Below are 113,656 nucleotides of genomic sequence, written 5' to 3' on the forward strand. Positions count from 1 at the left end.
CTCGGCCTGGCTGGTGCGAAAAACGGCGAGACCGGCAACTCGGACGCGGACGCCCTCGGTGTCGGTCAGGGTGCGGGCCTTGGTGCCAGCGGCGACGGCGGCCATGCCGGCGCAATGTCGGGCGCTGCCGGAATCGGTGTCGGCCACGGTGCCTCGGGCAATGCCAACGGTGGTGACGGCGGCGCAGCCGGCGCGATCGCGGGCGCGGCCAACATGGCAGCGGGCAACGGTGGCTCGAACACCGCGGTCGGCGGCGATGGCGGGGCAGGCGGCCTTGCCGCGGCTTGGGGTGGAAACTCCGGCTCGGCCGGTGGAGGCCACGCCCATGTCGGCGGTGTATACGCTGGCGGCGGAGCCGGCGGTGCGGCCGGCAACGCATATGCCGGTGGCGGCGGCGATGGCGGTCACGCCGGGATGTGGGGCTCGCACAACGGTGACGATGGATATGTTACCGGTGAATCCTATGCCTCGGCAGCGTCGATGATCGAAACCGACGCGTTCAACCAGACCATCGTTCAAGGTGCCAACGTGCTCGGCAACTCCGTCGACATGACGGTCGTGGGCGGTTCGTTTAGCTCGAGCTACATCGGTGATGATGGCGACGGCGCTTGATCCGCTACCGTGAAAAAACTCCGGGACCGGCCTTGCCGGTCCCGGAACCTTCTTGAACAAGACCGGATTTTCAGAACGACCGCCACGATTTGGCGCAATAAAAGAAAGAAAAGATCACGAGGCGAGCACCCGCAATTTTAGAATGCGAGGCTGCCATGTCCATGGATACGGTGACTGAAATAGTCTCCCATATGATCGGAATGTTCCACATCCAGCTCGAAGAGGAGCGGATGCGGGACGTTTACGAAAAATTCAAGATGCTCAAGGCAGCCGGTCGTGAAGGTGAACCCATCGAGGCCGTGGAGATCACCTTCCGCGCTCCCTACCAACTGAAAGATTACACGCCCGCCCTGGAATACGCCGATCTGCCTCCCGTTAGCGAGGGTCTCGATCCTTTCGGATTGACCTTCCTGGGGCCGGTCTATGCCCTCGGCGTTCCTGTGAGCATCGGGTCCGGAACACCATTTTTCTAAGGCACAGGAGCCCCAGTCGTGGACGCCAATACGCTGGTGACGAGGATTCTCACGCTCGACCCGGCCAGCAGCGTCTATGTCGTCACGGTTCAGGTCGCGTATCTTTATGACGACGACTTTCTCTCCATGACCGGAAGCGCCATCACATTCGAGGATCCCGACACATTCCTCGCCGATCTGCGCAACGCCGAGGTCGTCGCGACCGCCATCAATGCTCCACTCGCCTCCGATCCGGTGACGCCGGGCGAAGACGCAAGCGATCAATCGGTCGCGCTGTATCATCATGTCGGCGCGATTGAAGACGTCCCGCTCACGCATCTCGTGCAAACGGTCGCCCGCGGCGAAGACGCCCATGGACTGCATGAAAACGGCGCGCAGGTCGAAGAACACTCACTGCTTGATGACGTGATGCCCGGCTACCTCCAGCTCAAGGCCGGCAAGGAGCAAACCGAAGATGACGCGATGGACCCGCCCGGCGATCCCTTTCGCGATCTCGAAGATGACGATCCCGCGCCCTACACGCACGGTCTTGATGATGGCCATGTCATCATCGCCGGCGGCAACACGCTGATCAATCAGACCGCCATCATAACCAGTTGGCTGGATGCACCGGTCATTTCGGTCATGGGCGACGCGATCAAGCTCGACGTCATCTCGCAGGTCAACGTGATGTCCGAGCAGAACGCGACCGCGATCGTGATGCCCCTGGCGTCCGCAGCCATCAGCGGAGCCTTTCTCGAGTTTGCGGCAACGGCTGCTCCGGCCGATCCCGGCGCCGAAGACGCGGATGTGCCGCTAGGGCTGCCGTCGAACTGGGTCGTTACACGCGTCAACGGCGACCTCGTCAGCTACAACTATGTCAACCAGTACAGCTTCCAGACGGATCATGACCGTGCCGAAATCGGCTTCGGCCAGTCCAAGACTTTCATCAGCCTCGGGGACAACACGATCGTGAACCTGGCCGCGCTGACCGAGATCGGCTTCGGCTACGACCTCATCATGGTCGGCGGCGCGATGATCTCGATCAACTGGATCAGCCAGACGAACATCTTGGTGGATCACGATTCGATCAGCTACACCGGCGACTTTCCCACCGGAATCGAACTCGGTGACAATCTTCTGTTCAACGCTGCCAACATCTTCCAGGTGGGTGTCGACAGCTATGCCGAGATGCAGGACAACTTCGCCGACGCGTCCGATACATTGGCCGATGGCGGAACGACGCTGAGCGCAAACGTGGCGCACGACGGTCTTTTCGAAGGAACCGACCTGCTTCGGGTGTTGTACATCGAGGGCGATCTGACGCAGATCAACTGGATCGAACAGACGAACGTTCTGGGCGATTCCGATCAGGTGCATCTCGCGCTCGAGAATTTCGAGGACGCCACCGGCGCGACGCTGGAGGTGATCGGGGGCGCGAATGCGCTGATCAACCTCGCCAGCATCACCCAATACGGAACCGACTCTACCGTTTTGGTGGATGGCGACGTCTATGACGACGCCCTGCTTTACCAGGCCGAGCTTATCGACACCGACGCCTCCCCGACAGGCGTGTCGCTTCCGGCCCTCGCATCCGAAGCGGTGCTCTTCCTCGCCGAGGACATGCTGACGCCGGATTGCAACGAGCTCGACACTCCCATCGGTCCGACGGCCCCAGAGGACACAAGTTCGCCCGACGTAATGCAGACAATGTTAGCCTGACAGGATTGAGTTTATGAGTCTGGACGACAACAGTATCGGCCTCGGCACCATGGACGCGGCCTCGCCGTCCTTCGCGAATGGTCATTTTTCAAGCCGGAGATCCCGCCCGGCCAGCAAGCCCGATGCGAAACCATTGCCGCTAGCCCCCGAAATGCGCGTGAATGACGACAGAGAGCCGATGTCCAAAGGGTTGGGCGCAAAGGGACTTGGTGGCACGCAGATCGAGGGTGAGACCGGCCCGATCCTCAAGTCGGCGGATGGAGGCAAACCACCAGTCGGTGGTGGCGGCAATCGCGGTGGAGGCGGAGGCGGCGGAACACCGAAGTTTCACAAGCGGGCCGGCCCGGACCATTTCGTCCGGCATCTCAACAAGGGCGTCGGAATCGTCCGTCGGAATCTCAGCTTCGTGATGGTCCTGACCTTCGCCACGAACATGCTCGTGCTGGCTATCCCGATATATCTCTTCCAGATTTCCGACCGCGTGCTCACGAGCAGGTCACTGGATACGCTCATCATGCTGACCATCGTGATCGTAGGCGCGGTCGTCCTTCAGGCGATCTTCGATGCCGTGCGGCGGTTCATCCTGATGCGGACCGCGGTCGAGGTGGCGGTGCGTCTCGGGTCGCCCGTGCTGAGTGCGGCAGCCCATGCCTCGCTTCAGGATAACGGCCGCCAGTACCAAACACTCGGCGATCTGCAGCAATTGCGCGGTTTTCTCACGTCCGGCACGCTCATCTCCTTTCTGGACGTTCCTTTCGCCCCCCTGTTCATCCTGGCGATATTCCTTGTTCACCCGCATCTGGGAATGATCGTCGTGCTTACCGCGTTGCTGCTGATGGTGATCGCGCTCATCAACCAGAAGGCCACGGAAAAACCCTTTGCCGCGGCCAATGTCGCGCAGAGCAAGGCCAACATGCACCTCGATTCGATGTCGCGAAACAGCCAGATCATCAATGCGCTGGCCATGGTCCCTGAAGCAGTGGCGCTCTGGGGGCGCGATACGGCGCAATCCCTGACGGCGCAGGTGCGCGCGCAGGATCGCAACATCGTCTGGGCCGCGGTCTCGCGCGCGGCCCGCCTTCTCACCCAGGTCGCGATGCTGGGTTGGGGGGCCTACCTGGCGATCCAGGGCGAAATCACCGGGGGCATGGTCATTGCCGCGTCAATCATTGCCGGCCGTGCACTGGCGCCGATCGAGGGGTCGATCGAGGGGTGGAACGGATTTCTGCTTTCGCGCTCGGCTTTCGACCGGGTGAAGAAACTCATGCACAGTTCCGTTCAGCAATACGAAAAGCTCAACCTGCCCAACCCCGAAGGCCGCGTGAACGTCGAGCGGCTGCTCTATGTTCCGGCCGGAACCAAGCAGGTGATCCTGAACGGGCTGACCTTCGGCCTCGAGCCGGGAGAGTCGCTTGCCGTCATCGGCAATTCCGGCGCGGGCAAGACCACCTTGGGAAAGATGCTCGTCGGGTCGATTCTGCCGACCTCGGGCAATGTGCGGCTCGATCTGATGGATCTGCGCAACTGGGATCCGCGACAGCTGGGCGAAAACATCGGCTACCTGCCGCAGGATGTGCAGCTCTTTCCGGGGACCATCAAGGCGAACATCGCCCGGATGCGCATGGATGCACGGGACGAGGACATCTATCACGCCGCGAAGCTCGCCGACGTGCATGACATGATCGCGATGCTTCCCCACGGCTATGAAACCATCGTGGCCGCCGACGGCTCGCCTCTTTCCGGCGGACAGAAGCAGCGTATCGCGCTGGCCCGCGCGTTTTTCGGGAACCCGCGTTTCCTTGTTCTCGACGAACCGAACTCGAACCTCGACACGAACGGGGACAGGGCGCTCGCGAACGCAATCAGACACGCGGGTGAACACGGAATCACCGTCGTCGTCATCACGCAAAAGCCATCGCTACTTGGCGTCGTCGATAAGATCATGCTGCTCGCCGATGGCAACATTGCGCTTTTCGGACACCGTCAGCAGGTGCTTCAGCAACTCGCCGCGCGTAACAGCGGAGGCAACCTGCCACCGGGATCGGGCGGAAACGGCGCGGGTAACCTGCCAGACGGCAACGGTGGGAACGGAGGGCAGATCCTATGACCGAAGTCACGATCCATCCGCAAGAAGCCCAATGGTATGATGAAGTTCCCCGATCGGTCGCCAAACATATCGTATTCGGCCTCATGCTTTTCGCCATTACTTTCGGTGGATTTGGCCTCTGGGCTTTTCGTGCGCCGCTTGCCGCTGCGGTGATCGCGCAGGGGAGTTTCGTTGCGACCGGGCGCAACAAGATCGTGCAGCATCTCGAAGGCGGCATCATAAAAGCCATCCTCGTCGCAGAAGGAGATGCCGTCACCGCTGGACAACCCATTCTAACCCTCGACGAAACCGCTGCACTGGCCGTGGAGCGCGAGCTTTTCCTGCGCCAGGTGCGGCTCGAGGCGATGGAGGCGCGGCTCCTGGCCCAACATAAGGGTGCGGAACTGCTGTCCTTCCCGATTCGGATCGAACGATTGCGCGCTGATTACGATGTCGCGGCGATGCTCGACGCGCAAAGGATCACGTTCGAGGCGGCCACGCAGCAATTGAAAAACGACCTCGCCCTCCTCACCCAGAGCATCGAGGCGCTTCGAGTCCGGTCGGCGGGCTACGAACAGCAGCGCGTCTCGACCCAGACACAACTCGAAATTCTCCGGGACGATCTCGCCGACAAGCAGATCCTCCTGGACAAGGGCCTCGTGCGGAAGCCGGCCGTGAACGCCATCTTGCGCGCCATCGCCGAAGCCGAGGGGCAGGTGGGACGGCTTGATGCCGAAGTAAACGAGATCGTCGAGGTCACGCGCCGCTACGAAGCCCAGATCGCGCAGACGATAAGTGAGCGCCGGAAGATCGCGCTGGACGAGCTTCAGGCCGTTCAGGCCGAACTCGAAAGTGTGCGCGAACAGGCAAGGCAGGCGGAAAACGTGCTCCGGAGGTCAGAAGTTCTGGCTCCGGTGACGGGAACCATCGTCAGCCTGCATTATCACACTGCCGGCGGTGTGATCGAAAGCGGCAAGGCCATAGCCGAGATCCTGCCCAGTGGCGAGCCTCTCATCATCGAAGCCAGCATTCCGCGCACCGAGATCGACGTGGTTCGCAAGGGCCAGAAGGCCACGGTCAACCTCACGGCCCTCAACGCCCGGACCACGCCGGTCCTTGAGGGCGAGGTCTATTATGTTTCCGCCGACGCCATCGTCGATCGAAGCCAGGACGTGCCGCAGGAGATCTATCTCGCTCGAATTTCGGTTCCGCCGCAGGAACTGGAACGAGTCCGGGGCTTCTCGCCGACCCCGGGAATGCCCGCGCAGATCATGATACAGACCGAGGAACGGACATTCGCACAATATATCATGAAACCCGTCGTCGACAGCATGGGGCGCGCGTTCCGGGAGCAATAGGCGTGTGAGCCGGAAGGGCGTTGACCTGAGACCCGACTGCTTTCTCGACATCCTGCTCAGGTTCAGATCGGCTCAAGACTTGCGCCCCGGATCTGCGCCCCCTGAGCCAGGTTCTCGATGAACTCGCGCGACGCCCGCGCCCAGGCTGCCTTCTCCAGTGCCTGAACGATCTTGGGTCGAACGATATCATAAGGCAGCACCTGCCCCAGTGCGGTGGCATTCAGCCGGATGATATGCCAGCCATGCCGCGAGAGCACGGGCGTCTGGGTCATGCCCGCGTCGGGCAGCGTCCGCAGCGTTGCCTCGAATTCGGGCACGGTGTCGCCCGGACCCAGTTGCCCCAGATATCCACCCGAGGTTTTCGATCCGCAATCGCTTTCACTCGCGGCCTCGGCAAAGCCCTTGGCATCGCCATCCAGCCTTCCCAAGATGGCTTTGGCTCTTGTCTCGGCCACGGCCCGCTCCTTCTCATTGCGCGGATCGCAAGCACACAGGATATGCGAGACATCCCACAGCGGGGCCGAGCGGAAGCGCTCCGGGTCCTTGGCCCATTCGGCCAGGATTGCCTCCTCAGTGATGGGCGCGATGCTCAGTGCCTCGTCCAGAAGCGCACGGATCAGGGCTTCGTCCTCGGTCTCGAACCGCCCCGGAGCCAATTCGACCGGGTCGGGCGCCAAACCGCGCCGTTTCGCCTCCTGCAACAGCAGCGCGCGGATGGTCAGCGCTTGAGCCGCCTTGCGCCAGGCCATACCGGGCTTGCCGCGGGGAGCGGTGTGGTTCTGGGCCTCGGCGGCGATCGCCGCCGAGGAGATGGTTTCGCCGTTGACCACGACATCTGGGAAAAGTGCCTTGTTCATCGCGCTCACTCCGCCGCTGTGGTGGTCGGGGGGCGGGTCGTGCCCTGGCGGGCATCGAAGGCCCGGCGTCGTTCCTCGAGCGAGCGGCGGCGTCGCGAGCGCACGATCTGATATCCGGGCCGCGTCAGAAGATAGCGGAACGGGGCCGCGAAACCCGAGATCATGTGAACCAGCCGCGTGAAGGGGAAGAGTGCAGTGATCAGCAGGCCCAGGAAGATGTGCAGCCGGTAGAGCCAGTGAACGTCGACCATGGTTGTCCAGGCGTTGACGTTCCAGGTCACGATGCTCTGCGACCAGTTCATGAAGCGGACCATCTCGGCCCCATCCATGTGCTGAAGGGTCTGCGTGATCGTCAACAGGCCAATCACGAGTTGCAGCCAGATCAGGACCATGATGCCGATATCGGCAAAGCTCGAGGTGATGCGGATGCGTGGATCAACCAGCCGGCGATGCAGCAGCAGGGTCGAGCCGACGAGCGCGACGATACCGGCCGGCCCGCCTATGATGACGGCCATCCACTGCTTGATCCAATAGGGCACACCGATCGCGTCCAGCACCCAGACGGGCGTGAACAGGCCGATGAGATGGCCGAAGAACACGATGATGATGCCGACGTGAAACAGGATCGAGCCCCAGAACAACTGCTTGCGGCGCAGCAGTTGGCTGGACGAACTTTTCCAAGTGAAGGGGTCACGGTCATAGCGCGCGATTGACCCGACCACGAGAACGGTCAGCGCCGCATAAGGCATGATCCCGAATATGATGAAGTCGATGTCGAGATTGGGGAACATGTCATGCGCTCCTGTTCGATGCGGCGGGCGCCGGCTTCAAGCTGCGCGCCGGTGTGTCAATTTGAGCCAGCATGTCGCGAACTTGCGGACAGCCGGCGTTCGGGTCGGGACCGAATGTGACCTCGGTTTCCTCCCAGACCGCGTCCAGCGCCTCTAGGTCGGTGGGGTCGTCATCGGGCTGTGCCAGCATGTCGGCCACCGCCCCGGCGTCGGCCCGGCTGCCGGCGATCTGCAACAGCGCGGTAAACGCCGCGGCATACCCGCTCTCGCGCCGCAGGAGCCGCGTGCTCAGGGCGTCGAGGATATGCGCCGCGTCTGCCAGTATCTCCCGTGCCTCGGACGCCGGGCGCGAGGCCAGGAATTCGAGAAGCACCGGCAGGTGATCCGGCAGTTCCGTGGTGGCGGGCTCGAACCCGCCCTCGCGGTAGGTCTCGAGCAGACTGACCATCGCGCCGCCCCGGTCCCGGCTTTCGCCATGCACGTGCTCGAAGAGGTTGAGCGACAGCGTGCGCGACCGGTCGAACAGCATGACATAGCTTTCCTGCAGGTCGTAGAGATCGCCCTGCGCCACACTGTCCGCCAGCGCCTGCAGCGCGGCCTTCGTGTCCGGCGCGATCCGCGGATCGGCCCCGAACACGGCCCCGATCTCGGGCATGGCGCCCTGAAGCTCGGCGGAGGGATAGCTGAGGGTCAGCGACAGCGCCTTGAGAGTTCGGTCCATCATCAGAATGTCTCCTGTGGGAGGGCAAAGGACTTCTTCTTGCCGCCGAACAGGCTGGTTTTGCCCGTCTCGCCGGTGGAGCAGCCATTGCCGTCTGTGAACCCGCAGCCGCCGCGTATGTCGGCGCCTGACTCGGTCTGTTCGCGATGCGCTGTTGGGATTACGAAACGATCTTCGTAATCGGCAATCGCCATGATCTTGTACATGTCCTCGATCACCCGGCCGGACATGCCGACGCGGGCGGCGATCGCCTCGTCACGCACACCATCGACGCTGAGCGCGCGCATGTAGAGGCGCATGGCTGACATGCGCTCCAATGCATGGACGATTGGCTCTTCGTCGCCGGCGGTCAGCATGTTGGCAAGGTATTTCACCGGAATGCGCAGGCTTCGCACGTCCGGCATCTGGTCGCGCATCGCGATCTGTCCGGCCTGTGCAGCGTTCTGGATCGGCGACAGCGGCGGGATATACCACACCATCGGCAGCGTCCGGTACTCGGGGTGCAGCGGGAAGGCGACCTTCCAGTCCATCGCCATCTTCCAGATCGGGCTGACCTTCGCCGCCTCGATCCAGTCTTCCGGCACACCGTCGCGGCGGGCCGCCGCGATCACCTCGGGGTCGTTGGGATCGAGGAACACGTCGAGCTGCGCACCGTAAAGATCGGTTTCGCGCTCGGCGCTCGCCGCCGACTCGATCTTGTCGGCGTCATAGAGGATCACACCGAGATAGCGGATGCGCCCCACGCAGGTTTCCGAGCAGACGGTCGGGTTGCCGGATTCGATGCGCGGATAGCAGAAGGTGCATTTCTCGGACTTCCCGCTTTCCCAGTTGTAATAGACCTTCTTGTAGGGGCAGCCCGACACGCACATCCGCCAGCCGCGGCATTTCTCCTGGTCGATCAGGACGATGCCGTCCTCCTCGCGCTTGTAGATCGCGCCCGACGGGCACGAGGCCGCGCAGGTCGGGTTGAGGCAATGCTCGCACAGGCGCGGCAGGTACATCATGAAGGTACTTTCATACTCTCCATAGATTTCCTTTTGCACGTTCTCGAAGTTGTAGTCCTGTGAGCGCTTCGAGAATTCACCGCCCAGGATTTCCTCCCAGTTCGGCCCCTTCTCGATCTTCTCCATCCGCTCGCCGGTGATCTTCGAGCGCGGACGCGCCGACGGAAAGGCGTTCATATCCGGCGCTGATTTCAGGTGGTCATAGTCGAAATCGAACGGCTCGTAATAATCGTCGATCTCTGGCATGGACGGGTTGGCGAAAATATTCGCCAGGATCCGCCACTTGCTGCCCTGCGTGGGATGCAGCTTGCCGCTCGCCGAGCGTGTCCAGCCGCCGTTCCAGCGTTTCTGGTTTTCCCAATCCGTGGGATAGCCCAGCCCCGGCTTGCTCTCGACGTTGTTGAACCACGCGTATTCCACGCCTTCGCGGCTGGTCCAGACGTTCTTGCAGGTGACTGAGCAGGTGTGGCACCCGATGCATTTATCGAGGTTGAGAACCTTGCCGATTTGCGCACGAACTCTCATTCCGCGGCCTCCACTTTTCCAGTTGCGGGCTGATCCAGCCAGTCGATCTTCTTCATTTTGCGCACGATCACGAATTCGTCGCGGTTGCTGCCCACGGTACCGTAGTAGTTGAACCCGTAGGACAGCTGCGCGTAGCCGCCGATCATGTGCGTCGGTTTGAGCGTGGCACGCGTGACCGAGTTGTGAATGCCGCCGCGATTGCCGGTCTTTTCCGAACCGGGCGTGTTCACGATCTTTTCCTGCGCGTGATACATGAACAGCGTGCCTTGCTTGATCCGCTGGCTCACCACCACGCGCGCAGTCAGCGCGCCGTTGATGTTGTAGGCCTCGACCCAGTCGTTATCGACCAGCCCGGCCTTCTGCGCGTCCACCTCGGACATCCAGACCACCGGCCCGCCCCTGTTGAGCGTGAGCATCAGCAGGTTGTCGGTATAGGTGCTGTGGATCCCCCATTTCTGGTGGGGCGTGATGAAGTTCAGCACCACATGCGGGCTGCCCTCGGCCGCGTCGTTGTTGACGGCCTTGGTGATGGTCTTGAGGTCCACCGGCGGGCGGTAGCTCACGAAGCCCTCGCCGAACGCGCGCATCCACAGGTGATCCTGGTAGAGCTGCTGACGCCCCGTCAGGGTGCGCCAGGGGATCAGCTCGTGCACGTTGGTATAGCCCGCGTTGTAGCTGACCTTCTCGCTCTCGATGCCCGACCATGTGGGCGACGAGATGATCTTGCGCGGTTGCGCCGCGATGTCGCGGAACCGGATCTTGTTGTGATGCTCGCCCTCGGCCAGATGCGCGTGTTCCCGGCCGGTGGGTTTCTCCAGCTCCTCCCACGCCTTGACCGCCACATGGCCGTTGGTCTCGGGCGCCAGCATCAGGATCATCTCGCAGGCGTCGATGGCGGTATCCAGCTTCGGCTGCCCCTTGGAGACACCTTCGTCCAGAACCTCGCCGTTGAGATCGCGCAGGCCCTGCACTTCCTCCTCGGTTTTCCACGTGATCCCCTTGCCGCCATTGCCGAGCTTCTCGAGAAGCGGACCGACCGAGGTGAACTTCTTGTAGAGGTTCGGATAATCCCGCTCGACCGCGATGTAGTTCGGCGCGGTCTTGCCGGGGACAAGGTCGCATTCGCCCTTCTTCCAGTCCTTCACATGCGCCTGGGCAAGCTCGCCTGGCGTGTCGTGCAACAGCGGAAGCTGCACGATGTCGGTCTCGACACCCAGCACCTCGGGCGCGACCTCCGAGAACTTCTTCGCCAGCGCCTTGAAGATCTCCCAGTCGGACTTGCTCTCGTAGGCCGGGTCCACCGCCGCCTGAAGCGGGTGGATGAACGGGTGCATGTCGGACGTGTTCAGATCGTCCTTTTCGTACCAGCTTGCCGTGGGCAGCACGATGTCGGAATAGACGCAGGTGGTGGACATGCGGAAATCGATCGTCACCAGCAGGTCGAGCTTGCCCTTGGGCGCCTCGTCGTGCCAGACGGCCTCTTTCGGCATCACGCCGCCTTCCTCGCCCAGATCCTTGCCCATCACGCCATGCGCCGTGCCCAGGAGGTGCTTGAGGAAATACTCATGCCCCTTGCCGCTCGAGCCCAGAAGGTTCGAGCGCCACACGAACAGGTTGCGCGGCCAGTTCTCCGGCGCATCCGGATCCTCGCAGGACATTTGCAACGCACCGGACTTGAGCTGTTCGGCGACATAGGCGGGGATCTCCTTGCCGGCCTTCTTCGCGGCCTTGGCCACCTCCAGCGGGTTGGTCTTGAGCTGCGGAGCCGAGGGCAGCCAGCCCATCCGCTCGGCGCGGATGTTGTAGTCGATCAGGGAGATATCCCAATCGCCCTCGGGTGCCGTGGGCGACAGGATCTCGCCCGCGCGCAGCGTCTCGTAACGCCACTGGTCGGTATGGGCATACCACGCGCTGGTCGAGTTCATGTGCCGCGGCGGACGGTTCCAGTCCAGCGCAAAGGCCAGCGGCTGCCAGCCGGTCTGCGGGCGCAGTTTCTCCTGCCCGACATAGTGCGACCAGCCGCCACCCTCCTGGCCGATGCACCCGCACATCACCAGCATGTTGATGATCCCGCGATAGTTCATGTCCATGTGATACCAGTGGTTCAGACCGGCCCCGAGGATGACCATGGACTTGCCATGGGTCTTTTCCGCGTTGCTGGCGAACTCACGGGCCACCGCGATGATCTTTTCGCGCTCGACGCCGGTGATCTTCTCGGCCCAGGCGGGGGTGTAGGGGCTGTCGTCGTCGAAATTCTTGGACACCCAGTCACCGCCAAGGCCGCGATCCAGGCCGTAGTTGGCGCAGAACAGGTCGAACACCGTGGCGACAAGCACCTCCTTGCCGTCGGCAAGGGTGACGCGACGCGCGGGAATATTGCGCGTCAGGATCTCGGGGTGATCGCATTTAACGAAATCGCCCGTGGCCGCGCCGCCGAAATAGGGGAAATCGACGCCAACCACCTCGTCGTGATGTTCCTCGAGGATCTGGCTCAGGCGCAGGCTTGCCTTCTTGCCCTTCGCAACCTCCTCGAGGTTCCACTTGCCCTCTTCGCCCCAGCGGAACCCGATCGAGCCGTTCGGCGCCACGATCTTGTCGCCGGTCTCGTCATAGGCGACGGTTTTCCAGTCGGGGTTGTTGGTCTCGCCGAGCTTGTCGTCGAAATCCTCCGCGCGCAGCATACGGCCCGGGACGAGCTTGCCGTCGATCTCGTCGAGGCGCACAAGCATCGGCATGTCGGTGTATTTGCGGGCATATTCCTCGAAATACTCGACCTGCCGGTCGAGGTGGTATTCGCGCAGGATCACGTGGCCCATGGCCATCGCCAGCGCCGCGTCGGTCCCGGCCTGCGGGTTCAGCCAGATATCGCCGAACTTGGCCGCCTCGGAATAGTCGGGGCTGACCACGGCGGACTTGGTCCCGCGATAGCGGACCTCGGTATAGAAATGTGCGTCCGGCGTCCGGGTTTGCGGCACGTTCGAGCCCCAGAGCATCAGGAAGCCCGCGTTGTACCAGTCGGCGCTCTCGGGCACGTCCGTCTGCTCGCCCCAGGTCTGCGGGCTGGCCGGTGGCAGGTCGCAATACCAGTCGTAGAACGACATGCAGGTTCCGCCCATCAGGCTGAGATAGCGCGAGCCCGCCGCATAGCTGACCATCGACATGGCCGGGATCGGCGAAAAGCCGAACACACGGTCCGGGCCCCAGGTCTTGGCGGTATAGGCGTTCGCGGCGGTGACGATCTCGGTCGCTTCGTCCCAGCTTGCCCGTACGAACCCGCCCTTGCCGCGGGTCTTGGTGTAGGAGGCGCGCAGCTTGGGGTCGTTCTGGATCGCTTCCCAGGCGGCGACCGGCGTCATCGTCTCGCGCTTCTTGCGCCAGGCACGCATCAGGGCGCCCCGGATCAGCGGGTTCTTCACCCGGTTCGCGGAATAGAGATACCAGCTGTAGGAGGCACCGCGCGCACAGCCGCGCGGCTCATGGTTGGGCAGCCCGGCGCGGGTGCGCGGATAGTCGGTGTGCTGCGTCTCCCAAGTGACAATGCCGGACTTGACGTAGATCTTCCACGAACACGAGCCGGTGCAGTTCACCCCGTGGGTCGAGCGCACGACCTTGTCGTGGCGCCAGCGGTTCCGGTAGGTGTCCTCCCAGTCGCGATTCTCGCGGGTGGTCTGACCCCAACCGTCCGAGAATTTCTCCAGCTCCTTGCTGCGGAAGAAGTTAAGTCTGTCGAGCAGATGGCTCATCTTGCTGTCCTTTCAGATGTCTGGGTCAGGGCGGCGATGCGCGCCGCCCGGGAATTCGGTTGGATCATTGTGCCGGCTGTGCGGCGGGACGGGCCGGGGCGCGCCCGCGCTCGATGTCATGGAGCAGGCCGCCCCGACGGGTGTAGACGGCCCAGGTGATCACGACGCAGATCGCATAGAAGATCAGGAACCCCCAGAGCGCCCCCACGGCCGAGCCGGTCATCGCGATGGATGTACCGTACGCCTTGGGGATGAAGAACGCGCCATAGGCGGCGATCGCCGAGGTGAAGGCCACGATCGCGCCGGATTCCATCCCGATCTGCCGCTTGAGCTGTTCGCTGCCCAGTTGCGGCATCAGGCGCGGCACTTCGCGGCCCATGATCACCGGGATCATCTGGAACGTCGATGCGTTGCCCACGCCGGTCAGGAAGAACAGCGCCATGAAACAGGCGAAGAAGCCGACGAACGATCCGACCCCGAGGAAGAAGATCACCCCGAACGTGGCGACCATCATCGAGGCGAAAGTCCAGAACGTGACCCGCCCGCCGCCGAAGCGGTCGCTGACCCAGCCGGTCGCGGCGCGGCTCAGCGCCCCGACGAGCGGGCCGAGGAACACGTAGTTCAGCGCGTTGACCTCGGGGAAGGCGAGCTTCGTCAGCAACGGGAAGCCCGCAGAATAGCCGATGAAGCTGCCGAAGGTGCCCGTGTAGAGGATGCACATCAGCCAGTTGTGAGTGCGCCCGAAGATCACCGCCTGATCGGCAAAGCTGGCGCGCGCATCGGCGATGTCGTTCATGCCCAGCCACGCGGCGATTGTGGCCGCGAGGATGAAGGGCACCCAGACAAAGCCTGCGTTCTGCATCCACAGCTCTCCGCCGTCGGACATGACCTGCGGTTGCCCGCCCAGCGCGCCGAACACGCCCGCCGTGATGACGAGCGGCACGACGAACTGCATGACCGACACGCCCAGGTTGCCCAGTCCCGCGTTCAACGCGAGCGCATTGCCCTTCTCCGCTTTCGGGAAGAAGTAGCCGATATTCGCCATCGACGAGGCAAAGTTGCCACCGCCGAAGCCGCACAGCAGCGCGAGCACGAGGAAGATCAGGTAGGGCGTGTCGGGATTCTGCACCGCGTATCCGATACCCATCGCGGGCAGTAGCAGCGATGCGGTCGAAAGCGTCGTCCAGAGTCGCCCGCCGAAGATCGGCACCATGAAGCTGTAGAAGATCCGCAGCGTCGCACCCGACAGGCCCGGCAGCGCCGCCAGCCAGAACAGCTGACCCGGCGTGAAGTCGAAGCCGATCGCGGGCAGCCGCGCGACGACGACCGACCACACCATCCAGACCGAGAAGGCAAGCAGCAGCGCCGGGATCGAGATCCAGAGGTTGCGTCGCGCGATGGCGCGACCCTTCTCTTCCCAGAATTTCGGATCTTCGGGCTGCCAGTCCTGCAACACGCGCGGGGTGGCGATATGTGCGGAGTCGTGGATCTCCTTCATCTCCGGCAGTTGCGGCAGCTGGTCGAGGGCCTGACCATGCGCCGCGCGCTCCATCGAGCGCACCGAAAGGTGCATCCACGCCAGCGAGACCGCGACCAGCACGAACAGAAGCGCAAAGCACGAGGTATAGATGCCGGTGAGGTCCAGAAGCGCGCCGAAGGTGATCGGCAGGACAAAACCGCCAAGCCCCCCGATCATGCCGACCAGGCCCCCGACCGCACCCACGTGGCGCGGATAGTAGACCGGGATATGCTTGAACACCGCCGCCTTGCCCAAGCTCATGAAGAAGCCCAGCGCGAACAAAGTCGCGATGAACGGCCAGAGCCCCATGCTCGTCGAGAAGACGATTGGACCGTCCTTGGCCATGATCGTGTATTCTGTCGGCGGGTAGGACAGCATGAACAGGAACAGCAGGCTGAAGCCGAAGGTCCAGTACATGACCGCGCGCGCGCCGAACTTGTCGGACAGGAACCCGCCATAGGCCCGGAACAGCGACGCCGACAGGCTGAAGGACGCGGCCGCCATCCCGGCAAAGCGCACGTCGATCCCGTAGACGTCGATCAGGTAATGCGGCATCCACAGCGCCAGCGCGACGAAGGCACCGAAGACGAAGAAATAATACAGCGAGAACCGCCAGACCTGGAGGTTCTTCAGCGGCGCGAACTGCTCCGCCAGCGAGGGGGCCTTGGTGCCGGCCTTGCGCCGCTCGACCAACTCGGGGTCGTCCTTGGCCAGGATGTAGAACAGCACGCCGATCACGGCCAGCCCCGCGGCCCAGACATAGGCGACCCCGTGCCAGCCATAGGCGACCATGATGAAGGGTGCGATGAACTTGGTCACCGCGGCCCCGACGTTGCCGGCCCCGAAGATGCCCAGCGCCGTGCCCTGGTGGCCCGCGTCATACCAGCGGCTCACATAGGCCACGCCGATGATGAAGGACCCACCTGCCAGACCGATGCCCAGTGCCGCGATCAGATACATGATGTAGCTATCCGCCAGCGTCAGCGCCCAGGTCGCCAGCGCCGTCAGGATCATCTGCCCCGAAAAGACGAGCCGTCCGCCGTATTTCTCGGTCCACACGCCCAGGAACAGGCGGGTCACGGACCCGGTCAGGATCGGCGTCGCCACCAGCAGGCCGAACTGCGTATCGTTCAAACCGAGCTCGGTTTTGATCGCGACCCCGATGATGGAAAAGATCGTCCAGACTGCGAAACAGGCGGTAAAGGCGATCGTGCTCAGGCCCAGCGCGCGGTTCTGATCTGCGCGGGAGGCTGTGGCTACGGTCTGCATGTTGGTTCTCCGGCAAAGAAATACGGCCTCACCCATGGAAGGGATCGGTGCGACATTTGCAGGCGGAAAAGTTAACGTGAGTTGATTTGAGTCAATTCCTCGGCGAAACGCAGCGAAATAAATCGCTTGGCAAAATCAGCCAAAGCCGCAGGGCAAAAAGCGCAATGATAAAAAGCATATGAGCCAAGCGCTGTCTTGACATTTATCAATTTTTCCTGCGTTATTGGTCGGCAGGATGACAAGTGCGCACAGAGATGCCAGACTCGTATTATCCGGAGATAAAGCGCCTCCATCTCTTCCAGGGCATGCGGGATGCACATTTCGCCGCGTTGATGCGTGGTGCCTACGTTCAGAATTTTCCGGCTCGCATCGACCTGATTACCGAGGGCGAACCGAGCGATTTCCTGCATGTCACCCTGTCCGGCTCGGTCGATCTTTTCTCGACATGGAACGGCAGAGAGACCAGCATGACAACCGTGCGGCCCGTCTCGACTTTTATCCTTGCCGCCACGATCAAGGACGCGCCCTACCTGATGTCGGCCCGCACACTCGAGAAAAGCCGCATCGCGCTGATCCCAAGTCAGGATGTACGCGCGATCTTCGATGTCGATGGTGATTTCGCCCGGGCCATAGTGACCGAGCTTGCGCAATGCTACCGCACGGTCGTCAAGGCTCAGAAAGGTCTCAAGCTCAGAACCTCGTTGGAACGGCTCGCGAACTACTTGCTCACCCAACAACGCAATGCGGACGGCGGGGCGGTGTTCGAACTCGAGTTTGAGAAACGCCACCTGGCGTCGATCCTGGGCATGACCCCCGAAAACCTCAGCCGTGCCTTCAAGGCGCTACAGCCCTATGGCGTGACGGTGGACGGCATCCGCATCACAATTAGCGATCAGGCTGAATTGAAGCGGTTCGCCAAGCCTAATCCGCTGATTGACGACCTTTCGACCTGACGGAAAGGCCATGACCAAATTTGTGCTCAGAGTCGACGGAGATCTTACCGAACAACACCCGACATCTGGAAAGCCTATACCGTTCTGAGTAAACGGCGGCTGAGTGTGATCCATTGATTACAGTGTTGCTAGTTTGACGATACCGGGCGTCGCTCCGCGACCGGCGTCTCTGGAGCAATAGAGCGTCTTCCATGGTAGGGTGCCTGTCCAGGTGTGGGACCGGTGTTTCCGGACCGAGTTTGGGTTAGCCAACCCCGGTGGTTCCACCAAACAGGAAACTCGCAGACGACATTCCATAAGGAGCGTCATGCTCCGCGCTCGCTTGTCCCGCCACCCGTTCATCTTTCGGAATCTCACATTATTCCGCTAACTGAATCTCGAGAGAATAACTATAGAATTTCCGGAACCTCACCTTCTCAGAGTTGGTCTTCCGGAGCGGCAGATCTCAGTTTTTGCCCCCCGCTGCCATTAGTGATAACCCCATAATCTGGATTGCACTGGGCCGCCGCGATGTACGCAGTCTGTTAAAACAGGCCGACGCGTCAACTCATTCAACCGCCTGCCTGTCCCAATCTTCTGGTTTCGGCAACGTCTCGTATGTATGCTCCGGCACAGGCGACGGCAGGGTCCATTCCAGCGTGTCCGCATATTCGTTCCAGTAGCTTGCTCGCGTTTCGCGTTTGCCTGCCAGCAGCGTGTAGAAGATGATCCCGATGAACAGCAAGAATGATGCGAAAGACAGAAATCCACCCCAACTCGATACAGCGTTCCAGAAACCGAATGCCTCGGGATAGTCGATATAGCGCCGCGGCATCCCCTGACGGCCCAGAAAGTGCTGCGGAAAGAATGTCAGATTGGCGCCGATGAAAAACAGCCAGAAATGCAGTTTCCCGGCCCATTCCGGGTATTGCCGACCCGACATCTTGGCCAGCCAGTAATATACCCCCGCGATCAGCGCGAAAACAGCGCCAAGGCTCATGACATAGTGGAAGTGCGCCACGACATAGTAAGTGTCGTGATAGGCGCGATCTACGCCCGCCTGCGCCACGACGACGCCAGTGACACCTCCTATCGTAAACAGAAAGATGAACCCCAAGGCGAACAGAAGCGGGGTTCTGAACTGGATCGAACCGCCCCACATCGTTGCGATCCAGCTGAAAATCTTGATTCCGGTCGGGACAGCGATGGTCATCGAGGCGATCTGGAAATAGCTCTGCTGTGTGATCGACATACCGACGGTGAACATGTGATGTGCCCACACGACAAACCCCAATGTTCCGATTGCGATCAGGGCCCAGACCATTGGCAAATAGCCGAAGATCGACTTCTTCGAGAACGTGGCAACGACGTGGCTGATGATTCCGAAGCCGGGAAGAACGACGATGTAGACTTCCGGGTGCCCGAAGAACCAGAAAAGATGTTGATAGAGTACCGGGTCACCACCACCTGACGGGTCGAAGAAGGTCGTCGCGAAATTCCTGTCAGTAAGCAGCATGGTAATTCCGCCAGCAAGCACCGGCATCGCGACCAGCAACATCCATGCGGTCACGAAGATCGACCAGGCGAAGAGCGGCACCTTGAACAGCGTCATGCCAGGTGCGCGCATGTTCAGGAAGGTCGTGATCATGTTGATCGCGCCCAGGATCGAGCTTGCACCCGAGGCATGGATTGCAAAGAGGGCGAGATCCATCGACATCCCGCCGTCATTCACCGACAGCGGCGCATAGAGCGTCCAGCCCACGCCAGCGCCACGCTGAGCGTCTCCTCCCGGCGCAAAGAGCGAAGCGAAGGCAAGAGCCGCGCCTGCAACGAATAGCCAGTAGCTGAGATTGTTCATTCGTGGAAACGCCATGTCCGGCGCCCCGATCATCAAAGGCATGAAGTAGTTTCCGAAGCCACCGAACAGCGCTGGAATGACGACGAAGAACATCATCAGGACGCCGTGATAGGTCACGAGAATGTTCCACAGGTGTCCGTTGGGCGTACAGTCGGCTGCGGTAGGCCAGAAGCGCATGCCTTCGAGACACATGTACTGCACGCCCGGTTCCATCAGTTCGATCCGCATGTAGACGGAAAACAACGCCGCGATCAGTCCGATGGCGCCCGATGTGAACAGATAGAGGATGCCGATATCCTTGTGGTTCGTCGACATGAACCACCGAACGAAAAAATTGCGGCGATTTGCGTCAGGAGCGAGTGTCGTTTCGGCCATTGGTGCCTCCATCGGGAAGGGCTAGAAGTCAATCACGGCCGGAGCTTTCGAACCGTGGGAAGAGAACGTTGTTCTCAAGGTGGATATGCTCGATCAGGTCTGCCTTGAACGCAGACAGATCTGCATAGAGCGCCTGCCAGGAGGCACAGGCATCTTCGGGGGGCGTACAATCGTCGGTTAGGCAGTCGATCTGATCCAGAAAAAACGCGAACTCGGCATGATCGTGCCGCATGAACTGGAGCGAAAGTTTGAGTTCGTCCGGTGTTTTTTTCTGCAAAGCAGGAAAGTGCGTCGTCTCCTGCTTGTTCATGAGTTTTTCCAGTTCCGCCCGGAACTGCCGTAAGATATGGGCCATTCCTGCCGGCACGTTCTGATGGTTCACGTGAACGGATTCGACCTTGCGCGACAGCTCGATCAGGTCCTCCAACTGCGCCCTGTGCCGACCGTGATAGCGCGACCGGATATAATCGATCAGATCACCGGTCCCTTGAGGTATTTCTGGAGCAGCCGCCGGATCAAGGGCAACCAGCTCTTTTTCCAGTTCGTTTAGGTCGAGGTTGCGGTGGTTCGCTGCGTCCGCCAGTGACACATGGCCTTGGCAGCAGAATTCGATGCCAAACCGGCGAAAGACGGCAGATGTGCCAGGAAACTGTGCGGCGATTTCGCCAACGGGTTGATCGCGCAGCTGGTGGAACGTTTCAGTCATTTTCTCCTCCGTAGTTGCTCTGACGCTTGCGCGCTCTGAACTCCTCGACGATCACCTCGTCGGTAACGCCAAGATCGTGTAGCGCCCACGGCGCGCCTGTCATGGATGATGGGATCGATCCAGTCGAGACCCGGGCGATGAGCCATAGGACGCCTCCTTCCACTACCAAAACGGAGGAAACCGCTTGCGCCGACATGTCCGCCAATCCCGCGAAGGGAGCGGCGGCATTTGCCTCCGCCTCATAAATAGGTATTTGCAATGCCGATTATCTTCCGATATATTCAGTATTGTCAATACCAATTTTAGGAGCGCGAATGCGACTGGCGTCTTTCACCGATTACGGTCTGCGGGTCTTGATGCGTCTGGCCGGTGCGCCCGATGAGTCGATCTCTACCGGACAAATCGCGGAAGAGTTCGAGATCTCTCAGCATCATTTGGCCAAGGTGGTCCGGGAGCTCGGTCGCGGCGGCTTCGTCAGCAGTCAACGCGGCAGGCGTGGCGGCCTTAAGCTTTCACGACCGCCACAGACCATCACCCTCGGCGAGGTCGTGCGTCACCTCGAACAGCGCTTCGCCATCGTGGAGTGTTTCCGGGAAGATGGCGGATCGTGTGTGCTGAAGCCGCTATGCCGCCTGAAGCCCCGGCTGGCCGCTGCGCGCGAGGCATTCATGTCGGAGCTCGACCGTTCGACGGTTGCCGACTGCGCCTGGCCCGGCGATGCGCTGGACCGGCCGCAGGTTGCGCCCGGGTGATGAATGGAGACACGGAGAAGGCCAATGACGAAGATCGAATTTTCCGGCGACACGGTTCAGGTCGATGCCCGGACGCTGGCCAAGGCGTTCCGCATCGGCACAAATGATCTGAAACAGGGTATGCGGGACGGCACGATCACCAGCCGGTTCGAACGCGGTGAGGACGAGGACGCGGGCAAGGTCCGCCTGACCTTCTTTTCGGCAAATCGCAGGGTCCGAATGACCGCGGATGAAAGCGGAAACGTGCTGACCTGCAGTGCGGTGGATTATGCAAGGCCGCCGTTGCGGGTATCCCGGGCGGGCGACGATGAGAATTAGGTCGGCGCCGCGCGTCGATCCCGACGGCACGACGCCGGGGCACAGATGGATACTGTGCGGGTCAATCGTGACGCTTGCGGATCAATGCTTCTGGATGCGCTGATCTGGATCACGTCGGAAGTCTATCAAGGTTGATGACGCTACTTTTTCCTGAACCCACGGACCTGGATTGCAACGGCCGACCCGCAAAAATCATGTCACAAAGCTTTCGCAGGCGGTCTGTTGTGGAGCTTGTCGAATGCAAATTCTTTCCACACTGAAAACAAAGCATCGGCCTGTTTTCTTGGTGCCCAGGAGAGGACTCGAACCTCCACGACCGTAAGGTCACTGGCACCTGAAGCCAGCGCGTCTACCAATTCCGCCACCTGGGCAGGTGCCGTGGCGCTTGCATTACGGGCGTCGGCGCGGGGTGTCAAACGGAATTTCGCGACTGACCGCGCGTAGCGTCAGCGGGGTTTGCCGTACATTTCTACAGCAACGGAGTCACCGGAAAGGCTGGTGACGGCGCAGCGGTCGCGTGGCGGCGCTTCGGGTTTGCGTGCCGAGGTTTTTCCGCTCGGTCTCCGGATGGCCGCGGGGCGTGACGGAGGGCGCGGCGACTGTCCATGTTTCCGGCGGCGGGGTATAACGCACTTGTCTCGTGCCGGGCGGACGGATAGACCGGCATCGTCCATTGACGCGCAAGGAGGACCTGATGTCCAAGCTGGTTACGGTCTACGGGGGTTCGGGGTTCGTGGGCCGCTACATCGTGCGCCGACTGGCCAGGGACGGCTGGCGCGTGCGCGTGGCGGTGCGTCGCCCGAACGAGGCGATGCATGTGACGACCTACGGGGTCGTCGGACAGGTGGCGCCCGTCTTCTGCAACATTCGCAACGACGACAGCGTGCGCGCCGCGGCGCAAGGCGTCGATGCCGTGATCAACTGCGTGGGCACCTTCGATGCCGGAGGCAAGAACAATTTCGAGGCCGTGCAGGACAAGGGCGCGGAGCGCGTGGCGCGCATCGCCGCCGAGGAAGGGGTGACCCACCTAGTGCAGATTTCGGCGATCGGGGCCGATGCCGACTCTGATAGCGGCTATGCCCGGACCAAGGCGCAGGGCGAAGAAGCGGTGATCGAGCATTTTCCGAACGCGGTGATCCTGCGCCCGTCCGTCATTTTCGGCGCCGAGGACCAGTTCTTCAACCGTTTCGCCGGGATGACCCGGATGAGTCCGGTCCTGCCGCTGGTGGGCGCGGAGACGAAGTTCCAGCCCGTCTATGTCGATGACGTGGCCGCCGCCGCTGTGGCCGGCGTGACGGGCGAGGCCGCGCCCGGCATCTACGAGTTGGGCGGCCCCGAGACCGCCACCTTCCGCGAGTTGATGAAGCGGATGCTCGAGACAATCCATCGCCGGCGCATGATCGTGAACATCCCCTTCTTCGTGGCTGCGCCCATGGCGGCGCTCATGTGGGTGGCCAACTTCCTGACCTTCGGGCTTGTGCCGATGCCCATCACGCGAGACCAGGTCAAGAACCTCAGGCGCGACAACGTGGTCGCCGAGGGCGCCCGGACATTCGCCGACCTCGGAATCCAGCCGCGGTCGATGGAGGCGATTTTGCCGGACTATCTGTGGCGCTTCCGCCCCTCGGGGCAATACGCCGCCATCAAGGATAGCGCGAAGAACCTGCGCACCTGAAGGGCGGGTCGTTTTCATGTCCGACACCACGCTCGTGGCGGCCTTTCTCGGGCTGGTCGAGGGGCTGACCGAGTTCATTCCGGTGTCTTCCACCGGACATCTGCTGCTCGCCGCGCATTTCATCGGGTTCGAAAGCCCCGCGCACACCTTCGAGGTGGTGATCCAGCTTGGCGCGGTGCTCGCGATCCTCTTCGTCTACTTCGCGAAGCTCTGGCAAGTGGCGCGGGACGTGCCGCATGACCCGGCGGCGCGTCGTTTCGTGGCGAGCATCCTGCTGGCCTTCCTGCCTGCGGCCGTGGTCGGGATCATGGCGCACGGTTTCATCAAGGCGGTGCTGTTCGAGACGCCATCGCTTATCGCGCTGATGCTGATCCTCGGGGGTGTGGTTCTTCTCTTCGTGGACCGTTTCGCACCTGCTCCGAGGCACGAGGATGCCATGCGCCTGCCGCTTCACGTCGCGCTGGCGGTGGGGATCTTCCAGTGTCTCGCGATGGTGCCGGGGACAAGCCGATCCGGCGCGACGATCGTGGGGGCGCTGCTGATGGGAGTGAGCAAGCGTGCGGCGGCGGAGTTCTCGTTTTTCCTGTCGATGCCGACTATGGCCGGGGCCTTCGCCTATGACCTGTGGAAGAACCGTGACGTGCTCGACATGAGCGCGATGGGCGATATCGCGGTGGGCTTCGTGGTGGCGTTCCTGAGCGCGGTGGTGGTGGTCCGGTGGCTCCTCGATTTCGTGAGCAGGCACGGCTACGCCCCCTTCGGATGGTGGCGAATCGGGGTCGGGGGAGTGGTGTTGCTGCTGATCTGGGGCGGTGCCTGAAATTTATGGCAGCAATAGTTACCTAAAAAATGAAGGGCGTGGGATAATTCTTGCCAGGTCCGCCAACTTTCTCTTATTTAGGTAAGTATAGCTGACTTTTAATTCGATTTCCACTTGCGTAATGGTGGCGGGCCGGAAGTGAGTGTCGGAGATCGAGCCGTGGCCAAGCAACCCATGTTGAAATTCGTGAGCGTCGAACGGGATATGCCCGAGAAGCGTGACGCGAGTTTGCGCAAGCAGGATTTCCATGAAATCTACGCGGAGTTCGCGGATGCGAAAGCGCGCGAGCAGGCGGGCCGGTGCAGCCAATGCGGCGTGCCTTACTGCCAGAGCCATTGCCCCCTGCACAACAACATCCCCGACTGGTTGCGCCTCACCGCCGAGGGGCGGCTGCGCGAAGCCTACGAGCTGAGCCAGGCCACGAATACCTTCCCCGAGATCTGCGGCCGCATCTGTCCGCAGGACCGGCTTTGCGAGGGCAATTGCGTCATCGAGAAATCCGGCCATGGCACGGTGACGATCGGGGCTGTCGAGAAATACATCACAGATACCGCGTGGGAAAAGGGATGGGTCGACGTGCCGAGCCCCGACGAGGAGCGCAGTGAAAGCGTGGGCATCATCGGCGCCGGTCCCGGCGGGCTTGCCGCGGCGGACGTGCTGCGCCGCGCGGGCGTGCAGGTCACGATCTATGACCGATACGATCGGGCGGGCGGGCTCATGACCTACGGGATTCCGGGCTTCAAGCTCGAGAAGGACGTCGTCATGCGCCGTATCGCGCAGCTTGAACGGGGCGGCGTGGAATTCGTACTCAACTGCAACGTCGGCGAGGACCTGAGCTTTGCCGCCATCCGGGGCAAGCACGATGCGGTGCTGATTGCCACGGGGGTCTATGAATCAAGGGAATTGAACGGTCCAGGCGCCGGGGCCAGGGGGATCGTCCGCGCCATCGACTACCTCACCGCGAGCAACCGGGTGTCCTTCGGCGACGAGGTGCCGGAATTCACCAGCGGCGAGTTGAACGCGCAGGGCAAACGGGTGGTGGTCATTGGCGGCGGCGACACGGCGATGGATTGCGTGCGCACGGCCGTGCGGCAGGGCGCAGAAAGCGTGAAATGCCTTTATCGCCGCGACCGGGCGAACATGCCGGGCAGCCAGCGCGAGGTGGCCAATGCCGAGGAGGAGGGCATCGTCTTTGAGTGGCTGAGCGCGCCCAAGGGGTTCGTGGGTGACGCGGTCGAGGCGGTGAAGGTCCAGCAGATGCGCCTTGGCGCGCCCGATGCGACGGGTCGGCAGGCGCCCGAGGAGATCGAGGGCGCGGTGGTGGACGAGCCCGCGGACCTCGTCATCAAGGCGCTGGGTTTCGAGGCCGAGGACTTGCCCGCGCTCTGGGACGAGCCCGAGCTCGAGGTGACGCGCTGGGGCACGGTGAAGGCCGAGTTCGGCACCGGACGCACCGCGCTTCCGGGGGTCTATGCGGTGGGCGATATCGTGCGCGGGGCGAGCCTCGTGGTCTGGGCGATCCGCGACGGGCGCGACGCGGCGGAGGCGATCCTTTCGGAGCTTGGTGGCGTGCAGGCGATGGCGGCTGAATAGATGATGAAGCGTCCGAACGGAACGTCGGTATCTACGTCGGTATCCACGTCGGTATCGTGTCGGTGCATTTGCCGACCGGGGGCTGACGGTGGGTCAATAATGCTGACGTTGCAGGCGGAAAGGGCGATGCAGTGATGAAGGGGCGATGCCTGTGCGGGGCCGTGGAAATCGCTGTGGAGGGCGCCCAGGAGCATGAGATCGGCGCGTGTCATTGCCGGATGTGTCAACGCTGGTCGGGTGGTGTCTTCGTCTGTTTCCGCGCCGAAGCGGAGGCCGTGCATGTGCGGGGTGATGTGGCGCGTCATGCGTCCTCGGATTTTGCCGAGCGCGCGTTCTGTCCGATCTGCGGGTCGCATCTGTGGATGCGCGATACGGACCGCGACGGCGCGCCCTATGACTTGATGCCGGGATTGTTCGAAGCCGCGCGGGACTGGCCGCTTCGCTCCGAGATATACAGTGATCGCGCCATGGCCTCGGTCCGCTTGGAGGGGGCGCATTCGCGCATCTCGCGTACTGCATTCGAAGCAGAAAATGAACATGTCGAAGGAGACATGACATGACGAAATATGACGCAAGCTGGGCCGCCGCCGAGGCGGCAAAACGCGAATGGCTGGCCCGCAACGGCATGTATTCGGAAGCCGAGGAGCATTCGTCCTGCGGCGTGGGCCTCGTGGTCAGCCTCAACGGCAAGCCAAGCCGCAAGGTGGTGCAGGCGGGTATCGACGCGCTCAAGGCGATCTGGCACCGGGGCGCGGTCGATGCCGATGGCAAGACCGGCGACGGGGCGGGCATCCACGTGCAGATCCCCGTGAAGTTCTTCTATGACCAGATCCGCCGCACGGGCCACGAGCCGCGGCAGGATCAGCTTGTCGCCGTCGGGCAGGTATTCCTGCCGCGCACGGATTTCGGCGCGCAGGAGGTCTGCCGGACCATCGTCGAGACCGAGGTGCTTCGGATGGGCCACACGATCTATGGCTGGCGGCACGTGCCGGTGGACATCACGTGCCTCGGCGAGAAGGCCAACGCGACGCGGCCCGAGATCGAGCAGATTCTCATCTCGAACGCCAAGGGGATCGAGGAAGAGGATTTCGAGCGCGAGCTCTACGTGATCCGGCGCCGGATCGAGAAGGCTGTCGCGGCGGCGGGTGTCGCGGGTTTCTACATCGCGAGCCTGTCCTGCCGGTCGATCATCTACAAGGGCATGATGCTGGCCGAGCAGGTGGCGGTGTTCTATCCCGATCTCCAGGACGAGCGGTTCAAGAGCGCCTTCGCGATCTACCACCAGCGCTACAGCACCAACACCTTCCCGCAATGGTGGCTGGCGCAGCCGTTCCGGATGTTGGCGCATAACGGCGAGGTCAACACGCTCAAGGGCAACATCAACTGGATGAAGAGCCACGAGATCCGCATGGCGAGCGGCGCGTTCGGCGAAATGGCCGAGGACATCAAGCCGATCATCCCCGGCGGCTCGAGCGACAGCGCGGCGCTTGACGCGGTGTTCGAGGTGCTGGTGCGCGCCGGGCGCAGCGCGCCGATGGCCAAGACGATGCTGGTGCCGGAATCGTGGTCGAAGCAGGCCCGCGAATTGCCGCAGGCGTGGCAGGACATGTATTCCTACTGCAACTCGGTGATGGAGCCGTGGGACGGCCCCGCGGCGCTGGCCATGACCGACGGGCGCTGGGTCTGCGCGGGGATGGACCGCAACGGCTTGCGGCCGATGCGCTACGTCGTGACGGGTGACGGCCTGGTCATCGCCGGGTCCGAAGCCGGGATGGTGCCGGTGGACGAGGCGACGGTGCGCGAGAAGGGCGCGCTGGGTCCGGGGCAGATGCTGGCCGTGGACATGCGCGAGGGCAAGCTGTTCCACGACCGCGAGATCAAGGACAAGCTGGCCGCCGCGCTGCCCTTCGGGGAGTGGGTGGAGCGGATCAACGAGCTTGACGAGAAACTGGCCGGGGTGAGCGAGGCGCCGCTGTTCGAAGGAGCCGAACTGCGCCGGAGGCAGATCGCGGCGGGCTACACGATCGAGGAGCTCGAGCAGATCCTCGCGCCCATGGCCGAGGACGGCAAGGAGGCCATCGCCAGCATGGGCGACGACACGCCTTCGGCGGTCCTGTCGAAACGCTACCGCCCGCTCAGCCACTTCTTCCGCCAGAATTTCAGCCAGGTGACGAATCCGCCCATCGACTCGCTGCGGGAATTCCGGGTGATGAGCCTCAAGACGCGGTTCGGAAACCTCAAGAACGTGCTCGACGAGGACAGCAGCCAGACCGAGATCATCGTGCTCGACAGTCCCTTCGTCGGGAACGCGCAATTCGCCGAAATGCTGCGCCAGTTCAACGCCGAGGTGTGCGAGATCGACTGCACCTTCGGTCCGGGGTCGGGTGCGCTCCAGAAGGGGTTGGAGCGGATCCGGGCCGAGGCCGAGGATGCCGTGCGGTCGGGGGCGGGGCATCTCGTCCTGACCGACCAGGGGGTTGGCGAGGGGCGGGTGGGCATGCCCATGATCCTTGCCACGAGCGCGGTGCACAGCCACCTCACGCGCAAGGGCCTTCGGACATTCTGCTCGCTCAACGTGCGGTCGGCGGAGTGCATCGACCCGCATTACTTCGCGGTGCTGATCGGCGTCGGCGCCACCACGGTCAACGCCTATCTCGCCGAGGACAGCATCGCGGACCGGATCGGGCGCGGCCTCATCGACGGCAGTCTCACCGAGGCGGTCGCGCGGTATCGCAACGCGATCGACCAGGGGCTGCTCAAGATCATGTCGAAGATGGGCATCTCGGTCATCTCGTCCTACCGGGGGGGTATCAACTTCGAGGCGGTGGGGCTCAGCCGCGCGATGTGCGCGGAGTATTTCCCCGGTCTCGTGAGCCGGATCAGCGGCATCGGCGTGAGCGGTATCCAGGCCAAGCTCGAGGAAATACATGCCCAGGCTTTCCGCGGAAACGACGTGCTTCCGATCGGGGGATTCTACAAGGCCCGCAAGTCGGGCGAGAGCCACGCCTGGGGCGCGCAGAACATGCACCTGATGCAGACGGCGTGCGACCGCGGCTCCTACGAGCTTTGGAAGCGGTATTCGGCGGCGATGCAGGCCAATCCGCCGATCCACCTGCGCGACCTGATGGCCATCAAGCCGATGGGCAAGCCCATTCCCCTCGAGGAGGTCGAAAGCGTCACCGCCATCCGCAAGCGGTTCGTGACGCCGGGCATGAGCCTGGGCGCGCTCAGCCCCGAGGCGCACAAGACGCTCAACGTGGCGATGAACCGGATCGGCGCCAAGTCCGACAGCGGCGAGGGCGGCGAGGACCCGGCGCATTTCGAGCCCGACGAGAACGGCGACAACCCGAGCGCCAAGATCAAGCAGGTGGCAAGCGGGCGCTTCGGCGTGACGGCGGAATATCTCAACGCCTGCGAGGAACTGGAGATCAAGATCGCGCAGGGCGCCAAGCCCGGCGAGGGCGGACAGCTTCCGGGGATGAAGGTGACGGACCTGATCGCGCGACTGAGACATTCGACCAAGGGTGTCACGCTCATCAGCCCGCCGCCGCATCACGACATCTATTCCATCGAGGACCTGGCGCAGCTCATCTACGATCTCAAGCAGATCAACCCGCGCGCCAAGGTGACGGTGAAGCTGGTCGCGCAATCGGGCGTGGGCACCATCGCGGCGGGCGTGGCGAAGGCCAAGGCGGACGTGATCCTGATCTCGGGCCACAATGGCGGGACGGGGGCAAGCCCCGCGACCTCGATAAAATACGCGGGCCTGCCGTGGGAGATGGGCCTCACCGAGGCGCACCAGGTGCTTGCCATGAACAACCTGCGCACGCGGGTGACGCTGCGCACCGATGGCGGGCTGCGCACCGGGCGCGACATCGTGATGGCCGCGATGATGGGGGCCGAGGAATACGGCATCGGCACCGCCGCGCTGATCGCGATGGGCTGCATCATGGTCCGGCAATGCCAGTCGAACACCTGCCCCGTGGGCGTCTGCACGCAGGATCCCGCGCTCAGGGACAAGTTCACGGGCACGGCGGACAAGGTGGTGAACCTCATCACCTTCTACGCGCAGGAAGTACGCGAGGTCCTGGCCGGGATCGGCGCGCGAAGCCTTGACGAGGTGATCGGGCGCGCGGACCTTCTCACGCAGGTGAGCCGGGGTTCGGCGCATCTCGACGACCTCGACCTCAACCCGATGCTGATCACCGTGGACGGGAGCGCGGGCCTTGCGCTCGACCGGACGCGCAATCGGGTCGAGGTGCCCGATACGCTCGACGCCGAGATCGTGCGCGACGCGCAGCGGTTCCTCAACGACGGCGAGAAGATGCAACTGCACTACGCGGTGCAGAACACGCATCGCACCGTCGGCACGCGCGTGAGCAGCCATATCGTCCGCAATTTCGGGATGCGCAACCGGCTTCAGCCCAATCACCTGACGGTGAAGCTGTCGGGCAGCGCGGGGCAATCGCTCGGGGCCTTCGCGGCGCCGGGGCTCAAGCTCGAGGTGTCGGGGGATGCCAACGATTACGTAGGCAAGGGCCTGTCGGGCGGGACGATCGTGGTGCGCCCGCCGATGATGAGCCCGCTCGAGGCGTCGGAGAACACGATCATCGGCAACACCGTCCTTTACGGGGCGACGGCGGGCTATCTTTTTGCCGCCGGTCGCGCGGGCGAGCGGTTCGCGGTGCGCAACTCGGGCGCGCATGTCGTCATCGAGGGGTGCGGCACCAACGGGTGCGAATACATGACCGGCGGCGTCGCCGTGATCCTTGGCCCCGTCGGCGCGAATTTCGGGGCGGGGATGACCGGCGGCATGGCCTATCTCTACGATCCCGAGGGCCGCGCCGAAACCTTCATGAACCTCGAGACGCTCATCACCTGTCCGGTGGACGAAGGGCACTGGATGGAGCAGCTTCGCGGCCTGATCGAGCGCCATCTGGCGGAGACCGGAAGCCGCAAGGCCGAGACGATCCTTCAGAACTGGGAGAGCGAGAAGAGAAATTTCCTTCAGGTCGTGCCGAAGGAGATGTTGGACAAGCTCGAGCATCCCGTTACCTTGGAGGAAGACGCAATACCGGCGGAATGATGCTTCGGATCGCCACGACACTTGTCGCGCTGACCACGGCGGGCGCATCGGCCTGGGCGCAGGGGGAGAGTTGCCCCGCGCCGATCAGGCCGGGTGAATATACCGTCGCCCCGACGGATGCTATGGCGGTGGGCGACCTCATCGGCGGGGGCTATGGAATGCGCCTTGTTGCGCCGGCGGATGCCCGAAAGGACCGGGCGACGGTCAGCGTCGAGGCGTGTGCATCCGGCTTCATCATATCGGCCATGAGCCAGGACGGCATCCCGTTCGAGTGGAAGATGCGCCTTCAGGACTGGAGGGCGGAGAACGGCCAGACCTACACCGGGTCCTGGAAGAACAAGTTCATGACGATCAAGATGGATGTCGTCCTGACCGACCCGAGGACCATGGCGATGCAATCGCATCTGAGCGCGACGGCGGGTGGCGGCAGTGTCCGGGCGCAGCCGGTTGCCGTGGGTCAGCATGTGGACCAGGGGCCGGTAGAGCCGTATGAATGCCGATGCCGATCCGAATTGCAGAAATGGATCGACGGACGGATCGAAAATGCGCGCACCTTGCGCGATCTTTTCGGGAACATGGCCTATCGGCAACGGCCGGATATCTTCCCGCCCGACAACAAGGCCAAGTATGACCGCAAATGGAAGCCGTCCGTCTACAAGCAGGTGATCTACACCATGGCGGGCCTGGAGGTCAGCTTTGACGAGGCGGCCGAGCTTGTCGCGCGTGAACGCTGGCCCGAGCAGATGCCCGACAGCCAAAAGAGCGCGGCCGAGACCGGTAGCGTCTCCGACTACTACGTGCCCGAGGATGGCGAGGATGACGGCACCGGCACGGCGACGGTGGCCTATACCAATCTCGCCAATTGCGAGGTGACCTATGGCGCCGCCTATCGCGACGAGTGCTTCCCGCGCATCGAGCGGCATTCGACCGAGGTGCACGAGGGGGTGCATGTCGCGACCTGCCTCGATTGGCGCAAACGGATCAGCGAGCATCCGGACCTTCACGAGCAAGCCGACGACGAGGTGAAGGCCTATGGCGCGGAGATAGATTTCCTCGAGAGCTGGATCGGCGACAACTGTCAGTGAGCTGGTGGAACCACCGATGGGCCGGGGGCGTTCCTTCGGTTCTGGAGGTGCGCCCATGTCCGAACTTCTCATCGTCATCTTTGAAAGCCCCGACGGGGCCGAGCGGCTCGACGCCGCGCTGAAACCGCTGCGCGACGAACAGCGGCTCGAGACGCAGGACATCGTGATCGCGGTGCGCGATGCCGATGGCGAGCTGCACCTCTCGACGCCCGCGAACGTGCCGGTGGCGCAGACCCTGGGCGGTATCGCCTGGGGGGCGGTGCTGGGGGCCGCGTTCATGATGCCGGTGGCGGGCGCGATCGCCGGCGGCGCGGTGGGGGCCGTCACCGGCCAGTTGCGCGATCCGGGGCTAGATTCGGCGTTCACCGAGGAAATCGGCCGCACGCTTCGTCCCGGCGGGTCGGCTCTCTGCCTCTGGGTGCGCGACATGGACGAGGCGGCGCTGCGCGAGGTGGTCGAGAGCTTCGATGGCGGGGGCCGTATCGTGCAGTCGCCCCTCTCTCCCGAGGACGAGGCGCGCCTTCAGGAGGCGCTGGACCGCGGCGGGTAAGGCTGCCACACCGGCGCGGGACGCGCACGCGCCCTCACGCGCCTTGTTGTATGCGTCGTGCCGTTCCCGTAGTCTGGCCTGCGTGCCGTTGCGGCGCACGGAGCCTGGGGGGGCGATGTCAGAAAGGGATACATCCGCGATCGGGCTGGAGAAGCTCATTGCCTGCCCGCATTGTGATGCGGTCTACGAGGTCGTGGAAGTGGCGCCGCGCGAACGGGCGGTCTGCGTGCGCTGTCATACCGTGCTGATCGCGCCGCGCCGCAAGGCGGGCAAGCAGATCATCGCGCTGGCGACGGCGGTTCTCATTCTCATCATTGCGGCGATGCTGCTGCCCTTTCTGTCGATAGATGCCGGCGGGCTCGAGCACCGGGCCTCGATCCTCACCACGGCGTTCAGCTTCACGGGGCCGCTCACGCTCCTGTCGCTGGTGGTGCTGGGGTTCATCGTGGTGATCCCGATGCTGCGCCTGACGCTGCTGGTCTACGTGCTGGGCCCGGTGGTGCAGGACCGTCCGCCCGCGCGTTATGCCGCGCAGGCGTTCCGGGTGTCGGAGGCGCTTCGCCCCTGGTCCATGGCCGAGGTCTTCGCCATCGGCTGTGCCGTGGCGCTCGTGAAGCTGGGGGACCTGGCGCAGATCCATTTCGGCCCCGCCTTCTGGATGTTCACCGCGCTCGTCATCATCGTGGTGGCGACCGATATGCTCTTGTGCAGGTACTCGATATGGAAGTCGCTGGAAACGTGAAGACGGCGCGGCAGATGGGCCTTGTCGCGTGCACGCGCTGCACGCGGGTCTGGCCGATGGGCACCGAGACCTGCGGGCGCTGCGGCCATCACCTCGAATCGCGCGACACCGAGTCGCTTCAGCGCGTGTGGGCGTGGCTGATCGTGGGCATGGTGTGCTATGTCCCGGCCAATATCTACCCGATGTTGCGCACGACCACGCTTGTCAGCACGCAGGAAAACACCATCGTCGGCGGCGCGATCGAGCTTGGTTTGCACGGCAACTGGGGCATCGCCATCGTGATCCTCGTCGCGAGCGTCCTGATCCCGGTGGGCAAGTTCATCGCCATCGGGGGCCTGGCCATCGGCGTGCAGCATCGTCCCGCGCTGAGCTCGATCCGGCGCCAGCAGCTCTACGAGGTAGTCGAGTTCATCGGGCGCTGGTCGATGATCGACGTCTTCGTCGTCGCGATCCTGTCGTCGCTGGTGCAGCTTCAGGCGCTGGCCTCGATCAAGCCGGGCCCCGCCAGCCTGTTCTTCGCGCTCTCGGTCATCTTCACGATGCTGTCGGCACAAAGCTTTGACAGCCGGATGATCTGGGATAGTGACGACTCCGGTGCCGGGCCCGCGCCGGGCCCCTCCGACGAAACCGCCTCACAAGGACAAAGCCCCCGTGCCATCGGATAGCTCGACCCCCCCTCCCGTTCCCGTCAAGTCGGCCCGCAAGAGCCTTTGGGAGCGGCTTTCGATCGTCTGGATCGTGCCGCTGGCGGCCCTGGTCGTGGTGCTTGGCGTCGCGTGGAACGCCTATGCCGAACGCGGGCCACTGATCGAGATCTCGTTCGAGAACGCGTCGGGTATCAATGCCGGCGAGACGGAGGTGCGCTATCGCGACGTGGCGGTGGGCCTGGTCGAGAAAGTCAGCTTCTCGCGCGACCTGGGCAGCGTGATCGTCTCGGTCCGGCTGAGCAAGGACGTGGCCGAGTTCGTGGACGAGGAGGCGAAGTTCTGGGTGGTCCGCCCCAAGGTGACGACGCAAGGGGTCTCGGGGCTGAACACCGTGCTGACCGGCGTCTATATCGAGGGCGTGTGGGACAACGAGGCGGGCGGGCTCGCCCCCCGGTTCGCCGGTCTGTCGGACCCGCCGCTGGAACGGGCGGGGCAGACCGGGCTTCGCGTGCAGCTGAGGGCTTCGGGCAAGGTGGCGCTGACCGAGAATGCGCCCATCGTCTATCGCGGGATCACCGTGGGCCGTGTGGGCAAGACCTCGATCTCGGCGGACGGATCGACGGCGGAGGCCGAGGCGATGATCTTCGCCCCGCATGACCGGCTTGTCACCACGGCGACGCGGTTCTGGGACACGTCGGGTTTCGAGTTCTCGATCGGGCCGAACGGCGCCGTGCTCGATTTCTCATCGCTGGCCTCGCTGGTCTCGGGCGGCCTGACCTTCGGCACCATCGTGTCGGGTGGAGAAGGGGTCACGCCGGGCGAGACCTTCAGCGTCTACGCGGACGAGGCCGACGCGCGCGCGAGCCTTTTCTCGGGCGAGGAGGGCGATGCGCTCAACGTCTCGGTGATCTTCGACGAGAACGTCGCGGGCCTGGCCGTGGATTCGGCGGTCGAGCTGAACGGTATCCAGATCGGGCAGGTGACGGCGATCAACGGGCTGGTCGATCCCAAGCGGTTCGGCGACAACCATGCGCGCCTTCTCGCGACGCTGGCGATCGTGCCGGGGCGGCTTGGCCTCGACCAGGAGGGCGACAAGGAGGACGCCGCGCTCGACTTCCTGAAGGAGCGGGTGGCCGAGGGGCTGCGCGCGCGGCTCGTGACGGCGTCGATCCTGACAGGGGGCCTCAAGGTCGAGCTGATCGAGGTGCCCGATGCGCCCGAAGAGGTCCTGTCGATCCCCGAGGACGGACTTCCCAGCATCCCCACCACCGAAAGCAACATCTCGGACGTGTCGGCCTCGGCGGAAGGGGTGTTCAAGCGCATCAACGCGCTTCCGGTCGAGGAAGTGATGAACGGCGCGATCGAACTGATGGCGAGCCTCAACGCGCTTGCCTCGAACGAGGAGACGCGCGCCGTGCCGGGGCAGATCAACGGCCTTCTGAGCGATGCGCGGGGGCTGGTGAACTCCGAGGAGGTGCAGGCGATCCCGAAACGGATCGCGGCCGTGACCGACGAGTTGGAGCAGGTGATCGCCCAGATCAACGAGCAGGAGGTGGTCGCAAGGCTCGGCGCGGCGATCGACAGTGCCTCGGCGTCGGCGAAAAGCGTCTCGGGCGCGGTCGAGGGCGTGCCGGAGCTTGTCGAGAAGATCGACCAGGTGGCGGCCAATCTCGGCAAGGTGAACGCAGAGAAGCTGGGCAATCAGCTCGGCTCGCTCATCGAGAGCGCCGATGCGATCCTCGAGCAGGACACGACCAAGGCCATCCCCGAAAACCTCAACGCCGCGCTTGACGAGATGCGCGCGGTCCTCGTGCAACTGCGCGAGGGCGGCGTGACAGAGAACGCGGTGGCGGCGCTGGCCTCGGCGCGCAACGCGGCGGATTCCATCGCCGGGTCGAGCGACCAGGTGCAGGCGCTCATCCGGCGGGCCGAGGGCGTGCTCAACGATGCCAGCGTGACGATCCGGGGCTACCAGGCTAATGGCGCCGTGGCCCGCGACGCGCGCGAGGCGCTGCGCGAGGTGCAGCGCGCGGCGCAGGCCGTGGCATCGCTCGCGCGGGCCATCGAACGCAATCCCAATTCATTGCTCACAGGGCGGTAATCCAGATGTTCATCAAAAGATCGTTCTTCCTTCTTGCCCTGGCGACGGGCCTCGCGGCCTGCGGGGGCGATGCGGACAGGCGCGTCACCGTGCCGCCCGCGCCGGCGGGCGCGGTGCAGGGGATCGCGCATCGCTCGGTCTCGATCCGCGAGGTGTCGCTTCCGACCTATGCCGCGTCCGAGGATATCTATGCGCGCGACGCCGAGGGCACGCTGTCGGTGCAGAAGGGCCTTCTCTGGGCCGATGCGCCGGGGCGGGCGATGACTCTGGAACTGGCGCGCTATCTCACGCAGGTCACGCGCGCGCGCATCGCGGCTGAGCCGTGGCCCTTCGAGGAGTATCCCGATGCCGTGGTCGAGGTGCGCGTCGAGGACATGTATGCGGATGCCACGGGGCTGTTCCGGCTGAGCGGGCAATATTATGTGTCGGCCGGCCTGAACGCGAGCCGCTCGCATCTCTTCTCGGTCAGCGTGCCCATCGCGGGCGAGCGCACCGCGCTCGATATCGCGGCGGCGCGGGGGCAGGCGGTGCGCAACCTCGCCCGGCAGATCGCGGCGAAGGGGCTGAGATAGGCGCGCCGCGACGGCGCGCGACCCTAGCCGCGACCGATGAAGGGCATCTTGGTGGCCATCACGGTCATGAACTGGACATTCGCCTCGGGCGGCATCGTGGCCATCAGCATGACGGACCGCACGGCGTTCGACACGTCCATCGTGTGCATGTCGGGCTGATCGGCCTTCAGGTCGGCCACCATCTCGCTTTCGGCGTTGCCGATGTCGATCTGGCCGCAGGCGATGTCGAACGCGCGCCCATCGAGGGCGAGGCTGCGCGTCATGCCGGTGACCGCGTGTTTCGTCGTGGTGTAGCAGATCGAGCCGGGGCGGGGGCTGTGCGCCGAGGTGGAGCCGTTCATGATGATGCGGCCGCCTTGCGGGCTTTGCCGGCGCATCTGCGCGAAGGCCAGCCGCGCGGCGATGAACATGCCGCGGATGTTGACGGCCAGCGTGTCGTCGAACCCCTCGACCGGCACCTCGTCGGGGGTGCCGATGGGGCCGAAGGTGCCGGCGTTGTTGAACAGGACGTCAAGCCGTCCGGCCATCTGCGCGAAGCGGTCGAAGGCGGCTTCCATGGCTTCGGGGTCGGTCACGTCGGCGGGGAGCGCGATGGCACCGGGATGACCTCCCGCGATCTCCTGGAGCCGCTCGGCGCGGCGCGCGACGAGGCCCACGGTCCAGCCCTCGGCAAGGAACGCCTCGGCCGTGGCGCGGCCGATGCCGGAGCTGGCGCCGGTGATGAGGATGCTCGTCATGTCGCGGTCTCCGCTTCGAGTTCGAGGGGCACGGGGCCGGTGCGCAGGTCATCCGCCCTGAGCGCGTGGGTGGGTTTCGCCAGCCGGTTGCGCACCACCCAGTAGAGCCGCTCCTCGGCGCGGGTGATGGCCACGTAGGCAAGCCGCTTCCAGAGCGGCTGCCCGGCCTCGGTGCGGCCCATGCGGGCGGCGATGAAAAGGTCCGGGGCGAAGACCTGCACCTCGCGCCATTGCGAGCCTTGCGCCTTGTGGATCGTCACCGCCGCGCCGTGCAGGAAGGTGGCGCCCATGCGCGCGGCGAAGGGGATGAATGGCTCTTCCTCGTCGGGTTTCTCGATCTTGACGATGGAGGCCGCGCTGACCTGCGGATCCTCGGCGCCGATCACGTGCAGGCGCGAGAAGCCGGGTTTGCGGCCGGGGCCGAGATAGATCACCTGCGCGCCCTTGATGAGGCCGCGTGCCTCGAGGTCGAGCCGCTTCTTGCGGTGCTTGAGCGGCAGTTCCAGCCCGTCGCAGATGAGTGGCTCGCCCTCCAGAAGCTCGGTCTCGGGCGCGCCATGGACCGCGCGGAAGGCGTTGATCAGGCGGATGCGCGTGGCGTTGCGCCAGACGAGAACGGGCGATCGCGCCATCAGGTCCACCTCGACGCGGTTTGCGTATTGCACGCGGTCGTCGGCGCGGGCCTTCTCTTCGACCATCCGCTCGAAATCGTGAAACTCGAGCGCGGGGTCGGCCAGCGCGTGCGCCAGGTCGAGGATCGGGTTGTCGGCGTCCTGCCGGTGAATGCGGCTCAGTTCGAGCTTGGCAGGCGCGGGCAGCGTGTCGAAGACCATCGTGCCCGACTGGTTCACCGGGGCAAGTTGCGCCGGGTCGCCGAAGAGGAGGAGGGTGGGGAAAATCTCGCGCAGGTCCTCGAACTGCTTCTTGTCGAGCATGGAGGCCTCGTCGACGAAGCCCACGTCGAGCGGTTCCTCCCGGCGTTTCCAGCCGGTGATGAAGTCCGATCCGCGCAGCCCCGCGGCGGCCAGCGCGCCGGGGATGGACTTGTTGGACTGGTAGAACGCCAGCGCGCGGTCGAGCGCAAGATCGGTCAGCCCCTCGATCTCGGGCCGCTCGCCGTTTCCGGCCAGCCATTCTGCGATCCGCTCGTATTCGGGGTCGTAGACGGGGGTGTAGAGGATGCGGTGGATCGTCGTCGCGGGCACGCCGCGCATCCGCAGGACCGACGCGGCCTTGTTCGTGGGCGCGAGGATGGCGAGCGTGCGCCGATCCTTGCGGCGCTTGCCCTCCCAGTCGCCGGAGACCACGTCGACTCCCGCTTCCTCGAGCGCGCGGTAGAGCGCGGCGAGAAGGAGCGTCTTGCCCGAGCCAGCCTTGCCGATAACGGCCATGACGGCGGATTTTCCCTCGCGCGGGGGGGTGAGGTGGCCCTCGTCGATGTCGATGCCGACCTCGCGCAGCATCTCGGCCACGCGGTCATGCGCCTCGGCCTGGTCGGCCGAGAAGGTGAGGGCGGTCTCGCTCATGACGCGACAGTATCGCGCGCCGCGAAAGGGGACCAGAGGCGGGGCGGCGTTTTATGCGCTGCGACGTTCCTCGCATGGCAGGACGCCCGAGCGCCGAAGCCAGTGCGCGGCAAGCTCCGGCGAGATGCCGGCGCGTCGGGCGACGCGCGCGCGGGCGTCGTCGGGGCTGTCCCAGAGCCCCGCGCTGATCCGTGCGCGCCCTTCGCCCGCGTGGCCGATCACCTGCGGAGAGGCGCCGATGAGGCGGTAGATGCGGATCATGGCCGCGTCGAACACGCCCACGTAATGCGTGAGGCCGAAGCCCCGGATCACTTCGCCCCCCGCGAGCATCAGGAGCGCCGGCACCCGCGCCGATGCGCCGGGTGCAAGGCAGAAGCGTGTGCATTCCCAGATGCGCGGGTCGCGCAGCGCGCCCCTGGGGAGGAGATGGGCGAAATGTTCGTTGATCATGGTGCGCCCCGTCGTCGGCATGAGCCGCATGGAGCCGCCATGCTCGCCCGGGTGCGGCTCCCAGATGACATAGAGCGGGTCAAGCGGATCATACTGATCCCGCTCCTCGCCCGCCGCATCGACGCGCACCTCCCAACCGAGCCTTTCGTGGAACTGCCGCGCGCGGTCGCGGAACATGGCCCGCGCGAGGGCGGGATGATGGTGAAGATCGCGACCCTGGATGAAGCGCAGCATGTCTCTGGTCCCCTTTTTGCCTGACAGGGGAAAGGGATGACGGGAAACCCCTTAACTTGGGGTATCCTCACCGCGCGCAGTGTTTACAATTCGAATCGATTTTCACGGCCGCCGATGCCCTGGACGGCTCAGGCCGCGTCGAGCGCACCCATCACATCCGCCACGAGGTCGTCCGTATCCTCGATGCCCACCGACAGCCGCACCAACCCCGGCGTGATGCCGAGCGCGGCCTTTCGATCGTCGGGAAGGCGCTGATGCGTGGTGGTGGCGGGATGGGTGGCGATGGACTTGGCGTCGCCGAGGTTGTTCGAGATGAGCACGATCCCGAGCGCGTTCAGGAAGCGGAACGCGGCCGCCTGCCCACCGGCGAGGTCGAGCGAGAGGACCGTGCCGCCGGCCCCCATGTCGCGCATCACGATGTCATGCTGCGGATGATCCGGATGGCCGGGATAGATCGCGCGGGCGAGCTTGGCGTGACCCTGCACCGCGTCGATGATGGCACGGGCCGAGGCGGTCTGCGCCCGCACCCTGAGCGCGATGGTCTCGAGCCCCTTGAGCATGATCCACGCCGTGAAGGGCGACATCGCGCCGCCGGTGTGTTTCATGTAGGGTTCCACCGTCTCGCGGATGAACTCGGTCGAGCCGAGGATCACCCCGCCGAGGGCACGGCCCTGCCCGTCGATATGTTTCGTCGCCGAGTAGACGACCACGTCGGCACCCTGCTCGATGGCGCGGGAATGGACGGGGGTGACGAAGACGTTGTCCACGATGACCCGCGCGCCGACCTCGTGGGCCAGTGCCGCCACGGCGGGCAGGTCGATCACCTCGAGCGTCGGGTTGGCGATGGTCTCGAAAAAGACGGCCGCCGTGCCGGGCCTGAGCGCCGCGCGCCACTGGTCAAGGTCCGTGCCGTCGACGAAAGTCACCTCGACACCGTAGCGCGTGAGCAGGTTTTCCAGCACGTAGAGGCACGACCCGAAGAGCGCGCGCGCCGCGACCACGTGATCGCCCGCCTTGAGGCATGAGACAAGCGCGCCCGAGACCGCTGCCATGCCGCTTGCCGTGGCAAAGGCGGCCTCGGCCCCCTCGAGTGCGGCGATCCGATCCTCGAACATCGCGACGGTCGGGTTGCCGTAGCGGGCATAGATGAACTCGTCCGGCCCGGCCTCGATGAAGCGGGCCTGCGCGTCCTCGGCGCTGTCGTAGACGAATCCCTGGGTGAGGAACATGGCCTCGCTCACCTCGCCCCACTGGCTGCGCCGTGCGCCGTGATGGACGAGTTTCGTCGCCGTTTTCCAGTCTTCGGACATGATCGACCTCCGCGGGCCCGCGCGCCCATGAAAAAAGCCCCGATGCGGTCAAGCGCAAGGGGGCCTTGGTCCTGACCTTTTAGCGGGAATGTTTAGAGTGGCCCGCAATCCGGTAACAAATCGCCACTGACGCAGTGCTTTAATCCCGCGCTTGCGCCTGGTCAAGGGGCGCTCAGTCCTCGTCCTTCTCGATCCCGTGCTCGGCGAAGAGTTTTCCCTGCGTTATGAAGAACAGGAAGATCGCCGCCGTGAGCCCGAAGGTCTTGAAATAGACCCAGTTCGTCTCGCTCATCATGCGCCAGACGATCTCGTTGAGGATGGCGAGGGCGAAGAAGAAATACATGAGCCGCCGCGTGAGGATCATCCAGCCCTGGTCGGTGAGCGGCATCAGCCCGTCCATCAGCGATTGCAGGTAGGAGCTGCCGCGCAGAAGCCCGACGAGGAGCACGCCGCCGAAGAGCAGGTAGATGATCGTGGGCTTCATCTTGAAGAAGCGCGGATCGTTGAACCAGACCGAAAGCGCGCCGAAGATCACGATGAGCACCGCCGTCATCACCTGCATCCGCGACAGGTGGCCCGTCAGCCACCAGAGCGCGCCGATGGAGGCGAGGAAGACCGGGATGAAGCCCGCCGTGACCACGATGAACCCCTTGTAGTCGGTGCCGCCCAGCTTGACCGTCTCGTCCTTGAGCCAGAGATAGGCCACGAAGAACAGCAGGATCGGCCCGAGTTCCAGGGTGGTCTTGAGCTTTGGGTCGATCTTCTTCTCGGACATCTCGAACCTCGTTCTTCGGCGGGTCATCCACCCATTTCGACGATTACGGCGCCGAGTGCAATGAGCACCATGAGCGCGATCCGGCGCGGCCCCACGGTTTCGCGCAGCGCGAGCCAGCCGATGAGCGCGGCGAAGACCACCGAGGTTTCGCGCAGCACCGCCGCCTCGCCCACCTTGTCGAGCCGCGTGGCGAGCATGATCGACCCGAAGGAGAAAAGCGCGACGATGGCGCCGATCAACCCCCGCGCGACAAGCGGGCGCAGGGCGGGCCCGTCCCGCATCCGGCGCCAGCGCCAGAGCGCGATCCAGGGCATCGTCATCCCCTCGAACATGAAGAACCACGCGAGGAAGGTGAACGGGTCGGCCGTGGCGCGGATCGCGTAGGCGTCATAGGTTGTGTAGAGCGCGACCAGGAGCCCCGTCGCCACCGCGAGCGCGAGCGCCGCGGGCAGGGTCTCGCGGTCGACCACGAGGAAAATCAGGTTATAGGCGGCCAGCCCGAATATGCCCAGCAGCAGCACGCCGACGCCGGCCCACTGGGTCAGGGTGAAAACCTCGCCGAAGATCAGATAGGCGCCGATCACCGCGAAGAGCGGCCCGGTGCCGCGCACGACGGGGTAGACCACGGTGTAGGCCCCGCGCGTGTAAGCCGACGCCTGCAAGAGCTTGTAGATCACGTGGATCACGACCGCGCCGGCAAAAAGGGGCCACATATGCGGCTCGGGCCAGGGCACGACGAAGAGCGCGAGCGGTGCGGCCAGCACCACGAGCCAGGCGTCGATGGCGCCGCGGGCAAGCCACGGATCGACGCGCCCCTTCTGAAGCGCGCCGAAGACCGCGTGCAGAAGCGCCGCCAGAAGCGCGAGCGCGAGCGCAAGGTGATGGCCGCCGGGCGTGCCCTCGAGGGCGACAAGCCAATCGCTCATGTCCCTGGTCCTTCCTGCCGGTTCGCGGGGCGCGGGGCCATGGCCCGCCGCGCGTCACGGGCTTGTCGGCCCGCGGGAGGAAACTTTCAACAGTTTTGCGCGTTTCCGACCGGATAAGCCGCGCGGCAGGTCTCTTTCCGCGCGCCATGACACCAGGAAAGGGCCGGCCCATGGTCGAGGTGATCCTGCAGGAACTGAAAGGCACGTTCAGCGCGGTGCCGCCCACCGTGGCGGCCACGCGGCTGATCGCCGCGATCCTCCTTGCCGGGATCATCGGGTTCGAGCGCGAAAAGCGCGAGAAGCCGGCGGGCCTTCGGACGCATATGCTGGTCTCGATGGCTGCCTGCCTCTTCATCATCGTGAGCCAGCAACTGGCAAGCCTGCCCTTCGGCGCCGAGGATTCGCTGCGCGTCGATCCGCTGCGCCTTGTCGAAGCGGTGACGGCAGGGGTGGCCTTCCTCGCCGCCGGGATCATCTTCACCTCGGGCGGGAAGGTGCGGAACATCACCACGGGCGCGTCGCTGTGGCTCGCGGGCGCGATCGGGCTGTCCTGCGGGGCGGGTCAGATGCCGCTTGCCGCGATGGCCACGCTGATCACGGTTCTCGTCCTGCTGGGATTGCGCGCGTTCGAGCGGTTGCTCGGCACGCATCACGAGATGCTGGAGGACGAGGAGGAAAGGAGGGGGTGAGGATCAGGCGCCCGTCAGCGCCTTGGCAAAATCCTGAGGATCGAAGGGGGCGAGGTCGTCGATCTGCTCGCCCACGCCGATCGCGTGGATCGGCAGGCCGAACTTGTCGGCCAGCGCCACCAGCACGCCGCCCCTTGCCGTTCCGTCGAGCTTGGTCATGACGAGACCCGACACGTCGGCGAGCTTGCGGAAGGTCTCGACCTGGCTCAGCGCGTTCTGGCCAGTCGTGGCATCGAGCACCAGGAGCGTGTTGTGCGGCGCGGTCTCGTCCTTCTTGCGGATGACGCGGACGATCTTGGCCAGCTCTTCCATCAGGTCGGCGCGGTTTTGCAAACGACCGGCGGTGTCGATCATCAGCAAATCCGCGCCCTCGCGCTCGGCCCTGTCCATGGCGTCGAAGGCAAGGCTTGCCGGGTCCGAGCCTTCGGGCGCGGTCATCACCGGCACGCCTGCGCGATCGCCCCAGATCTGAAGCTGCTCGACCGCCGCCGCGCGGAACGTGTCGCCCGCGGCGATCACCACCGACTTGCCCGCCGCCTTGAACTGCGCGGCGAGCTTGCCGATGGTCGTCGTCTTGCCCGAGCCGTTCACGCCCACGACAAGCACGACCTGGGGCTTGCGCGAATAGAGCGGCATGGGGCGCGCCACCGGCTCCATGATGCGGGCGATCTCGGCGCTCAGAAGCTCCTTGATCTCGTCGGTCGAGAGGCGTTTGCCCATGCGTCCCTCGGCCATGTTGGCGGTCACGCGCAGGGCCGTGTCGACGCCCATGTCGGCGGTGATGAGCAACTCCTCGAGCTGTTCGAGCATGTCGTCGTCGAGCGCACGGCGCACGACCTTCGCCTTTTCCCCGCGCCCAAGAAGACGGCCGAAGAGGCCGGGTTTCGCCCCGGCCTCGGCCTCGGCCGTATCGTCGCCGCGCATCCTGGGCGGAATAGCGGGCTGCACCGGTGTCTCGGGCATGGCGGGCGAGGGTTGCGGCGGCGGAGCCTCGACCGGCGCCTCGGCGGGCCGGGGGTCCGAGGGCGGCGTGATGCCCGGTCCCGGCTCGGGCGGCTGTGCCGGCGTCGGGTCGGGCGCGGGCACGCCGGTCGGTTCGGGATCGGGCGTGGGCGAGCGATCCGGCGCGGGCGTCGGCTCGGGCGCAGGGTCGGGCAGATCGGGCTCGGGGGTCTCCTCGGGCGTGGGTGCCGGATCGGGCGTGTCGGGCTCGGGCACCGGCGTCGGCTCGGGGGTCGGGTCGGGCGTGTCGGGCTCCGGCACCGGGGTGGGCTCGGGCGTGGGGGTCACGTCCGGCTTGGGGTCGGGGGCGGGGTCCGGCGCGGGCGGTGTGTCGGGGTCGGGTGCCTGGGCAAGGTCGACCTCCTCCTCGGTGCCGCCATCCTCGACGATGGCGTCGAGCCCCTCCTCGAGCTTGGAGGAGGATTTGAAGAGCCGGTCCTTCAGTTTCTTGAAAAAGGCCATGTGCTGCGTCCTTCCTTTCCTCTCAATCCAAGTAGTCCGGTTGCGGGGGATTTGAAAGGGCGCTCACTTGGTCGGAATGCCCGCGAAGGCGAGGAAGAGACCGAACTGCGCCAGCCAGTAGGTCGTCCAGACCACGTAGGGTGTGACGCGGCGCAGGCGCGATCCCTCGCGCAGCACGAATATCTCGAAGGCAAGCACCGTGTCGGAGAGGATGAACATCGCCGCGGCGGGATGCGCGTAATGCACCGGGTAGAGCCCGGGCAGCGTCAGGACCGAAGCGCCCATCAGGACGATGATGGCGATGTAGGCCAGAACCGGCCCGCGCAGATCGCCCGCATGGCGCCACATGAGCGCCGCCATGCCGAGGCCGAAAAGAACGAGCGGCACGATGAGGATCATGCCGGAGCCCAGCGCGCGGTCGATGTCGGACATGCGGTGGGTCAGGAACAGCGCAACATAGGCCACGTGCCCCAGCGCGAAGGCCCCGACACCGGCGAGGAACGCGCCTTGGCCCCGCCGCGACAGAAGCCAGTCGCCCACCGCGCAGAGCGTGAGCGCCACCACCAGCAGCCACGGCTCATCCGGGGCCAGCAGCGCGCCCAGCGCCAGCACGAGGATCGCGCCGGTCTTGACCGCGCTGCGGACAAGACTGACGGGCGCGGTGCAGTAGCGCAGGAGATAGGCGAGAGCCAGCGCGCCCGACAAGAGCGCGCAGGCGTGGGACGTGGCGGTCATACCTCGTCGGGGAAGTGCTTCATGGTCAGGCGGATCGGGTTCGGCGCGGCCTGCCCCAGCCCGCAGATCGACGCGTCGGCCATGGCGGTGCACAGCTCCTCGAGCAGCGGGCGATCCCAGCGGTCGGCCTGCATGAGCTTCACGGCCTTCTCGCAGCCCACACGGCAGGGCGTGCATTGGCCGCAGCTTTCATCCTCGAAGAAGCGCAGCATGTTGAGCGCCGCATCGCGGGCCGAATCCTTGTCCGAGAGGACGACGATGGCCGCCGAGCCGATGAAGGTGCCATGTTCCTGCAACACGTCGAAATCCATCGGGATGTCGGCCATGGAAGCCGGCAGAAGCCCTGCCGAGGGGCCGCCCGGCTGATACGCCTTGAACGTGTGGCCGTCGAGCATGCCGCCCGCCGCCTCTATGATGTCCTCCATCGTCGAGCCCGCCGGCAGAAGATAAACGCCGGGGTTCTTCACACGTCCCGAGACCGAGAACGAGCGTAGGCCCTTGCGGCCGTTCTTCTCGACGCCCGACAGGATCTCCCCGCCTTCGCGCAGGACGCGGGCGACCCAGTGGAGCGTCTCGACGTTGTTGACCAGCGTGGGGCGATCGAAGATGCCCACCTGCGCAACGAAGGGCGGGCGGTGGCGCGGCAGCCCGCGTTTGCCTTCGATCGATTCGATCATCGCCGATTCCTCGCCGCAGATATAGGCGCCCGCGCCGCGCCGCAGCTCGATATAGCCGGGATGGACGATGCCCGCCCATTCCAGCGCCATGATCTCGTCGGCGAGGATCCGGAGAACCGCCGGATATTCGTCGCGCATGTAGATGAAGCAGCGCTCGGCCTCGACGGCCCAGGCGGCGATCAGCATCCCCTCGAGGAAGAGATGCGGCGTGCGCTCGAGGTAGTAGCGGTCCTTGAAGGTGCCCGGCTCGCCCTCGTCGCCGTTGACGGCAAGGTAGCGCGGCCCCTTCTCGGCGCGCACGAAGCCCCATTTCTTGCCGGAGGGGAAACCCGCTCCGCCAAGGCCGCGCAGGCCCGAATCGAGAAGCGTCTGCTGGATCGTCTCGAAATCGCCGCTCTCGCGGATCTTCTCGAGCGTCTCGTAACCGCCTGCCTCGCGATAGGCGGCGAGACCCTCGTAGTCGGGGATGTGGGGATGCGTATGGCCCTCGGCTATGGCTTTCTCGACCTTTTCGGGCGTGGCGTGGTCGATATGGGCGTGGCCCAGTTCGAGCACCGGCGCGGTGTCGCAGCGGCCCATGCAGGGCGCGCGCAGCACGCGGACCTCCGACGGGTCGAGCCCGTCCTCGAGCGCCAATTTCAACTGCTGCGCGCCCGCCAGTTCGCAGGCCAGCGAATCGCAGACCCGGATGGTGAGCGCGGGCGGCGGCGTCTCGCCTTCCTTCACCACGTCGAAATGCGCGTAGAAGGTCGCGACCTCGTAGACCTCGGCCTGGCTGATGCGCATTTCCTCGGCCAGCGCGCGCAGATGCGCCGCCGAGAGGTGCCCGAAGCGGTCCTGGATGAGATGCAGATACTCGATGAGCAGGTCGCGGCGGCGCGGTTCGTCGCCCAGCAGCGCCTTCACCTCGGTCCAGGCCTGGTCGTCGAGCTGCCGGCCCTTCGGCGTGATGCGGCCCTTGCCCTTGCCCGTTTTCCAAACACCCTTGCGTTCGTCCAGTGCCATGTCGCACTCCTGTCTCTCTGGTCGGCACCAGACATAACCGGGACAACCGCCGCAAGGCGAGGCCAAAAACGACGTATCGGCACCCGGATTCGTTGGGCTTCGCCGCGATTCCTTCATATGTTGCCGATAGACGGCATGATGTTCCGCGCGCGGCGGCCGGCACCCGCGCCATCCGATCGAGAGGTTCGAGACCAGATGATCCTTTTCGCGCTCGCGTCGATCACACCGCTCGCACTGGTCCTCGGGGCCGCGACCTGGGGCGGGGCGCTGGCATGGCTGGCGGTGGGATACATGACCGTGCTCGTCTTCGGGATGGACCGCCTGATCGCGCGCGAGGCGGTGAATGCACCCGAGGGGGCGGAGTTTCCGGCGGCGGGCGTGCTCCTGTGGGTGCTGGGCGTTGGTCATTTCGGGGTGTTGGGCGCGGCGCTCTGGGCCGTGGCGGGGCCGGGCACGCTGGACGGCGGAGAGCGGTTCCTGGTGGCGCTGGCGGCGGGGCTGGTCTTCGGACAGATCTCCCACCCGGCCGCGCATGAGTTGATCCACCGCCCCGGACGCGGCGCACGGCTCCTGGGGCGGCTTGTCTACGCGAGCCTCCTGGTCGGCCACCACGCCAGCGCGCATCTGCGGGTGCATCACGTCCATGTCGGCACCGCGCGCGACCCCAACAGCCCGCCGCGCGGGCGCGGCTTCTACCGCTACGCGCTGAACGCCGGCGTGGGGTCGTTCCGCGCCGGGTTTCGCGAGGAAAGCGCGATGCTGGCCCGCGCGGGTCGGGCATGGTGGCGGCATCCCTACGTGCTCTACCTCGGGGTTGGGCTTGGCCTGACCGTGGCGGTGGCGCTGTGGCTGGGCTGGCGCGGCGTGGCGGTGTTCGTGGGTCTGAGTGCCTATGCCCAGATGCAGATCCTCTTGTCGGATTACGTGCAGCACTACGGGCTGCGCCGCCGGATACGCGGCGACGGCCGGCCCGAGCCGGTGGACCTGCGGCATTCGTGGAACGCGCCGCATTGGTACTCTTCCGCGCTGATGGTCAACGCGCCGCGTCATTCGGATCATCACGTGACACCGGGCCGCCCCTTTCCGGCGCTGCAACTGCGCGCGGACATGCCGATGCTGCCCCTGCCGGTTCCGGTGATGGCGTCGATCGCCCTGATCCCGCCACTCTGGCGGCGCGTGATGGACCCGCGCGTGGTCGAGTGGGAGACCGCCGAGAACCGGGCGCATCGCGATGGTGATGGTGGTCAAGCCGCGGCGGACATGGCAGGGTAGGGCCATGACGATCCCGCGCGCCACTCTCCCCGCCCTCCTGTGCCTGCTTTGCGGCGCCATGCCCGCCGCCGCCGGACCCTACATGAGCGCCGAGGAATTCGACGCCTACACGCGCGGCAAGACCTTCTATTACGGCAGCAACGGCGCGCCCTACGGGGCGGAGGAATATCTCGACAACCGCCGTGTGCGGTGGTCCTTTCTCGACGGGGAATGCCAGGAGGGGGAGTGGTACCAGGAAGGCGAGATGATCTGTTTCACCTACGAAACCCATCCCGACCCGCAATGCTGGAGCTTCGAGCGCGGGTCGCGCGGCCTGATCGCGCGGTTCGAGAATGATCCCGCGCTGACCGAGCTTTACGAGGTCGAGCAAAGCGACGAACCGCTTTACTGCAAGGGGCCGGACGTGGGCGTCTGACGGTGCGCCGCCGCGCGCCGCGCGGCAATGGGCTGACGGCGCTATTCGAGTATTTCTGCCAAGAAGAAGCGCCGGTCGCGATCCATCTCAGAGCGTCGCGGCAAGGCGGGTGCCCTGGTCGATGGCACGTTTCGCGTCAAGCTCGGCAGCGACATCGGCGCCGCCGATCACGTGGCAGGGGATGCCCCGCGCCTGGAGCGCGTCGGCAAGGCTGCGTTCCGAAAGCTGACCCGCGCAGAGCACCACGGTATCGACCTCGATCAGGGTCGGGTTTTCGCGGGCTTCGCCGAAACTGACATGGAGGCCATCCGCGTCGATGCGTTCATAATTGACGCCGGCGACCATCTCGACATCCTTCATCCGAAGCGCCGCGCGGTGAATCCAGCCGGTGGTCTTGCCCAGACGCTTGCCGGGGCGTTCGTTCTTGCGTTGCAGAAGCGTCACCTTGCGCAGCGACGGCTCGGGCTGTGGGCCTTGGGGCGAAAGGCCGCCGCGATGCTCTTCGGGATCGGCCACACCCCATTCCTCGAGCCATTCGGGCAAATCCTCGGTCGGGCTGTCGTCGCCGGTGACGAGGAAATCCGCCACGTCGAAGCCGATGCCGCCCGCGCCCACGATGGCCACGCGCTTGCCCACGGGTTTGCGGTGGCGCAGCACGTCGATATAGCTCAGAACGTTCGGGCCGTCCTGGCCCTCGATCTGCGGGTCGCGGGGGATGACGCCGGTGGCGATGATCACCTCGTCGAATCCTGCCAGGTCATCGGCATCGGGCGCATGACCCAGCCGCGTGGTGATCCCGCGCTCGGCGACCATCGTCTCGAACCAGTGGACGAAGCCGTGAAACTCCTCCTTGCCGGGAATGACGCGCGCCATGTTGAGCTGCCCGCCCAGCTTGTCGTCGCGATCGAAGATGGTCACATCATGCCCGCGCTCGGCCGCCGTCAACGCGGCAGACAGACCGGCGGGGCCCGCGCCCACGACGGCGATGCGCCGCGGGGTCTCGGTGGGCTCTATCACAAGCTCGGTTTCGTGGCAGGCGCGGGGGTTCAAGAGGCAGGTGCTGATCTTGCCGGAAAACGTGTGATCGAGGCACGCCTGGTTGCAGGCGATGCAGGGCGTGATCGTGGCGGATTTGCCCGCCTTCGCCTTGGCCACGAAATCGGGATCGGCAAGGAAAGGGCGCGCCATCGACACCATGTCGGCGGCGCCGCCGGCCAGCACCTCCTCGGCGCGTTCGGGCGTGTTGATGCGGTTCGAGGTGATGACCGGGATGCCCACCTTGCCCATCAGCTTCTTCGTGACCCAGGTGAAGGCGGCGCGCGGCACGGAGGTTGCGATCGTCGGGATGCGCGCCTCGTGCCAGCCGATGCCGGTGTTGATGATCGACGCGCCTGCCGCCTCGACGCGGCGGGCGAGCTCGACCACCTCGTCGAAGGTGGAGCCTTCGGGCACGAGGTCGATCATCGACAGGCGGTAGATCAGGATGAAGTCCTCGCCCACCGCCTCGCGCGTGCGGCGCACGATCTCGAGCGGGAGGCGCATCCGGTTCTCGTAGGAGCCGCCCCAGCGATCTTCGCGTTTGTTGGTGTGGCGCACGAGGAACTGGTTGATGAAATACCCTTCGGAACCCATGATCTCGATACCGTCATAGCCCGCTTCGCGCGCGCGGGTGGCGGCGGTGACGATATCGGCGATCTGCTTCTCGATCCCCTCCTCGTCGAGCTCCTTCGGCACGAAGGGCGAGATGGGTGACTTGATGGGCGAGGGGGCCACGCATTCCTTGCCATAGGCATAGCGGCCGGCGTGCAGGATCTGCATCGCGATGAGGCCATCCGCATCGTGCACGCGGTCGGTGACGATACGGTGATTGGCGATATCCTCGTCCGAGAAAAGCCCGGCCGCACCGGGAAAGACGCCACCCTCGCGGTTGGGCGCCATGCCGCCCGTGACCATCAGCCCGGCCCCGCCCCGCGCGCGGGCGGCATAGAACTCGGCCACGCGGTTCCAGTCCTTCGTCTCCTCGAGCCCGGTATGCATCGAGCCCATAAGCACGCGATTCTTCAGCGTCACGTGGCCAAGGTCGAGCGGGGCAAGGAGATGGGGATAGTCGGTCATCTGGCGGCCTTTCACGGTTGCGCGGCCACCATGACGATCACGCGCGCGATTGTCACGCGGGACGCGGCGTTAGCGCGCTCAGATCCGCAGGAAAGGCTGGGCGAGCCGGGGCAGGAGGCTGTTGAAGCGCAAGGGCGCGTCGGTGGCGGCAAGGCAGATGCAATCGGCCTCGATCCCGGCCACGGGCGTGTGATTGAGATCCTCGTCGGCGATCTCGACATCGCCCGCGGCGAAATGGTCCTCGTCATCCGAGAAGGAGCCCCTGAGCACGAGGGTCAGTTCCGTGCCACGATGGCCGTGATCCGGCACCGCCGCGCCCGCCGGAATGAACAGCAGCCGCGCGGTGGCCGAGCGGGAGGTGGGCAGGATCGCCTGTTTCACCCCCATCCCCACGGGGCGCCAGCGCACATCTTCCAGATCGCCGCCCACGTAGTCGCGAAGCGGGGCCGGAAGGTCGCCGCGCGAGGGGCGCGTCGGGGCCGGCGCGGCGCGCTCACCATCCGATCTGATCCGTGCCAGCGTGTCGGCAAGGCTCTTCTCCGACACTTCCCCCGGCTCGACCCGGTCGAGCAGCGCGCCGCCCACCGCGTCGAACGCGCCGAGCCGCGCGCGGCACTCGTCGCACATGGACACATGCGTCGCGACCACGAGCGAGAAGGCCTCGGGCAGCGTGCCGGCGGAATAGGCCATCAGCAGCGCGTCGGTAAGGTGGTGCTTGATCGTTTGGGTCATGGGTTTCTCGTCAATTCATGGCGTGGCGCAGGCGGTCGAGCGCGAGACGGATCCGCGACTTGATCGTGCCGAGCGGCAGGCCGGTCCTGTCGGCGATCTCGCTGTGCGACATGTCGCCGAAATAGGCCGCCTCGATCAGCGTGCGCTGCTTCGCGGGCAGCTCCGCGATGGCCTCGCTCAACGCGGCGCTTTCCTGTTGCAGGGCCACGGCGTCGGCCTGGTCGGTCTGCTCGGCCGGCCCCCAGTCAAGCTCTTCGGGTTCGGGGCGGCGGTCCTTGCGCGCGATGTCGATGCGGCGATTGCGGGCGATGGTGAAGATCCAGGTCGCCACGCTCGCACGGCGCGGATCGAACTGGTGCGCCTTGTGCCAGAGCGTCGCCATCACGTCCTGCGCACATTCCTCGGCCGTGGCCGCATCCGTTCCCTGCCGCATGAGAAACGCCTTCACGCGGGGGGCGAAATGCCCGAAAAGCGCGGCAAATGCCTCGGTGTCGTCATTGTCCCGGACGCGCTGCATGCAGACCACCCAGTGATCGTTTTCAACCTTGCGATCTGCCACCGCCGGACCCGTCTCCGCCATGTACCCGAAAAAGACCCGCGGCATCCGGCGGGCTGCGTCTGGTCGGGACGATGCCAAGACAGGGTTTGCAGTGTCAATCACATCTGTCTCTACGGCCCCCGGCGCGGATCGGATCATCCCGGTTCGGAAATTTAATTTTCATCCGGTCCGCCGGCGCGGGCGTATTTCAGGCCAGATCGACGGAACAGGACTGGATCAGCGGCATATGCCATTCGAACACTTGACAGGACAGCGGCGCAAGATCGCCGTGATCGGCGCAGGGATCTCCGGATTGGGCGCCGCCTATTTTCTCTCCGATGACCATGACGTGACGCTCTTCGAAGCCGAGCCGCGGCTTGGCGGCCATGCGCGCACCGTGATCGCGGGCAAGCGCGGCGATCAGCCGGTCGACACGGGGTTCATCGTCTTCAACTATGCCAATTACCCCGAGCTCGCCGCGCTGTTCGAGCGGCTCGACGTGCCCGTGGTGAAAAGCGACATGAGCTTCGGTGCCTCGATCGGGGGCGGCCGGTTCGAATACGGGCTTTCGGGCGCCGGGGCCTTCTTCGCGCAGAGGCGCAACGCGCTCGATCCACGGCATTGGACCATGCTGCGCGACATCTTCCGGTTCAACGCGCGCGCGCTCGAGACCGCGCGTGGCAGCGATCTGACCATCGGCGCGCTGCTCGAGGTGCTGGGCACCGGAGCATGGTTTCGTGACCGCTATCTCCTGCCGCTGACCGGCGCGATCTGGTCCACGCCCACCCGGCAGATCATGGAGTTTCCGGCACAGGCCATGCTTCAATTCATGGAGAACCATGCGCTGCTAAACTATGCCGGACAGCATCAGTGGTTTACCGTGCAGGACGGTTCGGCGAACTACGTGTCGCGGCTTGAACGGGCGCTCGTGGCGCGGGGCGCGCGCCTTCGTCCGGGCACCCCCGTCGAGGCCGTGCGCCGCGATCCGTTGGGGGCCTCGGTCAAGGCGCGGGGAGCGGAGTGGGACGCCTTCGACGAGGTGGTCTTCGCCACCCATTCCGACGATTCGCTGCGCCTTCTCGCGGATGCGGACGCGACCGAGCGCGCCGATCTGGGCGCGATCCGCTACCAGCCGAACGACGTGGTGCTTCACGCCGACCCCTCGGTCATGCCGCGGCGGCGCGCGGTCTGGTCCTCGTGGAACTACACCGAGGCCACGCCGCGCCGCGACGGGCAGATCGACCTCACCTACTGGATGAACCGGCTCCAGCCGATCCCCGAGGACGACCCGCTTTTCGTGACGCTGAACAGCGCGCGGCCGATCCGCGAGGATCTCGTCTACGACCAGGTGACGCTGCGCCATCCCGTCTTCGACACCGCCGCGCTGGCCGCGCAGGCGCGGATCGCGGCGCGCAACGGGGCACGCAACACCTGGTTCTGCGGCGCGTGGATGGGTCACGGATTCCACGAGGACGGCCTGTCGAGCGCGCTCGCAGTCAGGCGCGGACTGGCCGATCAGAGGGTCGGCGCTGCGGCATGACCGGTATCGACCATATCGCCGGCCACACCTGGCACGGCCGCAAGGGCGAGATCGAGAACCGCTTTCGCTACGGCGTCGACTACCTGCTTCTCGACGCCGAGGCGCCACCCGACCCGGTGGCGCTTTTCGGCCGGAACCGAGCCGCTTTCGCCTCGCTTCACGACAGCGATCACGGCGGGGTGCCGGGCGAGGGGCGCGGTGCGGCCTGGGTGCGCGACGTGCTGCGCGATGCCAATCTGCCCGCGCCCGACCGGATCGAGCTGCTGGCACAGCCGCGCATCCTTGGTCACGTGTTCAACCCGGTCTCGTTCTGGATCTGCCGCGACGGGGCCGGCGATGTGCGGGTCATCATCGCGGAGGTCACGAACACCTACGGCGATCGCCATTCCTACCTTTGTCACCGCGACGATCACGGCGCCATCACCGCCGCCGACCGTCTCGCGGCCGACAAGGTGCTGCATGTCTCGCCGTTCCAGCGGATCGAGGGCGGCTACGAGTTCCAGTTCGACATCCGCCCCGACCGGATCGGCATCCGCATCGACTTCACCGGCGGCAATGGCGGCGTGATCGCGACGCTGGTGGGGCCGCGCAAGCCGCTGACCACGCGCGGGCTTGTGTGGTCCGCACTGCGCCGGCCCTTCGGATCGCGCCGGGTGCTCGCGCTCATCCACTGGCAGGCGCTCAAGCTCTGGTGGAAGGGCGCGAAGTTCCGCGCACGTCCCGCGCCGCCCGCGGACGAGGTCAGCCGTTGACGCGCAAGGCGCGCCTGCCAGCCTATGCGATCTTCGCGGCCTTTCTCGCCTCGGCGGGCCTGCCGCTCTATATCCATGCGCCGAAGTTCTACGTGGACGAATACGGCGTGTCGCTCGCGGCGCTGGGTGCCATGCTCTTCGGGCTCAGGCTGCTCGACGTGGTGCAGGACCCGGCGCTGGGCTGGCTCGCCCGGCGGGTGCAGGACCGCCGCCGCCTGTCGGTCGCGCTCGGTGGGGCGGTGCTTGTCGCGGGGATGCTGGGCCTCTTCCTCGTGTCGCCGCCCATCGCGCCGCTCTGGTGGTTTGCGGCGATGCTCACGCTGGTCTTCTCGTCCTTCAGCTACCTGACCATCTGCTTCTATGCCGAAGGCGTGCGCGGCGCGATGGAGGGGGCGGGTTACCTTGCCGTGGCGCGCTGGCGCGAGACGGGCGCGCTCCTCGGGATATGCGCCGCGTCGGTCGCGCCGCTCGCGCTTGGCGGCTACGGTGCGTTCGCGCTTGCCTTCGCGGGGCTGGGCGCGGTGGCGGTGGTGGCCATGCGGCGCGAATGGCGCAAGGGCGGCGTGGGCGCGCAGGGCTTCGCCACGGTGCTGGCCGACCGCACGGCGCGGCGGCTCCTGCTGATCGCGCTGGTCAACGCGGCGCCGGTCGCCGTCAGCTCGACACTGTTCCTGTTCTACGTTGAAAGCGTGCTTCAGGCACAGGGATGGGAGGGGCCGCTCCTCTTGCTGTTCTTTCTCTGCGCCGCCGCCTCGGCCCCGGTCTGGGGCCGGCTCGCCGAACGGTGGGGCGCGAAACCGGTGCTGCTGGGCGCCATGACGCTTGCCATCGCGTCCTTCGCGGGGGCGGTGATGCTGGGGCCGGGAGACGCGTGGATCTTCGCGCTGATCTGCGTCGTCTCGGGGGTGGCGGTGGGCGCCGACCTCACGCTTCTGCCCGCCATGTTCGCGCACCGGATGGAAGCGGTCTCGCCCGGCGCCTCCGAGGCATTCGGGCTGTGGTCCTTCGTGTCGAAATTCACGCTTGCCGTCGCGGCGGTCACGCTTCTTCCGCTGCTTCAGGCCGGGGGGTTCGAGGCGGGGTCCGAGAACGATCCGCGCGCGCTCCGGCTCCTGGCGCTGGCCTATGGCGCGGTGCCCTGCGGGCTCAAGCTCGTGGCGATCGCGCTCCTGGCGGTGACGCAACTTGACGATAAAGCGGAGGTAATGGCATGACACCCGTGCTGTGGGTCATCCTGGGCGCGGCCGTTGTCGCCCTTCTCTCGGGTGGCGTGGCGATATTCACCGGCTTCCGATCCCAGAAACCGGGTTGCTACGCCGAGACTGTGCCCTACTTCGCCCTCCAGGATGTTCTGAAGGGCGACCTGGTCTGCGACGGAGTGATCTATGGGCCGCGCGGGCATGTGATATCGCGGTTCAACGCCGATATCACGATGCACTGGGACGGGAACCGGGGCCGTATGGTCGAGCGTTTCCGCTATGCCAGCGGCGCGGTGCAGGACCGTGAATGGTGGCTCGAGGTTGACGAGGACGGCGCCATCCGCGCGGATGCCGATGACCTTGTCGACGTGGGCCGCGGGCGCCAGTCGGGCGCCACGGTCGAGATGCGATATCGCATCCGCCTGCCCGACGAGGGTGGGGGACACGTGCTGAGCGTCCGGGACTGGATGTATCTCACCCCCGACGGGGTGGTCGTGAACCGAAGCCAGTTCCGCAAGTTCGGGTTCAAGGTGGCCGAGCTGGTCGCGACGATACGACGAACGGAGGCGACATGACCGAGTTCAACGGCAAGACTTACTGGCTCGTCGGAGCGAGTGCGGGTCTCGGGAAGGCGCTGGCCAAGGCGCTGGCGGAGGAGGGGGCGACGCTCATCCTGTCGGCGCGAAGCGAGGACAAGCTGCGCGAGCTGGCCGAGAGCCTGCCCACCGATACGAAGGTCGTGCCGCTCGACGTGACCGACACCGACACGATCGACGCCGCCATGCGGGAGGTGGGCGATTTCGACGGCCTCGTCTACCTCGCCGGTGTCTACTGGCCGATGTCCGCGCAGGAATGGCATGCCGGCCATGCCGAGGCGATGGCCGACGTCAACTTCGCCGGAGCGATCCGCGTGATGGGCCGCGTGGTGCCGCATATGCTGCGCCGCAACGAGGGGCATATCGTGCTCACCGGGTCCCTTTCGGGGTTCCGGGGCCTGCCGGGGGCCATCGGCTATTCGGCGACCAAGGCGGGGGTGATGACACTGGGCGAGAGCATGCAGGCCGACCTCTGGGACACGCCCATCGACGTGCAGATCGCCAACCCGGGCTTCATCCGCACACGCCTCACCGACAAGAACGACTTCGACATGCCGTTCCTCATGGATCCCGACGAGGCCGCGGCCGAGATCCTCAAGCTCATGCGCAGGCGCCGCGCCTATGTGCGGCACTTCCCGTGGCTCTTCTCGCTCCTTTTCCGCGCAAGCCGGTTCATGCCGCACTGGCTCTACCATCGGATATTTGCGTAAGATCAAGGACGCGCCCCGCCGGGCGCGCAATGATCATGTCCGACCGATGGAGGAAACGACGATGCTTGACATCAGCACACACAAGATCGCGCAGGTGGTCCTCATGTCGCGCGAACTGGGCCGGGCCGAGGGCGAGCTTCGCGCGTTTCTCGAACGCATGACAGAGGACGAGTTGACGAGCCTCGTGGCGCTCATGTGGATCGGTCGCGACAGTTTCGCGCCCGAGGAACTGTCCGAGGCGATCGAAACCGCACGCAACGAGGCGACGACGCCGACGGCGGATTACCTGCTTGGCACGCCGCACCTGTCGGACCACCTCGAAAACGGCGCCGATGCGCTGGGAATCTCGCTGGGCGATGACGAGGATGACCTGATCCGGGGTGGCTGAGCCGGGTCAGCCCGTCTTGCGCGCGCGCGCCGTCGCGGCATCGTCGATCTCGCCCGCATCGGTCAGGACGACACCGAAAAGCGCCTGCGCCTGGTCCCGCGTGTAGCGGCCCAGCGCCACGTCGCGCGCCACCGCCTGCGCGTCGCGCGTCATGGGATCGCCGTAGCCGCCGCCGCCGGGTGTGCGCACGTGCACCCGGTCGCCGGGGGCCAGCGGGATGTCCTGCGCCTTCGACAGGTGCGGCGGGGTATAGGGCTCGCCGCCGCGCCAGACCGTCACCTGGTTGACCGCTCCGTCGCCGCCACCCAGCGCGCCCTGCGGGCCGAACCGGCCGTGATCCATCACGAAGCTGGCCGTGGCCGTGCCGCGCCTCAGCTCGACCTCGTAGTCGAGGCCGAAGCCGCCACGATGCGCACCCGCGCCGCCCGATCCCTCGTGCAGGGCGTAGCGGTGGTAGAGCACCGGAAAGGCCTGCTCCATGATCTCGACCGGCGGCGCCTTGGAAATGCCGATGGTCGAGCATCCGTTCGACAGCCCGTCACCACCCGCGTAGCCGCCATATCCGCCCCCCGAAAGCTGGTACATCACGAAATCGCGGCCCCGGTCAGGGTCATGCCCGCCCAGCGCGAAATTGCCGCTCGTCCCGGCGGGCGCCGCGGTCACGCGGTCGGGCAGAACAGGGACCAACGCTGCGAAAACCGCCTCGGCGATGCGCTGGCTCACCTCGGCCGCGCAGCCCGAGACGGGGCGCGGATATTGCGCGTCGAGGAAGGTGCCTTCGATCCCCGTCACCACCAGCGGTTCGAATGCCCCCGCGCTGATCGGCACCTCGGGAAAGATGTGGCGCATGGCAAGGTAGACCGAGCTGAGCGTCGTCGCCCGCACCGAGTTCATCGGGCCGCGGCAGGGCGGGCTCGAGCCTGTGAAGTCGAAGACGAGGTCGCGGCCGTCGCGCGTGACCGAAAGGCGGATCGCGAGCGGCTCGTCCACCACGCCGTCACTGTCGATCCAGGCCGTGCTCTCGTGCCGTCCCTCGGGGATGTGCGCCACGAAGCTGCGCATCTGCTCGGCTGCGCGCGCACGCAGCTCGGCGATGGCCGCGCGGACCGTGTCGTCGCCGTAGCGGTCGAGCAGCAGGTCAAGCCGCTCGGCTCCGAGATCGAGCGCCGCGGCCTGCGCGCGCACGTCGCCGATGCGCTGGTCGGCCACGCGGATGTTGGAACAGATGATCGCATAGATCTCGGGGTCGAGCGTTCCCTCCTTGAAGAGCCGCACGGGCGGCAGGCGCAGACCCTCCTGCTCGACCGCCGTGGCCGACGCCGAGAAGCCCCCCGGCACCGCGCCGCCGGTGTCGGGCCAGTGGCCCGTGTTGCTGAGCCAGCAGAAGATCTCGCCGTTCCGCCAATAGGGTCGGGCAAAGCGCACGTCCATCAGGTGCGTGCCGCCCAGGTAGGGGTCGTTGACGATGTAGATGTCGCCCTCTTTTGGCGCCGCGACGCTGCCCTCCGCGATCATCTTGAGCAGGATTCGGGTCGAATATTGCATCGTGCCCACGAAAACCGGCAACCCGCCCGCGCCCTGCGCGACCAGCGCGCCGTCGGTCGCGTCGTAGATGCCGTCGGAGCGGTCATTCGCCTCGGCGATGACCGGCGAGAAGGCGGCGCGCGAGAAGGCGAGGTCCATCTCGTCGCAGACCTGTTGCAGACCCGCCTGAATGACCGACAAGGTGATCGGGTCGAGGGTCATGCGCCGCCTCCCGTCCCGATCGTCATCACGAGGTTGCCCTGCGCATCCCCGCGCGCCACGTCGGACGTGCCGACAAGGAGCGTCGTGTCCATCTGTTCCACGATCGCGGGTCCCTCGATAACCGCGTCGAGCGGCAGGTGATCGCGCCAGTAGACCGGCACCTCCCGCGTGTCGCCGTCAAGCCGCACGGCGCGCGTGCCGGTGCGGGCCTCGGCGATGGACGCCTTCCGCCCCGCCGGGTCGATCAGGCTGCCCAGGTCGAGGGCCGGGCGCGCACCGATGACCGAGGTGTTGACGTTCACCAGGTTGGCGCGCACCCGGTCGAGCCGCACGCGGAACCGGCGGAAATAGGCCTCCTCGAAAAGCCGCTGCAACGCGTCGAGCGAGATATCCGCGCTTTCCAGGTCGACCCGAAGCAGGTGGGTTTGCCCGACGAACTGCATGTCCACCGAATGCACATGCCGAAGCCCCGTGATCCCGATCCTTTCGCGCGCGATCATGCGCTCGCCCTGCACGGTCTGCGCGTCGAGGATATCGTGCAGCTCCGAGACGTCGAGCCGATCAAGCGGGCGGTTGACCGTGGTGACGAAATCGTGCCGCAGGTCGGCGACGACACAGCCGATGGCGTTGGTGATGCCCGGTCGGCTCGGCACGAGAACGCGCGGGATCCCGAGTTCGCGCGCCAGCGCGGCGGCGTGGAGCGGCCCCGCGCCACCGAAGGCGAACAGCGCGAAATCCCGGGGATCGGCCCCCAGGGAGAGCGAGACCATGCGGATCGCGCCCGCCATCGTGGTGTTGGCCAGCCGGATCACGGCCTCCGCCGCATCCGTGACCGAGACACCCAGAGGGCGCGCGAGGTCCTGCTCGAAAACAGTCTCTATATCGGCTAGGGACACGCCACCCCGCACGGCGAGCTTGGCGGGGTCGAGCCGCCCGAGAAGCAGGTTCGCGTCGGAAATCGTGGGCGCGATCCCGCCCCGGCCATAGCAGATCGGCCCCGGATCGGCGCCCGCGCTTTCGGGACCGACCTGCAGGAGACCCGCGGCATTCACCCGCGCGATCGACCCGCCGCCCGCGCCCACGGTGCGCACATCGACCATGGGCACGTGAATGGGCATCGCGTATTCGATCTCGATCTCGTTCGAGACCGCGGGTTCGGCGCCGCGCACCATGGCGACGTCGGTCGAGGTGCCGCCCATGTCATAGGTGATGAGGTTGGGCATTCCCGCCGCGCGCCCGGTGTAGGCCGCGGCCATTACCCCCGAGGCCGGTCCGCTCATCACCGTCTTGGCGGCCTCGTCGGCCACGGTCCGCGCCGATACCATCCCGCCATTGCCATTCATGACCAGAACGTCGCCGCGATAGCCGCCCTTCGCCAACTCTCCGGTCAGGCGCGAGATGTAGCGCGCGAGGATGGGCTGCACCGAGGCGTTGACTGCGGCCGTCACCCCGCGCTCGTATTCGCGCGCCTCGCTGAGGATCGCGTGGCCGAGCGTGACGTGATCGTTGGGCCAGAGCGCGCGCAGGATCGCGCCGGCCCGCAATTCATGCGCGGGGTTGGCATAGGCGTGCAGGAAATGAACGACGACCGACTCGCAGCCCTTGTCGAGGAGCGTCTGCGCGGCCTCGGCCACGGCGCTCTCGTCGAGCGGCGTGACGACGTGGCCCGCGGCGTCCATCCGTTCGGGCACCTCGAGCCGCAGGTCGCGGGGGATGAGCGGGGTGAACTGTCCCGTCATCCCGTAGGCCCGCGGCCGGGTGCGGCGACCCAGCTCCAGCACGTCGCGAAACCCGTGCGTGGTGATGAGGCCCGTGCGGCTCAGCTTGCGTTCGAGCACCGCGTTGGTGGTCGTGGTGGTTCCGTGGACGACAAGGTCGAGCGTCGAGAGGTCCGATCCCGCCTCGTCCAGGGCGGCAAGGACGCCGAAGGCCTGGTTGTCGAGGGTCGAGGGCACCTTGGAGAGCTTCACGCGGCGCGTCACCGGGTCGAGCTCGACAAGGTCGGTGAACGTGCCGCCCACGTCGATCCCGGCTATCCGCCCGCTTGCTGGCTCCGTCATGTGCGCCCGTCCCGTCCCGCGTCGCTCCGAGTTTCGCCAGACCCGCGCCTTTGTCAACGCGCGCCTCGCTTTGCCTTTGCGCGCGCCTGCCGCATAGTGGGGCGACATTCGGGGCCGCAAGAGGGGCAATGACGCGATGGGGGGAAAGGGGGCAGCGGCGCTCGTGCTGACGCTCTGGGCCGGCGCGGTCCGGGCACACGCGTCGGAGCAGGGCTTCGTCCTGCTTTTGCCCACCGACATCTATATCGGCGCGGGCGTGCTCAGCGTGGCGCTCACGCTGCTGCTGCTGGCCGTGCTGCCCGAGGGGCTGAGCCACGCGCTTTTTCGACCGCTCGGTCTCTGGCCGCGACCGCGGCCGCGCGTCGGGCACGTCACGAGCCTTGCCACCGCCGCCGTGCTGGTCTGGCTGGTGCTGACGGGACTTTCGGGGTCGCGCGATCCGCTGGTCAATCCGCTGCCGCTCACGATCTGGGTGGTGTGGTGGATCACGCTCGTCTCGGTGCAGGGGCTTTTCGGGAATGTCTGGCGCTGGCTCGACCCGTGGGTCGGTCCCGCCGCCCTGATGGCGGCGATGACGGGGGAGCGCGCGCCGCTGCGCTATCCCCGCCGTCTTGGCCATCTGCCCGCGCTCGCCGGGTTCCTGGCGTTCGGCGCCTTCCTGCTGGCCGATCCCGCGCCCGCCGATCCCGCGCGGCTTGCCTGGGTGGTCGGGGCCTACTGGCTGGCCAATCTCGGGGCGTTGATGCTTTTCGGACCCGCATGGCTCGTCCGGGCCGAGTTCGTGACCGTGCTGATGCGCGCCTACGGGCGGATGGCTCTTTTCGGCCGCACGCGGGGCCGCGTGGCCGTGGGCCTGCCCGGCTGGCAGGTCCTCCGCGCGGCCCGGCCCGTGCCCTTGGGCCTCGCGCTCTTCATACTGCTCCTTCTGGGTGCCGGAAGCTTCGACGGGCTCAACGAGACCTTCTGGTGGCTGGGGATGATCGACGTGAACCCGCTCGAGTTTCCCGGGCGTTCGGCGGTGATGCGCTCGACGCTGGCGGGGCTTCTGGTGTCGAACCTGGGTCTCGTCGCCGTCTTCGCGGTGACGCTCTGGCTCGGGCTTCGCATCGCGGGTGGCGGAGTGCCGCTTGGCCGGGCGCTGCGGGTCTTCGCACCGTCGATCCTGCCCATCGCGCTGGCCTACCACATCGCGCATTACCTCACGAGCTTCCTTGTCGACGGGCAGTATGTCCTTTCGCTCGTGTCCCGTGCGCTGGGTGGCGAGGGGCTGCGCGTGACGGCGGGGTTTCTCAACACGCCGGGGCCGGTGAAGATGATCTGGCTCACCCAGGCGGGAGTCGTCGTGGCGGGCCACGTCATCGCGATCCTGATCGCCCACGCCCTTGCGCTCGGGCTTCTGGGCGGCACGCGCCGCGCGGTACTGAGCCAGCTTCCGCTGGCGCTTTTCATGGTGGGCTACACCTTCTTCGGCCTCTGGCTCCTGGCCAGCCCGCGCGGGATGTGACGCGCCAAAAGACTCGACAAGCGGCCCGTTGCCTCGCAGGATCATGGCCAGACACGCAGCGGGGAGGCAGCACCATGACCAAGGACATCAAGGGGATCACGCGCCGCGGGGCGCTCGGGACGCTGGCCGCAGGGGCGGGTGCCGCCGCGTTGCCGATGTGGGCGCGCTATGCGCAGGCGCAGACCTCCGAGCCGATCCGCATCGGGTTCCAGGTGCATCGCACCGGCATCGGCGCGGCCTACGGGCGCTGGTACGGCCGCACGACCGAGGCGGCGGTGAAGCTCATCAACGACGGTGGCGGGATCAACGGCCGCATGGTCGAGATCGTGGCCGAGGATGACGGCACCGACCCCAAGCGGGGCGCCGAGGTGGTCGAGAAATTCGCCAACCAGCACAAGTGCGACGTCGGATACGGCACGCTTTTCTCGCATGTCGTCATCGGCTCCGCGCCGCGTGCGGGCGAGCTGAAGCTGCCCTATTTCGTGGTGTCCGAGGGGCATCACGTCGCCAGCGGCATGCTCAATCGCTACACGCTTCAGCCCGGCATCACCGACGTGAAGAGCCAGGTTCAGGCGATGGCGCCCTATGTGGCCGGGAACCTGGGCAAGAAGGTCACGATGATCTTTCCCGATTTCGCCTTCGGCCACGATCACCGCGATTTCTTCACCGAGGCGATCGAGGCGCAGGGTGGCGAGGTGCTGGCCCATATCGCGATCCCGCCGGCCGAGACCTCGTTCACCAAGTATTTCCCCAAGATACCGCGCGATACCGAAGTGCTCTATCACGTCATGGTCGGGCCCGCGGTGCTGACATTCGTGAAGGAGCTTGGGGAATTCTTCGGTCCGCAACGCCCCGAGATGTTCGGCTTCATCGACAGTCTCGAGGCGGTCGACCTCGCGAGTCCCGGCCTCGAATATCTGGAGGGCACCTACATGTGGGAGGGCAACCCGCGCCACGCGCAGGCCGATCAGTCAGAGCATGACAAGTTCTACCGCGAGGCGGTGGGCGTCGACGAACGCGGCGCCTCGGTCTCGGACCCCACCGATGTCTCGACCTATGCCCACATGTTCGGCTGCTGGGAAACGCTCCACGTCATCAAGGCCGGGATGGAGGCCGCCGACTACCAGGGGCCCGATGATCGTGCCGCGCTGATCGAGGCGGTCGAGGCGATGACCGACATGCCCGAAAGCCGCGAGCATCCGCAAGGCGCCAAGCGCTTCAACGGGAAGACCCACCAGGTCTTCGGCCACCAGTATATCAGCCGCGTGGGCGAAGGCGGCACGCTCGAGAAGGTGCATACCACGTCGATCGAGGATACGCTCTATCCCGACGAGGTGGACTACACGACCCAGAGCTTCTGAGACGTGGCCGCGTCGCGAACCGGTGCTCCACGGCAGGACGCGAGGCGCTTGATGTGCGGTCGTCCTCTCGGGCACCCCCGACACCCGGCGATGCGGCCGCGCAAGACCCCCGACAGGTAAGCGAGACGCGATGGATCTTGGCCCCTATCTCCTGCTGGCGACGCTCGAAGGCTCGGTCACCGCGGCGGTACTCGCGCTCACGGCGGTGGGGCTGAGCCTCGTCTTCGGCGTGATGCGGGTCGTCAACATCGCGCATGGCGAGTTCTTCATGCTGGGCGCCGTGATCGCCTGGGTGCTGACCCAGTGGATCGCGGCCCATCCGGCCATCGGCTTCGCGGTGGCGCTCCTGGTGGCGCCGGTGCTGGTGGGGGCGATCGCGGTGGCGGCGGACGTGACCATCCTCAAGCGGCTCGATTACGACCCCGAGCGGACCATCGTGGCCACGATCGGCCTGCTCTACATCATCCAGCAGGTCACGCTCATGACCTACGGTCCCGAGGCGCGGCCGGTCGAGCCGCCGTTCAACAGCCGCCTCGCGATCCCGTGGGTCCAGTGGGGCGAGGACGGCCTTGCGATGTATTGGCCCTGGGGGCTCAGCACGACGAGCTACAAGCTTGCCGTGATCGGTGCCGCGGCCGCGATCCTGTGCGGTGTCTGGGCGATGATGACACGGACGCGCGTCGGCCTCGTCATGCGCGCGACGCAGGCGGACCGGGACATGGCGCTCGCTTTCGGCATCCCGGTCGAGCGGGTCTACGCGATGGTCTTCGGCATCGGCGCGGGGCTTGCCGCGATGGCCGCCGTGCTGATCGTGCCCATCCAGCAGGCGCATTACCTGATGGGCGCCGATCCGCTTCTGCTGAGCTTCATCGTCGTGATCATCGGCGGCCTCGGAAGCCTGCCGGGCACGGTGGTCGCGGCGATCCTCATCGGGCTCTCGGACGGAATCATCTCGGTCTTCTTCTCGCCCACGCTGGCCAAGATCCTCGCCACGCTTCTCGTGGGCCTCGTCCTCGTCTTCCGGCCCCAGGGCCTTTTCGGGACGCGCGGCGCATGAGCGTGACGGGACGGTCGTGGGCGCTGCACCTGGGGCTGCTGGCGGTGCTTTTCGCGCTGCAGTTCGTGCTGCCCGCCTATCACCACGGAAACCTTGCGCGGATCATGGTGCTGGCGTCCTACGCGATCGGCTACAACATCCTGTTCGGCTATACCGGGCTTCTGAGCCTCGGACATGCGCTCTTCTTCGCGGCGGGCATGTATGGCATGGGGCTCGGCGTCACCCATGCCGGCCTTTCGCCGGCCATGGCCCTGCTGGCGGGCGTCGTGGCGGGCGCGGCGGTGTCCTTCCTGCTGGCGCTCCTCGCGCTCAGGACATCGGGCGTGGCCTTCATGATCGTCACGCTCATGTTCGCGCAGGCGGGCTATCTCGCCATCCTCTATTTCGGCACCTGGACGCGGGGGGACGAGGGGTTCATCATCGCGTCCGCCGACCGCATCCTGTGGGGACTGGACCTGAGCGATCCCACGAACCGCTATTTCGCCGCGTTCGCCCTTTTCGCGGTCTGCCTCGTCATCTCGCTCAGGCTCGTGCGGCGACCTTTCGGGCGCACGCTCATCGCGATCCGCGAGAACGAGGAACGGGTGCGGATGCTGGGCTACGACACCTACGCGCACAAGCTCGGGGCGATGGTGATCTCGGGCACGATCTCGGCGGCGGCGGGTGCGGCCTACGGCATTCTCTTCGGCTATGTCGGTGCCAGTTTCGCGGCGGTCCCGCACTCGATCCTGCCCCTGCTCTACGTGCTTCTCGGGGGTGCGGGCACGATCCTCGGGCCCTTCGTCGGCGCGCTGTTCATGTTCTACCTGATCGACCTCGCCTCGGGGATCACCACGGCGCACATGCTGATCGCCGGCGTGGCGCTCGTCCTGCTGACGCTCTTCGCGCCGCAGGGCCTGATGGGCGAATTGCGCCGCCGCCTGTGGCGAGGGCTGCCATGAGCATTCTCGCCGCGGAGGGTCTGACCAAGCGGTTCGGCGGCCTCACGGCGGTCGAGGACGTGAGCTTCGAGGTGCCGCGCGGCGAGGTGCGCGCGCTCATCGGGCCCAACGGTGCGGGCAAGACCACCCTCGTCGGCATGATCTCGGGCCGGATCGAGCCCAGCGCCGGCCGCGTCACCTTCGACGGGCGCGACATCACGCGGCTCCCGGCGCACAAGCGGATCATGGCGGGCATGGCCTACACGTTCCAGATCACCTCGGTCTTCACCGGCCTTTCGGTGCGCGAGAACGTGGCGCTGGCCGCGCGCCGGCACCTGCGCCACGACGAGACGGCGCAGGCCGTGGAGAACGCGCTGGCGCGGGTGGGCCTCGCCGACCGGATCGACCAGGAAGCAGGCGATCTGAGCTATGGGCACCAGCGCCTTCTCGAGATCGCGATGGGCCTCGTGCAGCGCCCGCGCCTCTTGATCCTCGATGAACCGACGCAGGGCCTTTCGGATGGCGAGATCGAGGGGTTCAAGGCGCTTGTGCGCGAGCTGGCGGGCGACACCACCATCCTGCTCATCGAGCACAACATGAGCGTCGTGATGGAGGTGGCCGACCGCGTGACGGTGCTCAATTTCGGAGAAGTCCTCGCCCATGGCACGCCGGACGAGATCCACCACAACGCGGACGTGCAGGCCGCCTACCTGGGAACGGGGTGACGCGATGCTGAGGCTCGAGGAGGTCAATGCCGGATACGGACGCGCGCAGGTGCTGCGCGACCTCTCGCTCGACGTTCAGGCGGGCGAGATCGTCTGCCTTCTGGGCCGCAACGGGGCGGGCAAGACCACGACGATGAAGACGATCATGGGGCTTCTGCCGCTCATGTCCGGGCGCGTCCTGCTTGGCGGCGAGGAGTTGAGCGCGCTGCCCGCGCACGAGGTGCCGAAGCGCGGCATCGGCTACATCCCGCAGGGGCGGCGGCTTTTCACCGGGCTCACCGTCGCACAGAATCTCGAGATCGGGCTTGCAGCGCGGCGTAGCGGGCCGGAGGTGCGCGACGAGGTGCTGGGCCTTTTCCCGCGCCTGCGCGAGCGCCTGAACCAGCGCGCCGAGACGCTTTCGGGCGGCGAGCAGCAGATGCTCGCGACGGCGCGGGCGCTCTGCCTGCAGCCCCGCGCCCTGTTGCTCGACGAGCCCACCGAAGGGTTGCAGCCGTCGATGATCGAGGCGATCCGCCAGGTGATCGTGCGGATGCGCGACCAGGGCGTCGCGATCCTCCTGGTCGAACAGCGGGTCGATGCCGTCCTTTCGGTCGCCGATCGCGTGGCCTTCATCGAAAACGGCCGCAACGGCGAGGTGATGGCGGCGGATGTGCTTCGCGCCGATCATTCCATCGTCGACCGCTACGTGGGGGTCTGAGCGTGGAAGGCGGGCCTTCGCGCCGAGACCAACACGCCCATCCCGCGTTGACAGGACGGGGTGGCCGGGCGCAGGCTTGTGGCGTGACCGGTCGGGGAGGTGTGATCGGGTGTATCTGAGGCCCAAGACGCTGGACGAGGCGCTGCGCCACCTGGGCGAGACCGGCGCGCGCGTGGCGGCGGGCTGCACCGATCTCTTCCCCGCGGCGCCGGATCGGCGCACGCTCGAAGGTCCGCTCCTTGATGTCACCGCCATCGACGGCATGAAGGGGATCGCCCGCGAGGGCGAGACGTGGCGCATCGGCGGCGCGACGACATGGCGCGAGATCATCGCCGCGCCCCTGCCGCCCGGTTTCACCATGTTGAAGGAGGCGGCGCGGGAGGTCGGCTCGACCCAGATACAGGCCGCGGGAACCATCGCGGGCAATCTCTGCAACGCCTCGCCCGCCGCCGACGGGGTGCCATGCCTCATGGCGCTCGACGCGTCGGTGCGGCTGCAGTCGCTGCGCGGGGAACGTGTCCTGTCCCTGGCCGAGTTCCTGACCGGCCCGCGCCGGACCGCGCTGCAATCCGGCGAATTGCTCGTCTCGGTCGACGTGCCGGCGAAGGGGATCGAGGGACGTTCGCGGTTTCTCAAGCTCGGGGCACGACGCTACCTGGTGATCTCGATCGCCATGGTCGCCGCGCGGCTGGTGATCGAGGAGGGGCGCATCGCGCGCGCGGCCCTCGCCGTGGGAGCGTGCAGCGCGGTGGCGCGGCGACTGCCCGAGGTCGAGGCGGCGCTGGCCGGGCATCCCGTGGATCGCCCGCCCGGGATCGACGCCGGTGCGGTGGCCCGCGCGCTGGCCCCCATCGACGACATCCGTGCGGACGCGGCCTATCGCAACGAGGCGGCGGCCGAGCTTCTGAGGCGCGCGGTGTCGGACCTGCTTTCGGGGCAAGGAGCCGTGGCATGAACCGGCAGGGAGGTGCGATATCCTTCACGCTGAACGGCACCGCGCGCACCTCGCTCGCGGCCCCCGCGCGCCGCCTGTCCGAGGTGCTGCGCGACGAGATGGGCGTGCGTGGCACCAAGGTGGGGTGCGACGCGGGCGATTGCGGTGCCTGCACCGTGCTTCTGGACGGGACACCGGTCTGTGCCTGCCTGACACCCGTGGCGCAGGTGGCGGGGCGCAGCGTTCGCACCGTCGAGGATCTGCGCGACCACCCGCTGCAACGTGCCTTCCTGCGCCACGGCGCCGCGCAATGCGGCATCTGCACGCCGGGGATGCTCATGGCCGCGGTCGACCTGTTGGAGCGGACCGCGACGCCCACCCGCGGCGAGGTCGAGGAGGCGCTGGGCGGCGTTCTCTGCCGCTGCACCGGCTATGCCAAGATCATCGACGCGGTGATGGACGTGGGCGGCGATGGAACCGCACCACGCCCCGAGGCGGGCGCGGCCGTGGGCGCTGGGATAGAGCGGCTGGACGGGCTGCCGAAGGTCGAGGGAACCGAGATCTACGGTGCGGACCACGTGCCCGAGGGCGCGCTTCTTGTCCGCGCGGTGCGCGCACCGGATGCGCCGATGGCCTTTTCATTCGGGGATATGGCGGCCTATGGCGCGCGCCACGGCATACACGTCTTCACCGCCGCCGACATACCGGGCGAGAACCGCTTCGGCGTCATCCCCCCTTTCGCCGATCAACCGGCCCTGGCCGAACGGCACGCGCGGCTGCGCGGAGAGGCCGTCGCGCTCGTCGCCGGGCCGCCGGAGGTGATCGAGGCGCTGGACCTCGCGGAGTTTCCCGTGACGTGGGAGACGCTGCCTGACCGGCCAGTGCACGAAAGCCGCCCCGACGATGTGCTCATTACCGGCCGCGTGGTGCGGGGCGAGGCCGAGACCGCGCTGGGCATGTCGGCCCACGTGGTCGAAGGCAGCATGGAGACGCCCTATATCGAGCACGCCTATATCGAGCCGGAGGCGGGTGCCGCGTGGATGGACGGTGAATGCCTCGTCATCCAGGCCTGCACGCAGGCGCCCGTGATGGACCGGGACGACACCGCGAAGGTTCTGGGCCTGCCGCCCGAGCGCGTGCGCATCATTCCCGCGGCGGCGGGCGGGGGCTTCGGGTCCAAGCTCGACCTGTCGCTGCAACCGCTCATCGGGCTCGTGACACTGAGAACCGGCCAGCCGGCGCGCATGGTCTACACGCGCGGCGAATCCATGGCCTCGACCACCAAGCGGCATCCCGCGCGGATGACCGCGCGGATCGGCGCGGATGCCGAGGGGCGGTTGACCGGCATGGTCTTCGATGGCGATTTCAATACGGGTGCGTATGCAAGCTGGGGGCCGACCGTCGCGGGCCGGGTGCCGGTGCACGCGTCCGGCCCCTACTACATGCCCGCCTACAGGGCCCACGCCCGCGCCATCCACACGCATCAGGCCAGTTCCGGCGCGTTCCGCGGCTTCGGCGTGCCGCAGGCCGCGATCATGCAGGAGACGCTCTTCGACACGCTGGCGGAGCGGTTGGGGATGGACCGGCTGGCCTTTCGGCGGCTCAACGCCTTGACCGACGGGCAGGAAACGCCCTGCGGGCAGGAATTGCGGGGCGTCGGCATCGCCGCCTGCCTCGACGCGCTCGAGGTCCCGTGGCAGGCGGCGCTGACCCGCGCCGAGGCTGCCAACCGCGCGCCGGGGCCATTGCGCCACGGGGTCGGTGTCGCGTCCTGCTGGTACGGGTGCGGCAACACGGCACTGCCGAACCCTTCGACCGTGCGGCTGGGCCTCACCGGGGAGGGGGAGTTGATCCTCCACCAGGGCGCGACGGATATCGGGCAGGGCTCGAATACCGTCATCACCCAGATCTGCGCCGACGCGCTGGGATTGCCGGTGTCGCAGTTCCGACTTATCGGTCCCGACACCGCCCGAACGCCGGACTGCGGCAAGACCTCGGCCTCGCGCCAGACCTACGTGACCGGGAAGGCGGCGATGCTGGCGGGTCAGGCGCTCCGCGCGGCGATCCTCAAGCGTGCCAACATGGGCGACGGGGCGACCATGTCGCTCGACGGCGCGGTCCTGACCCTGACCGAGAATGGCCGGACGCAGCGCATCGCGTTGACGGACCTGCCCCGGGACGCGCATGGCTATGTCCTGCGCGGTGAAGAGACCTACGATCCGCCCACCACGCCGCTCGACGAAGACGGGCAGGGGGTGCCTTATGCCGTCTACGGCTACGGCGCGCAGGTGGCCGAGGTGGCGGTCGATACCGCGCTCGGCACGACGCGCGTCACCCGGATGACCGCCGCGCATGACCTCGGTCGCGTCATCAACCCGGTGCTGGCCGAGGGGCAGGTGCAGGGCGGCATCGCGCAGGGGCTTGGCCTTGCGCTCATGGAGGAATTCATTCCCGGCCGCACCGAGAACCTGCATGACTACCTCATCCCCACCACCGGCGACATGCCGGAGATCGAGACGATCTTCGTCGAGGTGCCCGACCCGGAGGGGCCGATGGGCGCGAAGGGGCTGGGCGAACATGTGCTGATCCCTACCGCGCCCGCCATCCTCAACGCGATCCGCCACGCGACCGGCGCGCTGGTGACGCGGCTGCCGGCCCTGCCGCACCGCGTCCTCGCCGCCATGCGGGAGGCGCGTGATGGCTGATCGACGCGAACGCGAGGAGAAGATCCGCTGCGATGCCTGCCCGGTCATGTGCTACATCGCCGACGGCAAGGTCGGCGCCTGCGACCGCTACGGCAATGTCGGTGGCCAGATCGTGCGGTGCGACCCGATCACCATACTTGACCGTAGGGTCGAGGCCGGGGGCGAGGTGCGGCCCTTTCTCGCCTCCGACTGGGACGGGACGCTTTCGGGCGATGACGTGTTCGTCTCGGGCGTGGGCGCCGGCACCACCTATCCCGATTACAAGCCCGCCCCCTTCATCGTCAGCCGCGAGATCGCGGGCGTCGATACCGTGACGGTCGTGACCGAGGCGATCTTTTCCTATTGCGGGGTCAAGGTGAAGATCGACACCGATCGCCACCTGGGCGAGGAGGCCGCGACCGTCCGCGCCGAGGGTGAGCCTGTGGGTCATGTCACGACGTCGGAATACGGCTCGCGGATGCTGTCGCTCGGCGGGGTCGAACATCTCACGGGCGGCACCAAGCCCGAGGGCCGCGTCACCTGTGACGCGCTCTTGCGGCTCTGCCAGGGCGATGCGGTGGAACTCACCATCGACGGCGGCGCCACCGTGATCGTGCAGGCCGGCCACGCCCCCATCGTGGACGGCACGCGCGAGGAGCGGATGCGTGTCGGGTGTGGTTCTGCCACGATCGGGATGTTCGCCTCGCAATGGCTGGGCCACGTGGACGAGGTGGTCGTCGTGGACGATCACATCACCGGCGTGGTGAGCGAACACCAGGCGGGCAAGGTCCTCGGCTGGCCCGACACCGGGATCCGCATCAAGGGGCGGCGATCCACGCCGGGGCGCTATTTCCAGGTGGCCGAGCCGGGGCTTGGCTGGGGCGGAACGGACATAGACGATCCGCTCTCGATCCTGAACCCGTGGCTCGAGAAGAAGGGCGCCCGGCCGGGCCTCACGCTTCTCATGGTCTCGACCACCGGCGAACATGCGGCCTATTTCGTGCTGGATGACGGCCTCGTGCCGCAACCCGCGCCGATGCCCGAGGTGCTGCAAGCCTCGGTCGATCTCATCGCCCAGAACTGCGAACCGGCGCTCTGCACGGTGATGTTCCAGGCGGGTGCGGGCGGCTCGCTTCGCTCGGGCGTGACGAAGAACCCCGTGCTGCTCACCCGCTCGGTGCAGTCGGGCGAGACGCGCGTCACCTGTGGCGGGGCCGAGGTTTTCGTCTGGCCGGGCGGAGGGATCACGCTGATGGTGGACGTGACGACGATGCCCGACGGCTCCTTCGGCTACGTGCCCACGCCCGCGCTGGTCGCGCCGCTGGAGTTCACCTTGCCGCGCGACGCCTACCGGCGGCTCGGTGGCCATGACGACGCGGTGCGCAGCGTGGCGGACGTGGTCGAGAAAGGCGGCGAATACGGCAGCGACATGCGCGTCGTGAAGGATCGCAAGCCATGAGCAGCGCGCAGGTCTCGTGGCTTCCCGATGGCCGGCTCCACCTGCATCACGGGCCCATCGACATGATCGTGGGCATCGAGGGACCGGGACGGCGCACCGGGTTCGAGCGTGCGGCGGCGCGGTTCCGCACTCTCCTGCAAGAGCTGGTGGACGAGCTGCCACGCCTGCGCGCGTCTCGCGGCCCCGTGCCCTCAGGCACGACCGCCCGCGCCATGCACCGTGCCGTCGCGCCCTTCGCCAACCGCTTCGTCACGCCGATGGCCGCGGTCGCGGGGGCCGGGGCCGAGACGATCCTCGCGGCGATCACGGCCGGGGACGGGATCGACAAGGCCCATGTGAACAATGGCGGCGACATCGCCTTTCACCTCGCGCCCGGCACGACGATGCGCGTCGCCATGGCGGGAGGGCGCATCGAGATCGGACACGCCGACCGGGTGCGCGGCATCGCCACATCCGGCTGGCGCGGGCGCAGCCACTCGCTCGGCATCGCGGACGCCGTGACCGTGCTGGCCCGAAGCGCGGCAGAGGCCGACGCCGCCGCCACGCTCATCGCGAACGCGGTGGACCTGCCCGGCCACCCTGCCATCACCCGCTGCCCCGCGCGTGACATCGCGCCCGAAAGCGATCTGGATCACCACCCCGTCACGCGCCATGTGGGCCTCCTGACCAAGGCCGAGATCGCCGAGGCCCTCGACCGTGGCGCGCGCTTTGCCGATGTGGCCCTCGCGCGCGGGCTCATCCACGCCGCCGCCCTGACCCTTCGGGGCGAGACACGGATCCGCGGCACGCTCCCCCTGACATCGCAACAACCGGATCTGACCCATGCCTGATTTCACCCTGCGCAAGACCATGACATTCATCGAGGATATCCATCACGACGGCGGCCCCGCTCCAGATACGCCCCGGCGCCGCGCCGCCATCGCGGCGCTCGTGGCGAACCCGTTCGCCGGACGCTACGAGGAGGAATTGCAATCGGCGATGGACGACCTGAAGCCATTGGGCCTCATGATGACCGACGCCCTGATCGAAGCGATGGGCGGCATCGAGGGGATCGACGGCTATGGCAAGGCCGCCATGTGCGGCGAGCGGGGTGAGCTCGAGCATACCGCGCTGTGGCACGTGCCGGGCGGCTATGCCATGCGCGCGCGGTTGGGCGCGGCGAAGGCCATCGTGCCCTCGGCCATGAAACAGGGCGGGCCGGGCACCACGCTTGACGTGCCGCTGGGCCATATCAACGCGGCCTATGTCCGCAGCCATTTCGACGCCATGGAAGTGAGCCTGCCCGACGGCCCGCGCGCCGACGAACTGCTTTTCGTGCTCGCCATGAGCCGGGGCGGACGCATTCACGAGCGCATGGGCGGCCTGTCGGTGGACGAGGTGAGGGGCGAGGACGGGTTGCGGTAGGGGCGGGTGACACCCGCGCGCGCCCGCGCCCCGGACTTGATCCGGGGCCTCCGCCTTCGATGACCCGAGACCCCGGCTCGAAGGCCGGACCGCCGTCCGGGTTCGCTCAGACCTTTCGCTGCCGCGACACCTGCACCGCGAGGATCCCCGCCATGATCACCGCCACGCCCAGCAGGTCCACGACGCCCAGCGCCTCCCCGAGGATCAGTGCCGCGATGGCGACGCCGAGAAACGGGTTGAGAAAGTGGAACGTCGCCGCCCGCGTGGCACCGATCCGTTCGACCAGCAGGAACCACACGAAGGTCGCCGCGAGGCCGGGAACCAGCGTCGTGTAGACAAACGCCACGATCAACTCCCACGTCCAGTCGATCACGAGATCCTCGGTCCCGAGCGCCACCAGCGTGAGCGCGGCGCTGCCCACGAGCATCTGCAACCCCACCACCATCAGGTGATTGCCCCCCGACGTGGCTCCGCGCACCATCAGCGTTGCGACCGTCAGCGCGATCACGCCACCCACGCAGAGCATCAGGCCGAAGGGATCGACCCCGCCCGACAGGCGGCTTCCCATGATGATCGCCACGCCAGCGATCCCCGCCGCCAGGCCGGCCAGCGCCAGCGGCGTGATCTTCTCTCCCAGGAACAGCCACAGCGACAGCGCCACCAGCAGCGGCATGGTCGAGGCGATGATCGCGGCAAGCGACGCCTCGATGGTCTGCATGGCGACGAAGTTGAGCCCGAGATAGAGCGCGTTCTGGCAGATGCCGAAGACGATCGTCGCCCGCCACTGCGCGGGCGTGAGCCGCCATGTCTGTCCCAGCATCCGCGCGATCAGCACGCCCAGAAGTCCCGAGATCAGGAACCTGAGCGCCAGCGCGCTCAGCGGCGGGGCATGGGCCACGATGACCCGCGCCGAGGTGAAGGCCGAGGACCACATGACCGCGAAGGCCACACCCATGATGATCGCACGTATGTCCAACGCATCGCCCTCCGCCGTTTCCGGCAAGCCATGGCACAGCGGCGGCGCGTTGAAAAGCGCGCTTATCCGGCCGGAAAGCGCAGCGTCATGCGACTGCCCGCGCCGGTCAGCTCCTTGTGGAGCGTCGCGCCGAGCGATTGGGCCGCGGCGTCGACGATGTCGAAGCCGATGCCGGTCGGCCTGCTCTCGTCCGCGGGCGCGGCGCCGGACCCCACGCCGTCATCCTCGCAGCGAAGCTCCACCTGCTGTTTCCCGGCGCGCAGGAACCGGAACTGCACGGTGCCGCCCCGCTCGTCGGGGAACCCGTGCTTGATGCTGTTGGCGGCGAATTCCGTCATCACCACCGCGACGGGCGTGGCGAGGTTGGCGTCGAGCATGATCGCCTCGGTCTCGACGGAAACCGTCACATGGGGAGGTGCGCTGCGCTGAATAAGCTGGCCGATGCGCGGCAGATACGCGTTCATGGCGATGCGGTCATGCGTGACTGCGGTCTGCAACTCGCCATGCAGGGCCGCGACCGCCTCGACCCGGCGCTCGACGGCGGCCAGCGCCTCGCGCGCGCGATCGTCCTCGATCTTCCGGGCATGAAGACGCACGACCGCGCCGATCGTCTGGAGCGAGTTCTTGACCCTGTGGTCGATCTCGGCGCGCAGCGTGTCCGCCGACTTCAGGGCCAGCCGGAGGTCGAGCTCACGCATCACCTGCCGCGCCAGGACCCGCAGCGCGTCGCGCTGAAGCTCGGTCAGGGTGCGCGGCTCGTAATCCAGCACGCACAGCGTCCCGATGGGCAGGCCGTTGCCCGCCACCAGCCGCGCCCCCGCATAGAAGCGCAGCCCCGGATCGTTCAGGCAGAGCGGATTGTCGGCCATGCGTGGGTCGGACAGCGTGTCGGAGATCTCGACGAAATCGTCCTGGAGGATCACATGCGAACAGATCGAGGTTTCGAGCGGCGTCTCGCGCACGCCGAGGCCCACCTCGGCCTTGAACCACTGACGCTCGGCGTCGATCAGGTTGATGACCGAAATCGGCGCCTCGCAGATCCGCGAGACGAGCGAGACGATATCGTCGAAATCCTTCTCGCGTGGGGTGTCGAGGATCTCGTAACCGCGCAGGGTTTCGAGCCTCGCATCCTGCTTGGGGTGCGTTGGGGCGCGCATGTTCGTGGTCCAGACCTCCAGAGGACGCCGGTCGTGTCAACCGGCACCGCTGCTACATCTATACCGGGTGGTGCCGGAAAGAAAGAAGCCGTCCCGTCGGGACGGCTTCGAAACTCTGGACCGGGTCAGAGGATCACTCGTTCACGCTGTCTTTCAGCGCCTTGGCGATCGTCATCTTGACCACCTTGTCGGCGTCCTTCTTGATCTGCTCGCCGGTGGCGGGGTTGCGGACCATGCGCTCGGGGCGCTCGCGGCAATAGATCTTGCCGACGCCCGGCAGCGTCACGGCGCCACCCTGCGAGACTTCGCGGGTGATCACGGCGCAGATGGCGTCGAGCGCGGCTGCGGCGGATTTCTTGTCACTGCCCATTTCTTCGGCAAGCGCCGCGGAAAGCTGGGATTTGGTCATCGGTTTTGCCATTTAATGGTCTCCTTCAACTGCCCGGTGATTTGGGCCTCATGGGCGCAATCTAACTCTATCTTGTGGGCAAGCACAACGAATAGTGGTCGGTTTGCGGTTATTTTGCAGGCATTCTGGCGATTTTGCGCCTCAAAGGAAGGCTGTTTCGGCGAATGAGCGCAATTTTCGGCTGTGAATCCGCTCCAGCGGCATGTTCCGCAGGCTCTCCATGGCGCGAATCCCGATCATCAGATGCCGCGCCACCTGCGTCTTGTAGAAGTCCGAGGCCATGCCGGGAAGCTTCAATTCGCCATGCAGCGGCTTGTCGGACACGCACAGAAGCGTGCCGTATGGCACACGGAACCGGTATCCGTTCGCGGCGATGGTGGCACTTTCCATGTCGAGCGCGATGGCGCGGCTCTGGCTCAGGCGCTGCACGGGGCCGGACTGGTCGCGCAGCTCCCAGTTGCGGTTGTCGAAGCTCGCCACCGTGCCGGTGCGCATGATCCGCTTCAGGTCATATCCCTCGAGGCGGGTTTCCGCCGCCACGGCGTTCTCGAGCGCGATCTGGATCTCGGCCAGCGCCGGGATCGGCACCCAGGAGGGCAGGTCGGGGTCGAGCACGCCATCCTCGCGCATGTAGGCGTGGGCCAGCACGAAATCCCCCAGCGATTGCGAGTTCCGCAGCCCCGCGCAATGGCCGACCATGATCCAGGCATGCGGGCGCAGCACGGCGATATGGTCGGTGGCCGTCTTGGCGTTCGACGGCCCCACCCCGATATTGACCAGCGTGATCCCCGACCGATCCGCGCGCTTCAGGTGATAGGTGGGCATCTGCGGCATCTTCTCGGGCCGCGGGCAGGGGGCGCGGGCGTCGGTGATCTCGAGATTGCCGGTACTGACGAAACTGTCATAGCCGCTTTCCGGGTCGGCCAGCATCGCGCGGGCGAAGGCCTCGAACTCCTCGACATAGAACTGGTAGTTGGTGAAGAGAACGTGGTTCTGGAAATGCGACGGATCGGTCGCCGTGTAATGCGTGAGCCGCGCGAGCGAATAATCGACCCGTTGCGCCGTGAAAGGCGCGAGCGGAAGCGTGCCGTCCGGCGCGGGAAGATGCGTGCCGTTGACGATATCGTCATTCGTGGTGGCGAGATTCGGCACGTCGAAGAGGTCGCGCAGCGTGAAGGGCGCCGCCCCCTGGTGCGGCACGGTCAGCTCCGCGTCCTCGGCCACCGCGAAATGCACGGGCATCGGCGTGTCCGACGGGCCGATCGTGACCGGCACGCCATGATTGCACATGAGCAGGTCGATCTGCTGCTCGAGATAGTCGCGGAAGAGATCGGGGCGCGTGACGGTCGTGGCATAGACCCCCGGCGCCGCGACGTAACCGAAGCTGAGGCGGGTATCTATCTTGGCATGGCTCGCCGTCGCGATGCGGATCTCGGGATAATAGGCGCGTATCCGTCCCGTGGGCACCTGGCCGGCCAGCGCCCCGGTGAACTCGGCCCGAAGGAACGTCACCGCCTCGTCATAGAGTTCGACCAACCTGTCCACCGCCGCCACCGGATCGTCGAACGCCCGCGGCCCCCCCGCATCGGGTGACTGGATGCGGAACGCGGTTCGGGGGTGGGTCATGTCATGGCCTACGCGTGGTTTTGCCGCAGGTTGACACGGCTCGGGGCGGGGATCAAGCTGACCCGGCAATCGCGGGAGGCGCCCTTGGATTTCGAGACCGTGAGCCCCGAGGCCTTCGGTGCATCCCTCCGGGGGCTCGGCCTCAACCTGCTCGTGCGCGATGTCGAGGCCGAGGCCGCCTTCCTGCGCGCGCTGTTCGGCATGGCCGCGCACCGTCTCAGCCGCGATTTCGCGATCATGACCTACGGCGAACAGGTCTTTCAGCTTCACGCCGACGGCACCTACGGGGCCAATCCGCTCCTGTCGCTGCTGCCCGAGGCGGGGGCTCGCGGCGCAGGGCTCGAGATCAGGCTCTACGACACCGATCCCGACGCGGTGGCCGAACGTGCCGCCGCGCACGGCGCCACGATCCTTCAGGAACCGACCGACAAGCCGCACGGCCTGCGCGAGGTCTACGTGCTTTGCGACAACGGCTATGCCTGGGTGGCCTCGCGCCCGCTCGGGGCGGCATGACCGGCACGCTTCTCAGCCTCGGGCACGGCTATTCCGCCGCTGCGCTTGCCCGGCGCCTTCTGCCCGAAGGATGGCAGGTGATCGGCACCACGCGCGATCCCGTGAAGGCGCAGGCGATGGAGCGCGACGGGCTGCGCGCGCTTCTCTGGGACGGCCCTGGCATCGAGGCCGCGCTGTCGGAGGCGACGCACCTGCTGATCTCCGTAGCACCCGGTCCCGAGGGCGACCCGGCACTGTCCCGCTACGAGGCGGCGGTCCGCGCGACGGCCTCGCGCCTCGACTGGGCGGGCTACCTCTCGACCACGGGCGTCTATGGCGATCATCAGGGCGACTGGGTGGACGAAACGACGCCGCTCACACCCTCGACGCGCCGCGGCCGCGCGCGCGTGCTGGCCGAGACGCAATGGCGCGCGATCCCGAGCCTGCCGTTGCACATCTTCCGCCTGGCCGGGATCTACGGCCCCGGCCGCGGCCCGTTCGAGAAGGTGCGCGCCGGCACCGCGCGGCGGATCGTGAAGCCGGGCCAGGTGTTCAGCCGCATCCACGTTGACGACATCGCGCAGGTGCTCGCCGCCTCCATCGCGCGGCCCCGTCCGGGTGCCGTCTACAACGTCTGCGACGACGACCCGGCCCCGCCCGAGGACGTGATTGAACATGCGGCCGATCTTCTGGGGCTGCCCGTTCCGCCCGCGATCCCCTTCGACGAGGCCGACATGACCCCCATGGCCCGCAGCTTCTATGCGGAATCGAAACGCGTGCGGAACGCCCTCATCAAGGACGAGCTGGGCGTGCGGCTGCACTATCCCGACTATCGCGCCGGTCTTGCGGCCCTTCTGGACGAGACCTGACCGCGATGATCGAACCCGCCGCCGCCATCCGCGCCAATCTCACCGGCGCGCTCTGGATGACCGCCGCCATGGCGGGTTTCGCCGTCGAGGACGCGTTTCTCAAACGCGCCGCGCTCAGCCTTCCCATCGCGCAGCTTCTCGTGATGTTCGGCGCGGGCGGCGCGGCGCTTTTTGCCATGCTGGCCCTGTCGCGGGGCGAACGTCTGGTGACGCCCTACATCTTCACCCGCGCGATGGGCGTCCGGGTGGGCTTCGAACTGACGGGGCGGCTTTTCTATACGCTGGCCATCGCGCTCACGCCGCTTTCCTCGGCCACGGCGATCCTTCAGGCGACGCCCATCGTCGTGGTGCTGGGTGCGGTGGTGGTCTTCGGCGAGCGGGTGGGCTGGCGCCGCTGGGCCGCCATCTTCGCGGGGCTCCTCGGCGTTCTGGTGATCCTGCGCCCGGCGGGCGAAAGCTTCTCGCCGCTCTCGCTCCTGGCGGTGATCGGGATGCTGGGGTTCGCCGGGCGCGACCTGGCCAGCCGCGCGGCCCCCCTCACGCTCAGCAGCCGCATCCTCGGGGTCTACGGCTTTGCCACGATCGTCCTCGCGGGGCTGATCTATGCTGCATGGGAGGGGCGGGGCTTCGTCTGGCCCGACCGCGCCGCGGCGCTCGCGATCCTCGGCGCGGTGGGGATCGGCGTCTTCGGCTACAACGCGCTCATGCAGGCGATGCGCACGGGCGACGTCTCGGTCGTCACGCCCTTCCGCTACACGCGGCTCCTGTTCGGCCTCGCCCTGGGCATGGCGCTATTCGGCGAACGGCCCGACACGCCCATGCTCATCGGGTGCGCGATCGTGGTGGCCTCGGGCCTCTTCCTGCTCATCCGGGGCCGCCGCGCATAGCGCCTTGCACCCCCCGCACCCCTTTGCTTTAACCGTCCGAGCATTCTCCGAAAGGCCCGCGCCATGGTCGACATCGCCACCCGCGTCCACAATCACCGCTGGAAGATCGACCCCATCGTACGGTCCCTGATCGACACGGATTTCTACAAGCTGCTGATGTGCCAGTCGGTCTTTCGCAACAAGCCCGACACCCATGTCACCTTCAGCCTCATCAACCGGACGAAATCCATCCGGCTGGCCGATCTGGTGGACGAGGGCGAGCTGCGCGAACAGCTCGACCACATCCGCTCGCTCTCGCTCAAGCGCGGGGAGTCGACGTGGATGCGCGGCAATACCTTCTACGGCAAGCGGCAGATGTTCCGCCCCGATTTCATGGACTGGTTCGAGGCGCTGCGCCTGCCGCCCTATCATCTCGAGAAGCGCGACGGTCAGTATGAGCTGACCTTCGAGGGGAAATGGCCCGAGGTCATGCTGTGGGAGATCCCCGCGCTCGCCGTCATCATGGAACTCCGCTCGCGCGCGGTGCTGCACGACATGGGCAAGTTCGAGCTTCAGGTGCTCTATGCCCGCGCGATGACGAAGCTCTGGGAAAAGGTCGAGCGTCTGCGCACCGTGCCCGACCTGCGCATCGCCGATTTCGGCACGCGGCGGCGCCACTCCTTTCTCTGGCAGGATTGGTGTGTGCGCGCCATGCATGAAGGGCTGGGCGAGAAATTCGTCGGCACGTCCAACTGCCTCATCGCCAAGAACCGCGACCTCGAGGCGATCGGCACCAACGCGCATGAATTGCCCATGGTCTACGCCGCGCTCGCCGACAGCGACGAGGAACTGGCCCGCGCGCCCTATGACGTGCTCTCCGACTGGCACGAGGAGCATGACGGCAACCTGCGGATCATCCTGCCCGACACCTACGGCACCGAGGGGTTCCTGAAGCGCGCGCCCGACTGGCTCGCCGGCTGGACCGGGATCAGGATCGACAGCGGCGACCCGGCGACGGGGGCCGAGATCGCCATCGCGTGGTGGAAGGAGCGCGGCGAGGATCCCCGCAGAAAGCTCATCATCTTCTCGGACGGGCTGAGCGAAAAGAAGATCATGGAGCTGCACCGTCAGTTCCACGGCCGGGTGCGGGTCTCTTTCGGCTGGGGAACGCTGCTTACGAACGATTTCCGCGGCCTCACGCCCGACGACGCCCTGGCACCCTTCTCGCTCGTCTGCAAGGCCGTCTCGGCCAACGGCCGCCCCACCGTCAAGCTCTCCGACAACCCGCGCAAGGCCATGGGCCCCGACGACCAGATCGCGCGGTATAAACGGGTGTTCGGCGTAGGAGAGCAGGAGGCGTTGGAGGTGGTGGTTTAGGCGCGGCCTTCGGCCGGTATCGGCTCACTCGAACAACGCGAAACCGCTGACCAGCAACAGAACGAAGAAGCCCAAGACGCCGAGGTTGAACGCGCGGTGGTCATCGTGTCGATCAAACAAGGTGTCATGGCGAAACGGCCGGACCAAAAAATGCATGTAGAAGGTGAAGACCAGGAAGGCGATGAAGGCTGTAAACCACGCTGCTTCTGCAAATGTGGTTAGAGTTTCATACGACATGCGGTCGTCCCCCTTTTTCGGCCCCTCCGCCAGCCAACTGCATCCGCCGCGTCTATGCCGCAGATCGAAGTTTAGCCGCCTGTCTGGCGAGAGACTCATCTCCGAACTCGTCGATGTAGCGATCTGCACTCTCGGTTCCCCACTTCCTCGCGGAGTAAGTCCAGATATCGGTCAACTCGGCATTTGCCTGCGGCGATAAGGAGACAACTTTCACGAAACCTTCCGACGCATCTCCGCCAGGAATTTGTCGCGATCCCAAGGCTCGGCCGGTCCGCTCGCCTCGCCTTCCTCGATCAATTCTTGCAGGCGAAGCAGTTTCGTTTCTTCATTCTCCAGCATCCGCAATCCGGCGCGAACCACATCGCTGGCCGAGTTGTATCTGCCCGATTGCACGGCTCTGGAGATGAACTCGTCGAAATGGTCGCTCAGCACGACCGAAGTGTTGCGGGGCATGGCGTGACTCCTTTCGCGTGACCATACCAAATATTGGTATAGTCGGCAGTCGACCACGGTCCACCCCTCAAACCCGCGTATGCGGCCCCCTCGGTGCCGTCACCCGCGCGCGGCGCATCTGACGCTCGCGCCAGACGATCATGAGACCCCCGGCCGCGATGAAGATCGCGCCGGGCATCAGGTCATCGACCGGCGCCTCGCCGAAGAACATCCAGCCCAGCACGAAGGCGATGAGGATGCCGAAATAGTGGAACGGCGCGAGGTTGGCCTGTTCGGTCATGCGGAACGAGATCACGATCAGAAGCACCGCGCATCCGCCGAAACACCCCATCGCCAGGATCCACCCCACGTCGCCCGCGCCCTGCAGATCCGAGAACCCACCGAGCGACAGTGCGAGAACCGTGGCTCCAATGACGGACGTGCCCGAACTGTAGAGGTTGATGAGCGGACTCGGCACGTCGCCATCCATCTTCCGCGCCAGCACGCCCGACAGCGCATAGCAGAACGCGGCTGCCAGCGGCAGGAACGCATCGGCGGTGAAGCTTTCGCCGCCGGGTTTCATCACCATCACCACCCCCGCGAAGCCCACGCCCACCGCCAGCCAGCGCGCCGCCCCCACCCGCTCGCCCAGGATCGGCACGGCGAGCGCGGTCATGAACAGCGCGTCGGCATAGCCGATCGTCGCGGCGGTGGCGAAGGGCAGGCGCGACAGCGCCAGGTAGAAGCAGAACTGTGCCAGCGTCGTGATGATCCCGCGCAGGCAGGCGAGCTTCCATTGCCGCATCCTCAGCACGCGCCCGTTGGCATGCCACACCCGCGAGGACCAGAGCGCGACGGCGCTCGGGACGAGGCCCACGAAATTGCGATAGGCACTCAACTCGGCGGCGGTGTAGCGGTCCGAGAGATGCTTGATGATGAGGCCCATGCAGTCGAATAGCAGCAGCGCCAGCAGGCTCAGCACGATGGCGAGCCCGGTGCGGTCGGTGGCGCTCTGCATGTCCGTTGGCCCTCCGCTGATCCCCCTTGCGCGACGTTGGCGAAGCGCGCGGCCAAGGGCAAGCCCCACGGGGCCCCGGGAACCGCGCCGGCGTCGTCGCGGTTACGCCTCCGAAGCGGAGAAGGAACGGAGGTCCGCCATGGGCATCGCGACGGGCGACAAGGTGAAATGGAACTGGGGCGAGGGCGAAGGCACCGGCGAGGTGATCGAGCGCTTCACCCGGAAGGTCACGCGCACGATCAAGGGCAACGAGGTCACGCGCGACGCCTCGCCCGACGATCCCGCCTTCCTGATCGAGCAGGAGGATGGCGACCGCGTGCTGAAATCCGCAAGCGAGCTGAAGAAGGCCTGAGCGCGCCGCGTCACCCGAATCGCAGCTTGGCCGCTACGATGATCACCATCGCCGTTGTCGCACAGACATTCGCGGCAATGAGCGGCGCATCCCCGATCATCAGGCCGTAGGTGAGCCATAGCACCACCGTGCTCAGGAACATCAGGTTCGATGCCAGCGACAGCCCCGAGGTGTCGCGCGTGGCCCAGGCCTTCCATGCCTGCGGCACCCAGCAGATCGTGCCGAGGATCGCGGCCAGGAAGCCGATCATCTGCGCCATGTGAGGAACTCCGCGATTGGCCCCGCGCCATAAGCGCACCGGCCCGATGCGGATGCAATACCGACCTTTCGCGCGGCGCGACCGGATGCCGTCAAGGTTTCGACGCGTGACGCCGGAATTCCGCCTCGGCCCGGCCCCAGACGCCCGTGCCCATGTCATCGAGTTGCTTCAGATGCGAAAGAAGCTGGCCGGCGAAATCCTCCGAACTTTCGCGCGGCAGGAGCGAGGGCAGGTTGTCGATTGCCATCACGTCGAGCGCGGGCTCCGTCGCCACCCGCACCACCGGCTCGGTCCAGGTGGTCGCGGTGTCGTAAAGGGGGACGGGGTTGTAATCGCTGTCGGGGTCACAGGCCACGTCCCCGATCACCGAAAGCTTGCGCGGGCCCTCGACCGCGTCTTTCGGCACGAACACGGGCGTGCCGGGGCGTGCGAGGATGCAGTTGAGGAAAAGATCGTGGTCGAGGATCTCGGGAAATGGCCCGCCTCGGGCGGTCTCCTCCATGTCCCAGCGCGTCACCGAGATGCCCAGCGCCTCGCAGAGGTCCGCCGCCCCCGTGCCCACGCGCCCCCTGGCTCCGATCACGATCGCGCGGGGCCTCGCGTCGCCCATCGCCGTGCGCAGATCGTCGAGCATGGCGTCCTTGCCCGGCCATGTGTCGACCGGCGGGCAGACCTCGCCGCGCCGTTGCGCCCCCCAGGCCAGCGCCGAGACACCCGCCCCCGCATAGCCCGCCCAGTAGCCGAAGGCGGCGACGCGCCGGCCGGTCCCGTCCACCAGGTATTCCAGGTCGTAAAGCGTCCCGCCGCCCGCCGCGAACCGTTCGAGAAGCGCGCGGCCCGAGTGCTGGCCCTTGTAGGCATGGCCGAACATGATGTGCCGGTGCCTGAGCGGCGTGCCGTCCTCGGGCAGTTCCTTGAGGCCGAAGATCACCGCGTCATCGGGGGCGTCGGGCCAGCTTGCCTCGGGCACGATCCGGCACCCCGCGTCGCGGTAGGCGTCGATCGGGACCGCGCGCTGGCGGCTTTCCTCGACCGTCACGTCGAAGCCTTGCGCGATCAGCGCCCGCGCGCCCCCGGGCATGAGGCCCACGCGCTCCTCGTTGGGCCGCTGTTCGGCCCGGACCCAGAGATGTGTCATGCTTCGCCCCTATCCGAAAAGCCCGTTCTCATGTGCGTGGCGCACCGACGCGCGGCCTTCCATCTCGGTGCGGAAGGCGCGGATGCGCGGCAGCGCCTCCACGTCCACCCCGTCGCCCTCGAGCCACGAACAGACCGTGTAGAGATAGAAATCCGCCACCGAAAGCGCCTCGCCCAGGATCAGCGGTCCGCGCAGCATCCGCTCCTCCACGTAGCGCGCACTGTCGGTCATGGTCTGCACGACCTTGTTCGTCATGTCCCGGCGGCTCTCTTCCCGGTCGGCCCAGCGGTGGCCGCGCATCTTGTGGGCGTGGTTCACATGCATCGTCGAGGCGAGGTAATACATCGCCTCGCGCATCCGCGCGGCCTGCATCGGATCTCCGGGCACGAGGCTCCGCTCGGGTACCTGCGCCGCGACGAACTCGAGGATCGCGCCGGTTTCGGTCAGCACGCCGTCGCCGGTGTCGAGCGCCGGTACGCGCCCCTTCGGATTGATCGCGTGATAGGCCGCGCCGGTCTGCTCGCCCGCCCCGAAATCGAGCGCGACGAGCTCGTGCTCGATCCCTGTCTCGTCGAGCATCATGACCGCGGCGACCGAGATCGTGCGCGGTGCGTAGTAGAGTTTCATCATGGGTCGGGCCTTTCAGATGAAGGTGCGGGCATGGGCGCGCTCGGGCGGATCGAGATGCGGCGTGGCGTTGAACGTGGCCAGCATAAGCCGACCATGCACGAAATGCAGCCGGTGGATCGAGGAATTCATCACCTGCAGCATGACCGCCGCCATCGCCTCGGTCTCGAGGCGCAGGACCTGCCGCAGGATCATCCCGATCACGCCGCCCGATGTGACGATGAGCGATCGGCCGCCCTCCTCGCAAAGTTCCCGCGTCAGTGTCTCGACCCGTGTGTGGAAGCTCTGGAACGTCTCGGGCACCTCGTTCAGCCGGTCCTCGGCCCAGTGCGAGACGACCTGCGGCAGGTAGCGCGCGAACTCGCGCGCGTCGGCGGGGGCGGGCAGTCCGAACTGCGCCTCGACGGCCTGGGCGAGCGCGAAATAGCTCAGCTCGTTGAGGCGCGGGTCGGTCGCGTCGGGGGTGAACCCGGCGCTCCTCGCGGTGTCGATCTGCCGCGAGAGCGTGCCGGTGATCACGCGGTCGAAATGCGGGTTGGTGTCCTTGAAATGCGCCCCCAGCCAGCGCGCCTGGTCATGGCCCAGGTCGGACAGCCGGTCATAGCTTTCCTCGTCCGCCGCATGGCTGTTGGCCTGTCCGTGCCTGACCAGAATGATGTCTGCCATGACCGCGTCCTCCGTTTGCGGCGACGGTAGGGTCGCGGGCGGAGGAATGCAACGCGGCGGGGCGGGGAAAAATCGTTCGGTATCGGAAACATGCCCGCCCGGATTGGCGCAAATTCCGATGGGAATGTCGCGATTGGCGGACTCGCCTTTTCCGCCTCGTGGTCTAGAATGTCCCGAACCGAAGGAGCGCAGCCATGTCCGACACGATCACCTTCACGCTCGATGGCAAGAACGTCGAGGCCGCGGCGGGACAGACCATCTGGGAAGTGGCCAATGGCCGCGGTCTGGTCATCCCGCACCTGTGTCACAAGCCCGCGCCGGGCTATCGTCCCGATGGCAACTGCCGCGCCTGCATGGTCGAGGTCGAGGGCGAGCGCAATCTCGTGGCGTCCTGCATCCGCGAACCGCAGGAGGGCATGGTGGTGAGGACCGACACCGCCCGCGCCAGCTCGGCGCGCAAGATGGTGATCGAGATGCTGGCCGCCGATCAGCCCCCGCGCGACGTCGCGCACGACAAGTCCGCGCATTTCTGGGACATGGCCGAGGCCGCGGGCGTCACCGAAAGCCGCTTTCCGAAGCTCGAGGAGGGGCGGATTCCGCTTCTCGACGACAGCCATGTCGCGATGAGCGTCAACCTCGACGCCTGCATCCAGTGCGGCCTGTGCGTGCGCGCCTGCCGCGAGGTGCAGGTCAACGACGTGATCGGCATGGCGGGACGGGGGCATGATGCCTATCCGGTGTTCGACTTCGCCGACCCGATGGGAGCCTCCACCTGCGTCGCCTGCGGCGAATGCGTGCAGGCATGCCCCACCGGCGCGCTCATGCCCTCGACGGTGGTGGACGAGAACCAGGTGGGCGACCGGGCCGATTACGACCACGAGGTCGACAGCGTCTGTGCCTTCTGCGGCGTCGGTTGCCAGATCTCGCTCAAGGTCAAGGACAACAAGATCAAGTATGTCGAGGGCATCAACGGCCCCGCGAACGAAGGGCGGCTCTGCGTCAAGGGCCGCTTCGGTTTCGACTACATCCACCACCAGCACCGCCTGACCAAGCCGCTCGTCCGGCGCGACGATGCGCCCGCGAAGGGCCTCAACGTCAACCCCGACAACTGGACGGAATATTTCCGCGAGGCCGAGTGGGACGAGGCGCTCGACGTCGCCGCCAAGGGCCTCAAGGGCCGCGGCCGCGAGGTGGCGGGCTTCGGCTCGGCCAAGTGCACCAACGAGGAAGCCTATCTCTTCCAGCGGTTCATCCGAGAAGGTTTCCGCCACAACAACGTCGACCATTGCACGCGGCTCTGCCATGCCTCCTCGGTCGCCGCGCTCATCGAGAACGTCGGCAGCGGTGCCGTCACGGCGACCTTCAACGAGATCGAGAATGCCGACGTGGCCATCGTCATCGGCGCCAACCCGGTCGAGAACCACCCCGTCGCCGCCACCTATTTCAAGCAGTTCACCAAGCGCGGCGGCAAGCTCATCGTGATGGATCCGCGCGGCGTCGGCCTGCGCCGGTTCGCGACGCACATGCTGCAATTCCGCCCCGGCGCGGATGTCTCGATGCTCAACGCGATCATGCACACGATCGTCGAGGAGAAGCTCTACGACAAGCAGTATATCGAGGCCTATACCGAGAATTGGGAGGCCGAGAAGGAGCACCTGAAGGACTTCTCGCCCGAGAGGATGCAGGACATCTGCGGCATCCCGGCCGAGACGCTGCGCGCCGTGGCCCGCGACTTCGCCACCGCGAAATCGGCCATCATCTTCTGGGGCATGGGGGTGAGCCAGCATATCCACGGCACCGACAACTCGCGCTGCCTCATCAGCCTTGCGCTCATGTGCGGGCATGTGGGGCGTCCCGGCACCGGCCTGCACCCGCTCCGGGGGCAGAACAACGTGCAGGGGGCATCCGACGCGGGTCTCATCCCGATGTTTCTGCCCGACTACCAGAGCGTCACCGACGACAGCATCCGCAAGGCGTTCACCGATGTCTGGGGCTCCGAGGATTTCAGCGCCGAGAAGGGCCTGACCGTGACCGAGATCGTGGACGCGATCCACGAGGGCGACATCAAGGCGATGTATATCCTGGGCGAGAACCCGGCCATGTCCGACCCGGACGTGGAGCACGCCCGCGACGCGCTCGCCAAGCTCGATCACCTCGTCGTGCAGGACATCTTCCTGACCGAGACCGCGAACTATGCCGACGTGATCCTGCCGGCCTCGACGCTATACGAGAAATCGGGCACCGTCTCGAACACCAACCGGCAGGTGCAGATGGTGCGCCCCGCCGTCACCCCTCCGGGAGACGCGCGCGAGGATTGGTGGATCGAGACCGAGCTGGCCAAGCGCTGCGGCCTCGACTGGAGCTACACGCACCCCTCCGAGGTGTTCGCCGAGATGGCGCTCAACATGCCCTCGCTCGACAACATCACGTGGGAGCGGCTCGAGAAGACCGCCGTCACCTACCCGAGCCTCAGCCCCGACGACCCGGGCCAGGCGGTCGTGTTCGGCGACGGCTTCCCGCGCCCCGAGGGCCGGGCGAAATTCACGCCCGCGAGCATCATCGCGCCCGACGACACGCCCGATGCCGAGTATCCCATGGTGCTCATCACCGGGCGCCAGCTCGAACATTGGCACACCGGCTCCATGACACGCCGGTCGAAGGTGCTCGATGCGGTCGAGCCCGAGGCCAACTGCTCGATGCACCCCTCGACCCTGCGCAAGCTCGGGGTCGAGCCGGGCGGCATGGTGCGCCTCACCACCAAGCGGGGCAGCATCGTGACCATGGCCCGCGTCGACCGCGCGGTCGCGCCCGACATGGTCTTCGTGCCCTTCGCCTACGTGGAGGCGGCGGCGAACATCCTGACCAACCCCGCCATCGACCCCTACGGCAAGATCCCCGAGTTCAAGTTCTCGGCGGTGAAGGTCGAGGCGGTAGAGGACCAGGTCGCGGCGGAATAGCGGCTGTCACGGCTTCCCGGCGGGCGCGCGGTCATGGACCCGCGCCCGCTTTGCGTCTAGGGTCATGCCGCGCCCGCAAAGACAGGGCACGCGACCCCGAGGCAAGATGGCGACCCGATCCAGCGCATCCTCCAAACCAGGCTTCACCCTGCGGCAGGTCTTCCGGTGGCTGCGCCGCTGGAGCCTCTGGCTCGTCGCGGTGGCCTTTCTCGTGGCTTGCGGCACGCTCGCGGTCCACGCCTTCGTCCAGCCACCCGTGACGCTTTTCATGAAGCAGGAGCGGCACCGCCTCGGGAGCATTCGTCACGACTGGGTGCCGGTCGAGCAGATCGCGCCCGTCATGCTGCGCGCCGTGGTCGCGGCCGAGGATGCGAATTACTGCCGCCACTGGGGCTTTGACATGGGCGCCATCCGCGACGTGATCGAAAGCGGCGAGGATCGCGGCGCCTCGACCCTCAGCCAGCAGACGGTCAAGAACGTCTATCTCTGGCATGGCCGCTCATGGCTTCGCAAGGCGCTCGAGGCGGCCATGACCCCGCTGATGGAGGCGCTCTGGTCCAAGCGGCGCATCCTCGAGGTCTATCTCAACCTCGTCGAGTTCGACGAGGGCGTCTTCGGCATCGAGGCCGCCGCGCAGCACTATTTCGGCCATTCCGCAGCCGAGCTGAGCGCGGTTCAGTCCGCCCGGCTCGCGGCGCTCCTGCCATCGCCCAAGACCCGCTCGGCCAGCCACCCCAGCCCGCGCCTGCGCAAGCGCGCGGCGGCCATCATGGACGGGGCGGCCACCATCCGCCGCGACGGCCGCGCCGCCTGTTTCGAGGATTGAAAACGTCCGTCCAACCGGGCATTGAGAAACGACACGCAATATCGGACATCCGCCCGACCATGGCCAAGCTCTATCACGTCCCGCTTTCCCCCTTCTGCCGCAAGGTCCGTCTGAGCCTTGCCGAAAAGAAGATCGACTGCGAACTCATCGAGGAACGCTACTGGGAGCCGAGCCCCGATTTCCTGCGCCGCAACCCGGCCGGCAAGGTGCCCGTGCTGCGCATCGACGGACGCTCCATGCCCGAAAGCGCGGCGATCTGCGAGTATCTCGAGGAGAAGTATCCCGAGCCGCCACTCCTGCCGAAAAGCGCCGATGCGCGGTACGAGGTCCGTAGGCTCGTCGCGTGGTTCGACGACAAGTTCCACCGCGAGGTCACGTCCAAGCTGCTCTACGAGCGGGTGAACAAAAAGGTGATGGGCCTGGGCTTCCCCGACAGCACGAATGTCAAGGCGGGCGCCAAGGCGATCAAGTTCCACCTCGATTACATGGCATGGCTTCTCGATCACCGCCGCTGGCTCGCCGGCGACGTGATGACGCTCGCCGATTTCGCCGCCGCCGCGCATCTCAGCGCGCTCGACTACATATCCGACGTGGACTGGAACCGCAGCGACACGGTCAAGGACTGGTATGCCAAGATCAAGTCGCGCCCCGCCTTCCGCCGCATCCTCGCCGACCAGGTGCCCGGTTTCCCGCCACCTGCCCATTATGCCAATCTCGATTTCTGAGGCCGCCGCGGGGCCATCGCGGACCCGTCCTCCCACGACCGGACCGGCGCGGAACGCACGTCAGTTCGTGATGATGTTGTGTTCCGGCCCGAAGGGGAAGCCCGTGATGTTCTCGGAGCCATCCTCGCCGATGACCATAATGTCATGTTCCCGGTAGCCGCCGGCACCGGGGGTGCCCTCGGGTATCATGAGCATGGGCTCCATCGAAACGACCATGCCCGGCTCCAGCACCGTTTCGATGTCCTCGCGCAGTTCGACACCCGCTTCCCGGCCGTAGTAATGGCTCAGGACACCGAAACTGTGACCGTAGCCGAACGAGCGATATTTCAGCAGGTCCCAGTCGCGATACATCTCGTTGAGCTCGATCGCGATATCCATGCAGCGGGCGCCCGGCCTGAGCAGTTCGAGACCGCGTTCGTGGACCTTCACGTTCTTCTCCCAGATATCGAGGCTGGCATCATCCACGTGATCGCAGAACAGCGTCCTCTCGAGCGCGGTGTAATAGCCGAAGATCATCGGGAAGGTGTTGAGGCTCAGGATATCGCCCGGTTGCACGACGCGGTTCGTCACCGGGTTATGCGCCCCGTCCGTGTTGATGCCGGACTGGAACCACGTCCAGGTGTCCATCAGCTCGACGAAGGGGAAGGATTTCGCGATCTCGCGGATCATCGCGTTGGTGCCTGCGATGGCGACCTCGTGCTCGGGCACCCCGGCCTTGACGGCCTTCACGACGGCCTCACCGCCCAGGTCGGCGATGCGCGCGCCTTCCCGGATCAGCTTGATTTCCTCGTCGGACTTGATCGTGCGCATCCACATTGACGGCTGACCCACGTCCACGAATTCGACCTCGGGCAGGGCATCGCGCAACGTCCGCCGGTCCTCGAGCGAAACATGGTCGAACTCGATTCCGACACGCCGGGCGCCGCCCGTCAACTGTTGGACGGCACGATGGAAATTGTCGCGGCGCCAGTCGGTATAGGTGATGTTGTTGCCGAAGCAGCGGCGCCAGGGCTGACCGCCATCGATGCCCGCAGAGATGGTGGTGGCGCTGTCCCGGTCGATGACCATGCCATATTTCCGGCCGAAATGGCAGTAGAGCCAGCCACTGTAGTAATTGATGCAGTGACAGGACGTGAAGAGCGATGCATCGACATCGTTCTTTTCCATCCAGCTCCGCAGCTGGTTCTGGCGACGCGCCATTTCGGTTTCGGAGAACGGGGAGTATTCCTTTTCACCATTATGCCATTCCATAACGTGAAGCATGTCGTCCAACATGGGAATTTCTCTCTGCCGGTGCTTGATCGTTCAGGGGTAGCAGCGAGGTGTCCGTAAGAGAAATTAATTGAAGTGATTTATGGATAAGGGATACAAATCCTGACCGGCCGCTACCCCCTCGGCGTGAGCGTGGGGGAGCGGAAGGCCCTCACCCCCTGGGTGATCTGTTCGATCAGCTTGAGGGCCGCATCCGACATCTTGATATGCTTGTAGAACAGCCCGACATGGACATGCGGTAGCTTCGGAAAGCCGTCCTTCGGTGTAAGCACGCGCATTCCCGGCAACAGGGTTTTCTTGGTGAGGGCCGTCACCCCCATCCCGTCGAGGACCGCGTGCTGCAAGGCGGAGATCCCCGGCGTTTCGAAGGACACGTGCCAGTCCCGGCCCTCGGCGTTCAGCGCGTCGATCATCCGTTTGCGGTAAAAGCAGCCGTCGGGGTGGGCGATGATCTTGACCGGGCCATCGGGATCGATCCGGTGATCGCGTCCGCAGGCCCAGACCGGATGCTCGGACCAGTAGAGCGCGACATGCGGGGCGGGCATCACGTCGGTGATGGCGATCACCATGTCGAGGTCGTCCACATGCAGCGCACTCAGCAGATCGAGGCTTCGGTTGCAGCGGATATCCAGCAGAACCTGTGGATTGGCCTGCGCAAAGGCGGCGATGATGCTCTGGAAATACTCGATCGAGTAGTCGATCGGCAGGCCGATCCGCAAGGTACCCAGCAGCTTCGCGCGCTGCAGGTTGGCAATGGCGCGATCGTTCAGCCGCAGGATCTCCCTGGCATATCCCAGCAGCATCTCCCCGTCCGCCGTCAGTTCGATCTTCTTGCCGCGATGAGACAGGAGCTGGACGCCGGTCAATTGCTCGAGGCGTTTGACCTGGAGCGATATGGCGGGCTGCGTCCGTCCGAGCGCCGCACCCGTCTCGGTGAAATTCCGCAGGTCGACCACGGTTACGAAGGTCCGCAAAAGGTCAGTCTGGAGGTTCGTGAAACGACGCATCATTAAGATCCCTTATGGGAGCATTGCTACTATGAATTTTACGCATGGCACAAGCCGCCCTAGGCTTCGGGAATCGTGATGGGGAGTGAATCTCATGCTTGGAAGCACCGTTTTTGCCGCGGAAATGGCTTGGCCTGACTATCAGGGGCGGGTGAAGGACGGCGATGTGCCGATTCTCATCCCGCTCGGCTCGATGGAGCAGCATGGCCACCATATGCCGATGCATGTCGACGTGCTGCTCCCGACGGAATTCGCCCGGCGGGCAGCGGAGCGGACGGGCGCCCTCGTCGCGCCGCCCTTCACCTATGGCTACAAGTCGCACCAGAAATCCGGCGGCGGCAATTTCTTTCCCGGCACGACCAGCCTCGACGGGGCGAGCCTCGTCAACGCGCTCAAGGACGTGGTCAAGGAATTCGTGCGCCATGGCGTGCGCAACATCTGCATCGTCAACGGCCATTTCGAGAACTCGTGGTTCATCACCGAGGGCATCGACCTGGCGCTGCGCGAATTGAACTGGGCCGGGATTGACGACGTGAAGGTCATGGTTCTGTCCTACTGGGATTTCGTCGACCAGGCGTCGATCGAGAAGCTTTATCCCAACGGCTTCCTGGGCTGGGACATCGAACATGGCGGCGTGCTGGAGACGTCGCTGATGCTGCGCCTGCACCCCGATCTCGTCTCGCTGAAGGACGCGGTCGAACATGCGCCCGCGACTTTCCCGCCCTACGACATCTATCCGGCCAAGCCCGACTGGACCCCCGCCAGCGGAACGCTGTCCTCACCGAAGGAGGCCACGGCCGAGAAGGGGGATATCTTGCTCGATGTCTGCACGAAGGGCATCGTCGACGCGATCAACGCGGAATTCGCACCCAGAGGGGCACTGGCCGCGCAATGATGCGCCCGGGAACCAAAAAAAACGACTGCCTTCCAACAAGGAGAGAAAAATGGCTGACACATTGATCCGACCCACGCGGCGCAAGCTGCTGACCATGACGGCCGGTGCCGCGCTGGCGACACCGTTCCTGTCGATCCGCGCCTCGGCGCAGACCGTGAACCTGTCGATGCTGGCGTGGTACGGCCACGCCGAACCCGATATCGTCGGCGAGTTCGAAGAGGCCAACAACGTCAAGTTCACGCCGAAATACTACACCGGCGGAGACAACATGCTGGGCCTCATCGCGCAGTCGCCTCCCGGCACCTACGACGTCATCCTGTCGGACGGCGAATATGTCCAGCAGCTGAACGCCGCGGGCTATATCCAGGAACTGGACCCGGCGGATTACCCGTTCGACGACTTCTTCCCCGAGTTTCAGAAGTTCCCCGGCCACTGGAGCGACGACAAGCTCTACTCGGTCATCACGCGTTTCGGGTTCCTCGGTGTCGCCTACAACACCGACGCCTTCACCGAAGAAGAGGCGTCGACCTACGGCATCTACGCGGACGAGCGCGCGACCGGCAAGCTGGGCCATTTCGACTGGCATCTGCCCAACCTCGGCCAGATGAGCCTCTGGAACGGCAACCCGTCGCCCTACGACATCGATTCGGCCGCGTGGCAAGCGGTGCAGGACAAGACGATGGGTCTGCGTCCGCAGGTCGGCGGCTTCTTCGACTACGGCGGCACGTTCTCGTCGCTCAAGAGCGGGCAGATGACCCTCTTTGCCGGTATCGGCGACTGGATCACCGGTGTTCTCGAGAAGAACGGCGCCCCTGTGCGCAGCGTCATCCCGCAGGAAGGCGGCCTGCAATGGACCGAGTCCTTCTCGATCGGCAAGGGCACGCAGAACTACGAGATGGCGAAGAAGTGGATCCAGTACATCACTTCGCCCGAGGGTCAGGCCAAATCGGCCGACATGGCCGCCTATCCCGCCCTCATCCCCAGCAAGGCCGGCTGGAAGGTCCTGAACGAGACCAACCCCGAAGAGGCCAAGCGTCAGAACATGGTGCTGGACGAGCGCAACGTGATGGACATGATCCGCGAGGGCCAGATCCAGTTCCGGCAACTGCCGGTGCAACAGGATCTTGGCGAGTGGAACGATTTCTGGTCCGACTACAAGGCGTCCTGAGCCTGAATTCCGCCGGGGCCCGCACATGGGCCCCGGCACATCACCGTCCTCTCACCCGGAAGATCCATGAGCAAACGCCCGAGCCTATTCTCGCTTGTCCTGGCACTGCCGCTGCTGATCTGGCAGCTGGCGTTTTTCCTGTTCCCGCTGGTCTTCCTGGTCGCGATCAGCTTCTGGACCGTCAAGATGTTCCAGATGCAGCCGGATCTCAGCTTTGACAACTGGCACCGGATCCTGACCCGAAGCGTGTTCTGGGACGCCTACCTCCAGACCACCATCCTGGCCACCTCCGCCGCCGTGCTGACCAGCGTGATCGCCTTCCCGGCCTCTTACGCCATCTCCTTCAAGATGAGCGAGACGGCGAAGCGCTGGCTGATCTTCGTGCTGATCATTCCCTTCTTCACCAGCTACCTGGTGCGTGTCTATTCGTGGCAGGTGTTCCTCACCGATGCGGGCATCATCAACTCGGCGCTCGCCTATGTCGGGCTCGGTCCCTTCCCGATGCTGAACAACAATTTCGGCACCCTCGTGGGGATGGTCACGCTCTGCCTGCCGCTGGTGATCCTGTTGCAGACCTTCAGCCTGAATTTCGTGAACCGCGACCTGATCGAGGCGGCTCACAACCTGCGCTGCGGGCGGGTGCGGACGGTTTTCGCGGTCATCGTGCCTTCGGCCAGGGTGGGCCTCGTCATCGCGGCGCTGTTCGCCTTCATCCTGTCGTTCGGCGATTTCGTCAGCCCGCTCTATCTCGGGGGCGGCAACCCGCCGACGCTGTCTATCATGATCACCGACATCACCAAGTCCGGGCAGCAATGGCCGCGCGCCGCCGTGGTCGCGGTGACGATGATCGTCACGCTGATGACCGTCGCGCTCGCCGCCGTCACCTACGCCTACAAGGAGCGTGGCAAGTAATGGGAAACGAGAACAAACTGATCAACGGCCTGCTGGTGTTCTACATCGCGCTGTGCCTGCTCTTCATATTCGCGCCGATCGCCGGAAGCTTCGTTTTCTCTCTGAACTCCGACCGCTTCCCCTCGCTTCCCTTGGGCGAATTTTCCCTCAAGTGGTATAGCGCGATCTGGGAGGATCCGCTGGTCTGGGCCGGTTTCGGCAACACCGTGCTCGTCGGGCTCACGGTCGCGGTCATCGCCACCACGCTCGGCTTCGGCGGGGCCTATACCGACTATCGCTACAACTTCTTCGGCAAGTCCTTCTACCTCGCGCTGGCGCTGCTGCCGCCGACGATCCCCGTGGTCATCATGGGCCTCGCGATGCTGGCGTTCCTGTCGCGCATCGACCTGTCGGGCAGCACAATTTCGGTCATCATTGCCCACGGCGTCATGTGCAGCCCCTTTGCCATGGCCATCATCCGCCTGCGCCTGTCGCAGATGGACCCGGACCTCGAGGCGGCGGCGTGGAACCTTGGCGGGAATGAATGGGCGACGCTGCGCCACGTCATCATCCCCTTCACCAAACCCGCGCTCTTTGCCGCGCTCTTCATCACCATGGCGGTCTCGTTCGACGAGTTCGCGGTCGCATGGTTCGTCTCGGGCCTGAACGAGACGCTGCCGGTCAAGATCCTCGGCTTCCTGCAAGGTCAGGTCAGCCCGCGCATCAACGCCATCGGCTCGCTCGCCTTCCTCAGCTCGATGACGCTGATCATTCTGGCACAGCTTCTCCTGCGCAACCCCGACGCCGGAAAGAAATAGAAATGGACGGTCCAATGACATCACCCGCCATCGTCAAGTTCGACAACGTGGTCAAGAAATTCGGCGATTTCGTCGCCGTCGAGAGGGCGGATTTCGAGATCGCCCGTGGCGAATTCCTGGCCATCATGGGCTCGTCCGGCTGCGGCAAGACGACGACATTGCGAATGCTGGCCGGTCTCGAAGATCCCACCAGCGGCGACATCTATCTCGATGGGGAGCGCGTGAACGGGCGCGCCACCTGGGATCGCGATACACCGATGGTCTGGCAGAGCCTCGCGCTTTTCCCCTTCCTCACCGTTCAGGAAAACGTCGAGTTCTCGTTGAAGATGCGCGGCGTCGGCAAGGCCGAGCGCGCCGAGCGCGCGCGCAAGTGGCTCGAGCGGATGCAGATCACCGAGTTCGCGGACCGCAACATCGCCCAGCTTTCGGGTGGTCAGAGGCAGCGCGTCGCACTGGCCCGCGCCCTCGTGACCGAACCCAAGATCCTGCTTCTGGACGAGCCGCTCTCGGCGCTCGACGCGCATCTCAAGGTGCGGATGCAGGCCGTCCTGTCGAACCTGCAAAAGGATCTGGGCATCACCTTCGTCTATGTCACCCACTCCATGTCCGAGGCGTTCTCGATGGCCGACCGCGTGGTCATCATGAGCCGCGGCCGGATCGAGCAGATCGGCACCCCGGAGGAAATCTACCGCGAACCCAACAACCGCTTCGTCGCAGAATTCCTCGGCTCGGCCAACATTTTCGAGGCCACCGTCGACGAGAAGGTCGCGGAGGGCTGGAAAGTCACCCATGACGAGGGCAGCGCGATCATCCCGGCAGGCGAGTTGCAGGACGCCAAACCGGGTGACAAGATCACCTTCATCGTCAGCGCCGAGAACATGCAGTTGAGTGCGCCGGACGGCAATATCGACGGAATCGAGGCGACGGTCGCGGGTGACGAATTCGTCGGCGGCACCGCCATGGTCTTTCTCGAGACGGCGACGGGCAAGGAAATCAAGGTGCAGAAATCCCACGAGGAACTGAGCGCCCTGAACCACAAGGCCGGATCGAAACTGGTCGTGAGCTGGAGCCCCGAGCACTGCCATGTCCTGCCCGACGAGTGAACGCCGGGGCCTGATCATCCCGCCGGATGCCTGCAGCGCCTAGCGCCTGCGGCCGGTGAACTCTGTCATGCTTTCGTAGATCCCGAAAAAGCGCCCGACGACGATGTCGAAGAGCCGCACCGGAAGGATACCGCGGACCAGCGGCAGGATATTGACGATCGCGGGCATCCGCAGGAATACGCGGTCGCGTTCGATGGCGCGGACGATCCGGCTGGCCACCGGTGCGGGTTTCAGGATCGGGATGACGGGCGATTTGACCCCGTCGAACATGCCCGTGTCGATGTAGTAGGGAAGCACCGTCGTCACCCGCACACCGGACGTCCCGCTCTCCATTTCCAGGCGCAGCGAATCCGACCATCCGACCACCGCCCACTTGCTCGCGCAATAGACCGACATGCCCGGGTTGGAGATCAGGCCGGCGGCCGAGGCGATGTTGACCACGTGGCCCGCCCCGCGCGCCATCATCCCGGGCAGCAAGGCGCGGGTCAGATGCATCAGCGCGGTCGTGTTGACCGCCATGGTGCGGTCGATATCGGCATGGTCATGCTCGGCAAACGGCCGCCCCACGACGATACCGGCGTTGTTGATCAGGATATCCACGGGCGGGCCCGTCTCACCGATCTGGCCGGCACTTTCCAGCACGGCCGCGGTATCGGTCACGTCGATCCGGTGGAACTCGGCCCTCGGGCCCAGGCGCTCGGCCGCCGCGGCGATGTTCTCGTCGCTCACATCCCAGACGATCAGGCGGCCCAGCCCTTTGCCCAGCATCTCTTCGCCCATCAACAGGCCGATGCCCGAGGCTCCGCCGGTGATCAGGGCCGTGCGGCCGGTAATGTCGGTCATGGTGTGTCTCCCTGCCTAGCGGCCCAGGACGCGGATCACGAAGTCCGCCAACTTGCCGAATGGCGGGCCGATGACCTCGAACGCGTTGAAGAAGCCCGGCTTGTAGATCGACCGTGCATGGCTCATCCGGCGAAACCCGTCGCGTCCGTGATACGCGCCGATGCCACTGTCGCCGACCCCGCCGAACGGCAGATCGTCCTGCGCGATATGCAGCAGCGTGCCGTTGAGCGTGACGCCCCCCGAGATGGCCCCGTCGAGGATCGTCCCGCGCGCGGTCCGGTCATCGGTGAAGGCATAAAGCGCAAGTGGCCGCGCGTGACGGTTGATGAAGGCAAGCGCCTCGTCGAGCGAGCCGTAGGTCACGATGGGCAGGATCGGCCCGAAGATCTCCTCTCTCAGAAGCAGGCACTGTCCGGGCGCGTCGATCACCAGCGTCGGCGCGATCTTGTCGCCGTAATCCCCCGAAGGCCGCAGGATCGTCGCGCCGCCCTCCCGCGCCTCCTCCACCGCCTCCACCAGGCGGTTCCGGTGCCGCGCGGTGATGATGTCGGCATACCCGCCCTCCGACCGTGCGGCGGGATAGGCGCTCTCGATCCGGTCGATGATCTGGCGCGCCAGCGCCTCGGCCTTCCCCTCGGGCACCAGCACGTAGTCGGGCGCGATGCAGGTCTGGCCGGCATTGGTGAACTTGCCCAGCACGATCGAGCGCGCGGCCTTGTCGAGCGGGTAGTCGGGCGCCACCACGGCCGGCGACTTGCCCCCCAACTCCAGCGTGACGGGGGTGAGGTTGGCCGCCGCCGCCTGCATCACCTTGCGCCCCACGGCGGTCGACCCGGTAAAGATCAGGTGATCGAACGGAAGCGCCGAGAAAGCCTGCGCCACCTCGACACCCCCCGTCTCGACCGTGACGACATCCGCGTCGAAATAGTTCGAGACGAGCCGCTTCAGAAGCTCGGAGAAGCCGGGCGTCAGCTCGGATGGCTTGATCATGGCACGGTTGCCGGCGCCAAGGACATCGACCAGCGGCCCGAGCGCAAGCAGGAGCGGATAGTTCCAGGGCGAGATGATCCCGACCACGCCCAGCGGCTCGTGACGCACCCAGGCCGAACCGGGCTGAAACGGCCAGGCCACGTGCCGGCGCTCATCGCGCATCCAACGTCCCAGGTGGCGCGACGTGTTGCGCAGGGTGTTGAGAAGCGGCACGATTTCCAGAAGCTCGGTCTCCTTGCGGGGCCGGCCACCGAAATCCGTGTCGATGACGCGGGCAATCTCGTCGCGGTTCTCGACCACCATGCGCCGAAGCGAAGAAAGCCGATCTTTCCGTGTCGCCAGCTCGGGCAGGCGGTCACGCCGGGACGCCTTCCGCATCGTGTCGAAGGCCGGAAATTCGGGATGAGCTTCATCTTTCATGCGCGGGCTTCCTCTTGCTGACGGTCGCAGGCACCCGGTCGTTCCAACCCGGTTGCCAGGGACATGCCCGATATACCATGCCAGCGCATCGTGCCGATTCCTATTCCCGGCCACGCGCGCGTAACGTCGCGTAGTTCTGGCCGAATGATCGGGCCGGACCGATTGGCCATGGACAAAGCGCCCCCACTCTGTCAGAAGGACGACGCTACGTTACTTCAGTCGATCTCCTGCTTTCCCTTCCGGACCTCAGCGAACTCGATACTGGCAAACTGCGCCACGCTGTTGCACTTCCGCGAACAGGTTGAAAACTAAAGGAGATCACACGATGGCCAATGGCACCGTGAAATGGTTCAATTCCACCAAAGGCTTCGGCTTTATTGCCCCCGCGAATGGCGGAAAGGACGTCTTCGTCCATATTTCCGCGCTCGAGCGCGCGGGCCTCACGTCGCTGGACGACAATCAGGAAGTCACGTTCGACATCGAATCCGGCCGTGACGGCCGCGAGTCGGCGACGAATCTTCAGCTCGCCTGAGCGATAGATCCGAATTCGGAACAGGGCGCCCCCGGGCGCCCTTTTTCGTTGCGCCGGCTTTGTGGGGCAATGCTCCTCCGTTTTCGCAACGCCCAGAAACCCCTCGAATCCGCGTGGCGGGAATGATACCGCTCCGGCAGGGATATCTCCGGCAAGAAGACGCATGACGACGCTCAAGGACAGGCTGGTCGCCCAGGCGGTGGAGGAGGGGTTCGACCTCGCGCGGATCTGTCGGCCCTGGGACGTGCCGCAGGTGCCCGAGCGGCTGGCCGAGTTCCTGCGTCAGGGGCGCCACGGGCAGATGACATGGCTCGAAGGCCGCAGCCATTGGCGCGGCGATCCACATGCCCTCTGGCCCGAGGCGCGATCGGTCATCATGCTGGGCGAAAGCTACACACCCCAGAGCGACCCCACCGCGACGCTGGAGCGACCGGACGTGGGTACGATCTCGGTCTATGCGCGGGGGAGGGACTACCACGACACGGTCAAGAAGCGCCTGAAGCGACTGGCGCGGTGGCTCATAGCGGCGGCGGGAAACGAGACCGAAGTCAAGGTGTTCGTCGACACCGCCCCGGTGCCGGAAAAGCCGCTGGGACAGGCCGCCGGTCTCGGCTGGCAGGGCAAGCACACCAACCTGCTGAGCCGCGATCTGGGCAACTGGTTCTTCATCGGCTCGATCTTCACCACGCTCGACCTGCCGGTGGACCCGCCCGAGATCGATCATTGCGGCTCCTGCCGGGCCTGCCTCGACGCCTGCCCGACCGATGCGTTCCCCGCGCCCTACCAACTGGATGCGCGGCGCTGCATCTCGTATCTGACGATCGAGCATCACGGGCCGGTCGACCCCGCCCTGCGGCCGCTCATGGGCAACCGCATCTACGGCTGTGACGATTGCCTCGCCGCCTGCCCGTGGAACAAGTTCGCCGTCGCCGCCCGCGAGACGCGCTATCATGCGCGCGACGACCTCGATGCGCCGCCGCTGGCCGAACTGGCGACGCTCGACGACGCCGCCTTCCGCGCGAAGTTCTCGGGCAGCCCGATCAAGCGCATCGGCCGCGACCGCTTCCTGCGCAACGTGCTCTACGCCATCGGCAATTCCGGCGATGCCGCGCTGGTGCCCAGTGCCGAGGCGCATCTGGACGATCCCGACGAGACGGTGCGCGACGCCGCGCGCTGGGCGCTGGAGCGACTGAAATCTGACGCAAACGGGCTGGCATGAGCCGCGCCCGAGCCGCTACATCCGGCAGGACGAAGACGAGGGACGGGCCATGGCGCTTTTGCTTGGGGTGGATACGGGCGGCACCTATACCGACGCGGTGCTGGTGCGTGACGAGGAAACGGTCGTGGCGTCGGCCAAGGCGCTCACCACGCGGCACGATCTGGCCCTTGGCATCGGCGAGGCGGTCGAGGCCGTCCTGACGCAAAGCGGCGTCGACGTGGCCGGGATCGGGATGGCGTCGCTCTCGACCACGCTGGCCACCAATGCGCTGGTCGAGGGGCAGGGCGGGCGTGTGGCCCTCGTCTACGTGGGCTTCCGCGAGCGTGACCTCGACGCGCATGGACTTCGCGAGGCGCTCGCGGGCGACCCGGCGCTCGTGCTGACGGGTGGGCATGACCACGCCGGCGGCGAGGCCGCACCGCTCGATCATGCGGCGCTGGCGGACTGGCTGGCCGAGGATCGCGGCATCTCGGCCTTCGCGGTCGCGGGGCAATTCGCCACGCGCAACCCCGCGCATGAACTGGCCGTGGCCGACATGATCCGCGAGATGACCGGGCGCCCGGTCTCGTGTTCGCATCACCTCTCGGCCCGGCTTGGCGGGCCGAAACGCGCGCTCACCGCCGTGCTCAACGCGCGGCTCATCGGGATGATCGCGCGGCTCATCGAGCGGGCCGAGTCGAAACTGGGCGAACTGGGAATCGCCGCGCCGCTCATGGTGGTGCGCGGCGACGGCGCGCTCATCAGCGCCGCCCAGGCGCGCGAGCGTCCCATCGAGACGATCCTGAGCGGCCCCGCGGCCTCGATCGTCGGCGCACGCTGGCTGACGGGGGCGGATTTCGCACTCGTCTCGGACATCGGCGGAACCACGACCGACGTGGCCGTGCTGCGCGATGGACGGCCCGCGATCGACCCGGCGGGCGCGCAGGTGGGGCCGTGGCGCACCATGGTCGAGGCCGTGGCCATGCGCACCACCGGCCTTGGCGGTGACAGCGAGGTGCATGTGCTGGACGAGGGGCTGCGGGGCGGTGTCACGCTCGGTCCGCGCCGTCTCGTCCCGGTGAGCCTTCTGGCGCGGGAGGCGCCCGAGGCGGTGCATGCGGCGCTTGACGAGCAGCTGCGCGCCACCGCGCCGGGCGAGCATGACGCGCGCTTCCTGCGCGCCGTGCCGGGCGTCGAGGCCGACGGCCTGCCCGAACGTGACGCGGCGCTTCTGGCGCGGATCGGCGACACGGTGCAGCCGCTGGATCGCGTCCTGCGCACCCGGATGGAGGCCCAGGCGCTCAGGCGGCTCGTTTCGCGCGGGCTCGTGCAGGTGGGCGGCGTCACGCCTTCGGACGCGAGCCATGTGACCGGCGCGCTCGACGCCTGGGATGCCGGGGCGGCGGCGAAGGCGCTCGACCTCGTGGCGCGCAAGCGTACCGGCTCGGGCAACCGGCTTGCCCCCGACGCGGCCACGCTCGCCCGGATGATCGTCGACCGCCTCACCCACCAGACGAGCCTCGTGCTTCTGGAAAGCGCCTTCGACGAGGACGCGCACGAGTTCGGTGATCCCGCGCCGGTCCTCGCGCGCCATGTTCTCACGCAGCGCGGGCTTGACGGGCACCGCGGGCTGGTGCGGCTTTCGGCGGGGCTCGACGTGCCGGTGATCGGGCTCGGCGCCTCTGCGCCAAGCTATTACCCGGCCGTCGGCACGCGGCTCGGTTGCGAGATGATCCTGCCGCCCCATGCCGGTGTGGCCAATGCCATCGGCGCGGTCGTGGGCCGCGTCACGATCCGCAGGACGGGAACGGTCACTGTGCCGGGCGAGGGGCGTTACCGCGCCCATCTCGAGACCGGCCCCGAGGATCACGGCACCGAGACGGCGGCGCTGGAGGCGATGACCGCGCATCTCCGGCAGGCGGCGCGCGCCGAGGCCATCACCGCCGGGGCCGAGGACGTGCAGGTCACCGTCCATACCGAGATCCGCAAGGCACAGGCCGAGGCGCGCGAGGTGTTCCTAGAGGCCGAGATCACCGTCGAGGCGACCGGCCGCCCGCGCATCGCGACCTGAGCGGCCGGGTGACGCCCCCTGCGCCCACGGGTGGCCAGCAGCCGCGCGTCGGAGTATTCCTTGCAGGACGCAGCACGAGGAGATGACCATGCAGGCGGCCCAGAGGTTCAACGACGACATCAACGCGCGGCTCGAGGATCTGAAATCCGAAGGTCTCTACAAGACCGAGCGGGTCATCACCTCGATGCAGGCGGGCGAGGTGGAGCTCGCGGGCGGGCAGGAGGTCATCAACCTCTGCGCCAACAACTACCTCGGGCTTGCCGATGATCCGCGCATCATCGAGGCCGCGCATCAGGCGCTCGATCGCTACGGGTTCGGCATGGCCTCGGTCCGCTTCATCTGCGGCACGCAGGAAGAGCACAAGGAGCTCGAGGCGCGCATCGCCGGGTTCCTCGGCAAGGAGGACAGCATCCTCTACGCCGCGGCCTTCGATGCGAATACGGGCCTCTTCGAGACGATTCTCGGACCCGAGGACGCAATCATCTCGGACGCGCTCAACCACGCCTCGATCATCGACGGCGTGCGCCTCTGCAAGGCGCAGCGGCTGCGTTACGGGAATTCCGACATGGCCGATCTCGAACGCTGCCTGAAGGAGGCGCAGGGCGCGCGCCACCGGCTCATCGCCACCGATGGCGTGTTCTCGATGGATGGCTACTACGCGCGGCTGGACGAGATCTGCGACCTCGCCGACCGCTACGACGCGTTGGTGATGGTGGACGATTGCCACGCGACGGGGTTCGTCGGCCCCACGGGGCGCGGCACGGCCGAGAAATTCGGCGTGACCGACCGCGTGGACATCATGACCGGCACGCTCGGCAAGGCGCTGGGCGGGGCGTCGGGCGGCTACACCGCGGCCTCCGCACCGGTGGTCGATTGGCTCCGTCAGCGCTCGCGGCCCTATCTCTTCTCGAACACGTTGGCGCCCGTCATCGCGGCGGCCTCGCTCAAGGTGTTCGACCTGCTCGAGGAAGGCGGCGAGCTGCGCGCGCAGGTGTGGGAGAATGCCGCCTATTTCCGCGAGAAGATGACCGCGCTCGGCTTCGAGCTTCTGCCGGGCGACCACGCGATCATCCCCGTCATGCTGCGCGACCCGAAACTGGCGCAGGAAATGGCCGCGAAACTGGGCGAGCACGGCGTCTACGTTACCGCCTTCAGCTTCCCGGTCGTGCCGAAGGGACAGGACCGCATCCGCACCCAGATGAGCGCGGCCCATACCCGGCCCATGCTCGACCGCGCGATCGACGCCTTCGGCGCGGTGGGGCGCGATCTGGGCGTGATCTCGTGATCCTGCCCTCGGTCGTCGAGGCCATCGGCGACACGCCCCTGGTCGAGTTGCGCCGGATCAGGGACGCGTTGGAGCTCGAGGGTCGGCTGCTGGCCAAGCTCGACAACCTCCTGCCCGGCTATTCCAAGAAGGACCGCGCCGCCCGCGCCGTGATCGAGGAGGCGCGCGCATCGGGTGCGCTGGCCGGGGGCCAGCCGGTGGTCGAGCTGACCTCGGGCAACATGGGCACCGGCCTCGCCATCGTCTGCGGCGTGCTGGGTCACCCCTTCGTCGCGGTGATGAGCGAGGGCAACTCGCCCGAGCGCGCCCGGATGATGCGCAGCCTGGGCGCCGAGGTCGTGCTCGTCCCGCAGGCCGAGGGCAGCAGGCCGGGCGAGGTATCGGGCCGCGACCTCGCGCTGGTCGAGGAGGCGGCGCAACGGCTCACCGCCGAGCGCGGCGCCTTCCGCGCCGACCAGTTTCGCGTGCCGGCCAACCCCCGCGCGCACGAAACCGGCACCGCGCCCGAGATATGGGAGCAGTCGGGCGGCACCGTGACGGCGTTCTGCGACTTCATCGGCTCCGGCGGTACGCTGGGCGGCACCGCGCGATTCCTCGGTCCGAAGGGTGTGCGCTGCTACGGCGTGGACCCCGACCGCGCCGATCACCCGATCCAGGGCGGCGGCTATGACATGTCGGACCTGCCGCATCTCGACGGCATCGACCTCGCCGGAAGGCTCACGGTGTCGGGCGAGGACGCCCGCTTCCACGCCCGCCTCCTTGCCCGGCGCGAGGGCATCTTCGGCGGCTATTCCGCCGGCGCGAACCTCGCCGCCGCCTGCCGCCTGTTGCAAGGCCCGGAAAAGGGCGGCACGGTCGCCTTCGTGGTCTGCGACAGCGGCCTCAAATACCTGTCCACCGACCTATGGGAGGGCGCGTAATGACGAACGAGATGAAGGCACTGGTCAAGGCAAAGCCCGAACCCGGCCTCTGGATGGAGCGTGTGCCGGTGCCCGAACCCGGGCCGAACGACGTGCTGATCAAGGTGCGCAAGTCCGCGATCTGCGGGACCGACGTGCATATCTGGAAATGGGACGAGTGGAGCGCCAAAACCGTGCCCGTTCCGATGGTCGTGGGCCATGAATTCGTTGGCGAGATCGCCGACATGGGATCGGCGGCCACGAAATTCCGCATCGGTCAGCGCGTCTCGGGCGAGGGGCACATCGTCTGCGGCACCTGCCGCAACTGCCGCGCGGGGCGCGGGCATCTCTGCCGCAACACCAAGGGCGTGGGCGTGAACCGCCCCGGCAGTTTCGCGGAATATGTCTGCATCCCCGAGGACAATGTCGTGCCCATCCCCGACGATATCCCCGACGAGATCGCCGCCATCTTCGACCCGTTCGGAAACGCCGTGCACACGGCGCTCAGCTTCGACCTGGTGGGCGAGGACGTGCTGGTGACCGGCGCGGGCCCCATCGGCATCATGGGCGCGCTGGTGGCTCAGAAGGTGGGCGCGCGCAAGGTCGTGATCACGGACATCAACCCCTACCGCCTGACCCTCGCGCGCGAGATGGGCGTGCAATACGTGGTCGATGTGGCAAACGAGGAGCTGCGCACCGTCATGGACGAGATCGGCATGACCGAGGGCTTCGACGTGGGTCTCGAGATGTCGGGCGCGGCGGCGGCCATGCAGCAGATGATCGCGCGCATGAACAACGGCGGCAAGATCGCGCTTCTGGGTATCGCGCCCACGGAATTCGCCGTCGACTGGAACGCGCTCATCTTCAAGATGCTCCACGTCAAGGGCATCTATGGCCGCGAGATGTTCGAGACCTGGTACAAGATGATCGCGCTGGTGCAATCGGGGCTCGACGTGTCGGGCCTCATTACGCACCGCATCGGGATCGACGATTACGAGGACGGCTTCGCGGCGATGATCTCGGGCAATTCCGGCAAGGTCGTGATGGATTGGGGCTGAAACAGTGTCTGATTTTCCGCGTCTCACCTCGTCCTACCGGCTTCGGCACAAGACGGTGCGCAACCGCGTCACCTTCGGCGCGCATACGGCCAACATGTCCGAGAACGGCCTGCCGGGCGCACAGTTCGGCGCCTACCTCCTCGAACGCGCGTTGGGCGGGGCGGGCATGATCGTGGCCGAGCCGATGCCGGTCCACCGCACCGGCGTGCTCACCCGAGGGAATTTCCTGCCGGAAACGGACGACATCATTCCGGCCTTCCGCAGGATCGTGGAGCCCGTGCAGGAGGCGGGCGCGGTGATCCTGCAACAGCTCTACCATGTCGGCGCGCATGGCGATTCCGACCTGAGTTTCGCGCCCCATTGGGGCCCCTCGGGCCTGCCCTCCTACCACGACAGCGACGGCAGCCACGCCATGACCGGGGCCGAGATCGAGGAGATGATCGCGGCCTTCATCGCGGCGGCGGTGCGGTGCCGGAAGGCCGGGTTCGACGGCGTCGAGATCTGGGCCGCCTACCATTCGCTTCTCGAGCAGTTCTGGACCCCCTGGAGCAACCGGCGCGATGACGACTGGGGCGGCAGCCTCGCGAACCGCACGCGCCTCTCGATGCGCATTCTCGAAGGCATCCGCGCGGCCTGTGGCGAGGATTTCATCGTCGGCATGTCGGTCTCGTGGTCCGACACCTACCCGGTGCTCCACGACATCGACGAGCTGACCGAGATCGTGGCGCTGCACGATGCGACGGGGCATCTCGATTACGTCACCTGCGGCTCGGGCGGGTATCTCGACTTCGAGCAGCTCATGCCCACCTTCGCCGTGGGCGAGAAGCTGACGGTGCCCGCCACGCTCGCGCTGAAACAGGCTCTGACACACGCCAGGGTGCAGGCAGAGAGCGGCATCCGCACGCCCGAGAACGCCGAAACCGTGCTCAGTTCGGGCGAGGCCGACATGGTCTCGATCGTGCGCGGCCAGATCGCCGACCCGCACCTCGCCCGCAAGCTGACCGAGGGCCGCGCCGCGGATATCCGCGGCTGCATCTCCTGCAACCAGATGTGCTGGGGCCGGCGCTCGCGCGACTACTGGATCTCGTGCCTGATCAACCCCTCCGCCGGACGCGAGCATATCTGGGGCGGCGACCGTTTTTCCGTCTCCGACACAGCGCAACACGTCCTTGTCGTGGGCGGCGGACCGGCAGGGCTCGAGGCCGCGCGCGTCGCGGCGGAGCGTGGCCACCGTGTCGAGCTGCACGAGGCCGCGCCGATGATCGGCGGACAGTTCCGCCTGGCAGGCGAACAGCCCCGCCGCGCCCAGATCCTCGATCTTCTCGACTGGTACGAACGGCAATTCGCGCGGCTGGGCGTCACCCTGCGCCTCAACTCGTTCCTCGATGCCGACGACATTCGCGCGATCGGGGCCGACCGCGTCATCCTCGCCACCGGCTCGCTGCCCGACGAGGACGCGACGCAGCGCTGGCTGCCGCAACTGGGCACCTTGCCCGGCCTCGCCAACGGGCAGGTCCACGCGCCCGAGGACGTGATGCGCCGCGAGGCGCGGCTGGGCGACGCGGTCATCGTCTATGACGAGGGCGGCACGATGCGTGGCCTTGGCACCGCCTGGCACCTGGCCGAGGCCGGGCACCGCGTCACGCTCGTCACACCCGATCCGATGGTCGGCCGCGAACTGGTCCGCACCTCCGCCGACATTCCGATCCGCGCCACCCTCGCGCGGCTCGGCGTGCGGTTCCTGACCGAACATGCCATCGCGCATTGGCACGGGCAGGGGGCACGGCTCCGCAACCTGCTGACCGGCGAGGAAATGGACGAGCCCGCCTCCGCCCTCGTCATGTCCACCACCAACCGCGCTTTCGACCCTCTTTCGGCCGAACTCGCCGATCTGTCGCCCATTCTCGTCGGCGATGCCCAGGCCCCGCGCCAGGCGCCTTACGCGTTCTACGAGGGCCGCAGGGCCGGGATGGAGATCTGACATGACCGACCGCCACGCCAGCTTCCGCGCGCTCCACCGCCCCGGCGATCCCTTCGTGCTGCCCAATGCCTGGGACCGCGGCACGGCGCGCATGTTCGAGGCGTCGGGCGCGGCCGCGATCGCCACGACCTCGGCCGGGCACAGCTTCAGCCAGGGCCGCGTCGATGGCGGCACGCTCACCCGAGACGAGGCGCTCGCCCACGTGCAGGATCTCGTCTCGGCCGTGCGCATCCCCGTGTCGGGCGATTTCGAGAACGGCTTCGGCGAGGCACCCGAGCAGGTCGCGGAAACCATCCGCCTTGCCGCCGAGGTGGGCCTGTCGGGCTGTTCGATCGAGGATACCGCGCTGCCGGAATTCACGCCCTACGAAGCCCGTCTCTCGGTCGAGCGCATACGCGCGGGCGCAGCGGCGGCGCGCGCCCTGCCACATGACTTCGTGCTGGTGGCCCGCGCCGACGGGGTGATGCTGGGCCAGTATGACCTCGACGAGGCGATCCGCCGGATCCGGGCCTACGAAGAGGCGGGGGCGGATTGCGTCTACGTGCCGGGCCTGCCCGATGGCGCGGCGGCGCGTCGCGTGATCGAGAGTGTCGGCGTGCCCGTCAACATCCTTGCCTCCGGCCCGTTTTCGGCTCTGACACAGGCGGATTTCGCCTGTCTGGGGGCGGCGCGCCTTTCGACGGGCGGTGCGCTTGCGCGGGTCGCCTACGGCGCGGCGATCGCGGCGGTGCGCCGGATGCTCGGCGGCGATTTCACCGACCTCTCGCGCGCAGCGGCCGAGGACGACATCAACGCGTTGCTCACGCGAAACGGCGGCAGCTGACCGCCCGGTTCAGTCCAGAACCGCCTCGATATCCCGCGTCATCCGGCCCGAAAGCGGGCTCACCGGGCTGCCATAGGTGGCGGCGACCCGGCCCTCGCGGTCGATCAGGATCTTGTTGAAGTTCCACGCCGGCTCGAACCCCGTCTCGGCGGCCACCGACCGATAGAAGGGATGCGCGGCCTTGCCCCTGACCGGCGTGATCCCGGTCATCGGCATGTCGATCCCGTAGGTCAGCGTGCAGAACTCCTTGACCTCGGCATCGCTGGCGAGCTCCTGCCGGAAATCATCCGAGGGCACGGCCAGAACCACGAGCCCCCGCGCGCGATAGCGGTCATAGAGCGCCTGAAGCTCTTCGTATTGCCGGGTAAATGCACAACGCGACGCGGTGTTGACCACGAGCACCGGCTGCCCCGCCCATTGCGACAGGCTGAGCGTGCCGCCGTCGATGTTGCGAAACCGCGCGTCGAGATCGAGCGCGGCGGCCGGCAGCGCGAGGACGAGGGCGAAAAGCAGGGCGAAAAGGCGCATATGCGTATCTCCTTCATATGGACGTGCTACGTGGACGGCGCATCCCCGGATCACCCAAGGGTGAGGCGCCTGAAATAACCCTTTGCTTTGGCGCGCGCGGCCCCAAATAATGCTCACACCTACGGAGGACAGATTCATGGCGAAATACGAAAGATCGCCCGACGCCATCGCGGCCCTCGATCCCGAACAGTATCACGTCACCCAGGAAAGCGGCACCGAGCGCCCTGGCACGGGCAAGTATCTCGACAACAAGGAGCCGGGCATCTACGTGGATATCGTCTCGGGCGAGCCGCTTTTCGCGTCCGCCGACAAGTTCGAAAGCGGTTGCGGCTGGCCCAGCTTCACCAAGCCGATCGAGCCTGCCCATGTGAACGAATTGCGCGACACGTCGCACGGCATGGTCCGCACCGAGGTCCGCTCGACCCATGGCGACAGCCACCTGGGCCACGTCTTTCCGGACGGGCCGCGGGATCGCGGCGGGCTGCGCTACTGCATCAATTCGGCCTCGCTCCGGTTCATCCATCGCGACGACATGGAGGCCGAGGGCTATGGCGAATATCTTGACCAAGTGGAGGATGTGACATGACCGAACGCGCCGTTCTGGCCGGGGGGTGCTTCTGGGGGATGCAGGACCTGATCCGCAGGCTCGACGGGGTCATATCGACCCGCGTGGGCTATACCGGCGGTGACGTTCCGAACGCCACCTATCGCAACCACGGCACCCATGCCGAGGGGATCGAGATCCATTTCGACCCCAAGCGCATCAGCTACCGCGACCTGCTGGAGTTCTTCTTTCAGATCCACGATCCGACCACGCCCAACCGCCAGGGCAACGATGTGGGCATGTCCTATCGCTCCGCCATCTACTACGTGGACGACGAGCAGAAATACGAGGCGCTGCGCACCATCGCCGATGTCGAGGCATCGGGCAAATGGCCCGGCAAGGTCGTGACCGAGGTGGAGCCGGCGGGCGACTTCTGGGAGGCCGAGCCCGAGCATCAGGACTACCTGCAACGGTTTCCGACGGGGTACACCTGCCATTTCCCGCGCAAGCAATGGGTGCTCGATCACACGCGCGAGAAGGCCTGAGCCGAAAGCGCTTCGCCTTTGACCTGGGACATCGGGTAAAGGCCAAATGCGCGCAACGCTGATGTTACTTGAAAAGCCCTGCGTGCGCGTCGCGCAGGGCTTTCTTCTGCACCTTGCCCATCGTGTTGCGCGGAAGCTCTTCGGCAAAGACGATGCGCTTGGGGTGCTTGAACTTCGCGAGGTCGCCCAGCGCGCCCATGATCGCGGCCTCGTCCACCTCGCCCGCGCGCACCACCACGGCGACCACGGCCTCGCCGAAATCGGGATGCGGCACGCCGATCACGGCGCTTTCTCGCACGCGGCCCACCTCGTCGATCACCGCCTCGACCTCCTTGGGATAGACGTTGAAGCCGCCGGTGATGATCATGTCCTTCTCGCGCCCCACGATGGTCACGTAGCCATCCGCGTCGACAAGGCCCTGGTCGCCGGTGATGAACCACCCGTCCGGGCGCAGCTCCTCGGCGGTCTTCTCGGGCATTCTCCAGTAGCCCCGGAAAACGTTCGGCCCCCGCACCTCGATCACGCCGATCTCGCCCGTTTGCACCTCGCGTCCCTCGGCCATCACCCGCAGTTCCACCCCCGGAAGCGGAAAGCCCACGGTCCCCGCCCGCCGCTCTCCGTTGAGCGGGTTCGAGGTGTTCATGTTGGTCTCGGTCATGCCATAGCGTTCGAGGATGCGGTGCCCCGTCGCCGCCTCCCACCGCTCATGCGTCTCGACCAGGAGCGGGGCCGAGCCCGACACGAAAAGCCGCATGTTGGCGGCCCGCTCCCGCGTGAGGCCGGGATGCTCCAGGAGCCGCGTGTAGAAGGTCGGCACCCCCATGAGCGCCGTGGCGCGTGGCATCGCGTCGATGATCGCGTCCGCGTCGAAGCGCGGCAGGAAATGCACCGAGCACCCGGCCAGCAGCGCCACGTTCGTCGCGACGAAAAGGCCATGCGTGTGAAAGATCGGCAGCGCGTGGATGAGCACGTCATCGGCGGTGAACCCCCACACCTCGCGCAGCGTCTCCGAGTTCGAGGCAAGGTTCGCGTGGCTCAGCATCGCGCCTTTCGAACGTCCCGTGGTGCCCGAGGTGTAGAGGATCGCGGCAAGGTCGTCCGCGTCCCTGGCCACCGCCGCGGCGGGTGCCTCGCTCGCGGCCGCCCCCACCAGGGTCCCGCCGCCACCCGCGTCGAGCGTCATGACCCGCGCATCTCCGGCGATGCTCCGCGTCCCGCCCTCGCGCGCCGGATCGCAGACCACCACGCGCGGCTCGGCGTCGCCGGTGAAATAGGCCACCTCGGCCCCGGTATAGGCGGTGTTGAGCGGCAGGAACACGCCCCCCGCCATCACCGTCCCGAGATAGAGCTGTACCCCTTCCAGCGATTTCTCCACCTGCACCGCCACCCGGTCGCCGGGCGCGACGCCCGCACGGACCAGCGCCGCCGCCATCCGCGCCGCGCCGTCGAACAGCGCACCATAGCTCATCTCCGGGCCGTCGGGGCGCGTGGCGAAAACCCTGTCGCGCGGGCCCGCGGCGGCAAGGCGTCGGATCAGATAATTCGCGTCATGCATCGGCGTCGCTCCTTCCCTTGACCTTCCATGCCCGAAGGCGCAGACCAAAGGCAAGGAGGCCCGTCATGCAGCCTGTCAAAGGTATCGCGCTCAAGCTCTGCGCCGTCATCCTCTTCATCTGCATGGCCTCGCTCATCAAGGCCACCTCGGATCACGTGCCGCCCGGCGAGGCGGTGTTCTTCCGCTCGTTCTTCGCGATACCCGTGATCTTCGTCTGGCTCGTGATGCGGGGCGAGCTGCGCACCGGGCTGAAGGTCGTCTCGCCCATGGGCCACTTCTGGCGCGGCTTCGTCGGCACGGCCGCCATGGGGCTGAGCTTCACCGCGCTGGGCCTGCTGCCGCTGCCCGAGGCGACGGCGCTGGGCTATACCGCCCCGCTTCTCACGGTGGTTTTCGCGGCGATGTTCCTCG

General features: G+C 66.2%; 103 protein-coding genes, 1 tRNA gene and 1 riboswitch (2 of these 105 running past the window's edge). Of the genes, 63 read left to right on the forward strand and 41 right to left on the reverse strand.

Features of this window, described 5'->3' with window-relative positions; genetic code table 11:
* The 5 genes from K1T73_RS01925 to K1T73_RS01945 all read left to right on the forward strand — a co-directional run.
* Positions 1-612 carry the 3' end of a hypothetical protein gene (locus K1T73_RS01925; RefSeq protein ID WP_220602323.1) on the forward strand. The gene continues 1,194 nt to the left of window position 1, outside the view, so only the last 612 of its 1,806 coding nucleotides appear in the window; the start codon falls outside the window, past its left edge; the stop codon is at positions 610-612.
* Positions 613-767: 155 nt separating this feature from the next.
* The gene (locus K1T73_RS01930; protein WP_220602324.1) at positions 768-1,085 is read left to right on the forward strand and encodes a hypothetical protein; all 318 of its coding nucleotides are present in this window, start codon (positions 768-770) and stop codon (positions 1,083-1,085) included.
* Positions 1,086-1,103: 18 nt separating this feature from the next.
* Positions 1,104-2,786, forward strand: a complete 1,683-nt coding sequence (locus K1T73_RS01935; protein ID WP_220602325.1) for a type I secretion protein ATPase — start codon at positions 1,104-1,106, stop codon at positions 2,784-2,786.
* A 178-nt stretch (positions 2,787-2,964) separates the two neighbouring features.
* Positions 2,965-4,893, forward strand: coding sequence for a type I secretion system permease/ATPase (locus tag K1T73_RS01940; RefSeq protein WP_259400415.1), 1,929 nt, complete (start codon positions 2,965-2,967; stop codon positions 4,891-4,893).
* Positions 4,890-6,230 carry an HlyD family type I secretion periplasmic adaptor subunit gene (locus tag K1T73_RS01945; RefSeq protein ID WP_220602326.1) on the forward strand — a complete coding sequence of 447 codons (1,341 nt, stop codon included), beginning with the start codon at positions 4,890-4,892 and terminating at the stop codon, positions 6,228-6,230. Before K1T73_RS01940 ends, K1T73_RS01945 begins: the two co-directional genes overlap by 4 nt.
* A gap of 62 nt (positions 6,231-6,292) precedes the next feature.
* Here the strand turns inward: K1T73_RS01945 and K1T73_RS01950 are convergent, their stop codons facing one another.
* The 6 genes from K1T73_RS01950 to K1T73_RS01975 form a co-directional block, all read right to left on the reverse strand.
* Positions 6,293-7,087, reverse strand: coding sequence for a peptidylprolyl isomerase (locus K1T73_RS01950; RefSeq protein WP_220602327.1), 795 nt, complete (start codon positions 7,085-7,087; stop codon positions 6,293-6,295).
* A 5-nt stretch (positions 7,088-7,092) separates the two neighbouring features.
* On the reverse strand, positions 7,093-7,878 hold the full coding sequence (gene narI, locus K1T73_RS01955; protein WP_220602328.1) for a respiratory nitrate reductase subunit gamma: 786 nt from the start codon (positions 7,876-7,878) through the stop codon (positions 7,093-7,095).
* A gap of 1 nt (position 7,879) precedes the next feature.
* Positions 7,880-8,602 carry a nitrate reductase molybdenum cofactor assembly chaperone gene (gene narJ / locus K1T73_RS01960; protein WP_409077722.1) on the reverse strand — a complete coding sequence of 241 codons (723 nt, stop codon included), beginning with the start codon at positions 8,600-8,602 and terminating at the stop codon, positions 7,880-7,882.
* On the reverse strand, positions 8,602-10,128 hold the full coding sequence (gene narH / locus K1T73_RS01965; RefSeq protein ID WP_220602329.1) for a nitrate reductase subunit beta: 1,527 nt from the start codon (positions 10,126-10,128) through the stop codon (positions 8,602-8,604). The genes narJ and narH overlap by 1 nt, the downstream gene beginning before the upstream one ends.
* The gene (locus tag K1T73_RS01970; RefSeq protein ID WP_220602330.1) at positions 10,125-13,871 is read right to left on the reverse strand and encodes a nitrate reductase subunit alpha; all 3,747 of its coding nucleotides are present in this window, start codon (positions 13,869-13,871) and stop codon (positions 10,125-10,127) included. The genes narH and K1T73_RS01970 overlap by 4 nt, the downstream gene beginning before the upstream one ends.
* Positions 13,872-13,935: 64 nt before the next feature.
* A complete protein-coding gene (locus K1T73_RS01975; RefSeq protein ID WP_220602331.1) occupies positions 13,936-16,659 on the reverse strand; it encodes an MFS transporter in 2,724 nt (907 codons plus the stop codon).
* Positions 16,660-16,901: 242 nt separating this feature from the next.
* Here K1T73_RS01975 and K1T73_RS01980 point away from each other — a divergent pair, with 242 nt between their 5' ends.
* On the forward strand, positions 16,902-17,612 hold the full coding sequence (locus K1T73_RS01980; protein WP_310794406.1) for a helix-turn-helix domain-containing protein: 711 nt from the start codon (positions 16,902-16,904) through the stop codon (positions 17,610-17,612).
* 547 nt (positions 17,613-18,159) lie between these two features.
* Here K1T73_RS01980 and K1T73_RS01985 read toward each other — a convergent pair.
* The 3 genes from K1T73_RS01985 to K1T73_RS01995 are packed head-to-tail and all read right to left on the reverse strand — an operon-like array spanning position 18,160 to position 20,726.
* Positions 18,160-19,824: a cytochrome c oxidase subunit 1 gene (locus K1T73_RS01985; protein ID WP_220602332.1), complete on the reverse strand. Its 1,665-nt coding sequence runs from the start codon at positions 19,822-19,824 to the stop codon at positions 18,160-18,162.
* A gap of 28 nt (positions 19,825-19,852) precedes the next feature.
* A complete protein-coding gene (locus K1T73_RS01990; RefSeq protein ID WP_220602333.1) occupies positions 19,853-20,530 on the reverse strand; it encodes a DUF542 domain-containing protein in 678 nt (225 codons plus the stop codon).
* Positions 20,523-20,726 carry a hypothetical protein gene (locus K1T73_RS01995; RefSeq protein ID WP_220602334.1) on the reverse strand — a complete coding sequence of 68 codons (204 nt, stop codon included), beginning with the start codon at positions 20,724-20,726 and terminating at the stop codon, positions 20,523-20,525. Before K1T73_RS01995 ends, K1T73_RS01990 begins: the two co-directional genes overlap by 8 nt.
* Positions 20,727-20,844: 118 nt before the next feature.
* On the opposite strand from K1T73_RS01995, the gene K1T73_RS02000 reads away from it, so the two are divergent.
* Together K1T73_RS02000 and K1T73_RS02005 are read left to right on the forward strand one after the other, a co-directional pair.
* Entirely contained in the window at positions 20,845-21,282 is a 438-nt protein-coding gene (locus K1T73_RS02000) for an Rrf2 family transcriptional regulator (protein ID WP_220602335.1), read from the forward strand.
* A 24-nt stretch (positions 21,283-21,306) separates the two neighbouring features.
* Positions 21,307-21,600 (forward strand): DUF6522 family protein, encoded by a 294-nt coding sequence (locus K1T73_RS02005; protein ID WP_220602336.1) that lies wholly within the window; start codon positions 21,307-21,309, stop codon positions 21,598-21,600.
* A 284-nt stretch (positions 21,601-21,884) separates the two neighbouring features.
* Here K1T73_RS02005 and K1T73_RS02010 read toward each other — a convergent pair.
* Positions 21,885-21,971: transfer RNA gene (locus tag K1T73_RS02010), tRNA-Leu, on the reverse strand.
* A 323-nt stretch (positions 21,972-22,294) separates the two neighbouring features.
* Here K1T73_RS02010 and K1T73_RS02015 point away from each other — a divergent pair.
* From K1T73_RS02015 to K1T73_RS02065, 11 genes are all read left to right on the forward strand, one after another.
* Positions 22,295-23,275, forward strand: coding sequence for a complex I NDUFA9 subunit family protein (locus K1T73_RS02015; RefSeq protein ID WP_220602337.1), 981 nt, complete (start codon positions 22,295-22,297; stop codon positions 23,273-23,275).
* A gap of 16 nt (positions 23,276-23,291) precedes the next feature.
* A complete protein-coding gene (locus tag K1T73_RS02020) occupies positions 23,292-24,095 on the forward strand; it encodes an undecaprenyl-diphosphate phosphatase (RefSeq protein ID WP_220602338.1) in 804 nt (267 codons plus the stop codon).
* A 159-nt stretch (positions 24,096-24,254) separates the two neighbouring features.
* Positions 24,255-25,688: an NAD(P)-dependent oxidoreductase gene (locus tag K1T73_RS02025; RefSeq protein WP_220602339.1), complete on the forward strand. Its 1,434-nt coding sequence runs from the start codon at positions 24,255-24,257 to the stop codon at positions 25,686-25,688.
* Between the two features lie 134 nt (positions 25,689-25,822).
* Positions 25,823-26,248, forward strand: a complete 426-nt coding sequence (locus K1T73_RS02030) for a GFA family protein (RefSeq protein WP_220602340.1) — start codon at positions 25,823-25,825, stop codon at positions 26,246-26,248.
* Positions 26,245-30,774 (forward strand): glutamate synthase large subunit, encoded by a 4,530-nt coding sequence (gene gltB, locus K1T73_RS02035; RefSeq protein ID WP_220602341.1) that lies wholly within the window; start codon positions 26,245-26,247, stop codon positions 30,772-30,774. The genes K1T73_RS02030 and gltB overlap by 4 nt, the downstream gene beginning before the upstream one ends.
* Positions 30,771-31,859 (forward strand): hypothetical protein, encoded by a 1,089-nt coding sequence (locus K1T73_RS02040; protein WP_220602342.1) that lies wholly within the window; start codon positions 30,771-30,773, stop codon positions 31,857-31,859. The genes gltB and K1T73_RS02040 overlap by 4 nt, the downstream gene beginning before the upstream one ends.
* Before the next feature lie 55 nt (positions 31,860-31,914).
* Positions 31,915-32,409 (forward strand): DUF1269 domain-containing protein, encoded by a 495-nt coding sequence (locus K1T73_RS02045; RefSeq protein ID WP_220602343.1) that lies wholly within the window; start codon positions 31,915-31,917, stop codon positions 32,407-32,409.
* A gap of 115 nt (positions 32,410-32,524) precedes the next feature.
* On the forward strand, positions 32,525-33,151 hold the full coding sequence (locus K1T73_RS02050) for a paraquat-inducible protein A (RefSeq protein WP_220602344.1): 627 nt from the start codon (positions 32,525-32,527) through the stop codon (positions 33,149-33,151).
* Positions 33,130-33,816, forward strand: coding sequence for a paraquat-inducible protein A (locus K1T73_RS02055; protein WP_259400416.1), 687 nt, complete (start codon positions 33,130-33,132; stop codon positions 33,814-33,816). Before K1T73_RS02050 ends, K1T73_RS02055 begins: the two co-directional genes overlap by 22 nt.
* Positions 33,803-35,899: an intermembrane transport protein PqiB gene (locus tag K1T73_RS02060; RefSeq protein WP_259400417.1), complete on the forward strand. Its 2,097-nt coding sequence runs from the start codon at positions 33,803-33,805 to the stop codon at positions 35,897-35,899. Before K1T73_RS02055 ends, K1T73_RS02060 begins: the two co-directional genes overlap by 14 nt.
* 5 nt (positions 35,900-35,904) lie before the next feature.
* Entirely contained in the window at positions 35,905-36,471 is a 567-nt protein-coding gene (locus K1T73_RS02065; protein ID WP_220602345.1) for a membrane integrity-associated transporter subunit PqiC, read from the forward strand.
* Positions 36,472-36,494: 23 nt separating this feature from the next.
* Here the strand turns inward: K1T73_RS02065 and K1T73_RS02070 are convergent, their stop codons facing one another.
* The 6 genes from K1T73_RS02070 to K1T73_RS02095 all read right to left on the reverse strand — a co-directional run bounded on the left by K1T73_RS02070 (position 36,495) and on the right by K1T73_RS02095 (position 42,429).
* Positions 36,495-37,208, reverse strand: a complete 714-nt coding sequence (locus tag K1T73_RS02070) for an SDR family oxidoreductase (RefSeq protein WP_220602346.1) — start codon at positions 37,206-37,208, stop codon at positions 36,495-36,497.
* On the reverse strand, positions 37,205-38,734 hold the full coding sequence (locus K1T73_RS02075) for an AAA family ATPase (protein WP_220602347.1): 1,530 nt from the start codon (positions 38,732-38,734) through the stop codon (positions 37,205-37,207). The genes K1T73_RS02070 and K1T73_RS02075 overlap by 4 nt, the downstream gene beginning before the upstream one ends.
* 51 nt (positions 38,735-38,785) lie before the next feature.
* Positions 38,786-39,418 carry an acyl-homoserine-lactone synthase gene (locus K1T73_RS02080; protein WP_220602348.1) on the reverse strand — a complete coding sequence of 211 codons (633 nt, stop codon included), beginning with the start codon at positions 39,416-39,418 and terminating at the stop codon, positions 38,786-38,788.
* A 128-nt stretch (positions 39,419-39,546) separates the two neighbouring features.
* The gene (gene metZ / locus K1T73_RS02085) at positions 39,547-40,728 is read right to left on the reverse strand and encodes an O-succinylhomoserine sulfhydrylase (RefSeq protein WP_220602349.1); all 1,182 of its coding nucleotides are present in this window, start codon (positions 40,726-40,728) and stop codon (positions 39,547-39,549) included.
* A 59-nt stretch (positions 40,729-40,787) separates the two neighbouring features.
* Positions 40,788-40,865, reverse strand: a riboswitch (SAM riboswitch).
* Positions 40,866-40,900: 35 nt separating this feature from the next.
* The gene (locus K1T73_RS02090) at positions 40,901-41,503 is read right to left on the reverse strand and encodes an inner membrane-spanning protein YciB (protein ID WP_220602350.1); all 603 of its coding nucleotides are present in this window, start codon (positions 41,501-41,503) and stop codon (positions 40,901-40,903) included.
* A gap of 23 nt (positions 41,504-41,526) precedes the next feature.
* Positions 41,527-42,429 carry an EamA family transporter gene (locus tag K1T73_RS02095; RefSeq protein WP_220602351.1) on the reverse strand — a complete coding sequence of 301 codons (903 nt, stop codon included), beginning with the start codon at positions 42,427-42,429 and terminating at the stop codon, positions 41,527-41,529.
* A gap of 170 nt (positions 42,430-42,599) precedes the next feature.
* On the opposite strand from K1T73_RS02095, the gene K1T73_RS02100 reads away from it, so the two are divergent.
* Positions 42,600-43,118: an MgtC/SapB family protein gene (locus tag K1T73_RS02100; RefSeq protein WP_220602352.1), complete on the forward strand. Its 519-nt coding sequence runs from the start codon at positions 42,600-42,602 to the stop codon at positions 43,116-43,118.
* Between the two features lie 3 nt (positions 43,119-43,121).
* Here the strand turns inward: K1T73_RS02100 and ftsY are convergent, their stop codons facing one another.
* The 3 genes from ftsY to K1T73_RS02115 all read right to left on the reverse strand — a co-directional run bounded on the left by ftsY (position 43,122) and on the right by K1T73_RS02115 (position 46,999).
* Entirely contained in the window at positions 43,122-44,582 is a 1,461-nt protein-coding gene (gene ftsY, locus K1T73_RS02105) for a signal recognition particle-docking protein FtsY (RefSeq protein WP_220602353.1), read from the reverse strand.
* A 63-nt stretch (positions 44,583-44,645) separates the two neighbouring features.
* Positions 44,646-45,317 carry a lysoplasmalogenase gene (locus K1T73_RS02110; protein WP_220602354.1) on the reverse strand — a complete coding sequence of 224 codons (672 nt, stop codon included), beginning with the start codon at positions 45,315-45,317 and terminating at the stop codon, positions 44,646-44,648.
* Entirely contained in the window at positions 45,314-46,999 is a 1,686-nt protein-coding gene (locus K1T73_RS02115) for an NAD(P)H-dependent oxidoreductase subunit E (protein ID WP_220602355.1), read from the reverse strand. The genes K1T73_RS02110 and K1T73_RS02115 overlap by 4 nt, the downstream gene beginning before the upstream one ends.
* 195 nt (positions 47,000-47,194) lie before the next feature.
* Here K1T73_RS02115 and K1T73_RS02120 point away from each other — a divergent pair, with 195 nt between their 5' ends.
* Positions 47,195-48,271, forward strand: a complete 1,077-nt coding sequence (locus K1T73_RS02120; protein ID WP_220602356.1) for an alkane 1-monooxygenase — start codon at positions 47,195-47,197, stop codon at positions 48,269-48,271.
* Positions 48,272-48,275: 4 nt separating this feature from the next.
* Positions 48,276-48,686, forward strand: coding sequence for a hypothetical protein (locus K1T73_RS02125; protein WP_409077723.1), 411 nt, complete (start codon positions 48,276-48,278; stop codon positions 48,684-48,686).
* A gap of 87 nt (positions 48,687-48,773) precedes the next feature.
* Here K1T73_RS02125 and K1T73_RS02130 read toward each other — a convergent pair whose 3' ends face one another.
* The 3 genes from K1T73_RS02130 to K1T73_RS02140 all read right to left on the reverse strand — a co-directional run bounded on the left by K1T73_RS02130 (position 48,774) and on the right by K1T73_RS02140 (position 52,113).
* A complete protein-coding gene (locus tag K1T73_RS02130; protein ID WP_220602357.1) occupies positions 48,774-50,801 on the reverse strand; it encodes an NADPH-dependent 2,4-dienoyl-CoA reductase in 2,028 nt (675 codons plus the stop codon).
* Positions 50,802-50,879: 78 nt separating this feature from the next.
* A complete protein-coding gene (locus K1T73_RS02135) occupies positions 50,880-51,533 on the reverse strand; it encodes a ChrR family anti-sigma-E factor (protein ID WP_220602358.1) in 654 nt (217 codons plus the stop codon).
* 10 nt (positions 51,534-51,543) lie between these two features.
* Positions 51,544-52,113, reverse strand: coding sequence for a sigma-70 family RNA polymerase sigma factor (locus K1T73_RS02140; RefSeq protein ID WP_409077740.1), 570 nt, complete (start codon positions 52,111-52,113; stop codon positions 51,544-51,546).
* 205 nt (positions 52,114-52,318) lie between these two features.
* On the opposite strand from K1T73_RS02140, the gene K1T73_RS02145 reads away from it, so the two are divergent.
* The 6 genes from K1T73_RS02145 to K1T73_RS02170 all read left to right on the forward strand — a co-directional run bounded on the left by K1T73_RS02145 (position 52,319) and on the right by K1T73_RS02170 (position 57,256).
* Positions 52,319-53,611 (forward strand): NAD(P)/FAD-dependent oxidoreductase, encoded by a 1,293-nt coding sequence (locus tag K1T73_RS02145; RefSeq protein WP_220602360.1) that lies wholly within the window; start codon positions 52,319-52,321, stop codon positions 53,609-53,611.
* Entirely contained in the window at positions 53,608-54,363 is a 756-nt protein-coding gene (locus K1T73_RS02150) for a DUF1365 domain-containing protein (RefSeq protein ID WP_220602361.1), read from the forward strand. The genes K1T73_RS02145 and K1T73_RS02150 overlap by 4 nt, the downstream gene beginning before the upstream one ends.
* Positions 54,360-55,577, forward strand: a complete 1,218-nt coding sequence (locus K1T73_RS02155) for an MFS transporter (protein WP_220602362.1) — start codon at positions 54,360-54,362, stop codon at positions 55,575-55,577. The genes K1T73_RS02150 and K1T73_RS02155 overlap by 4 nt, the downstream gene beginning before the upstream one ends.
* Positions 55,574-56,137 carry a DUF3833 family protein gene (locus K1T73_RS02160; protein ID WP_220602363.1) on the forward strand — a complete coding sequence of 188 codons (564 nt, stop codon included), beginning with the start codon at positions 55,574-55,576 and terminating at the stop codon, positions 56,135-56,137. The genes K1T73_RS02155 and K1T73_RS02160 overlap by 4 nt, the downstream gene beginning before the upstream one ends.
* Positions 56,134-56,868: an SDR family oxidoreductase gene (locus K1T73_RS02165; protein ID WP_220602364.1), complete on the forward strand. Its 735-nt coding sequence runs from the start codon at positions 56,134-56,136 to the stop codon at positions 56,866-56,868. The genes K1T73_RS02160 and K1T73_RS02165 overlap by 4 nt, the downstream gene beginning before the upstream one ends.
* Before the next feature lie 61 nt (positions 56,869-56,929).
* Positions 56,930-57,256, forward strand: a complete 327-nt coding sequence (locus tag K1T73_RS02170; RefSeq protein WP_220602365.1) for a DUF3775 domain-containing protein — start codon at positions 56,930-56,932, stop codon at positions 57,254-57,256.
* Between the two features lie 6 nt (positions 57,257-57,262).
* Here the strand turns inward: K1T73_RS02170 and K1T73_RS02175 are convergent, their stop codons facing one another.
* Positions 57,263-59,002, reverse strand: a complete 1,740-nt coding sequence (locus K1T73_RS02175; RefSeq protein ID WP_220602366.1) for a hydantoinase B/oxoprolinase family protein — start codon at positions 59,000-59,002, stop codon at positions 57,263-57,265.
* Positions 58,999-61,062 (reverse strand): hydantoinase/oxoprolinase family protein, encoded by a 2,064-nt coding sequence (locus tag K1T73_RS02180; protein ID WP_220602367.1) that lies wholly within the window; start codon positions 61,060-61,062, stop codon positions 58,999-59,001. Before K1T73_RS02180 ends, K1T73_RS02175 begins: the two co-directional genes overlap by 4 nt.
* 136 nt (positions 61,063-61,198) lie before the next feature.
* Between K1T73_RS02180 and K1T73_RS02185 the strand changes: the two genes are divergently transcribed.
* The 11 genes from K1T73_RS02185 to K1T73_RS02235 all read left to right on the forward strand — a co-directional run bounded on the left by K1T73_RS02185 (position 61,199) and on the right by K1T73_RS02235 (position 73,810).
* Complete coding sequence (locus tag K1T73_RS02185) at positions 61,199-62,566, forward strand: hypothetical protein (protein WP_220602368.1); 1,368 nt, start codon at positions 61,199-61,201, stop codon at positions 62,564-62,566.
* A 74-nt stretch (positions 62,567-62,640) separates the two neighbouring features.
* On the forward strand, positions 62,641-63,927 hold the full coding sequence (locus K1T73_RS02190; RefSeq protein ID WP_220602369.1) for an ABC transporter substrate-binding protein: 1,287 nt from the start codon (positions 62,641-62,643) through the stop codon (positions 63,925-63,927).
* A 130-nt stretch (positions 63,928-64,057) separates the two neighbouring features.
* Positions 64,058-64,984, forward strand: coding sequence for a branched-chain amino acid ABC transporter permease (locus K1T73_RS02195; RefSeq protein WP_220602370.1), 927 nt, complete (start codon positions 64,058-64,060; stop codon positions 64,982-64,984).
* A complete protein-coding gene (locus tag K1T73_RS02200) occupies positions 64,981-65,925 on the forward strand; it encodes a branched-chain amino acid ABC transporter permease (RefSeq protein WP_220602371.1) in 945 nt (314 codons plus the stop codon). The genes K1T73_RS02195 and K1T73_RS02200 overlap by 4 nt, the downstream gene beginning before the upstream one ends.
* Positions 65,922-66,629, forward strand: a complete 708-nt coding sequence (locus K1T73_RS02205; RefSeq protein WP_220602372.1) for an ABC transporter ATP-binding protein — start codon at positions 65,922-65,924, stop codon at positions 66,627-66,629. The genes K1T73_RS02200 and K1T73_RS02205 overlap by 4 nt, the downstream gene beginning before the upstream one ends.
* 4 nt (positions 66,630-66,633) lie before the next feature.
* Positions 66,634-67,329 carry an ABC transporter ATP-binding protein gene (locus tag K1T73_RS02210; protein ID WP_220602373.1) on the forward strand — a complete coding sequence of 232 codons (696 nt, stop codon included), beginning with the start codon at positions 66,634-66,636 and terminating at the stop codon, positions 67,327-67,329.
* 109 nt (positions 67,330-67,438) lie between these two features.
* Entirely contained in the window at positions 67,439-68,284 is an 846-nt protein-coding gene (locus K1T73_RS02215) for a xanthine dehydrogenase family protein subunit M (protein ID WP_259400418.1), read from the forward strand.
* A complete protein-coding gene (locus K1T73_RS02220; RefSeq protein WP_220602375.1) occupies positions 68,281-70,968 on the forward strand; it encodes a molybdopterin cofactor-binding domain-containing protein in 2,688 nt (895 codons plus the stop codon). Before K1T73_RS02215 ends, K1T73_RS02220 begins: the two co-directional genes overlap by 4 nt.
* Complete coding sequence (locus K1T73_RS02225) at positions 70,961-72,406, forward strand: 6-hydroxynicotinate reductase (RefSeq protein WP_220602376.1); 1,446 nt, start codon at positions 70,961-70,963, stop codon at positions 72,404-72,406. The genes K1T73_RS02220 and K1T73_RS02225 overlap by 8 nt, the downstream gene beginning before the upstream one ends.
* Complete coding sequence (locus K1T73_RS02230) at positions 72,403-73,236, forward strand: UPF0280 family protein (protein WP_220602377.1); 834 nt, start codon at positions 72,403-72,405, stop codon at positions 73,234-73,236. Before K1T73_RS02225 ends, K1T73_RS02230 begins: the two co-directional genes overlap by 4 nt.
* The gene (locus K1T73_RS02235) at positions 73,229-73,810 is read left to right on the forward strand and encodes an amino acid synthesis family protein (protein WP_220602378.1); all 582 of its coding nucleotides are present in this window, start codon (positions 73,229-73,231) and stop codon (positions 73,808-73,810) included. Before K1T73_RS02230 ends, K1T73_RS02235 begins: the two co-directional genes overlap by 8 nt.
* Positions 73,811-73,916: 106 nt before the next feature.
* Here the strand turns inward: K1T73_RS02235 and K1T73_RS02240 are convergent, their stop codons facing one another.
* From K1T73_RS02240 to K1T73_RS02255, 4 genes are all read right to left on the reverse strand, one after another.
* Entirely contained in the window at positions 73,917-74,786 is an 870-nt protein-coding gene (locus K1T73_RS02240) for a DMT family transporter (protein WP_220602379.1), read from the reverse strand.
* Positions 74,787-74,848: 62 nt separating this feature from the next.
* The gene (locus K1T73_RS02245; RefSeq protein WP_220602380.1) at positions 74,849-75,943 is read right to left on the reverse strand and encodes a histidine kinase dimerization/phosphoacceptor domain -containing protein; all 1,095 of its coding nucleotides are present in this window, start codon (positions 75,941-75,943) and stop codon (positions 74,849-74,851) included.
* Positions 75,944-76,076: 133 nt separating this feature from the next.
* Complete coding sequence (locus K1T73_RS02250; RefSeq protein ID WP_220602381.1) at positions 76,077-76,364, reverse strand: HU family DNA-binding protein; 288 nt, start codon at positions 76,362-76,364, stop codon at positions 76,077-76,079.
* A gap of 129 nt (positions 76,365-76,493) precedes the next feature.
* Positions 76,494-77,978 carry an AMP nucleosidase gene (locus tag K1T73_RS02255; protein WP_220602382.1) on the reverse strand — a complete coding sequence of 495 codons (1,485 nt, stop codon included), beginning with the start codon at positions 77,976-77,978 and terminating at the stop codon, positions 76,494-76,496.
* Between the two features lie 84 nt (positions 77,979-78,062).
* On the opposite strand from K1T73_RS02255, the gene K1T73_RS02260 reads away from it, so the two are divergent.
* From K1T73_RS02260 to pncB, 4 genes are all read left to right on the forward strand, one after another.
* Positions 78,063-78,491 carry a glyoxalase/bleomycin resistance/extradiol dioxygenase family protein gene (locus K1T73_RS02260; protein ID WP_220602383.1) on the forward strand — a complete coding sequence of 143 codons (429 nt, stop codon included), beginning with the start codon at positions 78,063-78,065 and terminating at the stop codon, positions 78,489-78,491.
* Positions 78,488-79,339: an SDR family oxidoreductase gene (locus K1T73_RS02265; protein ID WP_220602384.1), complete on the forward strand. Its 852-nt coding sequence runs from the start codon at positions 78,488-78,490 to the stop codon at positions 79,337-79,339. Before K1T73_RS02260 ends, K1T73_RS02265 begins: the two co-directional genes overlap by 4 nt.
* Positions 79,340-79,344: 5 nt before the next feature.
* Positions 79,345-80,226, forward strand: coding sequence for a DMT family transporter (locus tag K1T73_RS02270; protein WP_220602385.1), 882 nt, complete (start codon positions 79,345-79,347; stop codon positions 80,224-80,226).
* Between the two features lie 63 nt (positions 80,227-80,289).
* Positions 80,290-81,582, forward strand: coding sequence for a nicotinate phosphoribosyltransferase (gene pncB / locus K1T73_RS02275; RefSeq protein ID WP_220602386.1), 1,293 nt, complete (start codon positions 80,290-80,292; stop codon positions 81,580-81,582).
* Between the two features lie 24 nt (positions 81,583-81,606).
* Here pncB and K1T73_RS02280 read toward each other — a convergent pair whose 3' ends face one another.
* From K1T73_RS02280 to K1T73_RS02290, 3 genes are all read right to left on the reverse strand, one after another.
* Complete coding sequence (locus tag K1T73_RS02280; protein ID WP_220602387.1) at positions 81,607-81,948, reverse strand: hypothetical protein; 342 nt, start codon at positions 81,946-81,948, stop codon at positions 81,607-81,609.
* 81 nt (positions 81,949-82,029) lie between these two features.
* Positions 82,030-82,272, reverse strand: coding sequence for a type II toxin-antitoxin system ParD family antitoxin (locus K1T73_RS02285; protein ID WP_220602388.1), 243 nt, complete (start codon positions 82,270-82,272; stop codon positions 82,030-82,032).
* 67 nt (positions 82,273-82,339) lie between these two features.
* Positions 82,340-83,269: a DMT family transporter gene (locus tag K1T73_RS02290; protein WP_220602389.1), complete on the reverse strand. Its 930-nt coding sequence runs from the start codon at positions 83,267-83,269 to the stop codon at positions 82,340-82,342.
* A 139-nt stretch (positions 83,270-83,408) separates the two neighbouring features.
* Here K1T73_RS02290 and K1T73_RS02295 point away from each other — a divergent pair, with 139 nt between their 5' ends.
* Positions 83,409-83,621 carry a DUF2945 domain-containing protein gene (locus K1T73_RS02295; protein ID WP_220602390.1) on the forward strand — a complete coding sequence of 71 codons (213 nt, stop codon included), beginning with the start codon at positions 83,409-83,411 and terminating at the stop codon, positions 83,619-83,621.
* Between the two features lie 10 nt (positions 83,622-83,631).
* On the opposite strand, the gene K1T73_RS02300 is transcribed toward K1T73_RS02295, so the two are convergent.
* The 4 genes from K1T73_RS02300 to K1T73_RS02315 all read right to left on the reverse strand — a co-directional run bounded on the left by K1T73_RS02300 (position 83,632) and on the right by K1T73_RS02315 (position 86,311).
* Positions 83,632-83,880: a SemiSWEET family sugar transporter gene (locus K1T73_RS02300; protein WP_220602391.1), complete on the reverse strand. Its 249-nt coding sequence runs from the start codon at positions 83,878-83,880 to the stop codon at positions 83,632-83,634.
* 91 nt (positions 83,881-83,971) lie between these two features.
* Positions 83,972-85,018, reverse strand: a complete 1,047-nt coding sequence (locus K1T73_RS02305) for a saccharopine dehydrogenase (RefSeq protein WP_220602392.1) — start codon at positions 85,016-85,018, stop codon at positions 83,972-83,974.
* Positions 85,019-85,027: 9 nt separating this feature from the next.
* Positions 85,028-85,645: a glutathione S-transferase family protein gene (locus tag K1T73_RS02310; protein ID WP_220603580.1), complete on the reverse strand. Its 618-nt coding sequence runs from the start codon at positions 85,643-85,645 to the stop codon at positions 85,028-85,030.
* A gap of 15 nt (positions 85,646-85,660) precedes the next feature.
* Positions 85,661-86,311, reverse strand: coding sequence for a histidine phosphatase family protein (locus K1T73_RS02315; RefSeq protein WP_220602393.1), 651 nt, complete (start codon positions 86,309-86,311; stop codon positions 85,661-85,663).
* A 194-nt stretch (positions 86,312-86,505) separates the two neighbouring features.
* Here K1T73_RS02315 and fdhF point away from each other — a divergent pair, with 194 nt between their 5' ends.
* From fdhF to K1T73_RS02330, 3 genes are all read left to right on the forward strand, one after another.
* Positions 86,506-89,268, forward strand: a complete 2,763-nt coding sequence (fdhF, locus tag K1T73_RS02320) for a formate dehydrogenase subunit alpha (RefSeq protein ID WP_220602394.1) — start codon at positions 86,506-86,508, stop codon at positions 89,266-89,268.
* Between the two features lie 106 nt (positions 89,269-89,374).
* Positions 89,375-90,094, forward strand: coding sequence for a monofunctional biosynthetic peptidoglycan transglycosylase (mtgA, locus tag K1T73_RS02325; protein WP_220602395.1), 720 nt, complete (start codon positions 89,375-89,377; stop codon positions 90,092-90,094).
* Between the two features lie 59 nt (positions 90,095-90,153).
* A complete protein-coding gene (locus K1T73_RS02330; RefSeq protein ID WP_220602396.1) occupies positions 90,154-90,819 on the forward strand; it encodes a glutathione S-transferase family protein in 666 nt (221 codons plus the stop codon).
* Positions 90,820-90,879: 60 nt separating this feature from the next.
* On the opposite strand, the gene K1T73_RS02335 is transcribed toward K1T73_RS02330, so the two are convergent.
* Positions 90,880-92,094, reverse strand: coding sequence for a M24 family metallopeptidase (locus K1T73_RS02335; RefSeq protein ID WP_220602397.1), 1,215 nt, complete (start codon positions 92,092-92,094; stop codon positions 90,880-90,882).
* A gap of 110 nt (positions 92,095-92,204) precedes the next feature.
* Entirely contained in the window at positions 92,205-93,101 is an 897-nt protein-coding gene (locus tag K1T73_RS02340; protein ID WP_259400419.1) for a LysR substrate-binding domain-containing protein, read from the reverse strand.
* Between the two features lie 91 nt (positions 93,102-93,192).
* Between K1T73_RS02340 and K1T73_RS02345 the strand changes: the two genes are divergently transcribed.
* From K1T73_RS02345 to K1T73_RS02365, 5 genes are all read left to right on the forward strand, one after another.
* The gene (locus tag K1T73_RS02345; RefSeq protein ID WP_220602398.1) at positions 93,193-93,993 is read left to right on the forward strand and encodes a creatininase; all 801 of its coding nucleotides are present in this window, start codon (positions 93,193-93,195) and stop codon (positions 93,991-93,993) included.
* A 49-nt stretch (positions 93,994-94,042) separates the two neighbouring features.
* Positions 94,043-95,161: a PotD/PotF family extracellular solute-binding protein gene (locus tag K1T73_RS02350; protein ID WP_220602399.1), complete on the forward strand. Its 1,119-nt coding sequence runs from the start codon at positions 94,043-94,045 to the stop codon at positions 95,159-95,161.
* Between the two features lie 66 nt (positions 95,162-95,227).
* Positions 95,228-96,073: an ABC transporter permease gene (locus tag K1T73_RS02355; protein ID WP_220602400.1), complete on the forward strand. Its 846-nt coding sequence runs from the start codon at positions 95,228-95,230 to the stop codon at positions 96,071-96,073.
* Positions 96,073-96,870 (forward strand): ABC transporter permease, encoded by a 798-nt coding sequence (locus K1T73_RS02360; protein WP_220602401.1) that lies wholly within the window; start codon positions 96,073-96,075, stop codon positions 96,868-96,870. Before K1T73_RS02355 ends, K1T73_RS02360 begins: the two co-directional genes overlap by 1 nt.
* Before the next feature lie 14 nt (positions 96,871-96,884).
* Positions 96,885-97,973: an ABC transporter ATP-binding protein gene (locus K1T73_RS02365; protein ID WP_220602402.1), complete on the forward strand. Its 1,089-nt coding sequence runs from the start codon at positions 96,885-96,887 to the stop codon at positions 97,971-97,973.
* Positions 97,974-98,012: 39 nt separating this feature from the next.
* Here the strand turns inward: K1T73_RS02365 and K1T73_RS02370 are convergent, their stop codons facing one another.
* Both K1T73_RS02370 and K1T73_RS02375 read right to left on the reverse strand, forming a co-directional pair.
* On the reverse strand, positions 98,013-98,816 hold the full coding sequence (locus K1T73_RS02370) for an SDR family oxidoreductase (protein WP_220602403.1): 804 nt from the start codon (positions 98,814-98,816) through the stop codon (positions 98,013-98,015).
* A gap of 15 nt (positions 98,817-98,831) precedes the next feature.
* Positions 98,832-100,226 carry a coniferyl aldehyde dehydrogenase gene (locus K1T73_RS02375; RefSeq protein ID WP_220602404.1) on the reverse strand — a complete coding sequence of 465 codons (1,395 nt, stop codon included), beginning with the start codon at positions 100,224-100,226 and terminating at the stop codon, positions 98,832-98,834.
* A 325-nt stretch (positions 100,227-100,551) separates the two neighbouring features.
* Between K1T73_RS02375 and K1T73_RS02380 the strand changes: the two genes are divergently transcribed.
* From K1T73_RS02380 to K1T73_RS02415, 8 genes are all read left to right on the forward strand, one after another.
* Entirely contained in the window at positions 100,552-100,758 is a 207-nt protein-coding gene (locus K1T73_RS02380) for a cold-shock protein (protein WP_220602405.1), read from the forward strand.
* 163 nt (positions 100,759-100,921) lie between these two features.
* Positions 100,922-101,977, forward strand: coding sequence for a tRNA epoxyqueuosine(34) reductase QueG (gene queG / locus K1T73_RS02385; protein ID WP_220602406.1), 1,056 nt, complete (start codon positions 100,922-100,924; stop codon positions 101,975-101,977).
* Positions 101,978-102,026: 49 nt separating this feature from the next.
* Positions 102,027-104,027: a hydantoinase/oxoprolinase N-terminal domain-containing protein gene (locus K1T73_RS02390; RefSeq protein WP_220602407.1), complete on the forward strand. Its 2,001-nt coding sequence runs from the start codon at positions 102,027-102,029 to the stop codon at positions 104,025-104,027.
* Between the two features lie 88 nt (positions 104,028-104,115).
* Positions 104,116-105,312, forward strand: a complete 1,197-nt coding sequence (locus K1T73_RS02395) for a glycine C-acetyltransferase (protein ID WP_220602408.1) — start codon at positions 104,116-104,118, stop codon at positions 105,310-105,312.
* Positions 105,309-106,232 carry a PLP-dependent cysteine synthase family protein gene (locus K1T73_RS02400; RefSeq protein WP_220602409.1) on the forward strand — a complete coding sequence of 308 codons (924 nt, stop codon included), beginning with the start codon at positions 105,309-105,311 and terminating at the stop codon, positions 106,230-106,232. The genes K1T73_RS02395 and K1T73_RS02400 overlap by 4 nt, the downstream gene beginning before the upstream one ends.
* Before the next feature lie 11 nt (positions 106,233-106,243).
* Positions 106,244-107,269 carry an L-threonine 3-dehydrogenase gene (gene tdh, locus K1T73_RS02405; RefSeq protein WP_220603582.1) on the forward strand — a complete coding sequence of 342 codons (1,026 nt, stop codon included), beginning with the start codon at positions 106,244-106,246 and terminating at the stop codon, positions 107,267-107,269.
* A gap of 4 nt (positions 107,270-107,273) precedes the next feature.
* Positions 107,274-109,250: an FAD-dependent oxidoreductase gene (locus K1T73_RS02410; RefSeq protein WP_220602410.1), complete on the forward strand. Its 1,977-nt coding sequence runs from the start codon at positions 107,274-107,276 to the stop codon at positions 109,248-109,250.
* A 1-nt stretch (position 109,251) separates the two neighbouring features.
* Positions 109,252-110,073 (forward strand): isocitrate lyase/phosphoenolpyruvate mutase family protein, encoded by an 822-nt coding sequence (locus K1T73_RS02415; RefSeq protein WP_220602411.1) that lies wholly within the window; start codon positions 109,252-109,254, stop codon positions 110,071-110,073.
* Positions 110,074-110,082: 9 nt separating this feature from the next.
* Here the strand turns inward: K1T73_RS02415 and K1T73_RS02420 are convergent, their stop codons facing one another.
* On the reverse strand, positions 110,083-110,601 hold the full coding sequence (locus K1T73_RS02420; RefSeq protein WP_220602412.1) for a glutathione peroxidase: 519 nt from the start codon (positions 110,599-110,601) through the stop codon (positions 110,083-110,085).
* A gap of 136 nt (positions 110,602-110,737) precedes the next feature.
* Between K1T73_RS02420 and msrB the strand changes: the two genes are divergently transcribed.
* Complete coding sequence (gene msrB / locus K1T73_RS02425; protein ID WP_220602413.1) at positions 110,738-111,187, forward strand: peptide-methionine (R)-S-oxide reductase MsrB; 450 nt, start codon at positions 110,738-110,740, stop codon at positions 111,185-111,187.
* A complete protein-coding gene (gene msrA / locus K1T73_RS02430) occupies positions 111,184-111,690 on the forward strand; it encodes a peptide-methionine (S)-S-oxide reductase MsrA (RefSeq protein WP_220602414.1) in 507 nt (168 codons plus the stop codon). The genes msrB and msrA overlap by 4 nt, the downstream gene beginning before the upstream one ends.
* 64 nt (positions 111,691-111,754) lie before the next feature.
* Here the strand turns inward: msrA and K1T73_RS02435 are convergent, their stop codons facing one another.
* Complete coding sequence (locus K1T73_RS02435; RefSeq protein ID WP_220602415.1) at positions 111,755-113,245, reverse strand: AMP-binding protein; 1,491 nt, start codon at positions 113,243-113,245, stop codon at positions 111,755-111,757.
* Positions 113,246-113,310: 65 nt separating this feature from the next.
* Here K1T73_RS02435 and K1T73_RS02440 point away from each other — a divergent pair, with 65 nt between their 5' ends.
* A protein-coding gene (locus tag K1T73_RS02440; RefSeq protein ID WP_220602416.1) for a DMT family transporter crosses the window boundary here: on the forward strand, positions 113,311-113,656 show its 5' portion. The gene runs 578 nt beyond the window's last position; only the first 346 of its 924 coding nucleotides appear in the window; it begins with the start codon at positions 113,311-113,313; its stop codon lies off the right edge, out of view.

It is taken from the genome of Roseovarius sp. SCSIO 43702, assembly GCF_019599045.1.
Taxonomy (GTDB): Bacteria; Pseudomonadota; Alphaproteobacteria; order Rhodobacterales; family Rhodobacteraceae; genus Roseovarius.

What these genes read in the sequence shown, in the direction of transcription:
- K1T73_RS02390 (WP_220602407.1), top strand. Translation starts at nt 102,027, where the DNA reads ATGGCGCTTTTGCTTGGGGTGGATACGGGCGGCACCTATACCGACGCG.
- K1T73_RS02030 (WP_220602340.1), top strand. Translation starts at nt 25,823, where the DNA reads ATGAAGGGGCGATGCCTGTGCGGGGCCGTGGAAATCGCTGTGGAGGGC.
- K1T73_RS02300 (WP_220602391.1), bottom strand. Translation starts at nt 83,880, where the DNA reads ATGGCGCAGATGATCGGCTTCCTGGCCGCGATCCTCGGCACGATCTGC.
- K1T73_RS02355 (WP_220602400.1), top strand. Translation starts at nt 95,228, where the DNA reads ATGAGCAAACGCCCGAGCCTATTCTCGCTTGTCCTGGCACTGCCGCTG.
- K1T73_RS02080 (WP_220602348.1), bottom strand. Translation starts at nt 39,418, where the DNA reads ATGCTGCGCTTCATCCAGGGTCGCGATCTTCACCATCATCCCGCCCTC.
- narI (WP_220602328.1), bottom strand. Translation starts at nt 7,878, where the DNA reads ATGTTCCCCAATCTCGACATCGACTTCATCATATTCGGGATCATGCCT.
- K1T73_RS02045 (WP_220602343.1), top strand. Translation starts at nt 31,915, where the DNA reads ATGTCCGAACTTCTCATCGTCATCTTTGAAAGCCCCGACGGGGCCGAG.
- K1T73_RS02160 (WP_220602363.1), top strand. Translation starts at nt 55,574, where the DNA reads ATGACACCCGTGCTGTGGGTCATCCTGGGCGCGGCCGTTGTCGCCCTT.
- K1T73_RS02290 (WP_220602389.1), bottom strand. Translation starts at nt 83,269, where the DNA reads ATGCAGAGCGCCACCGACCGCACCGGGCTCGCCATCGTGCTGAGCCTG.
- K1T73_RS02015 (WP_220602337.1), top strand. Translation starts at nt 22,295, where the DNA reads ATGTCCAAGCTGGTTACGGTCTACGGGGGTTCGGGGTTCGTGGGCCGC.
- K1T73_RS02350 (WP_220602399.1), top strand. Translation starts at nt 94,043, where the DNA reads ATGGCTGACACATTGATCCGACCCACGCGGCGCAAGCTGCTGACCATG.
- metZ (WP_220602349.1), bottom strand. Translation starts at nt 40,728, where the DNA reads ATGTCCGAAGACTGGAAAACGGCGACGAAACTCGTCCATCACGGCGCA.
- K1T73_RS02245 (WP_220602380.1), bottom strand. Translation starts at nt 75,943, where the DNA reads ATGCGCGCCCCAACGCACCCCAAGCAGGATGCGAGGCTCGAAACCCTG.
- tdh (WP_220603582.1), top strand. Translation starts at nt 106,244, where the DNA reads ATGAAGGCACTGGTCAAGGCAAAGCCCGAACCCGGCCTCTGGATGGAG.
- K1T73_RS02190 (WP_220602369.1), top strand. Translation starts at nt 62,641, where the DNA reads ATGACCAAGGACATCAAGGGGATCACGCGCCGCGGGGCGCTCGGGACG.
- K1T73_RS02130 (WP_220602357.1), bottom strand. Translation starts at nt 50,801, where the DNA reads ATGACCGACTATCCCCATCTCCTTGCCCCGCTCGACCTTGGCCACGTG.
- msrB (WP_220602413.1), top strand. Translation starts at nt 110,738, where the DNA reads ATGGCGAAATACGAAAGATCGCCCGACGCCATCGCGGCCCTCGATCCC.
- K1T73_RS02305 (WP_220602392.1), bottom strand. Translation starts at nt 85,018, where the DNA reads ATGACACATCTCTGGGTCCGGGCCGAACAGCGGCCCAACGAGGAGCGC.
- K1T73_RS02415 (WP_220602411.1), top strand. Translation starts at nt 109,252, where the DNA reads ATGACCGACCGCCACGCCAGCTTCCGCGCGCTCCACCGCCCCGGCGAT.
- K1T73_RS02075 (WP_220602347.1), bottom strand. Translation starts at nt 38,734, where the DNA reads ATGAGCGAGACCGCCCTCACCTTCTCGGCCGACCAGGCCGAGGCGCAT.
- K1T73_RS02165 (WP_220602364.1), top strand. Translation starts at nt 56,134, where the DNA reads ATGACCGAGTTCAACGGCAAGACTTACTGGCTCGTCGGAGCGAGTGCG.
- K1T73_RS02175 (WP_220602366.1), bottom strand. Translation starts at nt 59,002, where the DNA reads ATGACCCTCGACCCGATCACCTTGTCGGTCATTCAGGCGGGTCTGCAA.
- gltB (WP_220602341.1), top strand. Translation starts at nt 26,245, where the DNA reads ATGACGAAATATGACGCAAGCTGGGCCGCCGCCGAGGCGGCAAAACGC.
- K1T73_RS02125 (WP_409077723.1), top strand. Translation starts at nt 48,276, where the DNA reads ATGACGATCCCGCGCGCCACTCTCCCCGCCCTCCTGTGCCTGCTTTGC.
- K1T73_RS02375 (WP_220602404.1), bottom strand. Translation starts at nt 100,226, where the DNA reads ATGAAAGATGAAGCTCATCCCGAATTTCCGGCCTTCGACACGATGCGG.
- narH (WP_220602329.1), bottom strand. Translation starts at nt 10,128, where the DNA reads ATGAGAGTTCGTGCGCAAATCGGCAAGGTTCTCAACCTCGATAAATGC.
- K1T73_RS02145 (WP_220602360.1), top strand. Translation starts at nt 52,319, where the DNA reads ATGCCATTCGAACACTTGACAGGACAGCGGCGCAAGATCGCCGTGATC.
- K1T73_RS02005 (WP_220602336.1), top strand. Translation starts at nt 21,307, where the DNA reads ATGACGAAGATCGAATTTTCCGGCGACACGGTTCAGGTCGATGCCCGG.
- K1T73_RS02435 (WP_220602415.1), bottom strand. Translation starts at nt 113,245, where the DNA reads ATGCATGACGCGAATTATCTGATCCGACGCCTTGCCGCCGCGGGCCCG.
- K1T73_RS02100 (WP_220602352.1), top strand. Translation starts at nt 42,600, where the DNA reads ATGGTCGAGGTGATCCTGCAGGAACTGAAAGGCACGTTCAGCGCGGTG.
- msrA (WP_220602414.1), top strand. Translation starts at nt 111,184, where the DNA reads ATGACCGAACGCGCCGTTCTGGCCGGGGGGTGCTTCTGGGGGATGCAG.
- K1T73_RS02135 (WP_220602358.1), bottom strand. Translation starts at nt 51,533, where the DNA reads ATGACCCAAACGATCAAGCACCACCTTACCGACGCGCTGCTGATGGCC.
- K1T73_RS02255 (WP_220602382.1), bottom strand. Translation starts at nt 77,978, where the DNA reads ATGACCCACCCCCGAACCGCGTTCCGCATCCAGTCACCCGATGCGGGG.
- K1T73_RS02115 (WP_220602355.1), bottom strand. Translation starts at nt 46,999, where the DNA reads ATGGCACTGGACGAACGCAAGGGTGTTTGGAAAACGGGCAAGGGCAAG.
- K1T73_RS02360 (WP_220602401.1), top strand. Translation starts at nt 96,073, where the DNA reads ATGGGAAACGAGAACAAACTGATCAACGGCCTGCTGGTGTTCTACATC.
- K1T73_RS02370 (WP_220602403.1), bottom strand. Translation starts at nt 98,816, where the DNA reads ATGACCGACATTACCGGCCGCACGGCCCTGATCACCGGCGGAGCCTCG.
- K1T73_RS02220 (WP_220602375.1), top strand. Translation starts at nt 68,281, where the DNA reads ATGAACCGGCAGGGAGGTGCGATATCCTTCACGCTGAACGGCACCGCG.
- K1T73_RS02140 (WP_409077740.1), bottom strand. Translation starts at nt 52,113, where the DNA reads ATGGCGGAGACGGGTCCGGCGGTGGCAGATCGCAAGGTTGAAAACGAT.
- K1T73_RS02210 (WP_220602373.1), top strand. Translation starts at nt 66,634, where the DNA reads ATGCTGAGGCTCGAGGAGGTCAATGCCGGATACGGACGCGCGCAGGTG.
- K1T73_RS02250 (WP_220602381.1), bottom strand. Translation starts at nt 76,364, where the DNA reads ATGGCAAAACCGATGACCAAATCCCAGCTTTCCGCGGCGCTTGCCGAA.
- K1T73_RS02070 (WP_220602346.1), bottom strand. Translation starts at nt 37,208, where the DNA reads ATGACGAGCATCCTCATCACCGGCGCCAGCTCCGGCATCGGCCGCGCC.
- K1T73_RS02310 (WP_220603580.1), bottom strand. Translation starts at nt 85,645, where the DNA reads ATGAAACTCTACTACGCACCGCGCACGATCTCGGTCGCCGCGGTCATG.
- K1T73_RS01970 (WP_220602330.1), bottom strand. Translation starts at nt 13,871, where the DNA reads ATGAGCCATCTGCTCGACAGACTTAACTTCTTCCGCAGCAAGGAGCTG.
- K1T73_RS02020 (WP_220602338.1), top strand. Translation starts at nt 23,292, where the DNA reads ATGTCCGACACCACGCTCGTGGCGGCCTTTCTCGGGCTGGTCGAGGGG.
- K1T73_RS02090 (WP_220602350.1), bottom strand. Translation starts at nt 41,503, where the DNA reads ATGTCCGAGAAGAAGATCGACCCAAAGCTCAAGACCACCCTGGAACTC.
- fdhF (WP_220602394.1), top strand. Translation starts at nt 86,506, where the DNA reads ATGTCCGACACGATCACCTTCACGCTCGATGGCAAGAACGTCGAGGCC.
- K1T73_RS01990 (WP_220602333.1), bottom strand. Translation starts at nt 20,530, where the DNA reads ATGACTGAAACGTTCCACCAGCTGCGCGATCAACCCGTTGGCGAAATC.
- K1T73_RS02315 (WP_220602393.1), bottom strand. Translation starts at nt 86,311, where the DNA reads ATGGCAGACATCATTCTGGTCAGGCACGGACAGGCCAACAGCCATGCG.
- K1T73_RS01940 (WP_259400415.1), top strand. Translation starts at nt 2,965, where the DNA reads ATGTCCAAAGGGTTGGGCGCAAAGGGACTTGGTGGCACGCAGATCGAG.
- queG (WP_220602406.1), top strand. Translation starts at nt 100,922, where the DNA reads ATGACGACGCTCAAGGACAGGCTGGTCGCCCAGGCGGTGGAGGAGGGG.
- K1T73_RS01985 (WP_220602332.1), bottom strand. Translation starts at nt 19,824, where the DNA reads ATGGCCGAAACGACACTCGCTCCTGACGCAAATCGCCGCAATTTTTTC.
- K1T73_RS02040 (WP_220602342.1), top strand. Translation starts at nt 30,771, where the DNA reads ATGATGCTTCGGATCGCCACGACACTTGTCGCGCTGACCACGGCGGGC.
- K1T73_RS02055 (WP_259400416.1), top strand. Translation starts at nt 33,130, where the DNA reads ATGGAAGTCGCTGGAAACGTGAAGACGGCGCGGCAGATGGGCCTTGTC.
- K1T73_RS01945 (WP_220602326.1), top strand. Translation starts at nt 4,890, where the DNA reads ATGACCGAAGTCACGATCCATCCGCAAGAAGCCCAATGGTATGATGAA.
- K1T73_RS02330 (WP_220602396.1), top strand. Translation starts at nt 90,154, where the DNA reads ATGGCCAAGCTCTATCACGTCCCGCTTTCCCCCTTCTGCCGCAAGGTC.
- K1T73_RS02265 (WP_220602384.1), top strand. Translation starts at nt 78,488, where the DNA reads ATGACCGGCACGCTTCTCAGCCTCGGGCACGGCTATTCCGCCGCTGCG.
- K1T73_RS02365 (WP_220602402.1), top strand. Translation starts at nt 96,885, where the DNA reads ATGACATCACCCGCCATCGTCAAGTTCGACAACGTGGTCAAGAAATTC.
- K1T73_RS02345 (WP_220602398.1), top strand. Translation starts at nt 93,193, where the DNA reads ATGCTTGGAAGCACCGTTTTTGCCGCGGAAATGGCTTGGCCTGACTAT.
- K1T73_RS02380 (WP_220602405.1), top strand. Translation starts at nt 100,552, where the DNA reads ATGGCCAATGGCACCGTGAAATGGTTCAATTCCACCAAAGGCTTCGGC.
- K1T73_RS02225 (WP_220602376.1), top strand. Translation starts at nt 70,961, where the DNA reads ATGGCTGATCGACGCGAACGCGAGGAGAAGATCCGCTGCGATGCCTGC.
- K1T73_RS02295 (WP_220602390.1), top strand. Translation starts at nt 83,409, where the DNA reads ATGGGCATCGCGACGGGCGACAAGGTGAAATGGAACTGGGGCGAGGGC.
- K1T73_RS02120 (WP_220602356.1), top strand. Translation starts at nt 47,195, where the DNA reads ATGATCCTTTTCGCGCTCGCGTCGATCACACCGCTCGCACTGGTCCTC.
- K1T73_RS02065 (WP_220602345.1), top strand. Translation starts at nt 35,905, where the DNA reads ATGTTCATCAAAAGATCGTTCTTCCTTCTTGCCCTGGCGACGGGCCTC.
- K1T73_RS02200 (WP_220602371.1), top strand. Translation starts at nt 64,981, where the DNA reads ATGAGCGTGACGGGACGGTCGTGGGCGCTGCACCTGGGGCTGCTGGCG.
- K1T73_RS02170 (WP_220602365.1), top strand. Translation starts at nt 56,930, where the DNA reads ATGCTTGACATCAGCACACACAAGATCGCGCAGGTGGTCCTCATGTCG.
- K1T73_RS02395 (WP_220602408.1), top strand. Translation starts at nt 104,116, where the DNA reads ATGCAGGCGGCCCAGAGGTTCAACGACGACATCAACGCGCGGCTCGAG.
- K1T73_RS02230 (WP_220602377.1), top strand. Translation starts at nt 72,403, where the DNA reads ATGAGCAGCGCGCAGGTCTCGTGGCTTCCCGATGGCCGGCTCCACCTG.
- K1T73_RS01995 (WP_220602334.1), bottom strand. Translation starts at nt 20,726, where the DNA reads ATGTCGGCGCAAGCGGTTTCCTCCGTTTTGGTAGTGGAAGGAGGCGTC.
- K1T73_RS02335 (WP_220602397.1), bottom strand. Translation starts at nt 92,094, where the DNA reads ATGTTGGACGACATGCTTCACGTTATGGAATGGCATAATGGTGAAAAG.
- K1T73_RS02195 (WP_220602370.1), top strand. Translation starts at nt 64,058, where the DNA reads ATGGATCTTGGCCCCTATCTCCTGCTGGCGACGCTCGAAGGCTCGGTC.
- K1T73_RS02185 (WP_220602368.1), top strand. Translation starts at nt 61,199, where the DNA reads ATGGGGGGAAAGGGGGCAGCGGCGCTCGTGCTGACGCTCTGGGCCGGC.
- mtgA (WP_220602395.1), top strand. Translation starts at nt 89,375, where the DNA reads ATGGCGACCCGATCCAGCGCATCCTCCAAACCAGGCTTCACCCTGCGG.
- K1T73_RS02050 (WP_220602344.1), top strand. Translation starts at nt 32,525, where the DNA reads ATGTCAGAAAGGGATACATCCGCGATCGGGCTGGAGAAGCTCATTGCC.
- K1T73_RS01975 (WP_220602331.1), bottom strand. Translation starts at nt 16,659, where the DNA reads ATGCAGACCGTAGCCACAGCCTCCCGCGCAGATCAGAACCGCGCGCTG.
- K1T73_RS02235 (WP_220602378.1), top strand. Translation starts at nt 73,229, where the DNA reads ATGCCTGATTTCACCCTGCGCAAGACCATGACATTCATCGAGGATATC.
- K1T73_RS02150 (WP_220602361.1), top strand. Translation starts at nt 53,608, where the DNA reads ATGACCGGTATCGACCATATCGCCGGCCACACCTGGCACGGCCGCAAG.
- K1T73_RS02110 (WP_220602354.1), bottom strand. Translation starts at nt 45,317, where the DNA reads ATGACCGCCACGTCCCACGCCTGCGCGCTCTTGTCGGGCGCGCTGGCT.
- K1T73_RS02180 (WP_220602367.1), bottom strand. Translation starts at nt 61,062, where the DNA reads ATGACGGAGCCAGCAAGCGGGCGGATAGCCGGGATCGACGTGGGCGGC.
- K1T73_RS01950 (WP_220602327.1), bottom strand. Translation starts at nt 7,087, where the DNA reads ATGAACAAGGCACTTTTCCCAGATGTCGTGGTCAACGGCGAAACCATC.
- K1T73_RS02340 (WP_259400419.1), bottom strand. Translation starts at nt 93,101, where the DNA reads ATGATGCGTCGTTTCACGAACCTCCAGACTGACCTTTTGCGGACCTTC.
- K1T73_RS02205 (WP_220602372.1), top strand. Translation starts at nt 65,922, where the DNA reads ATGAGCATTCTCGCCGCGGAGGGTCTGACCAAGCGGTTCGGCGGCCTC.
- K1T73_RS02420 (WP_220602412.1), bottom strand. Translation starts at nt 110,601, where the DNA reads ATGCGCCTTTTCGCCCTGCTTTTCGCCCTCGTCCTCGCGCTGCCGGCC.
- ftsY (WP_220602353.1), bottom strand. Translation starts at nt 44,582, where the DNA reads ATGGCCTTTTTCAAGAAACTGAAGGACCGGCTCTTCAAATCCTCCTCC.
- K1T73_RS01930 (WP_220602324.1), top strand. Translation starts at nt 768, where the DNA reads ATGTCCATGGATACGGTGACTGAAATAGTCTCCCATATGATCGGAATG.
- K1T73_RS02095 (WP_220602351.1), bottom strand. Translation starts at nt 42,429, where the DNA reads ATGAGCGATTGGCTTGTCGCCCTCGAGGGCACGCCCGGCGGCCATCAC.
- K1T73_RS02270 (WP_220602385.1), top strand. Translation starts at nt 79,345, where the DNA reads ATGATCGAACCCGCCGCCGCCATCCGCGCCAATCTCACCGGCGCGCTC.
- pncB (WP_220602386.1), top strand. Translation starts at nt 80,290, where the DNA reads ATGGTCGACATCGCCACCCGCGTCCACAATCACCGCTGGAAGATCGAC.
- narJ (WP_409077722.1), bottom strand. Translation starts at nt 8,602, where the DNA reads ATGATGGACCGAACTCTCAAGGCGCTGTCGCTGACCCTCAGCTATCCC.
- K1T73_RS02000 (WP_220602335.1), top strand. Translation starts at nt 20,845, where the DNA reads ATGCGACTGGCGTCTTTCACCGATTACGGTCTGCGGGTCTTGATGCGT.
- K1T73_RS02285 (WP_220602388.1), bottom strand. Translation starts at nt 82,272, where the DNA reads ATGCCCCGCAACACTTCGGTCGTGCTGAGCGACCATTTCGACGAGTTC.